At 61.1% G+C, this 112,686-nt stretch carries 107 protein-coding genes, 1 tRNA gene and 3 pseudogenes (2 of these 111 cut by a window edge); 55 read left to right on the top strand and 56 right to left on the bottom strand.

Translation table 11 applies throughout. The features are described from left to right. Both cysE and trmJ read right to left on the bottom strand, forming a co-directional pair. On the bottom strand, positions 1 to 528 hold the 5' portion of the coding sequence (cysE, locus tag PKE98_RS04845) for a serine O-acetyltransferase (protein ID WP_271194149.1). The gene continues 252 nt to the left of window position 1, outside the view; the window shows 528 of its 780 coding nt (coding positions 1-528); the start codon lies at positions 526 to 528; the stop codon falls past the left edge of the window. Further along, entirely contained in the window at positions 521 to 1,300 is a 780-nt protein-coding gene (gene trmJ, locus PKE98_RS04840) for a tRNA (cytosine(32)/uridine(32)-2'-O)-methyltransferase TrmJ (RefSeq protein ID WP_271194148.1), read from the bottom strand. The genes cysE and trmJ overlap by 8 nt, the downstream gene beginning before the upstream one ends. Before the next feature lie 144 nt (positions 1,301 to 1,444). Here trmJ and suhB point away from each other — a divergent pair, with 144 nt between their 5' ends. Then, positions 1,445 to 2,260 (top strand): type III secretion system regulator SuhB, encoded by an 816-nt coding sequence (suhB, locus tag PKE98_RS04835; RefSeq protein WP_108095977.1) that lies wholly within the window; start codon positions 1,445 to 1,447, stop codon positions 2,258 to 2,260. A 91-nt stretch (positions 2,261 to 2,351) separates the two neighbouring features. Here the strand turns inward: suhB and PKE98_RS04830 are convergent, their stop codons facing one another. The 6 genes from PKE98_RS04830 to queA form a co-directional block, all read right to left on the bottom strand. Then, positions 2,352 to 2,903 (bottom strand): glycine zipper 2TM domain-containing protein, encoded by a 552-nt coding sequence (locus PKE98_RS04830; RefSeq protein WP_271194147.1) that lies wholly within the window; start codon positions 2,901 to 2,903, stop codon positions 2,352 to 2,354. Positions 2,904 to 3,047: 144 nt separating this feature from the next. Next, positions 3,048 to 3,959: a protein translocase subunit SecF gene (gene secF / locus PKE98_RS04825; RefSeq protein WP_271194146.1), complete on the bottom strand. Its 912-nt coding sequence runs from the start codon at positions 3,957 to 3,959 to the stop codon at positions 3,048 to 3,050. A 9-nt stretch (positions 3,960 to 3,968) separates the two neighbouring features. Further along, a complete protein-coding gene (gene secD / locus PKE98_RS04820) occupies positions 3,969 to 5,837 on the bottom strand; it encodes a protein translocase subunit SecD (protein WP_271194145.1) in 1,869 nt (622 codons plus the stop codon). A 63-nt stretch (positions 5,838 to 5,900) separates the two neighbouring features. Beyond that, complete coding sequence (yajC, locus tag PKE98_RS04815) at positions 5,901 to 6,242, bottom strand: preprotein translocase subunit YajC (protein WP_271194144.1); 342 nt, start codon at positions 6,240 to 6,242, stop codon at positions 5,901 to 5,903. Between the two features lie 39 nt (positions 6,243 to 6,281). Beyond that, positions 6,282 to 7,397 carry a tRNA guanosine(34) transglycosylase Tgt gene (tgt, locus tag PKE98_RS04810; protein WP_271194420.1) on the bottom strand — a complete coding sequence of 372 codons (1,116 nt, stop codon included), beginning with the start codon at positions 7,395 to 7,397 and terminating at the stop codon, positions 6,282 to 6,284. Positions 7,398 to 7,411: 14 nt separating this feature from the next. Then, positions 7,412 to 8,461: a tRNA preQ1(34) S-adenosylmethionine ribosyltransferase-isomerase QueA gene (gene queA / locus PKE98_RS04805; protein WP_271194143.1), complete on the bottom strand. Its 1,050-nt coding sequence runs from the start codon at positions 8,459 to 8,461 to the stop codon at positions 7,412 to 7,414. Positions 8,462 to 8,570: 109 nt separating this feature from the next. On the opposite strand from queA, the gene PKE98_RS04800 reads away from it, so the two are divergent. Then, a tRNA-Leu gene (locus tag PKE98_RS04800) sits at positions 8,571 to 8,655 on the top strand. A gap of 125 nt (positions 8,656 to 8,780) precedes the next feature. Next, the gene (locus PKE98_RS04795) at positions 8,781 to 9,947 is read left to right on the top strand and encodes an acyltransferase family protein (RefSeq protein ID WP_271194142.1); all 1,167 of its coding nucleotides are present in this window, start codon (positions 8,781 to 8,783) and stop codon (positions 9,945 to 9,947) included. A gap of 91 nt (positions 9,948 to 10,038) precedes the next feature. On the opposite strand, the pseudogene PKE98_RS04790 reads toward PKE98_RS04795, so the two are convergent. The 7 genes and pseudogenes from PKE98_RS04790 to PKE98_RS04760 form a co-directional block, all read right to left on the bottom strand. Beyond that, positions 10,039 to 10,875, bottom strand: a pseudogene (locus PKE98_RS04790) (transposase); the annotation flags it as partial. 182 nt (positions 10,876 to 11,057) lie between these two features. After that, the gene (locus PKE98_RS04785) at positions 11,058 to 12,266 is read right to left on the bottom strand and encodes an SMP-30/gluconolactonase/LRE family protein (RefSeq protein ID WP_271194141.1); all 1,209 of its coding nucleotides are present in this window, start codon (positions 12,264 to 12,266) and stop codon (positions 11,058 to 11,060) included. 194 nt (positions 12,267 to 12,460) lie between these two features. Next, entirely contained in the window at positions 12,461 to 13,909 is a 1,449-nt protein-coding gene (locus PKE98_RS04780) for an efflux transporter outer membrane subunit (protein ID WP_271194140.1), read from the bottom strand. After that, positions 13,906 to 14,799: an efflux RND transporter periplasmic adaptor subunit gene (locus PKE98_RS04775; protein ID WP_271194139.1), complete on the bottom strand. Its 894-nt coding sequence runs from the start codon at positions 14,797 to 14,799 to the stop codon at positions 13,906 to 13,908. Before PKE98_RS04775 ends, PKE98_RS04780 begins: the two co-directional genes overlap by 4 nt. Further along, positions 14,796 to 15,005, bottom strand: coding sequence for a DUF1656 domain-containing protein (locus PKE98_RS04770; RefSeq protein WP_271194138.1), 210 nt, complete (start codon positions 15,003 to 15,005; stop codon positions 14,796 to 14,798). The genes PKE98_RS04775 and PKE98_RS04770 overlap by 4 nt, the downstream gene beginning before the upstream one ends. Next, on the bottom strand, positions 15,002 to 17,092 hold the full coding sequence (locus tag PKE98_RS04765) for an FUSC family protein (protein WP_271194137.1): 2,091 nt from the start codon (positions 17,090 to 17,092) through the stop codon (positions 15,002 to 15,004). The genes PKE98_RS04770 and PKE98_RS04765 overlap by 4 nt, the downstream gene beginning before the upstream one ends. After that, a complete protein-coding gene (locus PKE98_RS04760; RefSeq protein WP_271194136.1) occupies positions 17,089 to 17,556 on the bottom strand; it encodes a MarR family winged helix-turn-helix transcriptional regulator in 468 nt (155 codons plus the stop codon). The genes PKE98_RS04765 and PKE98_RS04760 overlap by 4 nt, the downstream gene beginning before the upstream one ends. 331 nt (positions 17,557 to 17,887) lie before the next feature. Between PKE98_RS04760 and PKE98_RS04755 the strand changes: the two genes are divergently transcribed. Together PKE98_RS04755 and PKE98_RS04750 are read left to right on the top strand one after the other, a co-directional pair. Further along, on the top strand, positions 17,888 to 18,100 hold the full coding sequence (locus tag PKE98_RS04755) for a cold-shock protein (protein WP_271194135.1): 213 nt from the start codon (positions 17,888 to 17,890) through the stop codon (positions 18,098 to 18,100). 257 nt (positions 18,101 to 18,357) lie between these two features. Continuing rightward, complete coding sequence (locus PKE98_RS04750) at positions 18,358 to 18,855, top strand: RDD family protein (protein ID WP_271194134.1); 498 nt, start codon at positions 18,358 to 18,360, stop codon at positions 18,853 to 18,855. A 122-nt stretch (positions 18,856 to 18,977) separates the two neighbouring features. On the opposite strand, the gene lptG is transcribed toward PKE98_RS04750, so the two are convergent. Beyond that, complete coding sequence (gene lptG / locus PKE98_RS04745) at positions 18,978 to 20,039, bottom strand: LPS export ABC transporter permease LptG (RefSeq protein WP_271194133.1); 1,062 nt, start codon at positions 20,037 to 20,039, stop codon at positions 18,978 to 18,980. After that, entirely contained in the window at positions 20,032 to 21,153 is a 1,122-nt protein-coding gene (lptF, locus tag PKE98_RS04740) for an LPS export ABC transporter permease LptF (RefSeq protein ID WP_271194132.1), read from the bottom strand. Before lptF ends, lptG begins: the two co-directional genes overlap by 8 nt. A 279-nt stretch (positions 21,154 to 21,432) precedes the next feature. Between lptF and PKE98_RS04735 the strand changes: the two genes are divergently transcribed. The 8 genes from PKE98_RS04735 to PKE98_RS04700 all read left to right on the top strand — a co-directional run bounded on the left by PKE98_RS04735 (position 21,433) and on the right by PKE98_RS04700 (position 29,831). Beyond that, positions 21,433 to 22,923 (top strand): leucyl aminopeptidase, encoded by a 1,491-nt coding sequence (locus tag PKE98_RS04735; RefSeq protein WP_271194131.1) that lies wholly within the window; start codon positions 21,433 to 21,435, stop codon positions 22,921 to 22,923. A 110-nt stretch (positions 22,924 to 23,033) separates the two neighbouring features. Beyond that, the gene (locus PKE98_RS04730; protein WP_271194130.1) at positions 23,034 to 23,453 is read left to right on the top strand and encodes a DNA polymerase III subunit chi; all 420 of its coding nucleotides are present in this window, start codon (positions 23,034 to 23,036) and stop codon (positions 23,451 to 23,453) included. A gap of 8 nt (positions 23,454 to 23,461) precedes the next feature. Continuing rightward, entirely contained in the window at positions 23,462 to 24,040 is a 579-nt protein-coding gene (locus tag PKE98_RS04725) for a DNA polymerase III subunit chi (RefSeq protein WP_271194129.1), read from the top strand. 247 nt (positions 24,041 to 24,287) lie between these two features. Then, on the top strand, positions 24,288 to 27,119 hold the full coding sequence (locus PKE98_RS04720) for a valine--tRNA ligase (RefSeq protein ID WP_271194128.1): 2,832 nt from the start codon (positions 24,288 to 24,290) through the stop codon (positions 27,117 to 27,119). Positions 27,120 to 27,176: 57 nt separating this feature from the next. Next, complete coding sequence (locus PKE98_RS04715; protein WP_271194127.1) at positions 27,177 to 27,641, top strand: Rv1443c family protein; 465 nt, start codon at positions 27,177 to 27,179, stop codon at positions 27,639 to 27,641. A gap of 12 nt (positions 27,642 to 27,653) precedes the next feature. Next, entirely contained in the window at positions 27,654 to 27,950 is a 297-nt protein-coding gene (locus tag PKE98_RS04710) for a winged helix-turn-helix domain-containing protein (RefSeq protein ID WP_271194126.1), read from the top strand. Beyond that, positions 27,950 to 28,915, top strand: a complete 966-nt coding sequence (gene rlmF / locus PKE98_RS04705) for a 23S rRNA (adenine(1618)-N(6))-methyltransferase RlmF (protein ID WP_271194125.1) — start codon at positions 27,950 to 27,952, stop codon at positions 28,913 to 28,915. Before PKE98_RS04710 ends, rlmF begins: the two co-directional genes overlap by 1 nt. 130 nt (positions 28,916 to 29,045) lie before the next feature. After that, complete coding sequence (locus tag PKE98_RS04700) at positions 29,046 to 29,831, top strand: protein-tyrosine phosphatase family protein (RefSeq protein ID WP_271194124.1); 786 nt, start codon at positions 29,046 to 29,048, stop codon at positions 29,829 to 29,831. Positions 29,832 to 29,937: 106 nt separating this feature from the next. Here the strand turns inward: PKE98_RS04700 and PKE98_RS04695 are convergent, their stop codons facing one another. After that, positions 29,938 to 30,372, bottom strand: coding sequence for a PACE efflux transporter (locus PKE98_RS04695; RefSeq protein ID WP_271194123.1), 435 nt, complete (start codon positions 30,370 to 30,372; stop codon positions 29,938 to 29,940). Positions 30,373 to 30,460: 88 nt separating this feature from the next. On the opposite strand from PKE98_RS04695, the gene PKE98_RS04690 reads away from it, so the two are divergent. Continuing rightward, the gene (locus tag PKE98_RS04690; protein ID WP_271194122.1) at positions 30,461 to 31,393 is read left to right on the top strand and encodes a LysR family transcriptional regulator; all 933 of its coding nucleotides are present in this window, start codon (positions 30,461 to 30,463) and stop codon (positions 31,391 to 31,393) included. A 70-nt stretch (positions 31,394 to 31,463) separates the two neighbouring features. Next, positions 31,464 to 32,288 (top strand): substrate-binding periplasmic protein, encoded by an 825-nt coding sequence (locus PKE98_RS04685; protein ID WP_271194121.1) that lies wholly within the window; start codon positions 31,464 to 31,466, stop codon positions 32,286 to 32,288. 3 nt (positions 32,289 to 32,291) lie between these two features. Here the strand turns inward: PKE98_RS04685 and PKE98_RS04680 are convergent, their stop codons facing one another. From PKE98_RS04680 to sbcD, 3 genes are all read right to left on the bottom strand, one after another. Further along, the gene (locus PKE98_RS04680) at positions 32,292 to 32,654 is read right to left on the bottom strand and encodes a GFA family protein (RefSeq protein WP_271194120.1); all 363 of its coding nucleotides are present in this window, start codon (positions 32,652 to 32,654) and stop codon (positions 32,292 to 32,294) included. Between the two features lie 86 nt (positions 32,655 to 32,740). Continuing rightward, complete coding sequence (locus PKE98_RS04675) at positions 32,741 to 36,181, bottom strand: AAA family ATPase (protein ID WP_271194119.1); 3,441 nt, start codon at positions 36,179 to 36,181, stop codon at positions 32,741 to 32,743. Continuing rightward, complete coding sequence (sbcD, locus tag PKE98_RS04670) at positions 36,178 to 37,398, bottom strand: exonuclease subunit SbcD (RefSeq protein ID WP_271194118.1); 1,221 nt, start codon at positions 37,396 to 37,398, stop codon at positions 36,178 to 36,180. Before sbcD ends, PKE98_RS04675 begins: the two co-directional genes overlap by 4 nt. Before the next feature lie 105 nt (positions 37,399 to 37,503). On the opposite strand from sbcD, the gene PKE98_RS04665 reads away from it, so the two are divergent. Then, the gene (locus tag PKE98_RS04665) at positions 37,504 to 38,205 is read left to right on the top strand and encodes an HAD-IA family hydrolase (protein WP_271194117.1); all 702 of its coding nucleotides are present in this window, start codon (positions 37,504 to 37,506) and stop codon (positions 38,203 to 38,205) included. A gap of 22 nt (positions 38,206 to 38,227) precedes the next feature. Here PKE98_RS04665 and PKE98_RS04660 read toward each other — a convergent pair whose 3' ends face one another. Next, complete coding sequence (locus PKE98_RS04660; protein ID WP_271194116.1) at positions 38,228 to 38,647, bottom strand: Lrp/AsnC family transcriptional regulator; 420 nt, start codon at positions 38,645 to 38,647, stop codon at positions 38,228 to 38,230. 130 nt (positions 38,648 to 38,777) lie between these two features. Between PKE98_RS04660 and yjeH the strand changes: the two genes are divergently transcribed. Continuing rightward, a complete protein-coding gene (gene yjeH / locus PKE98_RS04655) occupies positions 38,778 to 40,061 on the top strand; it encodes an L-methionine/branched-chain amino acid transporter (protein ID WP_271194115.1) in 1,284 nt (427 codons plus the stop codon). 29 nt (positions 40,062 to 40,090) lie between these two features. Here the strand turns inward: yjeH and mep72 are convergent, their stop codons facing one another. Continuing rightward, positions 40,091 to 41,911: a biofilm-associated metzincin protease Mep72 gene (mep72, locus tag PKE98_RS04650; protein ID WP_271194114.1), complete on the bottom strand. Its 1,821-nt coding sequence runs from the start codon at positions 41,909 to 41,911 to the stop codon at positions 40,091 to 40,093. Between the two features lie 20 nt (positions 41,912 to 41,931). Next, a complete protein-coding gene (gene bamI, locus PKE98_RS27345; protein WP_507763563.1) occupies positions 41,932 to 42,600 on the bottom strand; it encodes a biofilm-associated metzincin protease inhibitor BamI in 669 nt (222 codons plus the stop codon). Between the two features lie 351 nt (positions 42,601 to 42,951). Here bamI and PKE98_RS04640 point away from each other — a divergent pair, with 351 nt between their 5' ends. The 4 genes from PKE98_RS04640 to PKE98_RS04625 all read left to right on the top strand — a co-directional run bounded on the left by PKE98_RS04640 (position 42,952) and on the right by PKE98_RS04625 (position 47,709). Next, positions 42,952 to 44,289 carry a TAXI family TRAP transporter solute-binding subunit gene (locus PKE98_RS04640; RefSeq protein WP_271194112.1) on the top strand — a complete coding sequence of 446 codons (1,338 nt, stop codon included), beginning with the start codon at positions 42,952 to 42,954 and terminating at the stop codon, positions 44,287 to 44,289. Positions 44,290 to 44,325: 36 nt separating this feature from the next. Further along, the gene (gene yejK, locus PKE98_RS04635; protein WP_271194111.1) at positions 44,326 to 45,333 is read left to right on the top strand and encodes a nucleoid-associated protein YejK; all 1,008 of its coding nucleotides are present in this window, start codon (positions 44,326 to 44,328) and stop codon (positions 45,331 to 45,333) included. A gap of 231 nt (positions 45,334 to 45,564) precedes the next feature. Then, complete coding sequence (locus PKE98_RS04630) at positions 45,565 to 47,211, top strand: GGDEF domain-containing protein (RefSeq protein WP_271194110.1); 1,647 nt, start codon at positions 45,565 to 45,567, stop codon at positions 47,209 to 47,211. Positions 47,212 to 47,292: 81 nt separating this feature from the next. Further along, positions 47,293 to 47,709: a phosphotransferase system, HPr-related protein gene (locus PKE98_RS04625; protein WP_271194109.1), complete on the top strand. Its 417-nt coding sequence runs from the start codon at positions 47,293 to 47,295 to the stop codon at positions 47,707 to 47,709. A 72-nt stretch (positions 47,710 to 47,781) separates the two neighbouring features. On the opposite strand, the gene recJ is transcribed toward PKE98_RS04625, so the two are convergent. Both recJ and PKE98_RS04615 read right to left on the bottom strand, forming a co-directional pair. Further along, positions 47,782 to 49,497: a single-stranded-DNA-specific exonuclease RecJ gene (gene recJ / locus PKE98_RS04620; RefSeq protein WP_271194108.1), complete on the bottom strand. Its 1,716-nt coding sequence runs from the start codon at positions 49,495 to 49,497 to the stop codon at positions 47,782 to 47,784. 412 nt (positions 49,498 to 49,909) lie between these two features. Beyond that, entirely contained in the window at positions 49,910 to 50,455 is a 546-nt protein-coding gene (locus tag PKE98_RS04615) for a YaeQ family protein (RefSeq protein ID WP_271194107.1), read from the bottom strand. Positions 50,456 to 50,551: 96 nt separating this feature from the next. Between PKE98_RS04615 and PKE98_RS04610 the strand changes: the two genes are divergently transcribed. From PKE98_RS04610 to PKE98_RS27030, 11 genes and pseudogenes are all read left to right on the top strand, one after another. Next, positions 50,552 to 51,751: a CaiB/BaiF CoA transferase family protein gene (locus tag PKE98_RS04610; RefSeq protein WP_271194106.1), complete on the top strand. Its 1,200-nt coding sequence runs from the start codon at positions 50,552 to 50,554 to the stop codon at positions 51,749 to 51,751. Positions 51,752 to 51,954: 203 nt separating this feature from the next. After that, positions 51,955 to 52,848: a TIGR02285 family protein gene (locus PKE98_RS04605; protein WP_271194105.1), complete on the top strand. Its 894-nt coding sequence runs from the start codon at positions 51,955 to 51,957 to the stop codon at positions 52,846 to 52,848. Between the two features lie 74 nt (positions 52,849 to 52,922). After that, positions 52,923 to 53,834, top strand: coding sequence for a LysR family transcriptional regulator (locus PKE98_RS04600; protein WP_271194104.1), 912 nt, complete (start codon positions 52,923 to 52,925; stop codon positions 53,832 to 53,834). 197 nt (positions 53,835 to 54,031) lie between these two features. Next, complete coding sequence (locus PKE98_RS04595) at positions 54,032 to 55,498, top strand: gamma-aminobutyraldehyde dehydrogenase (RefSeq protein ID WP_271194103.1); 1,467 nt, start codon at positions 54,032 to 54,034, stop codon at positions 55,496 to 55,498. 107 nt (positions 55,499 to 55,605) lie between these two features. Further along, positions 55,606 to 56,766 (top strand): putative ABC transporter substrate-binding protein YdcS, encoded by a 1,161-nt coding sequence (ydcS, locus tag PKE98_RS04590; RefSeq protein WP_271194102.1) that lies wholly within the window; start codon positions 55,606 to 55,608, stop codon positions 56,764 to 56,766. Between the two features lie 261 nt (positions 56,767 to 57,027). Beyond that, complete coding sequence (locus PKE98_RS04585; protein ID WP_271194101.1) at positions 57,028 to 58,068, top strand: ABC transporter ATP-binding protein; 1,041 nt, start codon at positions 57,028 to 57,030, stop codon at positions 58,066 to 58,068. A gap of 1 nt (position 58,069) precedes the next feature. Next, positions 58,070 to 59,020, top strand: a complete 951-nt coding sequence (locus PKE98_RS04580) for an ABC transporter permease (RefSeq protein ID WP_271194100.1) — start codon at positions 58,070 to 58,072, stop codon at positions 59,018 to 59,020. Then, entirely contained in the window at positions 59,010 to 59,819 is an 810-nt protein-coding gene (locus PKE98_RS04575; protein WP_271194099.1) for an ABC transporter permease, read from the top strand. The genes PKE98_RS04580 and PKE98_RS04575 overlap by 11 nt, the downstream gene beginning before the upstream one ends. A 53-nt stretch (positions 59,820 to 59,872) precedes the next feature. After that, entirely contained in the window at positions 59,873 to 61,297 is a 1,425-nt protein-coding gene (locus PKE98_RS04570; protein WP_271194098.1) for a gamma-aminobutyraldehyde dehydrogenase, read from the top strand. A 312-nt stretch (positions 61,298 to 61,609) separates the two neighbouring features. After that, entirely contained in the window at positions 61,610 to 63,115 is a 1,506-nt protein-coding gene (locus PKE98_RS04565) for an APC family permease (protein ID WP_271194097.1), read from the top strand. Positions 63,116 to 63,264: 149 nt separating this feature from the next. Next, positions 63,265 to 63,627 (top strand): annotated as a pseudogene (locus PKE98_RS27030) (methyl-accepting chemotaxis protein); the annotation flags it as partial. Between the two features lie 877 nt (positions 63,628 to 64,504). Here the strand turns inward: PKE98_RS27030 and PKE98_RS04555 are convergent. Then, positions 64,505 to 65,248 (bottom strand): SDR family oxidoreductase, encoded by a 744-nt coding sequence (locus PKE98_RS04555; protein ID WP_271194095.1) that lies wholly within the window; start codon positions 65,246 to 65,248, stop codon positions 64,505 to 64,507. Positions 65,249 to 65,387: 139 nt separating this feature from the next. On the opposite strand from PKE98_RS04555, the gene PKE98_RS04550 reads away from it, so the two are divergent. Continuing rightward, the gene (locus tag PKE98_RS04550; RefSeq protein WP_271194094.1) at positions 65,388 to 66,302 is read left to right on the top strand and encodes a LysR family transcriptional regulator; all 915 of its coding nucleotides are present in this window, start codon (positions 65,388 to 65,390) and stop codon (positions 66,300 to 66,302) included. Here PKE98_RS04550 and PKE98_RS04545 read toward each other — a convergent pair. From PKE98_RS04545 to PKE98_RS04535, 3 genes are read right to left on the bottom strand one after another with little or no spacing between them, the layout of a single operon-like run. Then, positions 66,299 to 66,916, bottom strand: a complete 618-nt coding sequence (locus tag PKE98_RS04545) for an SOS response-associated peptidase (RefSeq protein WP_271194093.1) — start codon at positions 66,914 to 66,916, stop codon at positions 66,299 to 66,301. The two genes, PKE98_RS04550 and PKE98_RS04545, sit on opposite strands and share 4 nt — an antisense overlap. A 26-nt stretch (positions 66,917 to 66,942) precedes the next feature. Further along, complete coding sequence (locus tag PKE98_RS04540; protein WP_271194092.1) at positions 66,943 to 67,203, bottom strand: putative signal transducing protein; 261 nt, start codon at positions 67,201 to 67,203, stop codon at positions 66,943 to 66,945. Continuing rightward, positions 67,203 to 67,385 carry a CPXCG motif-containing cysteine-rich protein gene (locus PKE98_RS04535; protein ID WP_122452527.1) on the bottom strand — a complete coding sequence of 61 codons (183 nt, stop codon included), beginning with the start codon at positions 67,383 to 67,385 and terminating at the stop codon, positions 67,203 to 67,205. Before PKE98_RS04535 ends, PKE98_RS04540 begins: the two co-directional genes overlap by 1 nt. A 455-nt stretch (positions 67,386 to 67,840) precedes the next feature. Here PKE98_RS04535 and PKE98_RS04530 point away from each other — a divergent pair, with 455 nt between their 5' ends. Beyond that, positions 67,841 to 68,116: a DUF3077 domain-containing protein gene (locus tag PKE98_RS04530; RefSeq protein WP_271194091.1), complete on the top strand. Its 276-nt coding sequence runs from the start codon at positions 67,841 to 67,843 to the stop codon at positions 68,114 to 68,116. A 56-nt stretch (positions 68,117 to 68,172) separates the two neighbouring features. Here PKE98_RS04530 and PKE98_RS04525 read toward each other — a convergent pair whose 3' ends face one another. From PKE98_RS04525 to PKE98_RS04510, 4 genes are all read right to left on the bottom strand, one after another. Continuing rightward, entirely contained in the window at positions 68,173 to 68,616 is a 444-nt protein-coding gene (locus PKE98_RS04525; RefSeq protein ID WP_271194090.1) for an NUDIX hydrolase, read from the bottom strand. A 38-nt stretch (positions 68,617 to 68,654) separates the two neighbouring features. Continuing rightward, positions 68,655 to 68,969, bottom strand: a complete 315-nt coding sequence (locus PKE98_RS04520; protein ID WP_271194089.1) for a hypothetical protein — start codon at positions 68,967 to 68,969, stop codon at positions 68,655 to 68,657. A 78-nt stretch (positions 68,970 to 69,047) separates the two neighbouring features. Further along, on the bottom strand, positions 69,048 to 69,572 hold the full coding sequence (locus PKE98_RS04515; protein ID WP_271194088.1) for a hypothetical protein: 525 nt from the start codon (positions 69,570 to 69,572) through the stop codon (positions 69,048 to 69,050). 31 nt (positions 69,573 to 69,603) lie between these two features. Further along, positions 69,604 to 69,864, bottom strand: a complete 261-nt coding sequence (locus tag PKE98_RS04510) for a hypothetical protein (protein ID WP_271194087.1) — start codon at positions 69,862 to 69,864, stop codon at positions 69,604 to 69,606. Between the two features lie 223 nt (positions 69,865 to 70,087). Between PKE98_RS04510 and PKE98_RS04505 the strand changes: the two genes are divergently transcribed. Beyond that, the gene (locus tag PKE98_RS04505) at positions 70,088 to 71,254 is read left to right on the top strand and encodes a 1-acyl-sn-glycerol-3-phosphate acyltransferase (protein ID WP_373877807.1); all 1,167 of its coding nucleotides are present in this window, start codon (positions 70,088 to 70,090) and stop codon (positions 71,252 to 71,254) included. Between the two features lie 66 nt (positions 71,255 to 71,320). Here the strand turns inward: PKE98_RS04505 and PKE98_RS04500 are convergent, their stop codons facing one another. Continuing rightward, positions 71,321 to 71,602 (bottom strand): hypothetical protein, encoded by a 282-nt coding sequence (locus PKE98_RS04500; RefSeq protein WP_271194085.1) that lies wholly within the window; start codon positions 71,600 to 71,602, stop codon positions 71,321 to 71,323. A gap of 328 nt (positions 71,603 to 71,930) precedes the next feature. Here PKE98_RS04500 and PKE98_RS04495 point away from each other — a divergent pair, with 328 nt between their 5' ends. The 5 genes from PKE98_RS04495 to PKE98_RS04475 all read left to right on the top strand — a co-directional run bounded on the left by PKE98_RS04495 (position 71,931) and on the right by PKE98_RS04475 (position 78,970). Further along, positions 71,931 to 73,094, top strand: a complete 1,164-nt coding sequence (locus PKE98_RS04495; protein ID WP_271194084.1) for a dipeptidase — start codon at positions 71,931 to 71,933, stop codon at positions 73,092 to 73,094. 124 nt (positions 73,095 to 73,218) lie between these two features. Next, positions 73,219 to 74,691 (top strand): ATP-dependent RNA helicase RhlB, encoded by a 1,473-nt coding sequence (gene rhlB / locus PKE98_RS04490; protein ID WP_271194083.1) that lies wholly within the window; start codon positions 73,219 to 73,221, stop codon positions 74,689 to 74,691. A 240-nt stretch (positions 74,692 to 74,931) separates the two neighbouring features. Beyond that, on the top strand, positions 74,932 to 75,450 hold the full coding sequence (locus PKE98_RS04485; RefSeq protein WP_271194082.1) for a sigma-70 family RNA polymerase sigma factor: 519 nt from the start codon (positions 74,932 to 74,934) through the stop codon (positions 75,448 to 75,450). Then, positions 75,447 to 76,397, top strand: coding sequence for a FecR domain-containing protein (locus tag PKE98_RS04480; RefSeq protein WP_271194081.1), 951 nt, complete (start codon positions 75,447 to 75,449; stop codon positions 76,395 to 76,397). Before PKE98_RS04485 ends, PKE98_RS04480 begins: the two co-directional genes overlap by 4 nt. A 107-nt stretch (positions 76,398 to 76,504) precedes the next feature. Further along, complete coding sequence (locus PKE98_RS04475) at positions 76,505 to 78,970, top strand: TonB-dependent siderophore receptor (protein ID WP_271194080.1); 2,466 nt, start codon at positions 76,505 to 76,507, stop codon at positions 78,968 to 78,970. 367 nt (positions 78,971 to 79,337) lie between these two features. Here the strand turns inward: PKE98_RS04475 and moaE are convergent, their stop codons facing one another. The 4 genes from moaE to PKE98_RS04455 all read right to left on the bottom strand — a co-directional run bounded on the left by moaE (position 79,338) and on the right by PKE98_RS04455 (position 81,612). After that, on the bottom strand, positions 79,338 to 79,784 hold the full coding sequence (gene moaE / locus PKE98_RS04470; RefSeq protein ID WP_271194079.1) for a molybdopterin synthase catalytic subunit MoaE: 447 nt from the start codon (positions 79,782 to 79,784) through the stop codon (positions 79,338 to 79,340). Between the two features lies 1 nt (position 79,785). Then, positions 79,786 to 80,034 (bottom strand): MoaD/ThiS family protein, encoded by a 249-nt coding sequence (locus PKE98_RS04465; protein WP_271194078.1) that lies wholly within the window; start codon positions 80,032 to 80,034, stop codon positions 79,786 to 79,788. After that, positions 80,034 to 80,510, bottom strand: coding sequence for a cyclic pyranopterin monophosphate synthase MoaC (moaC, locus tag PKE98_RS04460; RefSeq protein WP_271194077.1), 477 nt, complete (start codon positions 80,508 to 80,510; stop codon positions 80,034 to 80,036). Before moaC ends, PKE98_RS04465 begins: the two co-directional genes overlap by 1 nt. 205 nt (positions 80,511 to 80,715) lie before the next feature. Next, positions 80,716 to 81,612, bottom strand: coding sequence for a DMT family transporter (locus tag PKE98_RS04455; protein WP_271194076.1), 897 nt, complete (start codon positions 81,610 to 81,612; stop codon positions 80,716 to 80,718). A 147-nt stretch (positions 81,613 to 81,759) separates the two neighbouring features. On the opposite strand from PKE98_RS04455, the gene PKE98_RS04450 reads away from it, so the two are divergent. Next, positions 81,760 to 82,638: a helix-turn-helix domain-containing protein gene (locus PKE98_RS04450; protein WP_271194075.1), complete on the top strand. Its 879-nt coding sequence runs from the start codon at positions 81,760 to 81,762 to the stop codon at positions 82,636 to 82,638. A gap of 89 nt (positions 82,639 to 82,727) precedes the next feature. On the opposite strand, the gene PKE98_RS04445 is transcribed toward PKE98_RS04450, so the two are convergent. From PKE98_RS04445 to PKE98_RS04415, 7 genes are all read right to left on the bottom strand, one after another. Next, a complete protein-coding gene (locus PKE98_RS04445; protein WP_271194074.1) occupies positions 82,728 to 83,051 on the bottom strand; it encodes a DUF3325 domain-containing protein in 324 nt (107 codons plus the stop codon). Beyond that, positions 83,051 to 84,640 (bottom strand): PepSY-associated TM helix domain-containing protein, encoded by a 1,590-nt coding sequence (locus PKE98_RS04440; protein ID WP_271194073.1) that lies wholly within the window; start codon positions 84,638 to 84,640, stop codon positions 83,051 to 83,053. The genes PKE98_RS04445 and PKE98_RS04440 overlap by 1 nt, the downstream gene beginning before the upstream one ends. After that, positions 84,637 to 84,951, bottom strand: a complete 315-nt coding sequence (locus tag PKE98_RS04435; protein ID WP_271194419.1) for a DUF3649 domain-containing protein — start codon at positions 84,949 to 84,951, stop codon at positions 84,637 to 84,639. Before PKE98_RS04435 ends, PKE98_RS04440 begins: the two co-directional genes overlap by 4 nt. A 33-nt stretch (positions 84,952 to 84,984) precedes the next feature. Continuing rightward, positions 84,985 to 87,423 carry a TonB-dependent siderophore receptor gene (locus PKE98_RS04430; protein ID WP_271194072.1) on the bottom strand — a complete coding sequence of 813 codons (2,439 nt, stop codon included), beginning with the start codon at positions 87,421 to 87,423 and terminating at the stop codon, positions 84,985 to 84,987. Positions 87,424 to 87,609: 186 nt separating this feature from the next. Continuing rightward, the gene (locus PKE98_RS04425) at positions 87,610 to 88,557 is read right to left on the bottom strand and encodes a FecR domain-containing protein (RefSeq protein ID WP_271194071.1); all 948 of its coding nucleotides are present in this window, start codon (positions 88,555 to 88,557) and stop codon (positions 87,610 to 87,612) included. Beyond that, positions 88,554 to 89,060: a sigma-70 family RNA polymerase sigma factor gene (locus tag PKE98_RS04420; RefSeq protein WP_271194070.1), complete on the bottom strand. Its 507-nt coding sequence runs from the start codon at positions 89,058 to 89,060 to the stop codon at positions 88,554 to 88,556. Before PKE98_RS04420 ends, PKE98_RS04425 begins: the two co-directional genes overlap by 4 nt. A gap of 91 nt (positions 89,061 to 89,151) precedes the next feature. Beyond that, positions 89,152 to 89,424: a DUF3509 domain-containing protein gene (locus PKE98_RS04415; RefSeq protein ID WP_271194069.1), complete on the bottom strand. Its 273-nt coding sequence runs from the start codon at positions 89,422 to 89,424 to the stop codon at positions 89,152 to 89,154. Between the two features lie 477 nt (positions 89,425 to 89,901). Here PKE98_RS04415 and PKE98_RS04410 point away from each other — a divergent pair. Further along, positions 89,902 to 90,111: pseudogene (locus PKE98_RS04410) on the top strand (DUF3509 domain-containing protein); the annotation flags it as partial. Between the two features lie 37 nt (positions 90,112 to 90,148). Here PKE98_RS04410 and PKE98_RS04405 read toward each other — a convergent pair. Further along, positions 90,149 to 90,649 (bottom strand): phosphate-starvation-inducible protein PsiE, encoded by a 501-nt coding sequence (locus PKE98_RS04405; protein WP_271194068.1) that lies wholly within the window; start codon positions 90,647 to 90,649, stop codon positions 90,149 to 90,151. A gap of 210 nt (positions 90,650 to 90,859) precedes the next feature. On the opposite strand from PKE98_RS04405, the gene PKE98_RS04400 reads away from it, so the two are divergent. Continuing rightward, positions 90,860 to 91,855, top strand: a complete 996-nt coding sequence (locus PKE98_RS04400) for an MBL fold metallo-hydrolase (RefSeq protein WP_309298741.1) — start codon at positions 90,860 to 90,862, stop codon at positions 91,853 to 91,855. Between the two features lie 94 nt (positions 91,856 to 91,949). After that, complete coding sequence (locus PKE98_RS04395) at positions 91,950 to 92,198, top strand: YebG family protein (RefSeq protein WP_271194067.1); 249 nt, start codon at positions 91,950 to 91,952, stop codon at positions 92,196 to 92,198. 163 nt (positions 92,199 to 92,361) lie between these two features. On the opposite strand, the gene trxB is transcribed toward PKE98_RS04395, so the two are convergent. Continuing rightward, positions 92,362 to 93,303 carry a thioredoxin-disulfide reductase gene (trxB, locus tag PKE98_RS04390; protein WP_271194066.1) on the bottom strand — a complete coding sequence of 314 codons (942 nt, stop codon included), beginning with the start codon at positions 93,301 to 93,303 and terminating at the stop codon, positions 92,362 to 92,364. 288 nt (positions 93,304 to 93,591) lie between these two features. Here trxB and cysZ point away from each other — a divergent pair, with 288 nt between their 5' ends. Further along, positions 93,592 to 94,347: a sulfate transporter CysZ gene (gene cysZ / locus PKE98_RS04385; RefSeq protein WP_271194065.1), complete on the top strand. Its 756-nt coding sequence runs from the start codon at positions 93,592 to 93,594 to the stop codon at positions 94,345 to 94,347. Between the two features lie 39 nt (positions 94,348 to 94,386). Next, positions 94,387 to 95,532: a glycosyltransferase family 4 protein gene (locus tag PKE98_RS04380; protein WP_271194064.1), complete on the top strand. Its 1,146-nt coding sequence runs from the start codon at positions 94,387 to 94,389 to the stop codon at positions 95,530 to 95,532. A gap of 76 nt (positions 95,533 to 95,608) precedes the next feature. On the opposite strand, the gene PKE98_RS04375 is transcribed toward PKE98_RS04380, so the two are convergent. Further along, complete coding sequence (locus PKE98_RS04375; protein WP_271194063.1) at positions 95,609 to 95,896, bottom strand: PA4642 family protein; 288 nt, start codon at positions 95,894 to 95,896, stop codon at positions 95,609 to 95,611. A gap of 61 nt (positions 95,897 to 95,957) precedes the next feature. Then, the gene (locus PKE98_RS04370) at positions 95,958 to 96,434 is read right to left on the bottom strand and encodes a hypothetical protein (protein ID WP_271194062.1); all 477 of its coding nucleotides are present in this window, start codon (positions 96,432 to 96,434) and stop codon (positions 95,958 to 95,960) included. Between the two features lie 181 nt (positions 96,435 to 96,615). On the opposite strand from PKE98_RS04370, the gene PKE98_RS04365 reads away from it, so the two are divergent. From PKE98_RS04365 to PKE98_RS04340, 6 genes are all read left to right on the top strand, one after another. Then, positions 96,616 to 97,560, top strand: a complete 945-nt coding sequence (locus PKE98_RS04365) for a 4-hydroxyproline epimerase (protein WP_271194061.1) — start codon at positions 96,616 to 96,618, stop codon at positions 97,558 to 97,560. Then, positions 97,557 to 98,663, top strand: coding sequence for an NAD(P)/FAD-dependent oxidoreductase (locus PKE98_RS04360; protein ID WP_271194059.1), 1,107 nt, complete (start codon positions 97,557 to 97,559; stop codon positions 98,661 to 98,663). The genes PKE98_RS04365 and PKE98_RS04360 overlap by 4 nt, the downstream gene beginning before the upstream one ends. Then, positions 98,660 to 98,905: a (2Fe-2S)-binding protein gene (locus PKE98_RS04355; RefSeq protein ID WP_271194058.1), complete on the top strand. Its 246-nt coding sequence runs from the start codon at positions 98,660 to 98,662 to the stop codon at positions 98,903 to 98,905. The genes PKE98_RS04360 and PKE98_RS04355 overlap by 4 nt, the downstream gene beginning before the upstream one ends. Continuing rightward, positions 98,902 to 100,176: an NAD(P)/FAD-dependent oxidoreductase gene (locus tag PKE98_RS04350; RefSeq protein WP_271194057.1), complete on the top strand. Its 1,275-nt coding sequence runs from the start codon at positions 98,902 to 98,904 to the stop codon at positions 100,174 to 100,176. Before PKE98_RS04355 ends, PKE98_RS04350 begins: the two co-directional genes overlap by 4 nt. A gap of 32 nt (positions 100,177 to 100,208) precedes the next feature. Further along, a complete protein-coding gene (locus tag PKE98_RS04345; RefSeq protein ID WP_271194056.1) occupies positions 100,209 to 100,955 on the top strand; it encodes an AraC family transcriptional regulator in 747 nt (248 codons plus the stop codon). Between the two features lie 129 nt (positions 100,956 to 101,084). Continuing rightward, entirely contained in the window at positions 101,085 to 102,002 is a 918-nt protein-coding gene (locus PKE98_RS04340; RefSeq protein WP_271194055.1) for a dihydrodipicolinate synthase family protein, read from the top strand. A gap of 119 nt (positions 102,003 to 102,121) precedes the next feature. On the opposite strand, the gene PKE98_RS04335 is transcribed toward PKE98_RS04340, so the two are convergent. Beyond that, positions 102,122 to 102,679 (bottom strand): hypoxanthine-guanine phosphoribosyltransferase, encoded by a 558-nt coding sequence (locus tag PKE98_RS04335; RefSeq protein WP_271194054.1) that lies wholly within the window; start codon positions 102,677 to 102,679, stop codon positions 102,122 to 102,124. A gap of 264 nt (positions 102,680 to 102,943) precedes the next feature. On the opposite strand from PKE98_RS04335, the gene upp reads away from it, so the two are divergent. Further along, positions 102,944 to 103,582, top strand: coding sequence for a uracil phosphoribosyltransferase (gene upp / locus PKE98_RS04330; protein ID WP_108096051.1), 639 nt, complete (start codon positions 102,944 to 102,946; stop codon positions 103,580 to 103,582). 3 nt (positions 103,583 to 103,585) lie between these two features. Next, positions 103,586 to 104,860 (top strand): uracil-xanthine permease family protein, encoded by a 1,275-nt coding sequence (locus PKE98_RS04325; protein ID WP_271194053.1) that lies wholly within the window; start codon positions 103,586 to 103,588, stop codon positions 104,858 to 104,860. 56 nt (positions 104,861 to 104,916) lie between these two features. On the opposite strand, the gene PKE98_RS04320 is transcribed toward PKE98_RS04325, so the two are convergent. Then, the gene (locus PKE98_RS04320) at positions 104,917 to 106,173 is read right to left on the bottom strand and encodes a hypothetical protein (protein WP_271194052.1); all 1,257 of its coding nucleotides are present in this window, start codon (positions 106,171 to 106,173) and stop codon (positions 104,917 to 104,919) included. A gap of 187 nt (positions 106,174 to 106,360) precedes the next feature. Then, positions 106,361 to 107,386, bottom strand: a complete 1,026-nt coding sequence (locus PKE98_RS04315) for a Leu/Phe/Val dehydrogenase (protein WP_271194051.1) — start codon at positions 107,384 to 107,386, stop codon at positions 106,361 to 106,363. Positions 107,387 to 107,551: 165 nt separating this feature from the next. Between PKE98_RS04315 and PKE98_RS04310 the strand changes: the two genes are divergently transcribed. Continuing rightward, positions 107,552 to 108,355, top strand: a complete 804-nt coding sequence (locus PKE98_RS04310) for a SirB1 family protein (RefSeq protein ID WP_271194050.1) — start codon at positions 107,552 to 107,554, stop codon at positions 108,353 to 108,355. A gap of 716 nt (positions 108,356 to 109,071) precedes the next feature. On the opposite strand, the gene PKE98_RS04305 is transcribed toward PKE98_RS04310, so the two are convergent. The 3 genes from PKE98_RS04305 to cptA form a co-directional block, all read right to left on the bottom strand. Further along, complete coding sequence (locus tag PKE98_RS04305; protein ID WP_271194049.1) at positions 109,072 to 110,667, bottom strand: CHASE domain-containing protein; 1,596 nt, start codon at positions 110,665 to 110,667, stop codon at positions 109,072 to 109,074. A gap of 2 nt (positions 110,668 to 110,669) precedes the next feature. Then, positions 110,670 to 111,488, bottom strand: a complete 819-nt coding sequence (locus PKE98_RS04300) for a substrate-binding periplasmic protein (protein WP_271194048.1) — start codon at positions 111,486 to 111,488, stop codon at positions 110,670 to 110,672. 179 nt (positions 111,489 to 111,667) lie between these two features. Beyond that, on the bottom strand, positions 111,668 to 112,686 hold the 3' portion of the coding sequence (gene cptA / locus PKE98_RS04295) for a phosphoethanolamine transferase CptA (protein ID WP_271194047.1). Its footprint extends 715 nt past the window's final position; 1,019 of the gene's 1,734 nt are visible here — the last part of the coding sequence; its start codon lies beyond the right edge, outside the window; it ends in the stop codon at positions 111,668 to 111,670.

Raw genomic sequence — 112,686 nt, 5'->3', positions numbered from 1 at the left:
TTCCACCTCGTCATCAGCCTTGACGATAATGCGACCCGGGATACCCACCACTGTGGCGCCTGCCGGCACCGCCTTGGTGACTACGGCGTTTGAGCCGACCTTGGCATTGGCGCCTACGGTAAACGGACCAAGCACCTTGGCGCCCGCCCCGACCACCACACCGCTCTCAAGTGTTGGGTGGCGCTTGCCTTTGTTCCAGCTGGTACCGCCCAGGGTCACACCCTGATAAAGGGTGACGTCGTCGCCAATCTCGGCGGTTTCGCCAATGACGATGCCCATACCGTGGTCAATAAAGAAGCGCTTGCCGATCTTGGCGCCCGGATGAATTTCGATACCAGTAAGCCAACGGCCAAAGTTCGACACCATGCGCGCCAGCCATTTCCAGCCAGCAAGCCACAGCCAGCCCGACAAACGATGCAGCCAGATGGCATGCAGCCCCGGATAGCACGTCAGAACTTCAAAAGCGTTACGCGCCGCCGGGTCACGATGGAATACGCTTTGAATGTCTTCTCGTACGCGCTCAAACATCTTCACTTCTCCGCTTGTGTGGCTCTCCGCGGGCGGCTTTTTGCGTTTCGGTCAAAATGCCCCGCAGAATATTCATTTCCGACTGACTTACAGCGCTGCGGGCAAATAGCCTGCGCAGACGCGACATCAAGTGCCGGGGGTTTTCCGGATTCAGAAAACCGATCTGCACCAGGGTGCTTTCCAGGTGCCCGTAAAACAGCTCCAGCTCATCCATTGTCGACAGCTGCTCGCTTCTGGGCGAGGCCACTTCAACCTTGTCCGCCCGCTTGCTCTGCCCCTGGCTCGCCAGCCAACCCATGCGCACTTCATAACAGAGCACCTGCACGGCGGCGGCGAGATTGAGCGAGCTGAAATCCGGGTCGGAGGGGATATGCACGTGGTAGTGACAGCGCTGCAGCTCGTCGTTGGTAAGGCCGGCGTACTCACGACCAAACACCAAAGCCACTTCGCCACCTTCGGCCGCTCGATCCACGGCGTGTACACCGCACTCGCGCGGATCGAGCATGGGCCAGGGCATCCTGCGATCGCGAGCACTGGTGCCAAGCACCAGCGTGCAGCCGACTAGCGCGTCTTCGAGAGTGGCAACCACCTGCGCATTTTCAAGAATGCTATCGGCGCCGGAGGCTCGGGCGCTGGCTTCATGACTGGGAAAATCTTGCGGATCGACCAACACCAGGCGCGACAACCCCATGTTTTTCATCGCCCGCGCGGCACCGCCGATATTGCCGGGATGACTGGTATTGACCAAAACCACGCGGATATTTTCCAGCAACGCGAGCGCTCACACAGACGATAAAGGGAGGCAAATCTTACAGAAGCACCCCGGCAAACACCATGCGCATGCCAGGTGGGCCTTCTTCATCTATGGTTTTCTGTTAGAATGCTCGGCTTTCTTTAACGACCTAGGTGACCCTCCATGCAGCCCATGCTGAATATCGCGCTGCGCGCCGCCCGCAGCGCCAGTGAATTGATCTTCCGCTCCATCGAGCGCCTGGACACCATCAAGGTCGACGAAAAAGACGCCAAGGATTACGTTTCCGAAGTCGATCGCGCCGCTGAAACCAGCATCATCACCGCGCTGCGCAAAGCCTACCCAACCCATGCCATCCTCGGCGAAGAAACCGGCCTGCACCCAGGCAGCGGCGACGGTGAAGACTACCTGTGGATCATCGATCCGCTGGACGGCACCACTAACTTCCTGCGTGGCATTCCGCACTTTGCCGTGAGCATCGCCTGCAAATACCGCGGCCGCCTCGAGCACGCCGTCGTTCTGGACCCGGTTCGCCAGGAAGAATTCACCGCCAGCCGTGGCCGTGGCGCCCAACTCAATGGCCGTCGCCTGCGTGTTAGCGGTCGCACCAGCCTGGAAGGCGCCCTGCTCGGGACCGGCTTCCCGTTCCGTGACGACCAGATGGACGGCCTCGACAATTACCTGGGCATGTTCCGCAGCCTGGTCGGCCAGACCGCCGGCATCCGCCGTGCTGGCGCCGCCAGCCTGGACCTGGCTTACGTCGCCGCTGGCCGTTTCGATGCGTTCTGGGAAGCGGGCCTGTCGGAGTGGGATATGGCGGCAGGCGTACTGCTGATTCAGGAAGCGGGCGGCCTGGTCAGCGACTTCACCGGCGGTCACGAATTCCTGGAAAAAGGTCACGTGGTAGCGGGCAACACCAAGTGCTTCAAAGCCGTGCTGACTGCTATCCAGCCGCACCTGTCGGCGCAGCAGAAACGCTAAGCCTTCGGGCGATTAAAAAACCCGGCCATGTGCCGGGTTTTTTAATGGGCAAAAAAAACGCCCCGAAGGGCGCTTCTTCTATTCAGCCTGTTTACTGAGCAGGCTGGTTCTGACCCAGAATCAGCAGGCCGGTTTTTTCGTCGACCGGAATCTGGCTGCCTGGATCACGGTCCATACGCACCTGATCCACCTTGCCGTTCAATTGGTACTTCACATTGTAGCCGACCAGCTTGTCGCTGGTATCGGTGACCGTGTTGCACTTGGTTTCGGTGGTGGTGTAGGTGTCGTTGGCCTGCATGTTTTCCTGCACCTTGTTGCCGGCATAACCGCCGCCGGCGGCGCCCGCTACAGTGGCGATCTTTTTGCCGTTACCGCCACCGACCTGGTTGCCCAACAAACCACCGGCGACTGCGCCCAGCACAGTACCCACAATCTGGTGTTGGTCCTTGACCGGTTTTTGCCGGGTAACGGTGACATCTTTGCAAACCTGCCGCGGAGTCTTGATGGTTTCGTTAATCGGCTCTACCGCGAGTACTTGTGCATACTCCGGGCCACCACCCACCAAGCTATAAGTTGCAACAGCACCTCCGGCGGTAACACCTACCGCACCCAGCACCGCACCAACTAGCATCGACTTGTTCACTTGAAACCTCCTGGTTACACAGAAGCGCCGTAGCGCCTTTCTCCTAGCCTTGGAGTCCTTTTCCTACAATCAGTTCAAAACTACTCGCCCATAAAAAACCGCGGTGCGCCAGGCGCGACCGCGGTCATCGTGTAACGGCCGAGCTTAAGGGCGCTCGTCCACCGCTTCAGTGGTGGCGGGCGGAATCAGGTCCTCAGCACTCAGGTTCAGCCAGATCAACACCACGTTGGCGATGTAGATCGACGAGTAGGTACCTGCCAACACGCCAATAAACAGGGTGATGGAGAAGCCATACAGGTTATCGCCACCCCAGAACAGCAGCGCCGCAATTGCCAGCAACGTGGAGATGGAGGTCGCCATGGTCCGCAGCAACGTCTGGGTGGTGGAGATATCGATGTTCTCGACCAGGGTGGCTTTGCGCAGTACGCGGAAGTTTTCCCGCACACGGTCGAATACCACGATGGTGTCGTTGAGCGAGTAACCGATGATCGCCAGCACCGCCGCCAGCACCGTCAGGTCGAAGGTAATCTGGAAGTAGGAGATCACACCCATGGCCACGATCACGTCGTGGATCAGCGAGGCAATGGCGCCAACGCCAAACTTCCACTGAAAGCGGAAAGCCAGGTACAGCATGATGCCACCCAGTGCCAGCAACATGCCCAGGCCGCCCTGGTCACGCAGCTCTTCACCCACCTGCGGGCCAACGAACTCGACGCGCTTGACCGTTGCAGGGTTATCCACATCCACCGCGCGAAGGGCGTCGGCTACACGGTTACCCAGTTGCGGGTCATCGCCTGGCATACGCACCAGCAACTCGTTGGCAGCGCCGAAGCTCTGCACCACGGCGTCGTTGAAACCAGCTTTCTGCAGCTCTTGGCGCACCTGCAACAGGTTGGCGTCGCGCTCGTAGGTCAACTCAATCAGCGTACCGCCAGTGAAATCCAGACCGTAGTTGAGGCCTTTGTGGAACAGGCTGAACAGCGCGATTGCGGTGAGCACCAGGGTGAAGCCGAACGCGATATTGCGCACGGCCATAAACTTAATCGTACGTTTCATAGCGGCCCCTTAGATCCACAACTTCTTGAAGTCACGACCACCGAAAATCAGGTTAACCATGCCGCGGGTAACCATGATGGCGGTGAACATCGAAGTGACGATACCCAGCGACATGGTCACGGCGAAGCCTTTGATTGGCCCGGTGCCCATGGCGAACAGGATGCCGCCGACCAGCAAGGTAGTCAGGTTAGCGTCGAGAATCGCCGCGTAGGCGCGGTCGAAACCTTCGTGAATGGCGCGCTGGACCGACATGCCATTGGCAATCTCTTCGCGTATCCGCGAGAAGATCAGCACGTTGGCGTCTACCGCCATACCCATGGTCAACACGATACCGGCAATACCCGGCAGGGTCAGGGTTGCACCCAGCAGCGACATCAGCGCCAGCAGCATCACCATGTTGAAGGCCAATGCCACGGTAGCCAGCACGCCGAAGAAGCGATAAATGGCCATGATGAACAGCGACACCAGCAGCATGCCCCACAGGGACGCATCGATACCTTTGGTGATGTTGTCAGCACCCAGGCTCGGGCCGATGGTGCGCTCTTCGGCGAAGTACATCGGCGCCGCCAGACCACCAGCACGCAGCAGCAAGGCCAGCTCGGACGATTCGCCCTTGCCTTCCAGGCCGGTGATACGGAACTGGCTGCCCAGTGGCGACTGAATGGTCGCCAGGCTGATGATCTTCTTCTCTTCCTTGAAGGTCTGTACCGCTACATCCTGCTCAACGCCGTTGACGGTTTGCTTGGTGTAGACGGTGGTCGGCTTCTGCTCGATAAAGATCACCGCCATGCTGCGCCCGACGTTGCTGCGCGTAGCGCGGCTCATCAACTCGCCGCCGTGGCCATCCAGACGGATGTTCACTTGCGGACGACCGTTCTCGTCAAAGCTCGCCGAGGCATCGGTTACCTGGTCACCGGTGATGATCAGGCCGCGCTCCAACGGCACAGCCGGGCGGCCCGGCTCGCGGAATTCGAAGGATTCAGTGGTCGCCTTGGTCGCGTCCGGGCCGGCGGCCAGACGGAACTCCAGGTTGGCCGTCTTGCCAAGGATACGCTTGGCTTCGGCGGTGTCCTGCACGCCTGGCAGCTCAACCACGATGCGGTTGGCACCCTGACGCTGTACCAGCGGCTCCGCCACACCCAGCTCGTTGACGCGGTTACGTACCGTGGTCAAGTTCTGCTTGATCGAGTATTCGCGAATCTCGGCCAGCTTGGCCGGGGTCATTTCCAGACGCAGCACTTGCATGCCGTTGCGCTCTACAGCGGTTACCTGGAAATCGGTGAAATCTTTGCGTATCAGATCGCGTGCCTTGGTCAGCGACTCTTCATCGCTAAAGCCCAGCTGAATGGCGCCGCCTTGCTCAGGCAGGCTGCGATATTTCACGCGCTCTTTGCGCAGCAGGCTCTTCACGTCGCCTTCGTACACTTTGCGACGCGCGTCCAGGGCTTTTTCCATGTCCACTTCCAGCAGGAAGTGCACACCGCCGGACAAGTCCAGGCCCAGCTTCATCGGGCTCGCACCCAGGTTGCGCAGCCAGGTCGGCGTGGTTTGCGCCAGGTTAAGCGCCACAACGTAGTCATCACCCATGGTTTTGCGGATGACGTCTTTGGCCGGCAGTTGTTGCTCTTTATTCACCAGACGGATCAGACCGCCTTTCCCCTGCTCAGCCAGCGTGGCTGCCTTTACCTGGATACCTGCATCGGTCAGCGCCTTGCTGGCGCGGTCCAGGTCACCCTGGTTGACCTGCAACGCTGTGCTGGCACCGCTGATCTGTACGGCCGGGTCGTCCGGGTACAGGTTGGGCGCAGAATAAATGAAGCCGATCACCAGAACCGCGACGATCAGCAGGTATTTCCACAGAGGGTATTTGTTCAGCATGACGCCGCCCGCTTATGACGCGGGGCGCCTTTAGCGCCCCGTCGAGTAATAAATGTTGTGAAGTTAGATGGCTTTCAGCGTGCCCTTGGGCAGCGTGGCACCAATGGCGCCTTTCTGAATTTTCAGCTCAACGGTGTCAGACACTTCGATAACCACGAAATCGTCGGTCACTTTGGTGATCTTGCCGGCGATGCCACCGGAGGTAACCACTTCGTCGCCCTTTTGCAGGTTGCTCAAGAGGTTCTTCTGCTCTTTCGCGCGCTTGGCCTGTGGGCGCCAGATCATCAGGTAGAAGATGACCATGAAGCCGACCAGGAAAATGATCGACATGCTGTCGCCGCCCACCGGGCCGGCTGCTGCGGCTGGCGCGGCGTCAGCGAGAGCGTCGGAAATGAAAAAGCCCATGTAAAACTCCTGTTAGAGATTCTTTTAAAAGGTGATCAGTCAGTCCAGCGGCGGTGTAGTAAGCCCGCGCCGGGCGTAGAAGGAATCGACGAAGGCGGCCAATGTACCCTGTTGAATAGCCTCGCGCAAACCAGCCATAAGGCGCTGGTAATGGCGCAAATTGTGGATGGTATTCAACATGCTACCGAGCATTTCGTCGCACTTGTCCAAGTGGTGCAGATAGGCCCGGGAGAAGTTCTGACAGGTGTAGCAATCGCAGGTCGGGTCCAGCGTGCTGTTGTCTTGCTTATGAGCCGAATTGCGAATCTTCAGAACCCCGGTATCGACGAACAGATGGCCGTTGCGCGCATTACGCGTCGGCATCACGCAGTCGAACATGTCCACACCACGGCGCACACCTTCAACCAGGTCTTCGGGCTTGCCAACACCCATCAGGTAACGCGGTTTGTCTGCCGGCATGCGCCCTGGCAGGTAGTCGAGCACGCGAATCATCTCTTCCTTGGGCTCACCCACCGACAACCCGCCAATGGCCAGGCCATCGAAGCCGATCTCGGTCAGGCCTTCGAGCGAGCGCATACGCAGGTCTTCGTGCATGCCGCCCTGCACAATGCCGAACAGCGCCGCGGTGTTGTCGCCATGGGCGATCTTCGAGCGCTTGGCCCAACGCAGCGACAGCTCCATGGAGGTGCGCGCCACGTCGAGGTCGGCCGGATACGGCGTGCACTCATCAAAAATCATCACGATGTCGGAGCCCAGGTCGCGCTGCACCTGCATCGACTCTTCCGGCCCCATAAATACCTTGCTGCCGTTAACGGGCGAGGCGAAGGTGACGCCCTCCTCCTTGATCTTGCGCATGGCGCCCAGGCTGAACACCTGAAAGCCGCCGGAGTCGGTGAGGATCGGCCCCTTCCACTGCATGAAATCGTGCAGGTCGCCGTGCTGCTTGATCACTTCCATGCCCGGGCGCAGCCACAGGTGAAAGGTGTTGCCGAGGATCATCTGCGCGCCAATGGCTTCGATGTCTCGCGGCAGCATGCCTTTGACCGTGCCATAGGTGCCCACCGGCATGAAGGCCGGGGTTTCGACCACGCCACGGGGGAACGTCAGGCGGCCGCGACGGGCCTTGCCATCAGTGGCCAGCAGTTCGAAGGTCATGCGGCAGGTGCGGCTCATGCTTGCTCCTCGGGTCCGCGCGCGGCGGGATTGCGGGTAATGAACATGGCATCACCGTAACTGAAGAACCGGTAACCCTCGGCAATGGCCGTGGCGTAGGCCGCCATGGTCTGCGGATAACCGGCAAAGGCCGAAACCAACATCAGCAATGTCGATTCCGGCAAATGGAAATTGGTGACCAGAGCATCGACCACATGAAACGGCCGGCCCGGATAGATAAAGATATCGGTGTCGCCACTGAACGGTTTGAGTTCGCCATCGCGCGCCGCGCTTTCCAGCGAACGCACGCTGGTGGTTCCCACGGCAATCACCCGGCCACCGCGCGCACGGCAGGCGGCTACGGCATCAACCACCTGTTGCGTCACTTCCAACCACTCGTTATGCATATGGTGGTCTTCAATCTTTTCCACCCGCACGGGCTGGAACGTACCGGCACCCACATGCAGGGTGACGAACGCCGTCTCCACACCCTTGGCGCTGATGGCCGCCAGCAGCGGCTGATCAAAATGCAGCCCCGCAGTCGGCGCCGCCACCGCACCGGCGCGCTCGGCGTACACGGTTTGATAACGCTCGCGGTCGGCGCTGTCGTCGGGGCGATCTATATAAGGAGGCAACGGCATATGCCCGACACGCTCGAGCAGCGGCAGCACGTCTTCGTTGAAGCCCAACTCGAACAGCGCATCGTGGCGCGCCAGCATCGTGGCTTCGGCGCCGCCATCAATCAAAATGGTCGAGCCCGGCTTGGGCGACTTGCTCGAACGCACATGGGCGAGTACGCGGCGGTTATCCAGTACACGTTCCACCAACACTTCCAGCTTGCCGCCGGACGCCTTCTGGCCAAACAGGCGCGCGGGAATCACTCGGGTGTTGTTGAACACCATCAAGTCGCCGGGGCGCAGGTATTCCAGAAGGTCAGAGAACTGGCGATGGGCCAGCGCACCGGTTGGGCCGTCGAGGCTGAGCAGGCGGCTACCCTGGCGTTGCGCCAAAGGGTGGCGCGCGATCAGGGCGTCCGGCAGCTCGAAATTGAAATCGGCAACACGCATGATGGGAGGTCATTTTTCAGGGGCGCGAAGTTTAACGGAAATACGCAAAATTGACCACGCGCCCCCGTTGACCAGTCGCGAAGGTCTCCCTATACTGCGCGCCCTATGTGCCCTGGTGGCGGAATTGGTAGACGCGGCGGATTCAAAATCCGTTTTCGAAAGGAGTGGGAGTTCGAGTCTCCCCCGGGGCACCAAGCACATTAAAAAGGTCTTGCATCGCAAGGCCTTTTTTTATGCCTGCGATTTGACACTACCGCCATTTCTTCCCTACCGACCAGGCAGCCCGAGACCAGATGACCGACGTGTCTAGGCAAGTGGTATGGTCATCGAAATATACTGGCGCGTACCAACGTCGGTACATAACGCTAAGGAAAAGGCACCGCGCATGAAAAGGATCGAGTCTCTGGACTACTTGCGTGGCGCGATGGCGTTTGCGGTGATGGCCTATCACTTCACCAGTTGGAGCGGTCTGCCGCAGGAAAGCGAATCCATTCTGGGCCGGCTGGGCATCTATGCCGTATCCATGTTCTACATTCTCAGCGGCTTGAGCCTTGCCTTGGTTTATAGCGGCCGAATCAATAATGGCGCCGACATTCGAGACTTCGCGATCAAACGCGCCTTCCGGATCATTCCACTGTTCTGGCTGGTTATTTCGCTAAGCGTTGCGGAGCGATTTTTGGTTTCCCACTTTCGCGGCGCACCGGTGGACCTAAGCGTTTTCGAGGTATTCGCCAACTACTCGTTTTTATTTGGCTTCCTCGACCCGTCCTTGGCACTTACAACTGGCGGCTGGTCCATTGGCAACGAAGTGTTCTTCTACGTTTGCTTCCCGTTCGTTATTTTGCTGGCGGCTAAAAACCGGGCAACCATCCCCCTGTTTTTTGCGGTGACTACCGCCATCGCTATCTATTTCGCGTACTCGGCACTGTCACCCGGCAAGACGTTGAATGAGCAGTGGCCAACCTATGTGAACTCGCTCAATCAGATATTTCTGTTTGCCAGCGGCATCGCTATCGCCTGCTACAAAACCCAGATCGCTGCACTATTGAACAAAGCCTGGATGAGCCTTGCACTGATAGGCATCGGCTGCCTGGTGTTCTGTCTCTACCCGATAACGGGTGACCGGATAAACCTGGTGACCGCCGAAGAACGATTCATCCTGTCGGCCGCCTGCATGGTGGTGGTAGCAGCAGTTCTGACCTTCAACCCTTCCTTCGAAAACATCGGCGCCGCGGGCTTGCGCGTGCTTGGCGAGTCCAGCTACGCGCTCTACCTGCTGCACCCCAAGGTCTACCTCGTTACGAACGCCATCGGCACAAAACTGGGGGCAGGAAAAATTGTGATCGCCGTAGCCGCGGTGCTTGTAACGTTGGTGGCGAGCTGGCTGACCTATCGATTGTTCGAAACGTTTTTCATCAATGCCGGGCAGAGAATTACCGCTCGCCTCAACCGTCAACGTAATACCCTGAGAGCGGCCAAAGCATAAGTCCAACGACCGCACACCAGGGAAACTAAATCGCTACGCTGGCTGCGTAAGTGCACGCGGGGCACCCTACTTCGATTCCTGCCAATCCCCGCCCAATTTCACCGTAAATATTACGCTCCTCAAGTCCTTTGCAGATCGCCGGCGAGAAGTAACCGGCGTCCAAGGCCAGTCGAGTGAGTTCGTCGCGCTCGCATTGGCGATCCTGGCGCGCTAGATACGGCCGGCTGTCGTGCACATTGCCGGGCGTTACAAATGAGTCGGTGATGATGGCGTGCTTGCCATCCACGGTGCGGTGATCGAGGTAAAAGAAGCCTTATGGTTTGTTGTCACCGGTCATAAAACCGCTTTCGGGATCGGTGGTGCTGACCTTGGTTTCCTTGAGCCCGGGCGCTGTGTCACGAGGCTTGAGAGGGCGCTTGCCCTGCGCCAGACGATCCTCATTGATGGCCGCATTTAGCTCGGCTAGATACTCCACAGAACGCTGTTCGACCTGATGCACGGCAAAGCGTTTTTTTGCTGGCATTGGCTTTGAGGTGCGCGCTGTCGGTATGCAGCACTTCACCGTCGATTAGCCATTTTTGATCGCCTGCTCAACGATGCCGTCGAAGATTATTTGCTCAATATCGGTATCAGCAAACCTGCGGCGTCGGTTCTGACTGAGGGTCGAGGCATCGGGCACCTTGTCGGTCAGGCTTAGGTCCAGAAACCAGCGGTAGGCCACGTTAATCTGAATCTCGCGCATCAACTGGCGCTCGCTGCACGCGCCAATAAATAGAATCTTGAAGAGCACCACCGGATCAATCGCCAGCCTGCTGTTGTCGGCACTGTACAGGTGCTGCGTGGCGGGGCGAATGAACTCGAAGTCGATTTGGCGGGTAATCTTCCGCAGCAGGTGATCGGCTGGGACTAGCTCTTCTAGCGCCACCATCTCCAGCGCGTGCTTTTGGGGGATGGGGGGTTGAGCATCGGAGTTGGCTCTAAAAACGATGAGCCTATAAAAAAAAAGCCCCTAGCCTGGCGGCTAGGGGCTTTATCAGCAACCTGAGCCCTATTCATAGGGCCTTTTTTTATGCCTACAGAACGGCAATAACACGCACTGGCTGCAGCAGACTAGCGCCTAATTGAAACGCTGGCCGTTGCCTCGGATGATGTCCCATCCAACCCCCACGCCAATGCCTGCAGCCCGAACACGTGACCTCGAGTCAGATCAACTGTCGACTCACACGCCCAGTTGCCATAGTCATTGACCGTGGCTTCACACACATAACTGCCTGTCGTTATGGCGCCTTCGGAAGGCCCTGAGCTGATACTCACGGTTACGGCCGCGCCAGGCGCTCCCGTGCCTTGAATCGACGGGCGCTGAGTAGCTACATGTTCAACTTGCTGCGGGTTGGGCGAGGTTATTCGCAGGTGCGGCGGTGGCAAGACAGGGCTCGGGGTGATAACCAGATCACGTGGATAGTTGAGCCCGCTGACCAGATTGACGATTTTCACCCCGGATTCATCGCGAAATCTTTTGTAGACCCCGCCATCTCCCCAGGTGAAGTACAGCCCGCTCTCGTCCATCGCAATGCCCGACGACTCACTACCGCCAACGAGCCGCGTCAGCCGTTCCTGCCCAGGCGTGTAGCTGTAAATGCCTGGTCCGCGGCCGTCATTTGAGTCTGCAACCGAGAAGACGACCTGATCTGCCGAATCAATTGCAAGCCCGGTTGGCATACGCAATCCGCTAACGAGCTTTGCCAGCGTGGAGGTGGCTACGTCCCACTTGAAGATCCCGCCCTCTTGCGCCGAGGAAATATAAAGATTGCCGCGGCTGTCGAGAGCCAACCTGTTCGGGCGGAGATTGGCTACTACCACAGGCTGGCCATCGCCTGACGGGTAGTAAGAAACGGTAAAGGGCCCGTCTTCAGCGATATACATACCGCCCTGGCGGTCAACCACCACATCGGTCGGCCCGAGCAAGCCGCGCCTTAACACCGTGCCGCCACCGCCACCTGGGGGATAGCGAGTTAACGTGCCCGCGTGATAACTGACGGCATAAAGATTTCCGGCTGTATCGGCCGTGATGCGAGGTGCATTGATGTACCGGTCAATCTCGCGCAACGGGGCGGAGGGGTCAGCACTCAGAATCGACACAGTGCCATCGGCATAGGTCCCGTTACTACCGCTGTCCTGGGCAACGTAGATAACTGGCATATCAGGCGGTGCGGCCATGACGGTCGTTGTTGCCAAGGAACACAACAAAGCCAGGGCCGCAGACTTGGCTTTTTTCGGAGCGGTAAACGGTGAACGAACGACGAACGAATGAGTATCCATGGTAAGACTTCCTTCTCTCCAACTCAGCGTTCACGCCAAAAAGCAGCGTGGTTATAGAGAGCACCTGTCGCGCTCTCATAACCAAAAGCTAAAAGTAAGTGAGGGGGCAGTCTGTAAACCGCTGCCTGGGAGCACCCCGACAACGGCGGCAGTTCACGTCGGATTGATACGGCAAAAAACGCCGGTCGCGAATCCTACTGTCCAATCGGCGCCGCGGGCGCTTTCTCCCATCCCCCACCCAACGCCAGAAACAGATTGATCTGCTGCATGGCCACCTGGGTATTGGCCGCGGCCAACTGCGCGCGCATATCGGTGTAGGTTTTGGTGGCCTGCAAATCCGCCAGGAACGACGCACGCCCGGCCTGGAAGAACTGATGGGTCTGATTGGCCGCCTGCTGCGCCGAGTGCTCGGCATCAGCCAGGGCATCGCGGCGGTCGAGCAAGGCGCTGTATTGCACCAGCCCGGTCTGGGTTTCCCGGACGGCGTTAAGCACCACGCCATCGAAATGCGCCAACGCCGCTTGCGTGCCCGCCTCGGCTTCACGAATGCGGGCCCGCGCGCCGTTGGTGGGAATGGTCCAGCTGATCAACGGACCAAAGCCCCAGCGGTTGGTCGCCGGCTCGCCGAGGTGGTCGAGAATGCCCACGGTTCCAACGGTCGCACCGATGCTGATGTTGGGATACAGCTGCCCGGTCGCCACGCCAATTTTGGCCGTGGCGGCGGCCAGGCTGCGCTCAGCCTGACGGATATCCGGACGCCGTTTCAGCAACTCGGCACCATCGCCCACCGGCAATAGTTGCGCGATATGCGGCAGCTCGGCGCAGTCGCTGACACCGGCCGGCAATTGGTTCACCGGCTTGGCCAGCAGCATGGACAAGGTGAACAGGCCTGCCTGTTGCGCCGCGTCGTAGCGGGGCATTTCAGCGCGCAGGGATTTGAACTGCGTTTGCGTGCGTGTCACCTGGGTTTCATCACCGCGCCCGGCATCGCGCAGGCGCTGCACCAGGGTTACGCCTTCTTCCTGCAGGTCCAGCGACTGCTGGGCGATCTCGCGTTCTTCGTTGGCGGCGCACACTTGCGTGTAGGCGCGCACCACTTCAGCCACCAGGGTGATTCGGGCGGTATCCGCTGCTGCTTGAGCGGCGTCGGCATTGGCCTGCGCCGACTCGATGCCGCGCTGCAAGGTGCCCCACAAGTCGAACTGGTAGGAAGTGCTGATCGAGCCACTGCCGATATTGGCCACCGGCACTTTCTCTTCCAGCAGAAACGCTTCGCCAGACTCTTGCAAGCGCTCGGCGCCGAACCTGGCGCTGCCACTAAAACCGCCTTCGGCTTGCGCCTCTTCCACTTGGGTGCGGGCACGGGCCAGGTTGGCCGCGGCCACGCGCAGGTCGGTATTGGACGCCATGGCCTGCTGCACGAGCAGATCCAGACGCGGGTCCTGGTAGAGTTTCCACCAATCTGCCGGCACCGGTGCCGACACCACGTCGCTATTGCCGCTCGCCAGTTGCCCTTGCAAGTCGGCGCGCTGCACGGCGGCGTTCTGGGGCAATTGATAATCCGGGCCAACGGCCTGGCATGCCGACAACACCAGACCGAAGCCGGCCGCCGTTAGTAAACCGCGCGCTACCTGGCGGCTCATTGCGCGGTCTCCGCCTTCGGCTGGCTGTCTTCGATGATCGACACCGTGGCGGTTCGCCCGGCAATCATGCGGAAGTCTGCCGGGACCTCATCGAAGGCGATACGCACGGGAATGCGCTGGGCCAATTGCACCCAGCTAAAGGCCGGGTTCACGGTGGGCAGCATATTGCTGCCACTGGTGCGGTCGCGGTCTTCCACGGCGGCAACGATGCTCTGCACATGACCGCGCAAGCGGGTGTTGTCACCCAGCACGCGGATATCCACAGCCTGGCCAATGTGGATGTGCTGGAGTTTGGTTTCTTCGAAATAGCCGTCGATATGGAACGACTCGCCGTCTACTACCGACAACACCGGCCGCCCCGCCGTCACGAACTCATGGGCACGCGGGGCACGGTCGTTGAGGTAACCGTCCACCGGGCTGCGAATCACCGAGCGCTCCAGGTTGAGCTTGGCGGCGTCCACCGCCACCTGCGCAGCGGCTACCGCCGACTGGGCACGGCTTTCGCGCGACTGGCTTTCTTCCAACTGCTCGCGAGCAACCAGATTGCCCAAGCCACGGTTACGTTTGGCTTCGCGCTGCGCCTGGGCCAAGGTTTCTTTCTGCTCAGCCGCAGCCGCTTCGGCCTGACGCAAGGCCAGGGTGAAGCGGTCCTGGTCGATGGTGAACAGCACATCGCCGCGTTTGACCGGCTGGTTGTCATGCACCTCGACCTTCTGAATCAGCCCGGACACATCCGGGGCAATCTGGATGATGTCGGCGCGGATATGGCCGTCGCGGGTCCAGGGCGCAAACATGTAGTACATCACCATGCGCCACACCACCACGGTAGCCAGGGTCACCATCAACAACGTCAGGACCACACGGCCCAAGGTCAACATAGGTTTTTTCATAGCATCAGGCTTCGGCAAATAGCATCCACCGCACCGAGCAGCACGGCGTAGAGACCAACGTTAAACAGGGCCCGGTGCCAGACCAGGCGATAGAAGTGGGCACGGTTCAAAATGCCGTGCACCAGCAGGTACAGCACATAGGTGAAGGCCATCATCACCAGCAGCGTGGGCAGAAATACCCCGCTGATATCCAGATCACCGATCACAGGGATGCTCCATCAATGCCGTAGGGCAGTTGTTCATTCGCCTCACCGGGTTCGACCAGCACTTCAGCGCCGGGCAACAAGGCCAGGCGTAGCCCGCTCAAGGCCAGCAGGCTATTGACCCGTGCATCTTCGGCCTCGCTGCAGGCGGAAAAATTGATCGCGCGGCGGGCGCGGTCCATGGTCATCAACAGCCCCTTGGGCGCGGGCAGGCGTTCGCCGGCTTTCAGGCAGGCGCGAAAATATTCGCCCACCTCGGCCACCACGTTTTGCAGGTGGGTTTGTGCGCCGACCGGCAGGCGCGGCAGGTAGGCCAGTACGTCCAGCAGGCAGAGCGCCACGCGCAAATCGCGCAGTGCGCCGCCGGTGTCCTGGCCGGTCTGGGTCAAGCGCGGCAGGTGCTGCATCAAGCGGTCGAGCATGCGCACGCCCATGCGCCGGTGTTCGGCCAGGGTTGCCGGCTGCGTGAGGGCGACGATGTCGCGCCAGCTGAAACGCGTCATGCGCCGGGCCGCTACTTCCACGCCGAACGGGCGCATCACCAGGGTCCAGACAAAGGCAAACAGCAAGCCCACCGGGCCGGCCAGGTTGCTGTTGATAAAGGTCATGAAGTTAGCGTCGTAGGTGCCCTGAATGCTGATAAAGGACGAGGTGTTCACCAGCGTCAGCAGCATGCCCAGGTAAAAACGCGGCTGCACGGTGAGCGTGCCGATGCAAATAAAGGGCACGGCAAAGGCCAGCACCAGCATCGGGAAGTCGTGCAGGTTGGGCAGAATCAGAAACAGGTAGAGGCTGGCGAACAAGGCCGACAAGGCGGTCCAGAAAAAGAAGCGATAGATCTGTGGCGCCGGGTCGTCCATAGCGGCAAAAAAGCTGCAGGCTACGGCGGCGAGAATTACCGCGCTGCCGCCATCGGTCCAGCCCAGGCCCATCCACAACAGCGAGGCGACGATGATCGCGCTGATGGTGGAGAACACCGAATACAGCATCAGGCCGCGGTCGAAAAACGGCGTGAGACGGCCCAGTCGCCAATGGCGATACACCGCTCGCCAGGGGGTCTGATCGTCCAGCAGAATCGCGTGTTGCAGGCTGCGGCAGTCTTGCCACAAATCGACCCATTCACCCAGGCGATAGAGCGCGTTGGAAAGCAGCAGCTGGCGGCGCTCATCAAGTGCCTCGGCAGCTGGTTGCAGCGCATCGAGTTGCTCACGCAGCGCTTGCCAACGCGCAGGCGCTGCGTCGGCGGCAGTGCTTAGCAGCCACTGTTGGGCCTGCTTCAGAAGCGGCGCCAACAGGGAAACCAGATCCGGCGAGCGGCGTTCGATGGCAATCAGGGCATCGTCGAGGCCATCGATGACCGGCAGCAGATGAATCATCCGCCCCCGCAGCTCCTTGGCGTTGCGCACGGTCTGCGGCCGGGCGCCTTCGTGGGGCAATTGGCCAATCATCAACTCCAGGGTGTTGAAGCTGGCGACCATGGCGGCGCGCAGGCTACCGACTTCGGCAGGTGCCGAGCCGCGGCTGAGAAAATGCTGGCTGTAGCGCGTGGCGTCGGCAAACCAGGCACCAGCGGCATCCATCAACACCGGCGCCAGACGGCGCGGCCAGAACACGGCGCCGACGACGGCGGCGCAAACGATGCCGAGGAAAATCTCCTGGGTACGCGACGAGGCGATATCGAACACCGCGCCTGGGTTATCCACAACCGGCAAGGCAATCAGCGGCAGGGTGTAGCCCGAGAGCATCAGCGCGTAGCTATTGGCGGTGCGCAGGTTCAGCGACAGAAAGAGTAAGGTGCCGGTCCACAGCGCCACAACGATGGCCAGCAGCAAGGGCGTTTGCACAAACATCGGCACAAACAGCACCGCCGCCGCCGCCCCCACAAAAGTGCCGACCGCACGGTACAGCGCCTTGGAACTGGTGGGGCCAACAAAGGGGCTGGAGACGATATACACCGTCGCCATCGCCCAATACGGACGCGGCATCTGCATGATCATGGCGATATACAGCGCCAGCATAGAGGCACCAAAGGTGCGCACGCCGTAGAACCAGTCGCGGGCCGGCGGCATACCGGCGAAAAAACCCGTCATGACGACGCTCCGCTGCTTTGCTCACTCTGGCTGTGGCGCCCGGCCTCCTCGAACGCACGTACAACGCGCAGTGCGGCTTCGAGGTCAGCCGGAGAAATGTCCTGCAGCACTTCACGGCGCAGGCGCACCAGCTCGCTTTCGATGGCTTCGGCCAGCTCGCGACCACGCGGGGTCAGGCTCAGCGCTTTGGCGCGGCGGTCGTCGGGGTCTTCGCTGCGGCAGACAAAACCGGCGCGGCACAGCTGGTCGAGCAAACGTACCAGCGACGGGCTTTCCAACCCGGCAGCCTGCGCCACCGCCACCTGCCGCACGCCATCGCCCAGGCGCACGATCATCAGCAGTGGCACTGCGCAGGCTTCGGAAATGCCGTAGTTGGCCAGCGTGGTCTGGCAAATGCGTCGCCAATGGCGGGACGCCGTCACCATGCCGCTGCTGATATTGAGCTGAAGCGCTTCGAGGGTCATTGAGGGGAACGCGAGAATTTAATTAGTTAGCAAGCTAATTGTATTCTCGGAAATTTCCGCTCGTCAATTACCGCATGGAGGCTTTACAGGATTATTTCAGGGAGGAAGTTGCAGGTATTCCGGAAGGTTTTAGCGCTATGCCAAAAAGCCCTGAAAGCGCCGGAATCAGGCGCTATGCAGCCTGTTTTCGGGGTTGTTTTTCGCCTGGAAGTTATCTATCTTTTCGCCCACTGTGTTGCCGGGCTTGCGAATGAATCGCGAGCAAATCCGACAACCAGTCCAGCCCTCGTATCGAGGCTGTCATTAACTAAAAGCTCCAAGGAAATAAGATATGTCGAATCGTCAGAACGGTACCGTCAAGTGGTTTAACGACGAGAAAGGTTTTGGTTTTATCACTCCAGAAAGCGGTCCGGATCTGTTCGTACACTTCCGCGCAATCGAAGGCGACGGCTTCAAGAGCCTGAAAGAAGGCCAGAAAGTCAGCTTCGTTTCGGTACAGGGTCAAAAAGGCCTGCAAGCGGATCAAGTTCAAGTAATCGCTTAATCCGAATGCTCAACAAAAAGCCCCGCTCAGTGCGGGGTTTTTTGTTTCTGGCGTTCGGCGGCGCTGCCTTGAATCTGGTTTTTGAATGTTCCTGAACGTAGGGCGAATATCCGCCCAGCGGATATCCGCCGGGGCCCTCACACCAATTACGAAGGCGGATATCGCCGCGGCAATATTCGCCCTGGCACGTGCAGTTTTTTCTCCGGGCTGCTTTTGCAGTAAAGTGCCTCGCGCTTTTCACCCACCGCGAGCTCCGCATGTCCAAACGTCTGCTTCAGCCTCAGGGCGACTTTCTCCCGGCCGGCCTGCTCCGCCGCCTTGCCGCGATGTTCTATGACTTTCTGTTGTGCGTGGCCATCGCCATCGTCACGGGCCTTTTGTACCAACAGGTCGTGCTGCGCCTGATTTTCGGCAGCGAGCGTTTGCTGGAGTTGGCCAACAACAAAGCACTGGATGTTGATCCGGTGCTCTCCACCGTTGTGCTGTTCACCATTTTTGCCTTCTTCGCCAAGTTCTGGACCCACTCTGGCCAGACTCTGGGCATGCAGGTATGGGGCGTGCGCGTGCAAAACGCCGATGGCAGTGCCATCAGTCTGTGGCAGGCGCTGCTGCGGTTTATGGTATCGATTGCCTCGTGGCTGAGCCTGGGCCTGGGTTTCTTCTGGATGCTCTGGGACAAGCAAAAGCGCAATTGGCAGGACATCTATTCCGACAGCCGCCTGGTGCATATTCCGAAGAAGAAAAAAGCCCCGTAGGAGCGAGCTTGCTCGCGAACCCTGGAAAGAACCCCTTCATTTTTGTGCGCAAGCTCGCTTCTACAAAACAGGCAGGCATAAAAAAGCCCCGCACGTGGCGGGGCTTTTTTATGCGTTGCGAATCAACCGGCGCGCCGCAACATCCAGAACCCGGCAATGGCGCAGATCAGGCTCGGTATCAGCACCGCCAGCAACGGCGGAAAGCCAAACACCAGGCTCGAAGGTCCGAGCAAGTCCTGAGCAATCCGGAACACAAACCCCACCAGCACGCCGGTAAACACCCGCTGGCCGAGGGTTACCGATCGCAGCGGCCCGAAAATGAACGAGATGGCCATCAGCACCAAGGCAGCAGTCACCACCGGCTGCAGCACTTTGGTCCAGAACGCCAACCAGTATTTGCCATTGGCCAGGCCTTGATCGGCGAGGTAGTGGATATAACGCCACAGCCCGGTGACCGACAGGGACTCGGGCTCCAGCACTACGGTACCCAGCAATTCCGGGGTGAGCTGCACGTCCCAGCGTTCGCTCGGCGTCTGCACCACTTCGGTGTTGCGCTCGTGGAACAGCGTGGTGGCAACGTCTTCCAGTTGCCAGTGATCGGTCTGGTAGTGGGCTTTTTTGGCAAAGCTTGATGATTGCAGGTGACGCTCCGCGTCGAATTTGTAGCGCGTTACGCCGTACAGCACGCCGCCCGGTTGCACGGCATTGATATGCACAAATTCATCACCCTGGCGGTGCCAGACACCGCGCTTGGAACTCTGCGCTTCGCCCCCGCCCTGAGCCATGGAGCGACTGGCCTGGCCGATGTTCTCGCTCCAGGGGGCCAGGTATTCGCCAATAAGAATGCCGGCCACCATCAACACCAGCATGGGCTTCATCACCGCCCACACAATGCGACCCACCGAAACGCCAGCGGCACGCATGATGGTCAGTTCGCTGTTGCTGGCCAGACTGCCCAGGCCAATCAGACAGCCGATCAGCGCCGCCATCGGCAGCATGTCGTACACACGCCGCGGCGTGGTGAGGAAGATGTACCAGGCTGCGTCGCCCAGGCCGTAGCTGCCCTGCACGTCGCTCAGTTCGTCAATGAAGGCAAACAACAACGCCAGGCCCACGATGATGCCCAGCACCGACAAGATGGCGAAGAACACATTGATGCCGATGTAGCGATCCAACTTAACCATGCGCCAACTCCCGCGCCATGCGGCGACCCGCCAACTTCAGGCGCAACGGCTCCCAGAATTGCAGCATCAGACCAATCAGCAAGAACAGCCCATGTACCCACCACAAGCCGACGCTCATGGGGATCTTGCCCTTGTCCAGAGCGCCGCGAGCGGCGATCAGCAACGACAGGTAGGCCATATAAAGAAGAATTGCCGGCAGCAGCTTGAGGAAGCGGCCCTGGCGAGGGTTAACACGCGACAAGGGCACCGCCAGCAACGTAACCACAAACACCAGCAGGGGAATCGAAATCCGCCATTGCAGTTCGGCCTGCTTGCGCGGCTCGTCGCTGCCGATCAGCTCGCGGGTAGGCAGCGCTTCACGCTCGCTGATATCGCTACTGACTTCCGGCTTCACCAACAACACACCATAGGTGTCGTACTTGATGGCACGGTAATCGGCGGCGCCGGGGTTGCCGTCATAGCGGTAGCCATTTTCCAGAATCAGGTAACGGCTGCCATCTGGCTGGATTTCCTGGCGGCCCTTGTCGGCCACCAGCACGGTAATGCCGCGCTCCTTGTCACCGGCTTTGGACAGGCGTTTTTCCGAGATAAAGATGCCGCCCAGTTGGCTGCGGTCATCCGACATTTCCTGGGTGTAGGTCACCCGCGTGCCGCTGCGCATGGCCTGAAAGCGCCCGGGCACCAGGGTATCGAACTCGGTCAGGGCATCTTGCTCATTGAGAATCTTGGCTACCTGCGCAACGCCTTGCGGCGCCAGGCCCAGGCTCAGCCAGGCCACCAGCACAGCCACCAGCGTGGCAGGTGCCAGGGAGTAGGCCAAAAGGCGTTGCTGGCTCATGCCGGTGGCGGCCAGCACGGTCATTTCGCTGTCCAGGTACAGACGCCCGTACGCCAGCAAAATGCCGAGGAACAAGCCCAGCGGCAGAATCAGCTCGAGAAAGCCCGGCATCCGAAAGCCCATGATCAGAAACAACACACTCGGGTCGAGTGCGCCAGAAGCTGCCTGAGCCAGGTACTTGATAAAACGACCGCTCATGATGATCACCAGCAGCACGGCACTTACCGCGCTGAGGGTCAACAGCACTTCACGGGACAGATAACGGAAGACAATCAAACCAGACACTCCAGGGTTGTCAGGCTCAGGCGGCTAAGCTCAAACTAGCCGACCTGTTGCCAGCCCAGTAAAGGCCAGCGACCAAAAATTTGCAGGTGTGGCAACGAAACCAACGCGGTTCACGCCTGCCGAACAACGACAAGGACGCGGAGTTTACTAGAGCCAGCTGCGCAGTCCGAGCCCGTTTTTCAAAGGTTTTATCTCGCCGCGCGGTTTTCACACCGATAGAACGCGGCATTATCCTGTAATACCTACCGGTTGTCTTGGGGACTCCTCGCCATGGAATTTGTTGTTAAGAACGCACGTCCAGACGCACTGAAAACCGCCACCCTGGTAGTCGCCGTCGGCGAAGGCCGCAGCCTCGGCGCCGCCGCGCAGATTCTCGACGTCGCCAGCAATGGCGCGATCAGCACCGTACTCAAACGCGGCGATCTGGCCGGCAAGGTCGGCCAAACCTTGCTGCTGCAAAGCCTGCCCAACCTCAAAGCCGAACGCGTGCTGCTGGTGGGCAGCGGTAAAGAGACCGAGCTCTCTGACCGCCAACTGCGCAAATTGATCACCGCCGTTCAGGGCGTATTGAAGAGCCTGGGCGGCAAAGACGCTGTGCTGGCCCTTGACGACCTGCAAGTAAAGGGCCGCGACGCCTACAGCAAAACCCGCCTGCTGGTCGAAACCCTGGCCGACAACCAGTACAGCTTCGAGCAGTTCAAGAGCCAGAAAACCCCGGCCCGCGCCCTCAGCAAAATCACCCTGCTGACCGAGAAAACCAGCCTCGCCGACGTTGAACGCGCCAGCCAACAGGCCCAGGCGATTGCCGCCGGCATGGCCTTCACCCGCGACCTGGGCAACCTGCCGCCGAATATCTGCCACCCCACTTACCTGGGCGAACAGGCCAAGGCACTGGGCAAGGCGTACAAGTCGCTGAAGGTTGAAGTACTCGATGAGAAGAAACTCAAAGAGCTGGGCATGGGTTCGTTTCTCGCCGTAGCCCAGGGCAGCGTGCAACCACCGCGCCTGATCGTGCTGCAATACAACGGCGGCAAGAAAGGCGACAAGCCGTTTGCCCTGGTCGGTAAAGGCATCACCTTCGACACCGGTGGCATCAGCATCAAGCCGGCCGCCGGCATGGACGAAATGAAGTACGACATGGGCGGCGCCGCCAGTGTGTTCGGCACATTCAAAGCCGTGCTGGAAATGCAGTTGCCCATCAACCTGGTGGGCGTGATGGCCTGTGCCGAGAACATGCCCAGCGGCAGCGCCACGCGCCCGGGCGACATCGTCACCACCATGAGCGGCCAGACCGTCGAAATCCTCAACACTGACGCCGAAGGCCGCCTGGTGCTGTGCGATGCCCTGACCTACACCGAACGCTTCAAGCCACAGGCCGTGATCGATATCGCTACCCTGACCGGCGCCTGCATCGTCGCCCTGGGCAGCCACACTTCGGGCCTTTTGGGCAACAACGACGAGCTGCTGCAACAACTGCTCGCCGCCGGCCAGACCGCCGACGACCGCGCCTGGCAACTGCCGTTGTTCGACGAATACCAAGAGCAACTCGACAGCCCCTTCGCCGATATCGCCAACATTGGCGGGCCGAAGGCCGGCACCATTACGGCGGCCTGCTTCCTGTCGCGCTTTGCCAAGCAATTCAGCTGGGCGCACCTGGATATCGCCGGCACGGCATGGGTCAGTGGCGGCAAGGACAAAGGCGCCACCGGTCGCCCGGTGCCGTTGCTGACCCAATACCTGCTGGACCGCGCTAAGGTTTAATACCCGACGCAAACCCTGTAGGAGCGGCTTCAGCCGCGATGCTCTTGAACGCATCGAAGCTGAAGCCGCTACTTCGGGGATACGATTTTCACGACTACAACGAAATCACCATGCCCCGCATCGAATTCTACGTGCTCTCCTCCACCGCCCCCGCCGAGCGTCTGCGCGCGGCCTGCCAATTGGCGATGAAGGCCTGGCGCCATGGCATGCCGGTATTCATGCGCGCCAGTGACGAAGCGCAATGCGCCGAGGTGGACGAACTTTTGTGGCGTTTCAAGGCCGAAACCTTCGTACCCCACAGCCTGCACCGCGACGCACCCGATGCGCCGGTGGTGATCGGCCTGGACGACGAACCTGCCGCGAGCCAGGGCTTGCTGATCAATCTCAACAGCAGCCTGTCGCCCCATGTGCAGCGGTTCAGCCGGGTGATCGAGATCGTCAACCAGCAACCCGAACAACTGGCGAGCTCGCGGGAAAACTTTCGTACCTATCGCCAGCAGGGTTACGACCCCAAGCGCGTTGAACTGTAGCCAGAGCCATGGACACTCCAAAACCGCCACAAAAGCCCAGCCACTTGCTCGACGACCTGGAGTCGATCCGTGAGTTTCTGAGCAACAACGAACCTGCCGGCATCGATACCACAGATCAATATCTGGACCTGCCGCTGCTCACCGATTCGGTGGAGTTGGGCCAGATTCCGCTGCTCTCGGAAATCGTTGCACCGGCAACGCCGACGCCGCCGGCTCAGGCGCGCCCCACTATTACCGCTGCCCCGGCGCACACCCCGCCGCCGGCCGTGCCGCGCCCGGACCCATCGCCCGCCGCCGTAACACCGGCCGGGCAGGCGCCTACGATTGCCAGCGCTCCGGCAGCCATCGCGCAACCTGCTGCTGCAACTAGGCCCCAACCACCGCAAGGCCTGGCGCAGACCGTGCAACGCAGCGTGGAAAGCAGCAACACCACCAGCGACCTGCTGCGCCTGGACGGCGAACTGCGCGCTGCCGCGCAGCTTATTCTGCAAGACGTGATCGACGACTTTGTGCCGCAGATAGAGGCCGAGCTTAAACGTCGGCTCGAAGCACGTCTGACCCGGTTGTTGCCGCCGCGCAAGAGCTGACCGCCCACTGCGCGGGGAAAATCGAGATAGTGACACCAACTTCCGTCGTCCCAGCGCAGGCTGGAATCCAGAATTCCCAGACGGGCGCGTTCTCCTGAATCACTCTGGATCCCCGCCTGCGCGGGGATGAAGGAGCAGGCCCCATCAGTACCGCTTCCCCCGCGTATCACGCGCATTACCCGCCTGCGATCAACCCCGTTATACTTGCCGGCTTTCCGATTAGCTGCCGAACAGGGTCCCGATCCGCATGGACAAGACGTACCAGCCCCACGCCATTGAAACCTCCTGGTACGAAACCTGGGAGTCGAAGAACTATTTCGCCCCGCAAGGTAGCGGCGACTCCTACACCATCATGATCCCGCCGCCGAACGTCACCGGGAGCCTGCACATGGGCCACGGCTTCAACAACGCGATCATGGACGCACTGATCCGCTTCCGCCGCATGCAGGGCCGCAACACCCTGTGGCAGCCGGGTACCGACCACGCCGGTATCGCTACGCAAATGCTGGTGGAGCGTCAGATCGGCGCCCAGGGCCTTAGCCGCCACGACTTGGGCCGCGACAAATTCCTGGAAAAAGTCTGGGAATGGAAAGGTCAGTCCGGCGGCAATATCAGCCGGCAGATCCGTCGCCTCGGCTCCTCGGTGGACTGGAGCCGGGAAAAATTCACCATGGACCCCGACCTGTCCGAAGCCGTACAGGAAGCCTTCGTTCGCCTGCATGAAGACGGCCTGATCTACCGCGGCAAGCGCCTGGTCAACTGGGACACCAAGCTGCACACGGCGATCTCCGACCTCGAAGTGGAAAACCACGACGAGAAAGGCTTCCTGTGGAACCTGCGCTACCCGCTGGCCGATGGCGCCAAGACTGCCGATGGCCTGGACTACCTGATCGTCGCCACTACCCGCCCGGAAACCCTGCTGGGCGACAGCGCAGTGGCCGTGCACCCGAGCGATGAGCGCTATCAGGCGCTGATCGGCAAGTTCGTCAAACTGCCACTGGTGGGCCGTCTGATCCCCATCGTGGCCGACGAATACTGCGACCCCGAGTTCGGCACCGGCTGCGTGAAAATCACCCCGGCGCACGACTTCAACGACTACGAAGTGGGCAAACGCCACAATCTGCCGCTGATCAATGTGCTGGACAAAAACGCCGCCATCCTCGGCCGCGCGCAAGTGTTCAACATTGACGGCAGCGTCAACGACACCTTCGAAGCCAGCCTGCCCGCGCAGTACGCCGGCATGGACCGTTTTGTTGCCCGCAAGCAGATGGTGGCTGACCTCGACGCCCAGGGCCTGCTGGAAAAAATTGACGACCACGCGCTGAAAGTGCCCAAGGGCGACCGCTCCGGCACCGTCATCGAGCCGTGGCTGACCGATCAGTGGTACGTCTCCACCAAGCCGCTGGCCGAAAAAGCCATCGCGGTCGTGGAAAGCGGCGAAATTCAGTTCGTGCCCAAGCAGTACGAAAACATGTACTTCAGCTGGATGCGTGACATCCAGGACTGGTGCATCAGCCGTCAGCTCTGGTGGGGCCACCGCATTCCGGCCTGGTACGACGAAGCCGGCAAGGTGTATGTAGGCCGTGACGAAGCCGAAGTGCGCGCCAAGCACAACCTCGGCGACATCGCCCTGCGCCAGGACGACGACGTGCTCGACACCTGGTTCAGCTCGGGCCTCTGGACCTTCTCCACCCTCGGCTGGCCGAACCAGACCGAAGCGCTGAAAACCTTCCACCCCACCGACGTGCTGGTGACCGGTTTCGACATCATCTTCTTCTGGGTAGCCCGGATGATCATGCTGTCCACCCACCTGACCGGGCAGATTCCGTTCAAGACCGTGTACGTGCACGGCCTGGTGCGCGATGGTCAGGGGCAGAAAATGTCCAAGTCCAAGGGCAACGTTCTGGACCCGCTGGATATCGTCGACGGCATCGACCTGGACACCCTCCTGGAAAAACGCACCAGCGGTTTGATGCAGCCGAAGATGGCGGAAAAGATCGCCAAGCAGACCAAGGCTGAATTCCCCGAAGGTATCGCCAGCTACGGCACCGACGCCCTGCGCTTTACCTTCTGCTCGCTGGCCTCCACCGGCCGCGATATCAAGTTCGACATGGGCCGCGTCGAGGGCTACCGCAACTTCTGCAACAAGCTGTGGAACGCCGCCAACTTCGTGATCGAGAACACTGACGGCCAGGAGACCGGCGTCAACGGTGAAGAAGTCGAGCTGTCGTCGGTCGACCGCTGGATCATCTCGCAGCTGCAACGCACCGAAGCCGAAGTAACCCGCCAACTGGACAACTTCCGCTTTGACCTGGCCGCGCAAAGCCTCTACGAGTTTGTCTGGGACGAGTACTGCGCCTGGTACCTGGAGCTGGTCAAGCCGGTGCTATGGGACGAGAACGCGCCCATTGAACGCCAGCGCGGCACCCGCCGTACCCTGGTGCGCGTCCTGGAAGTGATCCTGCGTCTGGCCCATCCGTTCATGCCGTTTATCACCGAAGAAATCTGGCAGCGCATCAAAGGCGCCGCCGGCGTAACGGGTGAAACCATCATGCTGCAAGCCTGGCCGGTGGCCAACGACGCACGCATCGATGCTGCCGCCGAAGGCGATATCGAGTGGGTCAAAGCCCTGATGCTCGGCCTGCGCCAGATCCGCGGCGAGATGAATATCTCCATGGCCAAGCGCATCGACGTGTTCCTGCAAAACGCCAGTGCCGAGGACCAGCGTCGTCTCACCGACAACGCGCCGCTGCTGAACAAACTGGCCAAGCTCGATAACGTCACGGTGTTGGCTGCCGGTGCCGAAGCGCCGATGTCTGCCACTGCGCTGGTGGGCGAGATGCAGGTGCTGGTTCCGATGGCTGGCCTGATCGACAAGGACGCCGAACTGGCGCGCCTGGACAAGGAGATTCAACGCCTGACCCAGGAAGTGGCCCGTGTTGGCGGCAAACTCGGCAATGCCGCGTTCGTCGACAAGGCCCCCGCCGATGTCATCGCCAAAGAGCGCGCCAAACTGGCCGAAGCCGAACAGGCGGTGGCCCAGTTCACCGAACAGCGCGGCCGTATCGCCAGCCTTTAAGCCCCCCTACTCGGCCCTGACTATCAGGGCCGAGTTGTTTCCAGAGCGCACACACGGATGGCCATTTCCCTGCGGTTTGAATCCACGTTGAAGTCCGACCGCACGCAAGTATGGCGCTGGATCACCGACGTGCGCTGCCTGCGCCGCGAAATGCGCCCCTGGCTGTGGATGAGCATTCCCTTTGGCGTGCGCAACCTGGAAGACCTCGACTTCCAGCCCGGCAAGCCGCTGTTTACCAGTTGGCTATGGCTGTTCGGGCTGCTGCCCCTGGGCGTCTCGAAACTGACCTTGCTGCAACTCAACCCCGGCATCGGTTTTATCGAACAGTCGCCCATGACCGGCACTCGCCTGTGGCGCCACGAACGTAGCCTGGAAACCGGTGCCAACGGCGGCACACGCGTGATTGACCAACTCACCGTTGAACCGCTGTTCGCCGGCTGGCTGGTAGAGGGTTTTCTCAAGCTGTTTTTCGCCAGCCGTCACCGCGCCTTGCGCGCCCGTGACCGCAAGCAACTGCACTGAAGGAACAAGGCCATGGACGTGAGCAAAACCAAAAGCAGCTTCTACCGCCGCCTCTACGTGGCCTGGCTGATCGACAGCGGCCAGGCCAGCACCGTGCCTGCGCTGATGGACGCTACTGGTATGCCGCGTCGCACCGCGCAAGACACCCTGCTGGCTCTGGCCGATCTGGATATCGACTGCCAGTTCGCCCAACAAGCCGGCGAGCGCAACAACGCCGGCCATTATGAAATTCGCAGTTGGGGCGCTATCGACAAACAGTGGATAGGCGCGAACCTGGCGCAGATCAAACGCGTATTGGGTTACCCCTGATGTCCCCGAAGAACCCCGCCGAAAAAAAGCCCGTGCTGCACCCGCGCAACCGCCATCAGGGCCGCTATGACTTTGCCCAGATGATCAAGGCCAGCCCCGAGCTGGGTGCTTTTGTAATCATCAACCCGTATGGCAAAGAGAGCATCGACTTCGCCAACCCGGCGGCGGTAAAGGCCTTCAACCGCGCCTTGCTGCAGCAGTTCTACGGCGTGCGCGGCTGGGATATTCCGCCCGCTTACTTGTGCCCGCCGGTGCCGGGGCGGGCCGATTACCTGCACTACCTGGCCGACCTGTTGGGTGCCAGCCACGATGGCGTGATTCCTCGCGGCCCTCGCGTGCGCGGCCTGGACATTGGCGTTGGCGCCAACTGCATCTACCCGCTGATTGGCCAGCACGACTATGGCTGGCAGTTTGTCGGTGCGGATATCGATCCGCAGTCGCTGGCCTCGGCGGCGGCGATTCTCAAGGCCAACCCAACCGTTGCTGCTGCCGTCGAGCTGCGTCAGCAGGCTGACCCTGCGCATATTTTTCAGGGCTTGATCGGCAGCCAAGAGCGCTTCGACTTCACCCTCTGCAACCCACCGTTTCACGCCTCGCTGGACGAGGCCCGCAGTGGCAGCCAGCGTAAATGGAAAAACCTCGGCAAGCTCGACCCCAGCCGTAAATTGCCCGAGCTAAACTTTGGCGGGCAAAGCAACGAACTGCACTGTGAAGGCGGCGAGCTGGCGTTTATCAGCCGCATGGCCGACGAAAGCGCCGCTTTCGCCGAGCAGGTGTTCTGCTTTAGCACCCTGGTGTCGAAAATCAGCAACGTCGCCCTGTTGCAACAACGCCTGCAGCAGATTGGCGCCGGCGATATCCGCGTCGTGGACATGGCGCAGGGGCAAAAACAAAGTCGCTTCGTGGCCTGGACGTTCCTCGACAAAAACCAGCGCCGCGCGTGGCGCAAGGCCCGCTGGGCTTGACCACCCCGCTGGCCTGCACATCTGGTTGCCCGGCCCGGCCTACCGCAAGCCCAATCCTACATACATCCCTCCTCGACTGACTGAGCATCGCTGCCTGACGGCCTTCGGCCTTTTTCCCTCAGGAGCTAGCATGTTCACCCCGCGTCTACTTACCCTAATTGTCCCTCTTGCTCTGGTTTTGGCTGGTTGCACCACGCCTGCTCACCAAGACTCCCGCCTCGTCTATGCGCAAATCCTCGAGCAGCAGGCTGAGGAAACACGTGAGCAAAACAAGTTCACGCCCAAACTGGTGTCGCTGCTCGCGACAGACACCGGCTCAGGCAACTACCTGTTTCGCGGCAACATGCCCATCAACGGCCACGAATTCAGCTACAACGAATTGCGAGCAGCAATGAAAGAAGCGGCCCCCGGTGGAGTGCTGCCTGAGCAGTACTTTCTGATCGATATCAGCCTGGTCAACAGCATCAACCCGAACGAAGCCGCCGATCTGGCCATCGAACGGCAGTTCTGGAAGGTCAACAGCCACCTGGGCCAAGTGATCAACCATCCGGTGTATGGCAGCCTTACCTCGCCCAATGACTACCCTGCAGAGGTGCGTAAAAAACTGGAGAGAATTCCTACCCTGAGCAGCACCGACGTGCTGCTGGAAAACATCCAGAGCCTGTTGCTTGCCAACCAGGCAAACGCGCGGCCCCTGGTGCTGTATATCCATTGCGAGGCGGGTAAGGACCGCACCGGTGAGGTGGCTGCTGCTTATGCCATGAAGTACCAGGGCATTTCTTACCTCGATGCCTACGCCAATGCCAAGCGCATTGCCGGGCGCGAACTCAGCCGCTTCAGCCGCAACGAACTGCAGTGGTACGCCTACTACTTGCGCGAGGTGCAGAAGGTGCCGAGCATTGGCGACATTCGCTAACCGCATTGCGAGTCAAGCCCCTCGCCCGCTAGCGGGCGAGGGGCTTGACGCTTAAGTGCTTGGTTCGACCCGCCTCTCTCCCTCAGGGACAAAGCCTCGAGGCCAATCAGGCGGTGGTTTTCACCAAGGTGGCACTGGGCACGCCGAACAACAGATCGAACCCCCACTGAAAGACAAATGCGTACAGCAGAAAAAACAGCATCAGCGAAAAGTCAGTGGCCAACGCCTGCCACCAGCCGATATTCAAGGCCCACACCAGCATCGGTACCGTCATCAGCAACAAGCCCAACTCAAACGTAACGGCGTGCAGCACCCGTCTGCTCAGCGTGCGCCTGGGATTGCGCCGGCGTTTCTCCCACGCCTCAAACAGGCTGTTGAACACCATATTCCACACCATGGCCACCAGGCATAGCGCCAACGCCAGTGCGCCGGACAGCACCATACCCCCTTCAAACACCCAGGCCATGGCCGGAGTGATAAAGAGCAGCGCCACCAGTTCATAACTGACCGCCTGCACTACTTTGCGTTTTTTGCCCTGCATCACCGCGTGCTCGTACTTGCCAATGTGTGGCCACCCTATTTCTAATAGCCTGAAACCTTAAGTCAGCTTATTTCAGGAAAACTGATAGATGAGCTTAACCAAAGACGCGGTGCAGGTTTTTCTCGCGGTGCTCGACAAGGGCTCCTTTTCAGCAGCCGCGCGCAGCATTGGCCGCGTGCCCTCGGCCGTCAGCATGACCATTGCCAACCTGGAAGCCGACCTCAATCTGGAGCTGTTTGACCGCCGCGGTCGCGAGCCGCAGCCCACCGCGGCGGCGCTGGCGTTGCAAGCCAAAGCGCGTTTTATGTTGCAGCAGTTCGAGCTGTGGGAAGCCCAGGCCCTGGCGCTGTCCACCGGCCTGGAAAGCTGCCTGTGCCTGGCCATCGCCCCGGAGCTGTTGGCTTCCGATTGGGCCACACCACTGGCCAGGTTGGCCGAACGCTTTCCTACGCTGGATGTGCAAGTGCTGGCCGCCCCGGAGGCCGATGCTATCCGCATGCTGCATGAGGGTCGGGTGCAACTGGCGTTGGTCTTCGAAAACCCCAACTTCGACAGCCGTGAGTGTTGCCAGGAAACCACCCAGGAAACCCTCCTGGCAGTGATCGCCCCGCACCACCCCGCCATCGTCGGCGGCCGCAAGCTGCGCATCGACGAACTGGCCGAGCACCGCCAGATAGTGGTCGCCGGTCGTGATCCCGAAGCGCTGCAACCCCGTTTCCTCCAGGCTCACCACCATTGGCGCACCGACAGCCATACCGCCGCCCTGCGCATGATGCAGGCGGGCCTCGGTTGGGGCTATTTGCCGGAGTCGCTGGTACGCCCACAACTGCACGCCGGCACGCTGGTGGAGCTAGCGCTCACCAACATTTCCCAACTGTCGCTATGGGTCGATCTGGTGTGGTCCAACAGCAAGCCTCTGGGGCTTGGTGCACAGCACTTTATCGAGCTGGTGCGTGAGCAACGTCAGGCGGCTGTCAGCGTTCCGTCAGTTGGCAAAACTCGCACTAAATCAGTGCGTTAAATTGGTCTGCCGAAGCGCCGCCGTTCTGATAGCCTGCGATTTCCAAAGGCTGGCACACGCAGGTGAATACATGAGCAAGGAGACCGACCGCATGGCTGTAAACGCCCGTCGAGTCCATCCCCTCTCCTGTGTTTTTTTCACCCTGGCCTTCGCCTTTCCCTGCCTGGCACCCGCAGAGCCGCATAACACGCTGGGGGTTTTGCGGGTACTCACCGAACACTCGCCGCCAGGGGAATACCAGGAGCCTTCCGGTCGGGTCACCGGCCCCACTGCCGAGATGGTGCGCGAGCTGATGCGCCGAGCGGGTGAGCGTGCCGAAATCGAACTGCACCCGTGGAAGCGCGGCTACGAATACGCGCTGACCAACCAGCAGGTCGCCCTGTTCGAAACGGCCCGCACCCGTGACCGGGAAAAACTGTTCAAGTGGGTAGGCCCAATCAAGCGGATCTCCCGCGGCCTCTACGCTCTGGAAGAAAATGCCCAGCCGCTGAACAACATGGAGCAAGCCCGCGAGGCCGCCGGCATTTGCGCCTACAACGGTGACAGCAGCGCCGACATGCTGCAGCAAAAAGGCTTCACCAATCTGGCCCTGCCCACCCTGCCAGAACAATGCCTGAGTATGTTGCTGCACAAACGGGTGGCCATCTGGGCCACCAGCGACATCGAGAAAAACGCCTTTCTTGCCACCGTCGGCCTGCCCTCTCACACCATCAAGCGGGTGTTGGAGCTGGACATCCGCGAGCTGTATATCGCCTTCTCGCTGGCCACCCCGGACAGCACCATCGAACGCTGGCAAAAGGTGCTCGATGAAATGAAACGCGACGGTACAGTGGCGCGGTTCTACCGCGGCACCTACTCGCAGGAACAGATCGACTCCGTGAGCGCGGTCGAATAACCGTCAGGTCATGCCCTTGCCCACGGCCTGACGCACGTGGATACCCGTCGGGTCGAAATCCTCCAGACAGAACACGTTGATGCCGAAATGATCCGGCATCGAGCGCTTGCGGTGGAACGGATAGATGCCGCACACCTTGCAGAAAAAATGCCGTGCAACGTGGGTATTGAATTGGTACTCGGTCAGCGCGTCTTCGCCGGCCAACAGCTGAAAACGGCTTTCATGCACCGCCACCATTAACGCGTTTTTACGCCGGCAGATGGAGCAGTCGCACTGCGTCAGCTCGGGGAAATCCGTTTCAATCTGAAACCGCACGGCGCCGCAGTGGCAGCTACCCTGGTATTGCTGCAAGGGGCGATGGCCCATCAGTGACCTCCTTTTTTTACCTTGTAGGCTGCGCTATGCGCACCGTTGCGGTTGCTGGGAAATCGCACGGGTGCGCGTAGCACACCCTACGGTTTAACCGCGTAGCGGCTATCTAAGGCGCTATAGCCCAAGCCCACACTCTTGTGCACTTTCAACTGCACCGGAATGCGCTCTTTAAGCGCCTCCACGTGACTGATCACGCCGATCATCTTGCCGCTGGCATTCAATGCATCCAGGGCATCGAGCGCCACCTCCAGCGTCTCGCCGTCCAGCGTACCGAAACCTTCGTCAAGGAACAGCGAGTCGATGCTGGTCTTGTGGCTGACCAAGTCGGAAAGCGCCAATGCCAACGCCAGGCTCACCAGAAAACTTTCGCCACCGGACAGGGTTTTGCAGTCGCGCGCTGTATCGCCTTGCCAGGTGTCGAGCACTTCCAGTTCCAGTTCACCGCTGCCGCGTCGGGCCAGTTGATAGCGGCCGTGCAAACGCTGTAGTTGTTGGTTGGCCAGGTACACCAGATGATCCAGGGTCAGGCCCTGGGCGAATTTTCGGTACTTGGCACCGTCGGCGGAACCGATCAGGCCATTAAGGTGTTGCCACAGATCGTGCTCGGCGCCCTTTTCGCCGATGGCGGCAAACAAGGCCTGCTGCCCGGCACGGCGAGCAGTGTCGCCATCGAGCTGCGCGCGTATTTCGCCCTGACGCTGGCTGAGTTGTTTGAGTTGTTCATTGAGCTGCTGCAACTGCTCGGCGAGTTGCTCATTGCCAAGTTCCGTCTGCGGTGCCGCCTGCAACTGCGCCAACGCCTGGGTGCTGGCCGCCTGCAGGGCTTGCGCCTCGGTCAGGGCTTTTTCCAGTTGGCGCTTGAGTGCGTGCAGCTCGGTCTGCTGTTGGTCGCTGAGCAACGCGGCTAGGTAACCCCCTTCATCGGCGAACGGGCTCTGGGCCAGCGCTTCGTTCCAGGTGCGTTGTTGATGTTGCAGCTCAAGCTGCTCCTGCTGCAGAAGCTCGCTCAGGGTTTGCTGTTTACCCACCAGCGCGCTCACCTGCTGCAACGCGAGGGCGTATTGCTGCTCGACAGCGGCCAGACGCGCCAGCCCATCGTCTTGCGCCACGGGCTCGGCAAACGCCACCTCGCCGTGCTGTACCCAGCGCTGCTGCCACAGCGCGTGCGCTTCGCTGGCCGCCGTCAGGCCGTGCTGCGCATCACGCCATTGGTCTTGCAGGCGTTGCAGGTCCTGTTGCCGTTGCTGATACAGCGCCCATTCCTGCTCGCGTTCCAACAACCACTGTGCGCCATCGGCCGGCAGGGTGTAGCCCGACTCGGCCAGCGCCGCGGCAAGGCGCCCCTGTTGTTCCTGCTGCTGAAGCTGTAAGCGCGCCAGGTGCGCGTCGCTTTCGGCTTGCTGCTGCTGATTGGCCTGCTGGTCTTTATGGAGCAGCGCCAGTTGCTGAGCACTGTCACGGTGCTGAGTCTGCGTCTGTTGGCTGGCGGCTCGGGCCGCCTCCAGGGCCGCTTTCAGTTGCTCCAGCGGCGCCAGGCGCTGCTGCAACTCGGCGACCTGTTGTTCGTGGCTCGCCTGTTCATTTTTCAACGCCGCCGCATCAGCGAGCTGCACGCCCAGCGCCTGGCATTGATCGGCCCAGAGCTGCGCCTGCTGCTGACGCTGCTGATCAACGACTGCCTGCTGATTGGTCTGTTGTTGCACCCGTTCAGTCAACGCGGCCACTTGGCTATTCAACGTTTCGCCCTGCTCACGCAAACCGTCGAGTTGGACCTTTTTCGCCAACAGTTCCTGCTGGGTGGCCGAGTTGTCGAGCGCCTGATACGCCGCTACCGCCGGGTGCTCAAGCGAGCCGCACAGGGGGCAAGGTTGCTGTGCCTGCAACTGGGCGCGGTATGCCTCTAGGTCCTGAATGCGCTGTTCCTGCTCCAGCAGTTTTTCCTTGTCGCGCACCTGCTGCTGCACTTCTTTGTAGTGGCTACGCAGGGTGTGAAGGTCCTGCTCCCTGGCGCTTTTTTGTTGCATCAACTCAGCCAGGCTGGCCGTCAATTGCGCCGCCTGCTGGGCCAGTTGCTGCCGCTGCTGGCCAATCTGCTGCAAGCGTTCAAGCCCGTGGCCATGGGTGAGCAACCGCTGTGCTTGCTCGCGCAGATCGTTTTCCGCCTGCCCGGCAAACAACTGCTGCAATTGGCGCTGTTGTTCGGCTTCGACCGCTTGCGCTTGCTGCAGCTGCTGTTCGGCTACCGCCACCTGCGCGGCAAGCGCCTGCATCTGCTCGGCCAAGTTTGCCGCCGCGTGCTTAGTCTTTTGTTGGCGCTGCTGCTGGGCACTGACAGCCTCAAGCAGGTCAGCCAGGGCGGCGAACTGCGCGCCCCAGGCACCGAGTTTTTCACCCAACAGGCGCTGCTGCGGTTGCGCGGACAACTGCCGGCTCAACGTTTGTTGCTGCTCGCCCAATTGCGTGACCTGCGCCTGCCGCGCCGCCAGAATCTGCTGGCTCAGTTGGCTGGCAAGCCAAACAGCCTGTTGCACCTGCTCACCGGCCTGACGCTGCGCCTGCTCGGTGTTTTGCAGCTCTTGCTGGCGCTGCGCAACGCCGTGCAACGCGCGCTGCCAGGCACCGTGCAGCGGCTGCAGCTTCAGGGCCGGGGCGCACGCGGCCAGACGATCCAACTGCGGTTGCGCTGCGGCCATCTGCTGCTGCGCCTGTTGCTCTTGAAGCTGCGCCTGCTGGTGTTGGGCCTGGGCTTTGCTCAGGTCCTCGCGCCACTGCCGCTGGCGCTGAACCTCCTGTTGTTCGGCGACTAACGTCGTTTCACTGACGCCCAACTGCCGACCTTCTTCTTCCAGCAGCTGACGCTGCTCATCGCTGAGCAGTTCCACGCCTTCGGCACGGGCGCGCAACTGCCCCAACTCTTCGCGCACATCGCGGGTGCGCTCGAATACCCGTTGGGAAATCTGCCCATAGATATCGGTGCCGGTCAGCTCCTCCAGCAGCTCAGCGCGCTGGTTGGCATTGGCCTCGAGGAACGCGGCAAAGCCACCCTGGGCCAGCAACATCGACTTGGTGAACCGCTCGAAATCCAGGCCGGTAAGGTGTTCGGTCAGGCGGTATTTTTCGTTGATCTTGTCGGTAAGAATGTCGCCCTCGCCGGTCGCGGCATCCACCTTGGCCAGTTCCACCTTGGGCGCCTGCAACGCCCCATCACTTTTGTCCCGCGCACGGCGCTGGCTCCAGAAGGCACGGTAACGCTGGCCCTTCACCTCGAACTCGACTTCGGCCAGGCAATCGGCGGTATGCCGGGTCATCAACTCGTTGGCGCTGGCCGACAGCGTGCTCATGCGCGGCGTGCGGTGATAGAGCGCCAGGCAGATGGCATCCAGCAATGTGGTTTTGCCGGCGCCGGTGGGGCCGGTGATGGCGAACAGGCCGTTGTCTTTGAACGGCTCGGCGGCAAAGTCGATTTTCCACTCGCCCTTGAGCGAGTTAAGGTTTTTCAGGCGCAGGCTGAGAATCTTCATTCCTCGCCCTCCTGCAACTCACTCACCACCTGGCGGTACAGGCCCTGAAGGCGTTTTTCCAGGGCTTCATCCAGGGTTTCACTGCCCAAGCGCTGGGCGAATACATCGTCGGTACTGAGCTCATCCAGGGTTTCCTTGGCGCTGCCTTGCAGGCTGGCCTGGGCATTGCCGCGCTCGCGACGAATGCGTAACACCTCAACCGGCAAGCCCTTGGTCATGGCCTGAATGCGGGTTTGCAGGTCACTGAGATAATCGTCAGCGCTGACGCATACTTCCAGCCACACCGGACTCTCGACCGAGCCTTGCAGCGCCGCTTCGGTAATCGCGCTTTGCAACTCGGCCAAGTTGCCGCGCACCGAAACCAATGCCTGGGAACGCGGCACCGACAGCGCCTGGACAGTACTGAGCTCGCGACCGGCAAACTCCACCAGCAACACTTCCTTGCTCTGTTTAGCCTCGTCGAAACTCAAGGGAATGGGCGAACCGCAGTAGCGGATATGCTCCAGACCACCGACCTTCTGCGGGCGATGAATATGCCCCAGGGCGATATAAGCAGCCGGCGGAAAGGCGCTGGTAGGAAAGGCCTCCAGGGCGCCGACATAGATCTCGCGCACCGATTCGCTGGCGCTGGCGCCTACAGTGGTCAGGTGCCCGGTGGCAATGATCGGCAACTCGCCGCCCAGTTCATCGCGGCGTTGTTCGGCCAGCGCATGCAACTGCTGGTAGTGGCCATGGATGGCCTCCTGCAACGACAACTGTTTGTCCTGCGCACTCTGCCCGGCCCGGCTTTGCAGCACATCGCGCGGGCGAATGAAGGGAATGCCGCACAGTACTGCGCCAGGGTTGCCGGCGCGGTCGTGCAACACCAGCACCTGCTCGTTGAGATCGCTGGCGACCGAGGGAATCACGCGCGTATTGAGGTGGGCCAGCAGGCTTTTGCTTTCGCCGAGCATGGCCACCGAATCATGGTTGCCGCCCAGCACCACCAACTGCGTGCCGGTCGCGCGCAGGGCCACGATAAATTCGTTATACAGTTCGCGGGCATAACTGGGCGGCGCGCCGGTATCGAAAATATCGCCGGCAATAATCAGCGCATCCACCCCATGGGCTGCACATTGCTCAATCAACCATGTGGTAAAAGCCTGGTGTTCGGCCTGGCGGGTCTTGCCCATAAAATGCTGGCCAAGGTGCCAGTCAGAGCTGTGCAGAATGCGCATCCCGGTTTTATTCTCGCGGTTTTCAAGGCGCCAACCTTGGATCAAAGCGCCGCCCTTGGCAAATAACAACGCGCTGCCCTTTCAGCGCCCTGGAGCTTGTGCCCTATGACCGCAGCCAGCTACATCGACCTGTTGATCAGCGATTGCGACGGTGTATTGATCGACAGCGAAATCGTCGCCGAACGCATGGTGCGCCAAGCGCTGGGCAAACTTGTCCCCCTGCACGAACTCGAACTCGTTCTGCACGGCACCTTTGGCTTGCAAGCGCGCGACATTCTGGCCCGCGTTGAAGCGCACTTCGGCATCAAGCTGGACGAGTCCTTTATTCGCGACCTGTACCAAAGCACCGCCACGCGCATTCACGACGATGCCCAACCCATTGCCGGTGCCCGCGCCGCCTATATGGCCATCGACTTGCCGCTGGCCGTGGCCTCCAACAGTCACCTGAGCGGCATCGTGCACTCGCTGCAACGCTGCGAACTCACCGAACGCATCGACAGCGGCATCTTCAGCGCCGAGCACGTGCCACGGCCCAAACCGGCACCGGACGTTTATCTACTGGCGGCGAAAACCAACGGCGTCGCGCCAGCGCGTTGCCTGGTAATTGAAGACAGCACCACCGGCGTGACCGCGGCACTGACCGCCGGCATGCGTGTCATCGGTTTTCTCGGCGCCAGCCATATTCCGCCAGAGCATGGCGAGACCCTGCGGCAACTCGGTGTGGAGCATGTGATTGGGCATATGGATGAACTGCCCGCGTTGGTCGAGCGGCTGCGCCGTGAGCCGCTGAAGGACGTGTTGCGGTAAGGCCCTGCAAGCGCGAAAAACTTCAGATGGTCCAATCCTTCACCACCATGTGGGTTTTCACTTTCTGCATGCCGGGAAAGTTTTCGATTTCACCGCGCACCTCGGCCAGGCGCTGCATGGACGGCGCTTCGATATACACCAGCATGTCGGTCTCACCGCTGATGCCGCTGATGCGGCGAATTTCCGGGTAGACCTGCATGCGCTCGACGTAGTTTTCGCAGCGCCCGCCGTTGTAATACAGCTCCAGATAGCACTTCACCGCTACGCCTTGCGGTTCGGCGATCACGGCGCGGTAGCCTTGAATCACGCCGGCTTGCTCAAGCTGGCGAATACGCTCGCTGACCGCAGAGCGGGAAAGATTGACCTCGCGGGCGATCTGCGTCACGGCCAGACGGGCATCGGTACGCAACAGGGCGATGATCTGCTGATCGAATTTGTCCATAAGGAAAATCTCACGCGAACAGGTTGGCGGCGACTTCCGTCACTTTGCCGGGCAATGCCGTCAGTTCGCCAGATCCGCGCAAATGACAGGCGGCTTAACATGGGCGACGACGGACCGCAGAGCATACCCCATGAGTCGCCTTAACCAAGAATTGAGCCTGTTGCAGGGCATCGGCCTGCTGAGCACATCGCTGCTGGGCACCGGCATTTTCGTTGTACCCGCATTGGCTGCCACGGCGGCCGGCGGTGCCTCGCTGTGGGCATGGCTACTGCTGATTGTGCTGGTGTTGCCGGTGGCGTTTACCTTCGCCCAACTGGGCCGTCACTTTCCCCACGCTGGCGGTGCACCGCACTTGATTGGCCGTGCATTTGGCCCGCGCATGGAGCGCATCAGCGCATTGCTGTTTCTGGCCGTGCTGCCGGTGGGTTTGCCGGCGGCGCTGAATATTTCTACCGGCTTTTTCCAGGCCCTGTTCGATCTGGGCCGGGGCCAGTCACTGGCGATTCAATTGGCCACTCTGGGAATGATGCTGCTGCTTGGTCAGCGCCCAGCCAAAGCGTCCGGCATGGTGCAGGGCGCCATCGCCCTGGCGATTATCGCCACCGTTGGCCTCATCTGGTGGGCCGGCGATTTGCCCCACGCCAATCAACCTCTGCTGCCAGACCTGAACGGTTCCTGGCACCTGCTGCCGGCCGCCCTGGGCGTGATGTTCTGGTGCTTCGTCGGCATCGAAGCTTTCACCCATATGGGCGAAGAATTCAAACACCCGCACCGTGACTTCCCTCTGGCGCTGCTGCTGGGGGTGCTGCTCGCGGGCCTGGTGTATTGGGCCTGCTCGTTGGCGGTGCTGAGTTTCCATGCCTATGGCGATGTAACCACCGACGCCGCCTCCCTGCCGCGCATGCTCGACCAATTGTTCGGCGCCAAGGCCCGTTGGTTAAGTGCCCTGATCGGCTACCTGGCCTGCTTCGCCTCGATGAACGTGTATATGCAGGGCTTTGCCCGACTGATCTGGAGCCTGGCCGACGAAGGGAAGCTGCCGCGCCCGTTGGCACAACGCAACCACCATGGCGTGCCTGCCCGTGCGCTCTTGCTGGTGGTGATCATCTGCGCGCTGTGCGCCAGCTTGGCGGCCGTGCTGCAACTGTCGGTGGACCAGCTGATTCGCTACGCCAACGGCAACTTCGTACTTATCTATCTGTTCAGCATGGCGGCCGGGTGGATGTTGCTCAAAGGCGTGTGGCGCTGGGTGGCGGCCTTTAGTGCGTTGTTGTGCGCGCTGGTGATGGTCGCCTTGGGCAATGATGCCTGGTACGCCGTGGCCTTGCTGCTGGCACTCGGTGCGCTGGACCTTATGGGCGCGCGTCGCGCGCCGGCCACGCCGTTATCCGTGCCTTCCCAAAAAAACACCTGACGCCCCGAGGGGCGCCAGGTGTTCGATGGTTAGAGTCGGTTGAGGCTGACATTGTCCACGAACAGCGATTGGTCGGCGCGGGTGCCAAGCACAAATAGCTCTATGCGCCGGTAGCTGCCTGCCGGCACTTGGAAACTCTGCTGCAGCTTGCTCCAAACGCCGCCTTTGCTGTTGACCACACCCAGCGACAACGTACGGCCGTTGCCGGCGGCGTCTTCCAGGTAGAGGTAGGCATAGGCCAATGCCGCGACGCTGGCGGTGCGGCCCACCATCACGTCCGCACTCAACCTGTAGGACAAGCCTGGCTGCACCTTGCCGACCAGTAACAGACTGGCGCCTGTACCTTCAGCCTTACGGGCAAAAACCTCCAGCGACTTGCCCGCCGCCGCTAGCGCCGTAAGCCGAGTGCTGCCGTAAAAGCCGGTCCACTCGCCGATGGCACTGTCAAAGTTCCAACTGAATGCCGCCGGGGTAGTGGCCTTGATGGCAGTGGTCGGCGTCACCTCGCTGAGCTCAACCTCATCCAACAGCACGCCCAGTCGATTAAGGCTCATCAGCCCCAGATAGGTCGTGCGGATTACGGTGGGAGGCGGCTGGTAGATAAACGTTGCGTCGATGGGGGTGAATTCGCTGCTGGTAACCGACTTCATCACGCCATTCACGGCGCTGTAACTGAAACCGGCGTTCTCCTCGTGGACCATGCCAAGGTAAACGTTGCCCCGCACGTTAGTGCCCTTGAGCATGATTTTGGCCTTAAGCCGATACGTGGCGCCCACCTTGAGGGCGCCTACCGAGGTAGCCAATACATCGTCGCGGCCAGCCGGCAAGTCCAGTTGCAGCGCGTCATCGCGGCAGGCCTTGCCGACGTTAACCTGGCTGAGCGTGGCCGCCTTGAGCAAGCTGGTCCAACCGTCCAGGGTGCGGAATTCACCATTGGCAACCAGGCTTTTCAATGCCGGCTTGCTGCACCAGGCCGTTACCGGTGGAGCGACCGGCGTCGTGGGGGTTGTCGGTGTGGTGGTGGGGTTGACCGTCTCCGGCACCTTGGTCGGGCGCAACACGGCGATCTGCGCAGCCATGTCATTCAGGGCGCGGGCGGCATCGGCAACGCCCGCTCGGCCACAGGCTTGATTAGCGCAGGTACTGTCCATCAGAGTCGGAGAGGAAAATAGCGGCGCCTGCACCGAAGCGTTGAACACCTGCGGGTAAGCCATGATGGTTGCAAAACGCCCCTGCACGCCGTAACCGCGACCCCATTCGTAAGTGCCCTGGTGAACGCCGCGGGCGAGGCTGGTGTAGTAACCCTCGGTCTGGTCCTGCTCGTAGGAGTGGCGCAACCCAAGGTTGTGGCCAATCTCGTGGGCCATGGTGCTCAGGCTGCAATCCACCCCGGTTATGCCGTAGGCACTGGCCCAGGCGCCGCTTTGGAAGGTGCCACTGTTTTTCGCGCCGGAGAGCACATAACCAATACCGCACACCCCGTAGCCCTGCCCCGCCTGGGTACGGCTGATAAGCTGCACAACGTCTGCGCCATAGGTCTCACGCAGTTGTTGCACGCGTGGGTCGCTAGCGAATCTGGACAGATCCGTACTGGAAACGGTCGGGTAGCTGGCCCAGTTCAACGGTTGCCGGTTGACCAAACGCAGGCGCAGGTTGACGTTGCTCTTTTTGAACGCGTTGTTGGCGAATTCGATATAGCTGGCGATCCGTGCATCCATGTCACGACCATTGGGCAGGGCCTGCGCCTCCTTGGTGTAAAGCACCAGCAAATCGACGGTACGCGGTTCGGTTGCAGCGTGAGCGAACGGAGCGAGCAGAAACATCGCCAGGCAGACCAATACTGTTTTCATGGTTTCTAATCCTGTAGCGCTCAACCGCTGGTTGGCGGAGGGAGCGGCTGCAACAACGTGGATTCAGGGGTAATAAGGGCGTCTGGGGTAGCCCGCATCAGCAACTCGTTCTGGTCGGTCATCAGGGTTTTGCCAGTGGCGTTATCCACCACAAAAGACAAAGTCTTATCGCGTGTAGCGAGGGTGATATGAGTTTCCAATTGCCCGCGCACGACGGTCAGTGAGTCCTCCGCTTGCCCGCCTTGCACAGAACCACTCCACACTGCGGCGCCGTTGTTATGGGTTTCGTCCAGCGTGGCGCGCAATGGCTCCTTACGCCCGGGCACGGCCAACTGCAATGTCTTGCCGACTGCCAGACTGCCGATGGCGGCGACCGGCACCTGGGTGTGGTAGAGCGTCATATCGTCTTGCTTCTCGGGCACCAGCGAACTGCTGTCCCAAAGTTCGATAACGTTTTGCTCAGGTGCAACGGCGGGGATCGTAACGTCGTGACGCGCAGCGCCAGGTATAACGCCAGCTGCCGCAATGGGCGCAGCGTTAGAGGGTGCGGGCGGCGCAGCCAGGGGAAACGCTACCGGTGCTGAAGGCACAGCAACAGGGGTAACCGGTGCAGGCTCGTATAGCAAAGCGAAAAAGCTGATGCCTGCGGCACTCAGAGCAAGGGCCATTAATAGCGTTGTTCGAGGCATGACCAACTTCCTACGTTCTACCGACCAGGGTCGGAAGAGAGCGAAACCGCGGAAGAGCATCCCTGACAATCGTAGAACTGAAATTAACCGTCTACGGCAACGATCATTGTTGTTCGTTTTATTGACGCCAGAAGATTGATATCACGGTGCCTTCATCGAGCATAAAGACGAATTCGCTATAGGAAAGCCTGCAAAAAGCGCTCCCTAGCCTTATAAGCGCCGGGGGGCCGCCGATTGCGAGCGCTAATAGGGGTAGTCAGACCGGCCCGGGGACCGGAGTGCCGAGCAGCAGGCGAAAAATCCGCCGGACGGTTACCCTCTATGCACTGATAGCAACGCCAAGGAACAGCAATGCGAAGAATCCTGCGCGACCTCAAGATCATGTTGCTGACCAACCTGTGGATAGTCCCGGTGGTGGCAGCACTCGTTGGCGCCCTCTTCTACTTCGTCGCCCCGCCGCCCCCAATGCATGCGCGTATGGCCACCGGCGCAGCCGGCGGTGGTTACCACGCCTTTGCCGAAAAACTCAAAGCCGAGCTGGCTAAACAGGGCTTCACCCTGGAACTGGTGGAAAGCAAAGGCTCGCAAGACAACCTCAACAAGTTAACCAACGGCGAAGTCGAATTGGCTCTGGTGCAAAGCGGCCAGGAGCTAAGCATCGAGCCCGCTGCGCGCGGCAAACTCAACGGCCTTGGCGTGATGTACCGTGAACCGTTGTGGTTGTTCCTCGGCAAGAACGCCACATTCGATCGCCTGGCCGACCTGATGAAAATGCGCGTGGCCATTGGCGTCGAAGACAGCGGTACCCAGGCCGTTACCGCCGCGCTGTTTGCCGCCAACCGCATCGAACCGGCGCAGTACCCGCAAACCTGGCAAGCGCTAGGCGGGGGCAAGGCGGCGGATGCGTTGATTGCCGGCGAGCTGGATGCAGCATTTTTCGTCGGCCCGGCAGAAAACCCGTTGGTGCAGCGCCTGGCCGCCGATCCTAACCTGCAACTGGTCAGCCTGCGGCGCACCTCCGCTTATCTCGCGCGCCTGCCGTACCTGAGCCAACTGCAAGTCGGCGAAGGCATGCTCGATATGGCGCAGAACACGCCAGACCACGACATCGTTACCCTCGGCCCGATGGCCACCCTGGTCAGCGGCGAAAACTTCCACCCCTCGCTTACTGCGCTGATTCTGGAAGCGGCCAAAACCGTGCTGAAAAACGGCAGCCTGCTCGACCCGGCCGGCAACTACCCAGCGCCACCTCCGCTGTCGCTGCACACCCTGGACGAGGCCGACTACTACTACAAAAAAGGCCTGCCGATTCTGCAGCGCTACTTGCCGTTCCGTATTGCCTCCCTGGCCGACCGCTACATCATTCTGGCCATTCCGCTACTGGTGTTGCTGTTCCCGCTGTTCAAGGCCATCGGCCCGATCTACCAGTGGCGCATCCGTGCACGCATCTACCGATGGTACAAACACCTGCGTGAAATCGACCAGCAGCTCTACAAAGGCAAACTGCCCACCGACCTCAGCGCCGAAATCGCCCGCCTCGAAGGCCTGGAAGACGAACTGGCGCGTGTGGAGGTGCCGCTGTCCTACTCCAACGAGCTGTATGAACTGCATATGCACCTACGTTACATGATCGAGCGCTTGCAAGCCTTGCAGCGGCGAAGGGCGACCTCGACCGAGGTGGTCGGGTAAACTGCGCGACGCTTTGAATTTGAAAACGAGACCGCCATGCCCATCCGCCACTGCATCGTCCACCTGATCGAGAAAAAACCCGACGGCACCCCGGCCGTGCTGCACGCCCGTGACAGCGAGCTGGCGGAGTCGCAAGCCATCGAGAATATGCTGGCCGACCTCAACGAAAGCTATAACGCCAAGCAGGGCAAGGCCTGGGGTTTCTTTCAGGCCGAGTCCGGGGCGTTTCCGTTCAGTGGCTGGCTGGCGCAATACCAGGCCGGCGATCAAACCTTCACCGCCTTTAGCCGTCAGGCCGTCGAGCACCTGCAAAAGCTGATGGAGGAATCCAACCTCTCCACCGGCGGCCACGTGTTGTTCGCCCACTACCAGCAAGGCATGACCGACTATTTGGCCATTGCCCTGCTGCACCACAGTGAAGGCGTGGCGGTAAACGCTGCGCTGGACGTGACCCCGGCCAAGCACCTGGATCTCGGCCAACTGCACCTGGCGGCGCGCATCAACCTGTCGGAGTGGCAGAACAACAAGCAGTCCAAGCAGTACATCTCGTTTATCAAGGGCAAGAACGGCAAGAAGGTCTCTGAATACTTCCGCGACTTTATTGGCTGCCAGGAGGGCGTCGACTCACCGAGCGAAACCCGCACCCTGCTCAAGGCCTTCAGTGACTTCGTGGAAAGCGAAGACCTGCCCGAAGAACAGGCGCGCGCCAAGACCGACACCCTGGTCGACTACGCCACTAGCCAGGCCAAAATCGGCGAGCCGATGACGCTGCAAGAGTTGTCCGGCCTGCTCGATGAAGAACGGCCGAAAGCCTTCTACGACCATATCCGCAACAAGGATTACGGCCTGTCCCCGGAGATTCCGGCGGACAAACGCACCCTCAGCCAGTTCCGCCGCTTTACCGGCCGCGCGGAAGGGTTGTCGATCAGTTTCGAGGCACACTTGCTGGGTTCGAACATCGAGTACAACGAAGCCGCCGGCACCCTGACCATCCGCAACCTGCCCACCCAGTTGCAGGATCAGCTCAAGCGCCGCAAGGATTAACCGGCTGAAACCCCTTCGCGAGCAAGCTCGCTCCTACGTCTGTACCCGTCTGTAGGAGCGAGCTTGCTCGCGCAGCGTTCCCTCAGGATCAATCCTGTCCAACAATCCACCCGCTGAAAACCGTCACAAGCCCGTGATTGCGCGGCTTGCAGAACTACAGGCATGATGCGTTCAAGGCACCCACAGCCCGCCCGACCAAGCCGGCTGTGACCGCTGTTCACGGAAGACGCCATGCCGCAATCGTTGCAGTGCCAACACCGGCCCCTTTTCTCTCGACGTGCCACCTGGCGACGCCTGTGCTTGTTCGCCCTGCTGTTGCCGCTTGTGCCCTGTAGCGCTGCCGTTCTACCGCCCCCCGGGCATTTGCAAACCATCGACTTCCAACTGCGCTGGAAACACCAATTCCAGTTCGCCGGCTATTACGCCGCCATCGCCAAAGGCTATTACCGCGAGGAAGGCTTTGAAGTGCGCCTGCATGAAGGCGCGCCGGGTAAAACGCCGGTGGAGGAAGTGCTGGCCGGTCGCGCGCTGTATGGCGAAGGCAACAGTGAGTTGCTGTACGAGCGATTGAATGGCAAACCGCTGGTGGCCCTGGCGGCCATCTTTCAGCACTCGCCATCGGTGTTGCTGGCGCGCAGCGATGCCGGAATCCAGACCGTTCACGACCTGGTGGGCAAGCGCGTCATGCTGATGAACGCCCAGACCGATGCCGACTTTCTGACCATGTTCAGCCGCGAAGGCATCAACCCCGCCACCCTCAACCTGCTGTCCAGCAGCTATAACGTCGACGACCTGGTCAGCGGCAAGGTGCAGGCGTTCAATTCCTACCTAACCAACGAGCCCTATTACCTGCAACAGAAAGGCGTGGCCTACACCGTCCTGTCGCCCAGTACCTACGGCATCGACTTTTACAGCGACATTCTGTTTACCAGCGAGGCCGAGGCTAACGACAACCCCCTGCGCGTGGCCGCGTTTCGCCGGGCCACGCTCAAGGGCTGGCGCTACGCCATGGACCACCCGGACGAAATCATCGACCTGCTGCTCAAGCGCTACAACGTGCAGAAAAGCCGCGAACACCTGCAATTCGAGGCTCAAGCCATGCGCGGGTTGGTGCTGCCCGATCTGGTCGATATCGGCCATATGAACCCCGGGCGCTGGCAGCGCATGGCCGAGGCGTTCAAGGAACAGGACATGGTGCCCAGCACGAGCCGCCTGGACGGTTTCCTGTACGACCCCAACCCGCCGCAACTGGTGGAACGCCTGCGCACCATCATCATGCTCATCAGCCTGGGTTGCGCCGCCATTCTGGTGGTGGTGCTGGTGTTGCTCTCCAGCCAGCGGCGGCTACAGCGGGAAATTCAGCGCCGCATCGTGGCCGAAGAAGAAGTGCGCGCATTGGCCTTTCACGACAGCCTCACCGGTCTGCCCAACCGCAACAGCTTTATTCCCTATGCCACGCAAAAACTGCTCACCGCCAAGCGCAACGGCGAAAACCTGGCGCTGTGCTACCTGGACCTGAACAAATTCAAAGAGATCAACGACTCCTACGGCCACCAGGCTGGCGACGCCATTCTGGTACACGCGGCCAACGCCATCAGCGCCCATATTCGCGAAGCCGACATGGCCGCGCGCATGGGCGGCGACGAATTCGTGGTGCTGCTCGATGGCGTGCACGATGCCGATGACATCTATCGCCTCACCGAGCAGATCTGCCACGCCATCGGCCAGCCGCTGATCTGGCAGGGTCGCGAGCTGAGTGTATCGGCAAGCCTCGGCGTGGCGATTTATCCACAGGCCGGCGAGCACCTTGACGAGCTGATGTCCAAAGCCGACTCGGCAATGTTCTACAAAAAAGCCGCCATGTTGACGCTGCGCTAGGGCTGCCCCCGGTCGAGTTGGCTGAACCAAGTGCGCAAGCCGCCAGTCCACCCCTTAGTTCCCTAAGCTAAGGACCGGAAAATGAGTACGCAAAAACGCTATGTCCCGCAAGAAATCGACGACATGGAAGACCGCATGGGCTCCATCGAGCAGTTGGACTTCGATGAGCGTAAAGACGAGCGCAGCGGCCGTGTCGGCGACCTTAAATCCCCCGCCGAAATTGCTCGCGAACAACCGGTCAAACGGGTGCGCGAAGCGGGCCAGAGCGGCGGCGAAACCTTAGGCGAAGGCGACAACGAAGATGGCGTCAGCCTGGACGACCTGAGCCCGGAAACACTTATTGATGAAAGCGGCGCACGCTCGGCCAATGAGCCAGGCGGCAAAAGCGCAGCGGACTGGGATTTGAGCATTGTCGATGAAGCCGACATTGGCGAAGGCTATGGGCTAGATGAGGAAGAGTTGGCCCATGTGGACCCATTGGATGGGAAGCGGGAATAGTCTGGCCAACGATTAACCGTCATTCCCGCGCAGGCGGGAATGACGGGATTTAGTGATTGGTAATACCGGTGTTTACCTGGCGGCGATATGCGCAATCATCAATTGCACCGCTTCCTGCCCCCGGTATTCGTTCACGTCTAACTTGTAGGCCAACTCCACCCAACGCACGGTGGGGTTGGGCCACACGTCGCGGTCGATGCCAAAGGCGATACCGTCCAACTGAACGGCGCCGCACTCGCTCTTCAACACCACCTTCAAGTGGCGCTCGCCCACCACCCGCTGCTGCACCAACTGGAACACGCCATGGAACAGCGGCTCGGGAAAATGCTGGCCCCATGGCCCGGCGTTGCGTAGCGCGCGGGCCAGTTCCAGGTGGAACTCTTCCACGGCCAGGGCACCGTCAGAGAGCAGGCGGCCGGTCAGGTCGTCTTCGTGCAACTGACGGCGAACTTCGGCATCGAAGGCGGCGGCGAAAGCGCCGAAATTTTCCTGCGGCAGCGACAAACCGGCGGCCATGGCATGGCCACCAAACTTGCTGATCAAGCCAGGGTGCTTGGCCGCTACGGCATCCAGCGCATCACGAATATGAAAGCCCGGTACCGAACGCGCCGAGCCTTTCATTACGCCATCACCGGCATCGGCAAAGGCGATGGTGGGGCGGTGGTAACGCTCTTTCATCCGCGAGGCGAGAATGCCGATCACGCCCTGGTGCCAGTCCGGCTCAAACAGGCACAAGCCGAAGGGCATGCTCTCCAGCGGCAAATCCTTGAGCTGGGCCAGGGCCTCGCGCTGCATGCCTTGCTCGATGGCTTTGCGGTCCTGGTTCAACTGGTCCAGTTGCACGGCCATATCACGGGCCAGGGCTTCGTCTTCGCAGAGCAGGCATTCGATGCCCAGGCTCATGTCATCCAGGCGCCCCGCCGCGTTGAGGCGTGGGCCAAGAATAAAGCCGAGGTCGGTGGAGGTGATGCGCTCGGCCGGCCGGCCGGCCACTTCCAGCACCGCGCGCAAGCCAGGGCGCGCGCGCCCAGCCCGAATACGGGCCAGGCCCTGGTGCACGAGGATGCGGTTGTTGGCATCCAGCGGCACCACGTCGGCGACGCTGCCAAGCGCTACCAAGTCGAGCAGCTCGGCCAGGTTTGGCTCCTTGAGGCCGGAACGGGCGAACCAGTCCAGCTCGCGCAAACGCGCACGCAGCGCCAGCAGCACATAGAAAATCACGCCTACGCCAGCCAGCGCCTTACTGGGAAAGGTGCAGCCATGCTGGTTGGGGTTGACGATGGCATCGGCCGCCGGTAGCTCGGCGCCGGGCAGGTGGTGGTCGGTAACCAACACCTTCAAACCGGCCGCTTTGGCCGCCGCTACCCCTTCCACGCTGGAAATGCCGTTATCCACCGTCATCAGCAACTGCGGCTGGCGCTCCAGGGCTACGGCGACGATTTCCGGGGTCAGGCCGTAGCCATACTCGAAGCGATTGGGCACCAAGTAGTCAACATGCGCCGCGCCCAGCGAGCGCAAACCGAGAACACCCACGGTACTGGCGGTGGCGCCGTCGGCATCGAAATCGCCGACGATGAGGATGCGCTGGCGTTGTTCCAGGGCCTGCACCAGCAGTTCCACCGCCGCCTCGATGCCCATCAATTGCTGATAGGGAATCAGCTTGGCCAGGCCTTTATCCAACTCGGCCGCCGACTGCACGCCACGGGCGGCGTAGAGGCGGGTGAGCAGGGGCGGCAGGTCGCCTAGGTTGGGCAAGGTGGCGGGGAGCGGACGGGCTTCGATGCGCATGGGGTTCTATAAAACTCGCGGTGTTTGCTTTGGCTCCCCTCTCTCGCGTGCGGGAGAGGGGCTGGGGGTGAGGGCTGCGGCAGACGCAACATCTAAACCCTCACCCTAACCCTCTCCCGCAAGCGGGCAGAGGGGACTGATCGGCGTTTGCTTTGGCTCCCCTCGCCCGCTGGCGGGAGAGGGGCTGGGGGTGAGGGCTGCGGCAGACGCAATACTTAAAACCCTCTCCCTAACCCTCTCCCGCACGCGGGCAGAGGGGACTGATCGGTGTTTGCATTTGGCTCCCCTCTCCCGCTTGCGGGAGAGGGGCTGGGGGTGAGGGCTGCGACAGACGCAACCTCTAAACCCTCATCCTAACCCTAACCCTCTCCCGCAAGTGGGCAGAGGGGACTGACCGAGTGGGGCGGACGACTTACTCCCCCCGATCCCCCATCAACCACTCCAACTGCACCTCATGCTGGCCCCGGTCGTCAGTCACGAAAATAGTGCCTTCGCTGATCATCACCGCCCAGGTAATCGTGCGCGGCATATCCTTGGCCAGGTTTTCCAGGGCCTCTTGCGGCACGGCCGCTATGTTCACGTTCTTCAGCATCTTCGCCGCTTCCACCACCTTGGTCTGCCATACGCGCAGGCTGCCGTAGGCCAACAAGCTGGTGCGTTCGGTGCGGCGCGAACACCAGGTCAGGCGCTCGGCGTCGGGCTGGCCAACCTCGATCCAGTGCAGCACGCGGCCGTCCAGGCTCTTTTCCCACAGCGCCGGCTCGTCTACGTCCGACAGCCCGCGACCAAAGCTCAGCTCTTCGCTGTACCACAGGGCATAGGCGAGCAACCGCACGGTCATGCGCTCTTCGGTTTCGGAGGGGTGACGGGCGATGGTCAGGCGCGACGTGGCGTAAACGCCGCGGTCGAGGTCGGTGAGGTTGAGGTCGACTTTATAGGTCGTGGACGGCTGGGCCATGGTTCGGCTTCTAGGTAGGGGCAAAGGCGGCAAGTCTACCGCAAGCGACCGCTGCGGGTTAGAGTCGCGGCCATTGTCTGCCGACCGGATACCAACATGAGCCTTGCCAACAAACCCCTCGCCGGAGTCAAAGTCATTGAGCTCGGCACCCTGATAGCCGGGCCGTTCGCCTCGCGAATCTGCGCCGAATTCGGCGCCGAGGTGGTCAAGGTGGAGTCCCCCGACGGCGGCGACCCGCTGCGCAAGTGGCGCAAGCTGTACGAAGGCACTTCGCTGTGGTGGTTTGTGCAGGCGCGCAATAAACAGTCGCTGACCCTCAACCTCAAACACGAAGATGGCCGTGAGGTGCTGCGCAAGCTGCTAAGCGAAGCCGATATTCTGATCGAGAACTTTCGCCCCGGCGTGCTGGAAAAATTGGGGTTTGGCTGGGAAACCCTGCATGCCCTAAACCCGAAGCTGGTGATGGTGCGCCTTTCCGGTTTTGGCCAGAGCGGGCCGATGAAAGACCAGCCGGGGTTCGGCGCGGTGGGCGAGTCCATGGGCGGCTTGCGTTACATCACCGGTTTTGAAGACCGCCCGCCGGTGCGCACCGGCATTTCCATTGGCGACTCCATTGCCGCGCTATGGGGCGTTATCGGCGCGCTGATGGCGCTGCGTCACCGCGAAGTCAACGGCGGCCAGGGCCAGGTGGTGGACGTGGCGCTGTACGAGGCCATCTTCGCCATGATGGAAAGCATGGTGCCGGAGTTCGATGTATTCGGGTTTATTCGCGAGCGCACCGGTAACATCATGCCGGGCATCACCCCCTCTTCTATCCACACCAGCGCCGATGGCAAACACATCCAGATCGGCGCCAACGGCGATGCCATCTTCAAGCGTTTTATGAGCGCCATAGGCCGGCCCGACCTGGCCGAGGACGCCTCGTTGGCCAGTAACGATGGTCGCGACCTGCGCCGCGACGAACTCTACGGCGTCATCGACCGCTGGGTAGGCTCGCTGCCGCTGGAAGCCGTGCTGGCCACGCTCAATGCCGCCGAGGTGCCGGCCAGCCGCATCTATTCAGCCGAAGACATGTTCACCGACCCGCAGTACCTGGCACGCGAGATGTTCCTCAGCGCCAAGCTGCCCGATGGCAAGGCGTTCAAGATGCCCGGCATCGTGCCCAAACTGTCGGAAACGCCCGGCACTGCCGAATGGGTGGGGCCGCAGTTGGGTGAGCACAACCAGACGGTGCTGGCCGGCTTAGGCTATAGCGATGAGCAAATTGCCGCCTTGAAGAGCAGCGGCGCGATCTAAGGCCAACGCTTTGGTTTTTAGGAATCACGGCGTCAGCCTAGAGCTTTTGGGTCTGCCTGCATCAAAACGCACGTCTGTCCCAAGTGTGCGGCCGTTCTGGACGCCGTCAGCCCGCAAGCCGTATCGTTCGCCGACCGAGTAAGGGCGCGCCAGACGCCTATACTTTTCTCGCTCTACTCCCGGCGTTTTCTGGAGTGTTTTCCATGCCTGCACTGCCCTTTCTTCGCCGTTTGGCGCTGCTCACGCTATGCGCCTTCAGCGCCCTGCCCGCCCACGCGGAAAAACCGCGCCTGATCTGGACCATTCGCGATATGCCGCCGTTCCTCATTCTTGAGGGGCCGCTAAAAAACCGCGGTATAGCCGACCGCATGCTGCAATTGCTGATCGCCGACATGCCGCAGTACGAGCATGTACTGAGCGTGGCCAACCGCGCGCGGGCCACGCAAATGCTTACCAGCGGCGTGCTGACCTGTGACCCCGGCATGCTCTGGAGCCAGGAGCGCGAGCAAATCATGTATTTCTCCATCCCGACCATGGGCATCCTCACCAACGGCGTGGCGGTGCGTAAGGCCGACGAGGCGCAGTTAGCGCCGTTCGTGCAGCAAGGCGAATTCGACCTGGGCGCCTACCTCGCCGATGGCGGTTACACCATTGGCACACTGGTGGACCGCAGCTACGGCAAGGTCATCGACGCGGAGCTTAAAAACGCCAAGCCCAACACCATCATCGTCCACCATGGCACCGACGCCACCTTGAGCCTGCTGCGCATGCAGCAGCACCGGCGCCTGGATGCGGTGCTGGGTTACTGGCCGGAAATGCGCTACCAGAGCGAAAACGCCAGCGTGCCGCTGGACGCCCTGAATTTTTATCCGGTCAAAGGCGTGCCCGCTTACCAACTGGGCTACGTCAGTTGCTCGAAAACCCCCGAAGGCCTGGAGGCTGTGAAAGCCATCAATGCCTCGGTACGGCGCCTGCGCGAGGGCGAGGTCATAGACCTGTACGCCCAGTGGCTGGATGGCAGCACGCGCACGGCCTATTTGAAAGCGGCAAAAACCTTCTTCACCGAACCGAAAAACGACATCGCGCGTTCGAAATAAGCGATAGCCCCTCTACCCAACCCATAAAACTCATGGCACCTTGGCTGCATACGCCTGCTCAAGAGCCCTTCGCCATGATGACCCTGCGCCAGATCCGTCACTTCATTGCAGTGGCGGAAACCGGCTCCATCTCCGCCGCCGCCCAGGCGGTGTTTATTTCCCAGTCCACCCTCACCCTGGCCATCCAACAACTGGAGCAGGAAATCGGCGTCAGCCTGTTCAACCGCCACGCCAAGGGCATGACCCTGACCCACCAGGGCCACCAGTTTCTGCGCCAGGCGCATCTGATTCTGGCGACGGTGGACAACGCCAAGCGCAGCCTGCAACAAAGCACCGACCAGGTGGCCGGCCAACTCACCATCGGCGTAACCGGGCTGGTGGCCGGTTATTACCTGGCCGACCTTATTACCCGCTTTCAGCGCGCCTACCCCAACGTGGAAATCCGCGTGATGGAAGACGAACGCCCGTATATCGAGCATCTGCTGGTGAGCGGCGAGATCGACGTCGGCGTACTGATCCTGTCCAACCTCGAAGACCGCCACGCCCTGCAAACCGAAGTACTCACCCACTCGCCGTTGCGCCTGTGGCTGCCGCCGCAGCACCCGCTGCTGGAGCACGACAGCATCAGCCTGGCCGACGTGGTGAAAGAGCCCATGATCCAGCTGAATGTCGACGAGATGGGCCTGAACGCCCAGCGCATCTGGTCGCGCGCCGGTCTGCAGCCCAATGTCACCCTGCGCACGGGCTCGACCGAAGCGGTGCGAAGCCTGGTGGCAGCAGGCCTGGGCCTGTCTATTCAGCCGGATATGACCTACCGGCCATGGTCGCTGGAAGGCGACATCATCGAAGCCCGCGCGGTGGTCGACTTAACCCAGACGCTCGACGTCGGGCTGGCCTGGCGGCGAGGCACGGCGCGGCCTGCACTGGTAGACCCGTTCCTCACTGTGGCCCGCGAACAACTCGATAAACGCAGGCCATCTATTTAATCGAACGCGGCGTTCGGTATTTAGAATTTGTCGCCTGCCCAAGCCACCACTAGTCTCTCTCACCATTGTGTAACGGCATACGGCGGATACCTGCGGGATTCGCCCTACGCGCCGACCGTAGGGCGACTATCGCCCACGGCGATATCCGCCATGGCGATCAAGTGGCGGACTAAAAACAACAACAGTGAGCGAACTCGATGGCCGGTACCGCAACCTCCACGCCCTTTTCCAGCGACCTGTTGATCGACGGTCGCCTGGTCACCGGCGAAGGCTTTGTAGAGCCGATCCTCAACCCCGCCACGGGCGAAACCCTGATTAGCATTGCCGAGGCCTCCACCGACCAGGTGACCGCCGCCATCCAGGCCGCCGACCGCGCCTTTAGCGGTTGGGCTCGCACCACTCCGCAACAGCGCTCCGCCCTCCTGCTGAAAATAGCCGACGCCATTGAGCAAGGCGCCGACCACCTGGCCCGCCTGGAATCGCTGAACTGCGGCAAGCCGCTGCACTTGGCCCGTCAGGATGATTTGAACGCCGCGGTGGATGTGTTCCGTTTCTTCGCCGGCGCCGTGCGCTGCCAAACCGGTCAATTAGCCGGTGAATACCTGCCCGGCTTTACCAGCATGGTGCGCCGCGACCCCATTGGCGTAGTCGCCTCCATCGCGCCGTGGAACTACCCGCTGATGATGGCCGCGTGGAAAATCGCCCCGGCCCTGGCCGCCGGCAACACGGTGGTATTCAAGCCGTCCGAGCACACACCACTGTCCATTCTGAGCCTGGCGCCGGTGCTGGCCGAGCTGCTGCCGCCGGGGGTGATCAACATCATCAGTGGCGGCGGCGAAAGCGTCGGCAGCCATTTGGTCAGTCACCCCAAGGTGCGCATGGTGTCGCTGACCGGCGATATCGTCACTGGGCAGAAAATCCTTCAGGCCGCCGCAAAATCGGTAAAACGCACGCACCTGGAACTGGGCGGCAAAGCGCCGGTGATCGTCTGCAACGACGCCGACCTCAAGGCCGTGGTCGAGGGCGTGCGCACCTGGGGTTACTACAACGCCGGGCAAGACTGCACCGCCGCCTGCCGCATCTACGCCCAGGCGGGTATTCACGACCGTCTGGTGGCCGAATTGGGTGAAGCGGTCAGCAGCCTGCGCTTTGCCCGCAAGCGCGATGCCGACAACGAAATCGGCCCGCTTATCAGCGCCCGCCAGCGCGACCGCGTCGCCAGCTTTGTCGAACGCGCCCTGGGCCAGCCGCATATCGAACGCATCACCGGCGCCGCCGTGCATTCGGGCCCCGGGTTCTACTACCAGCCCACCCTGCTGGCTGGCTGCAAACAGACCGATGAAATCGTTCAGCGCGAAGTGTTTGGCCCGGTGGTCACCGTAACTCGCTTCGACGAACTGAGCCAGGCCGTGGACTGGGCCAACGACTCCGAATACGGCCTGGCCTCCTCCATCTGGACGCAGAACCTCGACAAAGCCATGCAGGTGGCGGCCCGTTTGCAATACGGCTGCACCTGGATCAACAGCCACTTTCTGGTGCTGAGCGAAATGCCCCACGGCGGGCTCAAGCGCTCGGGCTACGGCAAGGACTTGTCCAGCGACTCGCTGGAAGACTACAGCGTGGTACGCCACATCATGGCCCGGCATGGCCAACTGACGGATTAAGCGTAAGACCCACACCAGCCTGGCCTTCGACCGGGCGGTTACATAACAAGAAGTACCGTTGCACGACGTTCAACTGCCCCGATAAAACAGAAAAGAGGGATACCTAAATGTTCGTGAAAAAAACCGCTCTGTTGAGTGCGTTGACCACCGCTGTGCTGGCCAGCGCCAGCTTGCAGGCCGCCGAAACCTTGAAGTCTGTGGGGGCCGGTGAAGGCGCCCTGGATATAATCGCCTGGCCCGGCTACATCGAACGCGGCGAGACCGACAAGAACTACGACTGGGTGACCAAGTTCGAACAGGACAGCGGCTGCAAAGTGAACGTGAAAACCGCCGCCACCTCGGACGAGATGGTCAGCCTGATGACCAAGGGCGGCTACGACCTGGTCACCGCCTCGGGTGACGCTTCCTTGCGCCTGATCTACGGCAAGCGCGTGCAGCCAATCAACCCCGACCTGATCCCTAACTGGAAAACCATCGACGGCCGTCTGAAAGACGCCCCCTGGTATGTGGTCGACGGCAAAACCTACGGCGCGCCCTACCAGTGGGGCCCGAACGTGCTGATGTACAACACCAACGTCTTCAAGAAAGCCCCGGATAGCTGGAGCGTGTTGTTCGACGCGCAGAACCTGCCCGACGGCAAGCCGAACAAAGGCCGCGTGCAAGCCTACGACGGCCCGATCTACATCGCCGACGCCGCGCTGTACCTCAAGAACGCCAAGCCTGAGCTGAAGATCAACGACCCGTACGAGCTCAACGAAACCCAGTACAAAGCCGTGCTCGAGGTGCTGCGCAAACAGCACGACCTGATCCACCGCTACTGGCACGACACCACCGTGCAAATGAGTGACTTCAAAAACGAAGGCGTGGTGGCCTCCAGCGCCTGGCCGTATCAGGCCAACGCGCTGAAAACCGAAGGTCAACCCATTGCCACCACCTTCCCCAAAGAAGGCGTCACCGGCTGGGCGGACACCACCATGCTGCACGCCGAAGCCAAGCACCCCAACTGTGCTTACAAGTGGATGAACTGGTCGCTGGAACCCAAGGTGCAGGGTGACCTGGCGGCGTGGTTCGGTTCGGTGCCAGCAGTACCGGTGGCGTGCAAAGCCAGCGAACTGCTGGGTGCTGAAGGCTGTGCCACCAACGGCTACGACCAATTCGACAAGATCGCCTTCTGGAAAACACCGCAGGCCAAGTGCAAGACGCAGGATGCGTGCGTGCCCTACAGCAAGTGGACGCAGGACTTCATCGCCATCATGGGCGGTAGGTAGGTCTCACCCCCACCACCGTCATCCCTGCGCAGGCAGGGATCCAGAATGTTGGATGTTTCGAGGTTGAGATTCGACTTTCGATTCTGGATTCCCGCCTTCGCGGGAATGACGGAGTAGGTGCTGGCTAAAACGGTTAATCCGGCACCACCGATCCACTCTCTGTTGTGTTTCACACCCACCCCACCCCGACCGCATTTTGTGTCGGCAAACCCTGATCGGTTCGGGCGGTGGTGGGTGGTTTTTTTGTCCTGGAGTTTTGTTATGACCCTTGCAGTGCAATTCACCGATGTGTCCCGCGTGTTCGGCGACGTCAAGGCCGTAGACCGGGTGTCCATCGACATCCAGGATGGCGAATTCTTTTCCATGCTCGGCCCCTCGGGCTCGGGCAAAACCACGTGCTTGCGCCTGATTGCCGGTTTCGAACAACCCAGCGCCGGCTCTATTCGTATTCATGGTGCCGAGGCCGTGGGCCTGGCGCCGTATCAGCGTGACGTCAATACGGTGTTTCAGGACTACGCCCTGTTCCCCCATATGAACGTGCGCGACAACGTGGCCTATGGCCTGAAGGTAAAAGGCGTCGGCAAAAGCGAGCGCCTAACCCGCGCCGAAGAAGCCCTGGGCATGGTGGCCCTGGCCGGCTACGGCGACCGTAAACCCGTGCAGCTTTCCGGCGGCCAGCGTCAGCGCGTGGCCCTGGCCCGCGCCCTGGTCAATCGCCCGCGCGTATTGCTGCTCGACGAGCCGCTCGGCGCCCTGGATTTGAAGCTGCGCGAGCAAATGCAAAGCGAGCTGAAAAAGCTTCAGCGCCAGCTCGGCATCACCTTTATTTTTGTCACCCACGACCAGACCGAAGCGCTGTCGATGTCCGACCGCGTGGCGGTGTTCAACAAGGGCCGCATCGAGCAGGTCGACACCCCGCGCAATCTCTATATGAAACCGGCCACGCCCTTTGTGGCCGAGTTTGTCGGCACCTCAAACGTGCTGCGCGGCGAGCTGGCGCAACTGCTGACCGGCAGCGCCGCTCCCTTCTCGATTCGCCCCGAACATATCCGCCTGCAAGAAGCCGCCGGCAGCGACGCCAACGCCACCGACGTACTGGTGACCGGCCTGCTGCACGACGTGCAATACCAGGGCGCCGCCACCCGCTTTGAAGTGCGGTTGGAAAACGGCCAGAACCTCAGCGTCAGCCAGGCCAACAACCAATGGCAGCAGACCGCCCCCGCCTTCCAGGCCGGCCAGCAGGTCAGCGTGCGTTGGGCGCGTGAGGCCATGGTGGCGTTGACCGATGTCGAGGGCCGGTAACATGACCGCCCTCTCCACTCCCGTTACAGCACCGCCGGCAGGCGGCCCGCTACAACGCCTGTCGAACCTGCTGTACCGCAAGCCCAATCTGTACCTGGCGATGCTGCTGGTGCCGCCGCTGCTGTGGTTTGGCGTGATCTATTTCGCCCCGCTGCTGACCTTCCTCTGGCAGGGCGTGTACACCTACGACGAAATGGCCATGGCCGCCACGCCGGACCTTACCTGGGCCAACCTCCTGGCCCTGTTCGAACCGGCCAACTACGACATCATTTTGCGCACCCTGGGCATGGCGATTGTCGTGTCGCTGGCCAGCGCCGCCTTGGCCTTCCCCATCGCCTACTACATGGCGCGCTACACCAGCGGCAAGACCAAGGCGTTTTTCTATATCGCGGTAATGATGCCGATGTGGGCCAGCTACATCGTCAAGGCCTACGCCTGGACTTTGCTGCTGGCCAAGGGCGGCGTGGTGCAGTGGTTTGTCGAGCAACTGCAGCTGACGCCGGTGCTGCAGTTCATCCTCGGTATTCCCGGTGTCGGCGGCAGCACGTTGTCGACCTCGCAACTCGGTCGGTTTTTCGTGTTCGTGTACATCTGGCTGCCGTTCATGATTCTGCCGATTCAGGCCTCGCTGGAACGCCTGCCGCCCTCCTTGCTGCAAGCCTCCGCTGACCTGGGCGCCAAGCCTGCACAAACCTTTATGCAGGTGATTTTGCCGCTGTCGGTGCCGGGCATTGCCGCCGGCTCGATCTTTACCTTCAGCCTCACCCTGGGCGACTTTATCGTGCCGCAGCTGGTAGGCCCGCCCGGGCTCTTTATCGGCAACATGGTTTATACCCAGCAAGGCTCCATCGGCAACATGCCCATGGCCGCTGCCTTCACCTTGGTGCCGATCGTGCTGATCGCCATCTACCTCTCCATCGTCAAACGTCTGGGGGCCTTCGATGCACTCTGAGCGCGCTTCCTGGGGCCTGAAACTTGCGGCCTGGGGCGGGTTGGTGTTTTTGCACTTCCCGATCCTGATCATCTTTATCTACGCCTTTAACACCGAGCAGTCGGCGTTCAGCTTTCCGCCGCAGGGTTTCACCTTGCACTGGTTCAGCGTCGCCTTCAGCCGAGTGGACGTGCTGGACTCAATCAAGCTGAGTTTGCAGATCGCCTGCCTCGCCACGCTGATTGCCATGGTGCTCGGCACCCTGGCCGCCGCTGCGTTGTACCGACGCGATTTCTTCGGCAAGGAAGGCGTGTCGCTGATGCTGATTCTGCCCATCGCCCTGCCCGGTATCGTCACCGGCCTGGCGCTGCTCACGGCGTTCAAAGCGCTGGGTATCGAGCCGGGCATTTTCACCATCGTGATCGGCCACGCCACCTTCTGCGTGGTGATTGTTTACAACAACGTGATCGCCCGTTTCCGTCGCACCTCCCACAGCCTGATCGAGGCATCGATGGACCTGGGCGCCGATGGTTGGCAAACCTTCCGCTACATCATCCTGCCCAACCTCAGCTCGGCGCTGCTGGCCGGCGGCATGTTGGCGTTTGCCCTGTCGTTCGACGAAATCATCGTTACCACCTTTACCGCCGGCCACGAACGCACCTTGCCGCTGTGGCTGCTCAACCAACTCAGCCGCCCGCGTGATGTGCCAGTGACCAACGTGGTCGCCATGCTCGTGATGCTGGTGACCATGCTGCCGATTCTTGGCGCGTACTACCTCACCAAGGGTGGGGAAAGCGTGGCCGGCAGCGGCGGCAAATGACCTACGAAATCAAACGCACAACAACACCTACACCTGAAAGAGAGGGGTAAGTCATGCAAACCAAACTGCTGATCAACGGCCAACTGGTCGCCGGCGAAGGCGCCGCCCAACCTGTACTCAATCCATCACTGGGCACTGAGCTGGTCACCATCAACGAGGCCAGCGAAGCCCAGGTAGACGCCGCCGTACGCGCTGCCGATGCCGCCTTCGACAGCTGGTCGCAGACCGCACCGAAAGACCGCTCCCTGTTGCTGCTCAAACTCGCCGATGTGATCGATGCCAACGCCGAAGAACTGGCGCGTCTGGAATCACAAAACTGCGGCAAGCCCTACACCGCCGCCCTTAACGACGAGCTTCCGGCCATCGCCGACGTGTTCCGTTTCTTCGCCGGTGCCAGCCGCGTAATGGGCGGCTCGGCCGCCGGTGAATACCTGCCGGGCCACACCTCCATGATCCGCCGCGACCCGGTGGGCGTGGTCGCCTCCATCGCGCCGTGGAACTACCCGCTGATGATGGCCGCCTGGAAACTCGGCCCGGCCCTGGCCGCTGGCAACACCGTGGTGCTCAAGCCGTCCGAGCAAACTCCGCTGACCGCCCTGCGCCTGGCTGAACTGGCTGCCGACATTTTCCCCGCCGGCGTCATCAACGTGGTGTTTGGCCGCGGCCCGACCGTAGGCGCGCCGCTCACCGGCCACCCGAAAGTGCGCATGGTCTCGCTCACCGGTTCGGTCGCCACCGGCAGCAACATCATCGCCAGCACTGCCGACACCGTAAAACGCATGCACATGGAACTGGGCGGCAAGGCGCCGGTGGTGATCTTCGACGACGCCGATATCGACGCCGCCGTGGAAGGCATCCGCACCTTCGGCTTCTACAACGCCGGGCAAGACTGCACCGCCGCCTGCCGCATCTATGCGCAAAAAGGCATCTACGAAAAATTCGTCGCCAAGCTGGCTGAGGCCGTCAGCACCATCAAGTACGGCGTGCAGGACGACGAAGGCACCGAGCTGGGCCCGCTGATCACTCAGCAGCACCTGGACCGCGTGGCCGGTTTTGTCGAACGCGCCCGCGCCATCCCACATATCAAGGTGCTCACCGGCGGCAAGAAAGTCGACGGCCCGGGCTTCTTCTTCGAACCGACCGTACTGGCTGGCGCATTGCAGGATGACGAAGTGGTACGCCGTGAAATCTTCGGCCCGGTTGTGTCGGTCACCGAGTTCAGCGACGAAGCCCAAGCCCTGGCCTGGGCCAACGACTCGGACTACGGCCTGGCTTCCTCGGTGTGGACCAACGACGTCGGCCGCGCCCACCGTTTCGCCGCCCGCCTGCAATACGGCTGCACCTGGGTAAACACCCACTTCATGCTCGTTAGCGAAATGCCCCACGGCGGGCAGAAGCTGTCCGGTTACGGCAAAGACATGTCGATGTACGGCCTGGAGGACTACACCACGGTTCGGCACGTGATGTTCAAACACTGATTCAAACCACCCACACCGTCATCCCAGCGCAGGCTGGGATCCAGAATTTCGGCCCCTGCGAATGGAGTGGCCCGACGCTCGATTCTGGATTCCGGCCTACGCCGCAATGACGGTGATGGGTGTGCAAGTGTAGGTACCCATTTCACCCACCCCCGGCGCTGTTTGCGTGCACGACAGCGAGGTGAACTGCGGGCTTTTTCCGGGATGCGGCAAGTTCGCCCAGGGCCGTTTTTTGCCTGGGCAAGCTTAATAAAAATAGCCCTGCGGGGCAGATCAAAAACAGCTGCCATCACACTCAGAGGAGCTTCAATAATGAGCGATCACATCGCCGACAGCGACGCGGAGCAACTACGCGCGCTGGGCTATACGTCCAACTTCAAACGCAGCATGAGCGTCACCGAAAACTTCGCCCTGGGCTTTACCTACCTGTCACCGGTAGTGGGCGTGTACACCCTGTTCGGCCTGTGTCTGGCCGCCGGTGGCCCACCAATGTTCTGGGCTTACCTGCTGGTGGGTCTGGGCCAATTGCTGGTGTGCCTGATCTTCGGTGAAGTGGTGTCGCAGTTCCCGATTTCCGGCGGGGTTTACCCCTGGGCACGTCGCCTGGTGGGCAAGCGCTGGGCGTGGATGGTGGGCTGGGTGTATGCCTGGGCACTGGTCGTCACCATCGCGGCCGTTGCCGTCGGTGCCGGCCCGTATATGGCCGCCATGCTTGGCTTCGAACCCAGCAACAGCACCAATATCGGCATCGCCCTGGTGCTCACGGTGATCGCCACCGTGGTCAACCTGAGCGGCACCAAAGTGCTGGCGCGTATCGCCATGTTCGGCTTTATCTGCGAACTGCTGGGTGCGTTGGTGGTGGGTATCTACCTGCTGATTTTCGAACGTCATCAGCCGTTCAGCGTGCTGTTCAACACCTTCGATATCGCCATCGACGGCTCCTACCTGCCGGCCTTCCTCACTGCATCCCTGGCAGGCATGTTTCTGTACTACGGCTTCGAGGCCTGCGGCGATGTGGCCGAAGAAACCCCGAATGCCAGCCGCAGCATTCCCAAGGCCATGCGCATGACCATCTATGTCGGTGGTGTAGCGGCGATGTTCGCCTGCCTGGCGCTGATTCTGGCCGTGCCGGACATGAGCGCTGTGATCAATGGCACCGACAAAGACCCGGTGACCACCATCCTCAACAACGCCTTCGGTGTCACCGGTTCCAAAGTGGTGATGGGCATTGTGATGGTGTCGTTTATCTCCTGCGTGCTGAGCCTGCAAGCGGCTGCCAGCCGTCTGCTGTACTCCTACGCCCGTGACGAAATGATCATCGGCAGCAGCCTGCTGAAAAAGCTCTCGCCGACCACCCACGTACCGACCACCGCCCTGCTGGTGTGCGGCGTGCTGCCGGCCATCGTGATCTGCCTGGGTTTTGTGCTGCAAGACGCCATCGCCACCATCGTCAGCTTTGCCGCCATCGGCATCTACCTGGCCTTCCAGATGATCGTCAGCGGCGCGCTGTTTGCCCGCCTGCGTGGCTGGAAACCGAGCGGTGCCTTCACCCTTGGCCGCTGGGGCATGCTGGTGAACCTCGGCGCGCTGGCCTACGGCGTACTGGCCATTATCAACATGGCCTGGCCGCGCTCACCCGATGCCGCCTGGTACGTCAACTACGGCATGCCGTTGTCGACCGCCATCGTCATCGGCCTGGGCCTGGTGTACATGGTTGCGCGCAAACCTTACGAAACCGGCACCGCGCCGGCAGGTGATGCGTGGAAGTTGGCCGGTAGCAAACATGCGCCCAAAGGCGCTGTAGGCGACGCGGTTTAACCCGTAATGACGCCCGGCTAACCCCGGGCGTTTTGCTTTTTTGAACCTGTAGGAGCGGCTTCAGCCGCGATGCTTTTGACCTAGAAGAGCATCGCGGCTGAAGCCGCTCCTACGGGGATCGCGGATAGCCCTTTCTCTACGGACCTACCATGAACGCGCCACTCGCCCCTGCGCCTTTGCGCGCCGCCGTTACCACTGAAGACAGCACCCACAGCACCATCGAGCAGGTAAAACTGCTGATCGCAAGCCTCAACCAACGCTGGATCGAAATCAGCAAAGTGTCTGAAGTCATCCGCCAGATCGCCAAACACACGAATTTGGTGGCCTTGAATGCCGCCATCGAAGCGGCCCGCGCCGGTGAACAAGGCCGCGGCTTTGCCGTGGTGGCCGACGAAGTGCGGCGCCTGGCCACCCAGTCGGCCGAGGCCACCGCCGAAATCGGCACCGTAGTCGGTACCATCCGCCAGGAAAGCGCCAAAGCCCTGGCCGACGTCGAGAAAGCCGAGCGCGCCAACGTGCTTGAACAAGCGCAGGTGCTGCTCGCCCACGAAGCCCTGCAACTGCAAGCGCAGTTCGCCGGCATGGCCACCGCGCTGTTTGGTCTGAAGAACTTTATTCTCGGCATGAAAGCCAAAGGCTTTGGCCCCGACCGCGAACAGATCGACGCGGTGATGCACCAGTACCTGTCGCAAAACCCCGACCTGCTGGCCTTTGCCTGCGCCTGCGAAGCCAACGTGCTGGACAACCGCGACGCTGAGTTCGCCGGTGCGCCGGGCTTTGATGCCACGGGCCGCATCATGGCCTACTGGAACCGCGGCGCCGGCAGCCTGCAACGCGAATGCCTGGTGAACTACGACGACGATTGGTACGTGCTGCCCAAACGCAAAAACCGCGACGTGTTTATGGAGCCCTACGACTACCCCATCGCCGGCCGCACCATTCTTATCACCTCGTTTATGACGCCCATGCAGCACAACGGCCGCTTCCTCGGCATTCTTGGAGCCGACTACAGCCTGGCCCAACTGCAAGAGCGTTTGGGCCAACACACACCGTTTGGCCATGGCCACTACGCGCTGCTGTCGAACAAAGCCATCTACGTCACCCACCCCGACGCCGCACGACTTGGCAGCGCCGCCAGCGAATTGCCAGCCGAACTGCGCAACGCCGTGCGCGACGGCAAGCCGCTGCAACAACAGAGCGGCAACCGCATGCTGCTGGTGCAGCCGATATTCGTGGGTAACTGCGATGCGCCGTGGGCGTTGTTGATGAGCTTTGAGCACAACGCGGCATAAGGCCGGCAATCGCAATGGTGCGCGTAGCACACCCCACAAAAGCATTCGCTCGTAGGGTGTGCTCCGCGCACCGTTGCGGTGGCATGGCGGGCGTGAATTAAAAATCCTGCACGGTTGGGCGCAGCAGAATTTCGCTGATGTCCACATCGGCCGGCTGCTCGATGGCGAAGGCAATCGCACGGGCCACCGACTCGGCGGGAATCGCCATCTTGTAGAACTCGTTGAGGTTCTCGCTGCTGGCCGGGTGCGAGCTACCGTGTTTAAGCTCGGTGTCCACGGCGCCGGGCGAAATCACTGTGGTGCGAATGGCGCCGCCCACTTCATGACGCAAGCCGTCGCTGATGGCGCGCACAGCGAACTTGGTGCCGCTGTAAACGGTGCCGCCCGGGCTGAACACCTTTACGCCGGCGATGGAGGCCACGTTGATAAAGTGCCCGCTGTTCTGTGCCTCAAAGCGTGGCAAGGCGGCGGCAACGCCATAGAGCAGGCCTTTGATATTGATGTCGATCATGCGGTCCCACTCGTCCACCTTGGTTTCGCTCATCGGCGCGATGGACATCAGCCCGGCATTGTTGATCAACACGTCCACGCGACCAAAGCTATCCACCGCGCCCTGAATCAAGGCCTCCACTTCGCTGCGCTGGGTAATGTCGGTGGTGTAGGCCACCGCCTTGCCGCCGGCGGCGGTGATTTCGCTCACCAGGGTGTCGAGCCGGTCTTTACGGCGAGCGCCCAGTACAACCGAAGCCCCAAGGGCCGCCAGATGACGCGCCGTCGCTTCACCCAGGCCGCTGCTCGCGCCCGTGATAACCACAACCTTGCCGGTATTGTTGTTGCTCATGCTGCAATCCTCAACGAAGCGGGCCAGGGAGTTGGCGCCGGTTGAGGGCAACTATAGGGAGCCCCCTTGCAACTGAAAATGGAACAGATAGGATTTGGCTATTCCATAAACTGGAACAAACCAACCGAGGCTCTGCCCAATGCTCAACCGCATGGAACTGCTGAAAATTCTCTGCGCCGCCGCCGAGGCCAACAGCTTTCGCGAAGCCGCCACGCGCCTGAGCATTTCCCCGCAAAGCGTCACCCGCGCCATTCAGGAACTGGAGCAGCAGTTCGGCGAAATCCTATTTCACCGCAGCACCCGCCAAGTGCAGATCACCGCCTTCGGCCAAAGCCTGGTGGCGCAGGCGCAGCAAACCCTGGATAGCGTCGACCAACTGTTCCAGCGCAACACCCGCAACAAGGTCGAGGCCATCAGCGGCCGCGTCGGCATCACCGCGCCCCACGCCATCGGCCGGCGATTTCTGGTGCAACTGCTGGTGCCCTTGCTGCGCGAGCAGCCGGGCCTGCAAGTGGAGCTGCGCCTGGAAGATGAGATGACCGATGCCGTGAGCGCGCAGATTGATATTGGCATTCGCGTCGGCATGATTCGCGACCGTCGCTATATCGCCAGGCCCATGGCCAAGGTGCCGCTGCATATCGTCGCCAGCCCCGCGTTGGTGGCCAGCGGCGGCGCACCGCAAACACTTGAACAACTACACGAGCGCCCGCTTTCGGCCCTGATCGACCGGCGCAGCGGCAAACCCTGGCCCTGGTTGTTCGCTAACAATGAACACCTGCTGCCGGCGCCCGCCGCCTTTATCAGCGACGACCCGGAGGCCGAGTTGGAAGTGGTGTTGGCCGGGCTGGCCTATGCCCAGGTGCCGAGCTACCTGGCGGTGCCGCACCTGCGTAGTGGTGCGCTGGTAACCGTGCTGGACCGCTTCGCACCAACGGCGTGGGATTTGTTTATTTACCGGCCGCAACGTGGGCCGGTGTCGCCACGGGTGCGGCTGGTGTTCGACCACCTGCTCGCCCAATTCAGCGACAAAACCCTGTTCCCCGAACAGCCTTAAGCCGGCGTCAAACACTCCGGCCCGTTGGCCTTCGGGTCGTTTACAAAATGCGCCAGCGCCCGCTCACGCAACACCGGGTTGGGCTGGCACAGCAACTCTTGCAGCTTGGGCAGCGGCGTATCGTCCGCCAGCCAGACCTCCTGACCGCGCGCATCGAGAATCAACGGGCGGCGCAAGCCATTGGCCGGCTGCGTGATCACCGCCACGCTCAAATACGTATGCCCCTCTACCGGAAACGCCTCCCACACCGCGGCGAAATACAACGGCGATTCCTCGCGGGTAATCCAATACGGGCGCTTGCGCACCGAACCGCGCCACTCGTAAAAGCCATTGGCCGGCAACAAGGCCCGGCGCAGGCGCAAGGCATCGCGAAACATCGGCTGTTCGGCCACGGTTTCGGCGCGGGCATGGGCGGGGGTTTTCGACAGATCGGTCAGCCAGGGTGGCGTCAGGCCCCAGCGCGCCAAGGCGGCGTGGCGCTCGCCCTCAACGTTGCGCAGCATCAGCACCTGGCTAGTGGGCGCGATATTCCAACCCGGCTGTTGGCCGGCCGGAAAACCGGGAGTGGCCGCCAAGGCGGGCGTCCAGCGAAACAGGGCGTAGCGTCCACACATCGGGCGAGAGGCTCATCGAAGAAGGGTCAGCATAAGAGGATGCCATGCACCTCGTCGGGCTCATCGCCCGGCAGCGGCTGCGCGGCATTGTACGCGGCGATCAGCCCGCGTGCGTGTTCAGCCTGCTGATTGGGCACCATCAAACCCAGCAAGCCCATGGCCGGCAAATCTCCGGCGGCGCCGAGCAAATGCCCGCCGGTGATATGCGCCTCCACGCCCTCGCTGGCCAGCATGCTGGTAAGCAACTCGGCTTCCATCAAATCCTGTGGCTCATAAATGCGCTGCATCAGTCATTCTCCGCACGAACATCCAACTCCCAGCCATCGCCGTCGGTACGCAGATCAAACACAATCGGCCGGCAACACACTGGGCAATCTTCGATGTACTGCTGGTCGCCGCCGGAGAGATCCAACACAGCCTCGGCGGGCTCGCCGCAGTAGGGGCAATCGTAGAACTGGGTTTCGAGCATAGGGCGCTCCTGTGACGGGTTGGCAGTTACTGCATAGGACTACAAACGCAGCGGGTTAGCCCACGTTTCTTTGCCGTTTGAAACGAATATAGCCGGTAGGAAAAAGGGAGATGTTGAGGAAACCGATTACGGTGTTTTGTAAGACCACGCTTGCAGAGCGCTTTACCCTGAAAAACCGGTTGCCAGCACTTCGCAGCCCGCCCTATAGTCCCGCCGTCGCGGCAAAATCCGCGTCCGGGTTTGGCGACTCGAGTTGTTTGTCTTAGGCGCTACAGCGTCCATCATCTGAATGCCGGCGCTTTTTTTGTGCCCGGTGCTCAGCTATGGCGGCTGTGCGCGGGATACCTTCGGGTATGCCGGGTTCTAAGACTCTCGGTTCGCCAACCTGCGTACAGCTGCCACCCAATCGTTTGGCGACGATCGTGGCAGTCCTTTAAGTCTTAGGAGTTCCACAAATGATCGAAACAGCTACCGCAGTAACCACCCGTCAACGCTTCGACAAGATGGACACCGTTGCACTGTTTTCCGTAAACCCTGGTGTCCCCGTCGAAGATGCACTGGAACGCGCCGCCGACCTGATGCTGTATGTAGAAAGCATCTCTGCTGCCGACGCCTTTCCCAACAAAGCGACCGAAGCGGCCATCATCCAGACGCTCAGCCAAATGGCCCACGCGCTGCTGAAATCCACACGGCCAGCCGCTAACCAAGAGCCCAGAAAAGCCACGTCGTAATGACGGTTAGCCGTGCGTGCATACAAGGGGACGATGTCCCCTTGTTTAAGCGCCCATCAGCGCAATAACCCCGCCGTTACCAGTAATTCCAGGAGACCTTCGGGCACTAACCGCGCAGCCTCTGTAAAGCTCAAGCTGCCACACCACACAGCCCGGAATTTCGCACCATCGCTCTCACAGCCCGCCAGCCACGGTTTTTCATACACGGCGGCATCGTCAAAACGCGCATCGTAAACCTGCACAATCTCGTGCCCCGGTTTGCCGGCGTAGGTGAAGATGCTTTCCAGCGTGCCGATCAGTTGCACATTGTGGATCGCCAGGCCCAACTCCTCCTCCACCTCGCGCACGACTGCATCACGGCTGCGCTCACCAAACTCGATGCCGCCACCGATTGGGCGAAAAAAGGAGCGATCGGGCGCGCCGTCCTGAAAGTGATTGACCAGGATTTTGCCGTCGTTGTGGAAGATGCAGATGGCTAGCGGGCGAATATACGGGGGCATGGGCGGGACTCGAGCGTAATAGGTAAAAACGGAGAGATCTAAGGAGTGGCAGGCGATGGCAGAAACAGGATGTTCTGCGCATTGATCACAATGCAGCCGTCGGACAAGTAGATAAAAGAGTCGTCCCCTTCCTTGGGTCGCCAGTAATTAATATTTCCCGCACCGGCGTGCTCGCTCAGCGCATCAAAACTGCCAACATGCTGCATGGACTTAACACCAACAAAAATGATTTGCGCCGCCACTCTGTCGCCGTCTTGGTTGTAAAACTCGATTGAAACCGTGACTTCCTTCTTGGCGTATTCAACAAAGAGCTTTTTGATGACGCCATCGTGCAGTTCTATATCATCCAGCATTAATGCCTCCTGCCAAAACGGCTCCTTGTCTCACCTGCGATTCCAAACCCGGCTCAGGTACTACAAGAACCTTATTTATTATTCCTGATGCACCCTGGCAGGCACGCCTTGAGCCATATAGTTCAACACCATCTGGCTCGCGCCGCGCCGAACATCAGACATGGGCATGTCCTTGCGCACAAACAGATACGTTTCAGCGCGCTTATCAACCACTTCACACTGCAGATAGCCACCCAGTACTGAAACAAACTCATCGTCCTTGGTGCGTGCCAGGTTGGCATATAAAAAGTCCTTTAAAAGGTCGCTGCCCCTAACCCCGAAATCGGAACACAGCACACTTACGGACTCACGCGCCAACCAGAAATCCGGATTGTCTTTAACGGTGGCGAATAAGGCATTCTTTACCCGGATGGCGTCCTCGCCACCGCCGGCCAGTACAAGCGCCGTCTCGGCAGAGCACTTGTTGTCGGCGCCATCGAGATTGGCATATAGCGCTTGCCAATCGGCATCGCTGTAGTCGTCGGGTTCTAAATCCAGATCAACCGGGCAAGCGGCAAAACTCGGCGCGCTGCACAGGCATAGACACAATAAAATCCATTTCACAGCGCACTCCCCTTTACCAACCACGCTCCTTTTATTGAGTTTGATTCCCAGCCTTCCTAGCCACAAACTTCACTGGATCAATCCGATCCGATTGCGGCCAAAAAACCAAACCAAACGGTGCTGCCCTGATCATCAAACCAGGCTCATCCACGCCCCACTCTTGTTGCTGCTCGACAGAGGCAATGACGGCGTCCACCTCACCAGGTGTTCGCCCTTGCTCAATCAGGACAGCGTCACCTGTTTCGGCGACTTCTCCAGTCGTATAGCGAAGGAATTCGTCATCAGAGCTCATCTTGAAAACCCTTTTCCATCCCTGTTGGCATCAGCCACGTGGCGTCATTAGCTAAATACCAGAAAAGCCAGCGAGCGAGTTCAACTATGTGGTCTCACCTGCGAAGCCACCTGTGACTTGCGCGTATAATCGCCGGTCTATTGCTGACCGCCTGCCCACGCAGTAATTTGCACACGGCCTCCCGGGCGCATTCCCTTCGTAACCGCTGAAAGAACAAGAGAGCATGATGGGCGAATTCGATGCCATCCGACCGTACGCTGACGCCGAAGTCCCCGCCGTCCTGAATCGCCTGCTGGCCGATCCGGCGTTTTTGCAGATCATCACCCACTTCCGTTTCCCTCGTCTTTCCCGGCATTTTTCCTGGCTGTTGAAGCCGCTGATCGCCCATCGCCTGCGTTCGCAGTTCGCGTCCATCAATTCGGTGGCGGCGCTGCAGGACAAGGTGGAGGTGTATGTGGACCGCAGCATCGAGCATGCCACCGATGGCGTGACGTACAGCGGCATCGAACATTTGAAGGCGGGCAAGGCGTATCTGTTTCTGGCTAACCACCGCGATATCGTGATGGACCCGGCCTTTGTGAATTACGCGGTGTACCACGCGGGCTTGCCGACGCCGCGCATAGCCATTGGCGATAACTTGCTGCAGAAGCCGTTTGTTAGCGACCTGATGCGGCTGAACAAGAGTTTTATCGTCCACCGCTCGCTGACCGGGCGGCGGGAGAAGTTGGCCGCGTTTCAGTTGTTGTCGGCCTATATCAACCATTCGATTCGCAATGACGGTGAGTCGATCTGGATTGCTCAGGCCGAAGGCCGAGCCAAAGACGGCGACGACCGTACCGATTCGGCCATCCTGAAGATGTTCCATATGAGCCGCAAAGATGAGACCTTCGCCGAGGTGATTGGCGGGCTGAATCTGGTGCCGGTGTCGATCAGTTATGAGTACGACCCGTGCGACCAGGCCAAGGCGCGTGAGCTGTTTATTCGCGCTACCACCGGCAGCTATGAGAAGGCGGCCGGTGAGGATGACAAGAGCATTGGCTTGGGCATTACCGGCTACAAGGGCCGGGTGCATTTGAACTTCGCGCCGCCGGTGGTGGATGGCTTTGAGGACAGCAAGCAGCTGGCGGTTGAAATGGACCGGCAGATTTTGAGCGGCTATCGACTGTTCCCCGCGCATTACCTGGCGTATGCGCAGTGGGCAGACCGCGACCCCGCCTTGCAGGTGCCGGATGCGACCGAGTTGTTCCCGGCCGAAGAGTTGGCGGCGGCGCAGCAGGAGTGGCAGAAGCGCTTGGACGCCTGCCCGGCGGAGCAGCGGCCTTATCTGGTGGTGCAGTACGCGACGCCGGTAAGAAATCAGTACCGGATCAAGGCTGGGTTGCCGTTATAACGCTACTCAGCAACAAAAAAGGCGGCCCCGGTTTCGGGTGCCGCCTTTTTTATTGCATCGCCGTACTTAGAACTGGGTACTGAACCAGGAAACCATCAGGCCAATCGCCAGGCAGGCATAGCCAAAGCGGGTGAAAAAGCGGTTGAGCTGCTGGGTGGAGGTATCCAGGGTGGAAAGCTCGGCTTCGGCGCCTTCGCTCTCGACTACCAGGCCGGCAATGGCGCGGCGCTGGCGGATGCGGGTGGCGATCAGCAGCCAACTGCCGGCTACCGCGAAGAACAGTGCCAGGGCATTGATGGATTGGGCGGGGTGGGACAACGCGAGGGAAAACAGCGCCTGCAACGACATCTACAACCTCTGCTTCAGGGCCGGTGAAATGGCCCTGGGTAACTACGGCGCCGACCCGGTTCGGGGCGCTACGGCGGCGGATTCTACCGGACGAATTTGGGCTTGGTTGGGTTTCCGACGAATGTGTGGGTAGCGTAACGGCAGGCCCTCACCCCTGCCCTTTCCCTCGGGAGAGGGGGCCTCACCGAGTAAGTCGCGGCGAGCGCGTTTGGATTCCCCTCTCCCGCTTGCGGGAGAGGGGCTAGGGGTGAGGGTAAAGGGCCCAAGCACAATCCCCCTGCCAATTTGCTACAGTCCCGCCCACAACAACAAAGCTCGGATGCTACCCATGCGCAAACTCTCGATTGTGGTGTTGGTTTTACTGGCCGTCGGCCTGGGCGTTTTCTTCTATCTGCCTACCTACCTGGACCGCACGATGAACAGTGTGGAAAACCCGGCGCCCTACCCGGCCAATGCCGAGGCCACCTCGCTGCACAAAACACTGTTTGTCGCTGACCTGCACAACGATGAGTTGCTGTGGCAGCGCGACATGCTCAAACGTGTGAATTACGGCCATTCGGATTTGCCGCGCCTGATTGAAGGGCATGTGGCATTGCAGGTGTTTTCCACCGTTACCAAAACCCCGAAAAACCTTAACTATGAAAAGAACGGCAGCGACACCGACAACATCACCTTGCTGGTAATGGCTCAGCGTTGGCCCACCTCCACCTGGAAGAGCCTGCTGCAACGCGCGCTGTACCAAAGCAAACGGTTGCATGAGGCCGCCGCCACTAGCGACGGCAAGTTGGTGGTGATCAAAACCCGCAGCGATCTCGCCTCCTTTATAGAGGCGTGGAAGAAAGACCCGAACCGCGTTGCCGGCATCATGGCCACCGAAGGGTTGCAGGTGATCGAGGGCAAGCTGGATAACGTCGACCGCCTGTACGACGCCGATTTCCGTATCGCCGGCCTTACCCACTTTTTCGACAACGAGGTGGGCGGCTCGGCCCATGGCCTGGTCAAGGGCGGGCTGACGCCGCTGGGCCGTCAGGTGATTACCCGGTTGGAAGAGAAAGGCATGCTGGTGGACCTGGCGCACGCCTCGCGGCCGTTGATTGATGATGTGCTGGCGATGGCCAAGCGCCCGGTACTGGTTTCCCATACGGGCGTGGAAGGCACCTGCCCCGGCACCCGCAACCTCAGCGATGCACATATCGAGAAAATTGCCGCCACCGGAGGCGTGATCGGCATTGGTTTCTGGGATACCGCCGTGTGCGCCACCACGGTGCCGGCGATTGTGAAGGCCATTCGCTACACGGCCGACAAGGTCGGCGTGGAGCACGTGGCGCTGGGCTCGGATTTCAATGGCACCATTCATGCGCCGTTCGATAGCACGGGCTTGGCGCAGTTGACCGAGGGTTTGCTCAAGGCCGGCTTCAGCCAGGAGGATATCGCCGCGATCATGGGAGGCAATGTGCAGCGTCTGTTGCTGCAAACCCTACCGCAGGCCTGATTCCAGACGTCCCAAACGTTCGCCATTAGCAGAAAATTAGCCGGCTGCCTGCAACATTTCGCCGCACCGGCTTATTGCTTTACACTGGCGGGCGTTCATTCCTTAACCAATTGAAGAGATTCCCGTGCTCAAAGCACTCAAGAAAATGTTTGGCAAAGGCGAAGGCGAGCTGCCGGCGTCTGCTCCTGCCGCCCCCTCTTCCGCGCCAACCCCTGCCGTAGAAAGCCCCCGCCAGGCCAAACCCAGCCAGCCGCGGCAGCCACGCGCAGCGAAAACCGAGCGAGCCGACGCCCCTGTCGCCGCTACCGAAACCGCTGCCAGCCAGCCTGCCACCGAGCCTGCACCACAGCCCCGCCGCGCCCGTCCGGCGCCGGTGGTAAATACCTGGAAACGGGAAGACTTTCAGGTTGAGCCGCAGGCCGGCAAAACCCGCTTCCATGATTTCAAGCTGTCCGATGAGCTGATGCATGCCATCCATGACCTGGGCTTCCCGTATTGCACACCGATTCAGGCGGGCGTACTGGGTTACACCCTCAAGGGCAAGGACGCCATTGGCCGCGCCCAGACCGGCACCGGCAAAACCGCCGCGTTTCTGATTTCCATCATTACCCAGCTGCAGCAAACCCCGGCGCCGAAAGAGCGCTACATGGGTGAGCCGCGTGCGCTGATCATTGCGCCGACCCGTGAGCTGGTGGTGCAGATCGCCAAAGACGCCGCCTTGCTCACCAAGTACAGCGGGCTGAACGTGATGTCGTTTGTTGGCGGCATGGATTTCGACAAGCAGCTCAAGCAACTCGAATCGCGTTACTGCGACATTCTGGTGGCCACCCCTGGTCGCCTGCTGGACTTCGCCCAGCGCGGTGAAGTGCACCTGGATATGGTCGAAGTGATGGTGCTGGACGAAGCCGACCGTATGCTCGACATGGGCTTTATTCCGCAGGTTCGTCAGATCATTCGCCAGACCCCACCAAAGAACGAGCGCCAGACGCTGCTGTTCTCGGCAACCTTCACCGAAGACGTGATGAACCTCGCCAAGCAGTGGACCACCGACCCGGCCATCGTCGAGATCGAGCCGGAAAACGTCGCCAGCGACACCGTAGAGCAGCACATTTACGCGGTGGCCGGCAGCGATAAATACAAGCTGCTGTACAACCTCATCACCCAGAACAACTGGGAACGGGTGATGGTGTTTGCCAACCGTAAAGACGAGGTGCGCCGCATTGAAGAGCGCCTGATTCGCGATGGCGTAAGCGCCGCGCAGATGTCGGGCGATGTGCCGCAACACAAGCGCATCAAAACCCTGGAAGGCTTCCGCGAGGGCAAGATTCGCGTGATGGTGGCCACCGATGTGGCCGGCCGCGGTATTCATATCGACGGCATCAGCCACGTGATCAACTTCACCCTGCCGGAAATGCCGGACGACTACGTGCACCGCATTGGCCGTACCGGCCGCGCTGGCGCCAGTGGCGTGTCCATCAGCTTTGCCGGTGAAGACGACTCCTACCAGTTGCCGGCGATTGAAGAGTTGCTGGGGCGCAAGATCAATTGCGAAACCCCACCGACCGAATTGCTGACGCCGGTGCCGCGCAAGCACTGATCGCGGTTTAAAAAAAGCCCGTCCCTGTGACGGGCTTTTTTATGGGGTGAAAAACGCCAAAAGCGTCGAGGCTGAAGCCTCTCCTACAGGACAGGTGTTCCGTGAAGGGGAGGCTTCAGCCTCGATTCGTGCAAACACCCATCCAAAAACCAGACGCTGCGTGCAAACAGTGGCAATTGTTACTTGATAGACATTATCATTTGCCACCTTTTCGTAACCGCTGCGAAGCGCGAGTGTGTGATGCCGTCCGCCGGGCAACCTCTTTCTCAGTTGTATAGCGCTCACCACAGCTGGCTCACGGCTTGGTTGCGGCGCCGTCTGGGCTGTTCGCACAACGCAGCCGACCTCGCGCAAGACACTTTTATGCGCCTGCTGGTGGCCGACCGTGCCGCCCGCTTGCCGAGCCATTTGCAGGAACCTCGGCATTTTCTGGTGACCGTGGCCAAGCGCGTGATGGTCGATCACTTGCGCCGCCGCGCGATCGAGCAGGCGTATTTGCAGGCGCTGGCGTTGCAGCCGCCGGCAGAGGAAGTCTCCCCGGAAACTCGCCTGCTGATGGTGGAAACCCTGTTGGCGCTGGACGCGATGCTTGATGGCCTGGGCCACAAGACCAAGCAGGCGTTTTTGCTGTCGCAGCTGGAAGGCCTGGGCTACAGCGAAATCGCCAAACGCCTTGGGGTGTCGGTGAGCTCGGTTACCAAGTACATGGCCAAAGCCACCGAGCATTGTCTGCTCTTCGCCCTGGATGCGCAGGTGTGAAGGGCCCGGACAAACGCGTGGCGCTGCGCGAGGCCGCCCACTGGTATGCACGCCTGGGCGCCGACCAGGTAGGCGCCGATGTGCATCAGCAGTGGAGTAGCTGGCATAGCCAGGACGCACTGCACCAATGGGCCTGGCAGCAGGTGCAGAATTTGCAAGCGCAGCTGCAGGGGTTGCCCGGCCCGCTTGCCTACCAGGCCATGCAGCAGGCCGGCACCAGCGCGGCGCTCGGTCGGCGCACGCTGCTCAAGGGCTTGCTGCTCGGCGTGGGTGCCGGCAGCCTGGGCCTTTACGGCTACCGTGAAGCGCCGGTGTGGTTGGCAGACTACCGCACCCGCATCGGCCAGCGTCAGCGCATCACCCTGGCCGACGGCACCCGGTTGATCCTCAATACCGCCAGCGCGGTGGATGTGCGCTTCGGGGCCGAGGTGCGCCTGGTGATTGTGCAGGCTGGCGAGCTGCTGATTGAAACCGGTAAAGACCCACGACCCTTTGTTGTGCGCAGCGCCGAGGGCGATATGCGCGCCCTTGGCACGCGCTTTACCGTGCGCCAGCGCGAGGGCATTACCGACCTCAGCGTGCTGGAACATGCCGTGGCGGTGCGCAGCAAAAAGGGCACAGACGCCGAGCAGGTTATCGAGGCCAACCAGCGCGTCTCCTTCTCCGCTACCCAGCTCTACAGCCCCACTGCCGTCGACCCCAACCAGGCGCAATGGGCCAACGGCCACTTGGTGATCGACAACTGGCGCCTCGACCGTTTGCTGGCCGAGTTGCAACGTTACCGGCCGGGATTTGTGCAGTGCAGCGCCAACATTGCCGAGCTGCGGTTGTCTGGCGCCTACCCGCTGGATGATACCGACAGCGCCCTGGCTGCCATCGCCCGCGCCCTGCCAGTTCGCATCGAACAACGCACCCGTTATTGGGTGCGGGTGCTGCCCAAGGCCTGATTTACGCGGTGCTGAAAATTATTTCCACCGCCGTTGTCGATTTACTGCTCCTCGCTCGACTCCCTCTGCAAAGAACCCTAACGCCTTCACGATCTTCAGGAGTCAGCATGTACGCAGGGCAGAAAAACTCGGCACGTCGTCCGCTCACAACGCCACTGGCCGCCGCCATTCTCAGCGCCACCCTGGCCCTGCACGGCGCGCTGCTGACGCCAGCCGTAGCCCACGCCGCCGAAAGCGAAACCAGCGCGCCACGCAGTTACGCGATTGCCGCCGGCCCACTGGGCGCGGTGCTGAGCCGCTTTGCCGGCGAGGCCGGTGTGGTGCTGTCGTTCGACGCCACCCTGACTAATGGCAAGCAAAGTGCCGGCCTGCAAGGTCGCTACAGCGTCGATCAGGGCTTTGCCCAGTTGCTGGCCGGCAGCGGCTTGCACAGCGTGCGCGAGAGCGGTAATGGCTACTCGCTGGTGCCAGCGCCCAAGGGCGACGGCCTGGCGCTGGCCGCCGCGACCATCAATGGCAACGCCCTGGGTGACACCACCGAAGGCACCGGCTCATACACCACTGGCAGCACGCGCTCGGCGCTGAAGTTGCCGCTGACGATTCGGCAAACCCCGCAGTCGGTCACTGTGATTACCCGCCAGCAAATGAACGACCAGGGCGCCCGCGATATCAGTGACGTACTGGCGCGCACGCCGGGCGTTTCGGCCCAGCAGTACGACAGCGACCGCATGGAGTTTTCCACCCGCGGCTTCACCATCACCAACTACCAGTACGACGGTGTGAACACGCTGTACGACGGCGTGTACGACCAAGGCACCACCCACACCGATATGGCAGTGTATGACCGCGTTGAAGTGATCAAGGGCGCCACCGGTTTGATGACCGGCCTGGGCGACCCCTCGGCCACCGTCAACCTGGTGCGCAAACGTCCGACTCGCGAGTTTCAGGCCTCGGTCACCGGCACCGCCGGCTCGTGGGACAACTACCGCAGCGAAGGCGATGTGTCCGGTTCGTTGAACGACGACGGCACAGTGCGCGGGCGCATGGTCGGCGTGTATCAGGACCGCAATTCGTATCTGGATCATTACTCGCAGAAGAAAGACATTCTCTACGGCATTCTCGAGGCCGACCTCACGCCCGATACCCTGCTGACCGTCGGCATCGACCACCAGAACAACAAGCCGCGCGGCACCTCCTGGACCGGCGATATCGCCTTCTACAACGATGGCACCGAAACCGACTTTTCCCGCTCGTTCAATCCCGGCACCGACTGGAGCCGCCGCGACTTCGAAAGCACCAACTTCTTCGGCTCGCTAGAACAATCCCTGGCCAATGACTGGAAGCTCAAGGCCAGCCTTACCCATATGATCAACGACCACGACACCCTGCTCGGCTCGGCCAGCGGCACCACCCTGGCAGGCCTGGACCCGGTCACCGGCGAAGGCGCGGCCTTCTACTGGGGCCACTGGGAAGGCCACCGCGTGCAAGACACCGTGGATGTGAATGCCAGCGGCCCATTCACCTTGTTTGGCCGCGAGCACGAACTGGTGGTCGGTTACACCGCCGCTGCCGCGAAAACCACCGGCGACTTGTATGAAGGTCTGGGTGGCGACGAGGTGCCGGGCAACCTGTTCGATTGGAACGGCAACTACCCCGAGCCGGACTTCGCCAAGAACGGCGACTACGAAACCAACCAGCGCCAGAACGGCGCCTACCTGGCCAGCCGGTTCAAACCTGCCGATGACTTGTCGATCATCCTGGGCACCCGCGTCAGCACCTTCAAGTACGACGACAAGAGCGACTTCGACGTCGACCCTGACACCCGTACCAGCTACGAACAGCACGGCGTCGTAACGCCGTATGCAGGCGTGGTGTACGACCTCGACGAGACGTATTCGGTGTACGCCAGCTACACCTCGATCTACCAGCCGCAAACGGTCAAACAAGCGAGTGGCAACACCCTCGACCCGGTGGAAGGCGCCAGTTATGAGGGTGGGCTGAAGGGCGAATACCTTGGCGGCCGTTTGAATGCCAGCCTGGCGCTTTTCCGTATCGAGCAGGACAACGTGGCGCAGTACGTCGGCACCACGCTGACCGGCATCGACTACTACAAGCCGATCAAGGGCGCGACCACCAAGGGCATCGAGCTGGAAGTGGCGGGTGAGTTGAGCGAGGGCTGGAACCTGTCGGCCGGCTACACCTACGCGCGTACCCGCGACAAGGATGACCAGCGGATCTACGGCTACCCGCTGTCCACCACCAAACCCGAGCACGTGGCGCGACTGTTTACCAGCTACCGCCTAACCGGCGACCTGAACCGCTTGACCATCGGTGGCGGCTTAAGCTGGCAGAGCCAGTTCTACGGCCAGGCGTGGGGCCCGTATGAGCTCAAGCAAGGCGCCTACACCCTGGTGGACGCCATGGCGCGCTACGACTTCAACGAGCACGTCAGCGCCAGCCTGAATGCCAAGAATCTGTTCGATAAGGAGTATCTGTCCGGGCTGGGTAACTTCGGCACCACCTACTACGGGGAACCGCGCAGCTTGAGTGTGTCGGGTACCTACACGTTCTAAGGCCCACCCTCCGTCTTGCCCGCGCAGGCGGGGACCCAGAATGCTTCGATGGGCATCGTCATCCTGCCCAAGCCTGGATTCCCGCCTACGCGGGAATGACGAGGTGGGGGCTTTCGTAGAGTGTGCTCCGCGCACCAAGCGATTGCGCGGCGTACGCCGTGGTGCGCATAGCACACCCTACAAAAGCCTTACGGGGAGCCGTGCAGGCGGAGACCCAGAATGCTTCGACGGGCATCGTCATCCTGCCCAAGCCTGGATTCCCGCCTACGCGGGAATGACGAGGTGAGGGCTTTCGTAGGGTGTGCTCCGCGCACCAAGCGGTTGCGCGGCGTACGCCGTGGTGCGCATAGCACACCCTACAAAAGCCTTACCAACGCTCGGCCGCGTCTTTATCACTGCACTTGCCTTCCACCCAGCGCGGCCCCTCGGGCGTGTCTTCCTGCTTCCAGAACGGCGCGCGGGTTTTCAGGTAGTCCATGATAAAGGCGCACGCGTCGAACGCGGCCTGGCGGTGGGCGCTGGTAGTGGCGACAAATACGATGGGCTCGCCCGGCTCCAGGCGGCCGATGCGGTGAATCACCTGCACCTTGAGCAGCGGCCAGCGCTGCCGCGCTTCATCGGCAATTTTGCCGAGGGCTTTTTCGGTCATGCCGGGAAAGTGTTCGAGGAACATGCCGGACACGTCGCGCCCATCGTTGAAGTCGCGTACATAGCCAACAAAGCTCACCACCGCGCCCACACCGGCATTGGCGGCGTGCATGGCGTTGAGTTCCTGGCCCGGGTCGAAGGCGGCGGTCTGTACGCGAATGGCCATCTCAGCCTCCGGTGACGGTAGGGAAAAATGCCACTTCATCGCCATCGACCAGCGGCTCGTCGAGGCTGCACAGTTCCTGATTGCGCGCGCACATCAGGTTTTGTTCGGCCAGCACCTGCCACACGCCGCCGCGGGCCAGCAGGTGCAGGCGCAGGGCGTCGAGGGTGGTAAAGGCGGCAGCGTCGTTGAGCTGCTCGGCATCGATACCCAGGGCTTCGCGGTAACGGGCGAAATACTGCACGCGAATCATCAGTTGTCCTCGTCGGCCTTGAAGTGGCCGCTCTTGCCGCCGAGCTTTTCCAGCAAGCGCACCGACTCGATGACCATGCCGCGGTCCACCGCTTTGCACATGTCGTAAATGGTCAGGGCGGCGACGCTGGCGGCGGTCAGGGCCTCCATTTCCACGCCGGTCTGGCCGGCCAGTTTGCAGCGTGCCTGAATGCGCACGCAGTCATCGCCCTCGGCACTCAGTTCAACCTTGACGCTGGTAAGCATCAGCGGGTGGCACAGGGGAATGAGGTCGGAGGTTTTCTTGGCCGCCTGAATGCCGGCGATGCGCGCCACGGCGAATACGTCGCCCTTGGGGTGGCCGCCGGCCTCAATCATCTGCAGGGTTTGCGGTTGCATGCGAATGCGCGCTTCGGCCACCGCTTCACGGGAGGTCACCGCTTTGTCGGTGACATCGACCATAGCGGCGCGGCCTTGGGAGTCGAGATGGGTTAACACGGGGGTGCTCCGTTGGAAGAGCGGGGATTGTAAACCCGTGGGTCAGATTTTGGTCAATGGCCTGGCAAGATCAAGAGCCCCTCACCCCAACCCTCTCCCGCAAGCGGGAGAGGGGGCCTAGACGAGTAGTCGCGTCAAACACCGATTAGTTCTCCTCGCCCGCGTGCGGGAGAGGGGCTAGGGGTGAGGGCCGGCCCAGCCTCGACTAGCGCGCCAACACCGGCGCCACCACCACCTTGGGCTTTCTAAACACCAACACATTCCCCAGCATCACCAACGCCAACCCCACCAACGCCGGTGCCGTCCACTGATAGCCTTCGACAAACGCCGAGATATTCAGCGCCACCACCGGAAACAACACGGTGCAGTAAGCCGCGCGGTCCGCGCCCATACGCCCCACCAACGTCAGGTACGCGGTAAAACCGATCACCGACCCCGGAATGGCCAGGTACACCAGGGAGCTCACGTACTGCGTGCTCCAGTCAAAACTTAGCGGCGTGCCGCTTACCAGGCAGTAGCCGGTGAGAATCAACGCGCCGTAGAGCATGCCCCACGCGTTGGTGGTCAGCGGCCGGAAGCCGGCTTTCTGTTGCAGGCTGGAGAGCATGTTGCCGGCGGAAAAACACAGCGTGCCGAATAAGGCCAATGCCAGGCCGATCAGGGTTTCGCGGCTGGCTGCATGCCCGGCTAGTTCCGGCCAGAACAGCAACGCCAACCCGGCCAGCCCGAGGGCGCCGCCGGCCAACACGTTCACGGCAATGCGCTGGCCAAAAAACACGCGGGCGTTCAGCGCGTTCCACAACGTGGCGGTGGAAAACACCACGGCGATTAGGCCGCTGGGGATCCACTGGCTGGCGGTGTAAAAGCACATGAAGTTGATGCAGAACAGACACAGCCCCTGGGCCAGGCACAGCCACTGCGCCCGACGGTTCAGCGGTTGCAGGCGCCGGCTGAGCAGCAGCACGGCAAACAGCACCAGCGCCGCCAGGCCGAAGCGGTAGGCAATGGACAACGGGATGGCGACGGTGCCGACTTGCAGTTTGATGGCGATCCAGGTGGTGCCCCAGATCAGCACGGTAAGCAGGTACAACGACAGATTCATGGCAACGCTCCTGAGCAATGCCGGCAGTCTGAGCAGCCGGCTCACTCGGCGCTTGCACAAACTTGCGCTTATTTACCGGCGGTGGCTGGCAGCCTGGCACGCGGGCGTTACCATAGCCGTCATCGCCACTTGCCCAAGCTCAGCGCCATGTCGCAACTCCCGCACATTCAGGTGTTTCAGTCGCTAAACAACTCGCCGCACTCGCAGTTGGAGCATTGTGCCGAGCTGGGCGACGGCCTCACGGCGGCCATGTGGAGCAATTACCACGATGCCCGCGAATATCAGGGGCCGAGCCACCACACGTTGTCGTGCTACCTGGAAGGCGGTACCGGCACCTTCCGCCGCGACAACCCGGGCGCAAAAGGCGCGCCGGACAAGCTGTGCATCATGCCGGCCGGCCACGATTCTTCCTGGGTGATCAACGGCGATATCCGCCTGGCCCATCTGTATATCAGCCCCGAACGTTTTGCCCTTAGCGCCGTCAGCCTGCTGGACCGCGAGCCGCGGGAAGTGGAGTTGCGCGAAAGCACCTTTGTCGATGACCCGCGCCAAGCCGCGCGCTTTCGCCAGCTGACGGCGCTGAACTGGGACGAGCCGGGCGAACGCCTGCTTACCAGCAGCCTGGCCCATGAAATGATCAGCCATGCGCTGCTGCACCAGGTTGGCCAACGGCAGAATCTGCGTTTGAAAGGCGGGTTGGCACCGGCGCTGCGCCGGCAGTTGCGCGATTACATCGAAGCGAATTTGAGCGAGGCCATCAGCCTCGGGCAATTGGCGGCGTTGGCGGCGTTGTCGGAGTACCACTTTGCCCGCATGTTCCGCGAAAGCTTTGGCGTGCCGCCGCACCGGTATCTGCTGGCTCGGCGTTTGGTGCGCGCGCAGCAGCTATTGAAGGAAACCGCCTTGCCCCTGGGCGATGTGGCGTTGGCCTGCGGGTTTGCCAGTGCCAGCCATTTCAGCAACCGCTTTCGCAGTGCCCTGGGTGCAACGCCTGGCGATTACCGGGCGGCGCTGCGCAGCCCTTGATCTCGTAGGGTGTGCTCCGCGCACCCAGCGATGCATGCGAGACCGCTGGTGCGCGCAGCACACCCTACAAAAGCAGTGCGCGTTTTTTCTCAGGCCAACAACGCCAATAATCCACCCAGCGGCAACAGCCCACCCAGCGGCAACACCCAGCGGCTACGCCAGGCCATCAGCAGGCCCACGGCCAAGCCGGCGAGCATCAGTTGCAGCAGGCCGGTGATGATGCCCATATCGGCCGTTAGCTCAATGATATTCAGGGCCATTGCCAGGGCCAGCAGCAATGCGCCGACCACCCGCAAACCACGGGTGCGGGCGGAGGACGGGGCGCTGTTGAGCACGGCTTTATGGTGACGGGACATGGCCAGGCACAAGGCGGTCATGCCCAGGTAATTCAGGCCGAAGGCGAGAAACAACATCACACGCCCTCCTCGACCAGTTCACGGCGTTCGCGCTTTTTGCTCCGTGCCTTTTCCGGCGCGGGCGTTGCAACCCGTGGCCACCAGGCCATCTTGGCGCACAAGAGGCCGGCGGCGAACACCGCCAGGTCGATGCCGGGCACGCGCCAGTCGCCGCGTGCAATGGCAGCACTCAGGGCGCCCGGTTGACCGGTGAGCACGTCCAGCGCCGGCAAGCCCAGCGCCCACACCGCCGCAACGGCAAACAGATCACGCCCTACCCGCCCGCTGTTGCGGCGGGCAACGGCCCAGAGCGCGACGGCGATCCAGACGGCGATAAAGGTGTACGCCTCCCAATGGTCACGCAGGGCAACGTTAGGCGGAATCAGGCGATTGCCGTACAGCAAGCCAAGGCTGGCAATCGGCAGGCCGCCGATTACCGCGCCGTTCATGGCGCGCACAAAGCCGATGCCCCAGCCGCCCTTGGCTTCGCGCTTGCGCAGCCACACCTGCAGGCCGCCAACCACCATGGCGCAGCCCATCAGGCCCAGGCCCAGGTACAGCCAGCGCACAATGGCGCCACCGAACTGGGCCATATGCACGTTGGTGAGCCAGGCGTAGGCGGTGTAGCCGGGTTTGTACGGTTTCTGTTCGTGAAGGAAGGCGCCAGTGGTGGCGTCGTAGGACATGATCCACTGGAAGTCGACCACGCGAGAGCGGTCGTAGCGGCGGATATCCACCACGGCGGCTTTGTCGCCCGGGTGGTGCACGCTGATCCAGCCGGTTTCAGTACCGCCCTCGCCACTGGCAGCCCAGCGGCGCTTGGCGTCGAGCACCAATTTGTCGATCGAAGCGGCGTGGTCAGTCTTGCGTTTAAGCTCTTCGCGGCCGAACTGACCCTGAACTTCGTAGAACATCTTTTCGATATCGCCCTTGTAGCCAACCTTCAGCCCCGCCGGCATATAGAAGGTGACGAAAATCGCCAGGCCCGTGTAGGCAATCAGCAGGTGGAACGGCAGGCCGACCACGCCGAACAGGTTGTGCGCATCCAGCCAGGCGCGCTGGCCATTGGCGTCGGGGCGCAGGGTGAAGAAATCTTTGAAGATGCGGCGGTGAATGATGATGCCGCTAACCAGCGCCACCAACATAAACATACCGGCAATAGCGACGATGTACATGCCGAGCATGCCGCCAAACAGGTTGTAGTGCAGGGTGAACCAGAAGTTGCCGCCGAGGGTTTTGGGCAGCACTTCACCGGTCTGGGGGTCGAGGGTGAAGCTGACAAATGGCTCCAGCTCGTTTTGCGGCTCGTAACCGGCGTACCAGTAGGGTTGGCGCTCATCCGGCGGGCGCATCCAGATGGCATGTGGCGGCTTGGGCGCCTGTTTTTGCACCCAGGCGCTGACCTGATCGAGGCTCAGCGTGGTTTCGCCAACCGGGTGCAGCGCTGGGCGCATCCACACTTCCAGCTCTTTGTCGAAGCAGGCAATGCTGCCGCCGAACAGAATCACAAACAGCAGCCAGGACGGCAGCAAGCCGCCCCAAGTGTGCAGCCCGGCCATGGCCTGGCGCAGGCTTTTGGTTTTTACCGTGCTTTCTGCCGAACTCATCGCCGTGCTCCAAAATCACCCGCTACCAACGCAGCCACTGCCAACACCACGCTCAACCCTACCAACACCAGCCAGGCCCGCGAGGCGGACCGGGCAGCGAAGGTGTACACAATAGCGGCCAGGTAGACGATAAAACTCGCCAGGCTGGCAAACACCACGCGGTCGCTGCGTACCAACGGCAGGTAAACCGTCAGAAACATGGTGCTGGCATACGCCAGGCCATAGCCGGCGAAGATGGCCGCGACGATGCGCGACGCCGTCGCAAGGCCGGGAGACGAGCTCCAGGCCTTGGCGCCGGTTTTGGTAGAGATAGCGTTACTCACGGGACTCCCTTTATTACGGCGTTACCAGTCATAGGTAGCGCTCGCCGTTACTGTGCGCCCATAGCCGAAGTAGCAGGCTTGCTCGGTGCACGAGCTGTAGTATTCCTTGTCGTCCAGGTTGCTGGCGTTCACTGCCAGCTTCAGGCCGTCGATTTTGTAGTGCACGCTGGCGTCGAACAAGGTGTAGCCGCCAGTTTCCACGTTGATGATGGCCGGGCCGCCCAGGGCTGCCAGCGCGTTTCTGCCGGTATATGAAGTTTCGCCGGTGTAGCGCGCACCAAAGCCCACGCCCACACCTGCAAACAGGCCGCTGGGTTGGGTGTAATCCAGCCAGGCACCTGCCGACTCACGTGGCACGTAAGGCATGCGGGTGTCTTCTTCCCAGGCGTTTACGCTTTTCTGCACACGGGCGTCGGTACGGCTGTAGTTGGCGGTCAGGTCCAGGCCTTCGGCAAGGCTGGCCAGGGCTTCGATTTCAAACCCTTTGCTGCGCACTTCGCCCACCTGGCGGATATCGGTGGGGTTGTTGGGGTTGGTGCTGACCACGTTCTGCTTGGTGATATCGAAGAGCGCCAGGCTGACGAAGCTGCGTGCGCCTTCTGGCTGGAACTTGATGCCCACCTCGTATTGCTTGCCGGTTTCCGGGTCGAACGGCTTGTTGGTAACCGGGTCGGTGGCGGCGGTCGGGTTGAACGACTCGCTGTAGCTCACGTAGGGCGCCAGGCCCATATCGGACACATACACCAGGCCAACGCGACCGGTGAAGGCTTCGTCGTCGCGGCTCACTTGGGTGCCGGTCAGGTTGCTGTCGGTGTCGCCCTTGGCGATGTCGTAACGCCCGCCGAGCAGCAGGTTCCAGTGCTCGTCGAACTTGATCTGGTCTTGTGCATAGAAGCCGGTCTGGCGGCGCATGATGTCGTTATCGGCGTCTTTGTCCGGCATCGCCACGCTCAGGCCGTATTGCGGGTCGAGCAAATCCAGCGTGGGGCCGTTGCGGTTGTAGCGGCTGACTTCGTGGTTATCCAGGCGGCGCCAGTCAACGCCCAGCAGCAGGTCGTGGCTGAGCGGGCCGGTGACGAATTTGGCTTCGGCCTGGTTATCCAGCGCCCAGGCGTTGAATTGCTCATCCTTGACGTTGGCCGAGCGCGTCAGGGTGCGGCCGTCGAAACGCACGCCATCGTTGTTCAGATAGCGGTAGTAATAATTCATGTTTTCGTAGCGCAGGTTCTGGCGCAGCGACCACACGTCATTCAACTGATGGGACAGTTCATAGCCAACCGTGGCCTGGGTGCGATCGAACTTGTTGAAGTTCGGGTCGCCTTCGTAGAACTCGCGGTCGCGGTTGCCCAGTAAGCCGAAGGCTTTTATCAGTTGCGGGGCAAAGGCGCGGCTAAAGGCAAAGTTGCCGTCGTCTTTCTGGTAGGAGGCCAGCAGCGTGAGCTCGGTATCGTCGCTCGGGCGCCAGGTAAGGGTGGGCGCAAAGGCCTGGCGGCGGTTGTCGGTCTTGTCGACCTGGCCGTTCATGTCGTTGGCCAGCATGGTCACGCGGTAGGAAAGCGTGCCCTGGTCGTCCAGCGGGCCACCGAAGTCGGCGGCCAGTTCGCCCAACTCGTCGCTGCCGGCACGCACGCTGACTTCATGCAGCGGTGTATCGGGGGCGCGTTTGCTCACCAGGTTGACCACCCCGCCCGGCTCGCTCTGGCCGTACAGCACCGAGGCTGGGCCACGCAGCACTTCAACGCGTTCAAGCAGGTAAGTATCGGGGCGCATGATGCCGTAGGTGCTGCGGGCCAGCGGCAGGCCGTTAACGAACGTGGAGCTTTTGGCGTCGAAGCCGCGCAGGCTCATCCAGTCGTAACGCGGGTCGTAACCGTAGGGCACGCTGACGCTCGGGGTGTAGCGAAGGGCCTGCTCCACCGTGGTGACGCCACGGGCGTCCATCTGTTCGCGGCTGACCACCGATATGGATTGCGGGGTTTCCAGAATCGAGGCATCGGTTTTGGTGCCCACGCGGGTGCGTTTGGCCACATAGCCACCGACCGGGCCGACAGCGGAATCGGTCTGGGCGTCGCCCGCAATGGTAAGCCCCTCCAATTGCGCCTTGCCTTCATTCATGGTCGTGGGTGCCTTCTCAATTCGGAAACTGCCGTCGCTAGCCTGCACGGCGCGCAAACCGGAACCGGCCAGCAATTGGGCAAAGCCCTGCTGCACCGGGTATTGGCCGTTGAGGCCGGTGCTGTTACGCCCGGCCGTCAGTTGCGGGTCGAAGCTGAGCAGCACACCCGCGCGCCGAGCGAAGGCGTTCAGGGCGTTGTCCAGCGAACCGGCCGGAATCTGGTAACTCTGGGTGGCGGGCGCAGCGTGAGCGACGACCGGCAACACCGCCAGCGGCAAGCCGGCGCCAAGCAGTGCCACGCGCACGGCGCGGGCCAGGGAATGCGGAATGCAACGAACGGCCATGAACGAATCCTTCGGCTAGTAAAAAGTGGTTAGCGGAAGGGAGGCCGTGCGAATCCGAAAAACCTGCAAAACTTTTTGCGAATTATTTACATCGGGAAGCAAATTGCAATCACGCACCGACTCAAAGGTTGTTTGAAAACGTAACGAGCACAGGGTTGACCCGGAAAAACAGAGCTGGGGGCAGTTTCAGGCGGGCGCGAGGGTGACCCACCAGCGCGTGCGATACACCACCTGCACGGGTAGGGTTCTGGCCACCGCCTGCAACGCGCGCTCGCTTTCATCTAGCGGAAACACCCCGGAAATTCGCAGGTCGGCCACCGCCGGGTCACAGCGCAATACCCCGTGGCGCTGACGGTTAAGCTCGGCCGTGAAGTCGCCCAGACGCATTTCCCGCGCGACCAGCACACCATCGATCCAACTGGTGCGCTCGCTCTGCGCCGGTTGCACCGGCATAACACCGTCCACGTCGAAGCGGGTTTGCCAGCCCTGGTTCACCACGCTGGCCGTGCCGCCATTGCTGGGGTGCACCTCTACCGCGCCGGCGTATACCGCCAGGTCACAGAGCTCGCCCTGCTCGCGCACCAGAAAGCGCGTACCTAAAGCGCGCATGCGGCCTTGAGCGGTGTCGACCCAGAACAGGCGGCGCTGCGGGTCGGCTGCGGTTTCGACAAAGATCTCGCCTTGCAGCAGGCGGACCCGCCGTTGCTCGCTGCTGTACTGGATATCCACGGCGGTACTGGCATTGAGGTGCAGGCTGCCGCCGTCGGGCAAGGTGATTCTGCGCCGCTCGCCCACGCCAGTGCGCAGGTCGGCCAGCCAAGGCTGAATGCCACCGGGGTGCGTGGCGATAACGCCCGTGCCACCGGCGGCAATCAGAATGGCCAGCGCCTTAAGCGCTCGGCGGCGCTGTGGGTCATGGCGGGCGCCGGCCAGCGTGGCGTGGCCGATACCGGGGGTAATGGCGGCGAAGCGTCCACCCAGGGCATCCAGGCGTTGCCAGGCCAGCTCGTTATCGGGGTGTTGCGCGCGCCAGCGCTGGCAGGCGTTGAGCTCGTCCACGGCGCAGGTGCCAGAAGCCAGGCGCACGCGCCAGGCGATGGCTTGCTCGACCACGGCCATATTCAACGCGGTCATAGGTAGAGCGCCTTGTAGCAATGGCTGAACGCCAGGGTCATGTATTGCTGAATGGAGCTGATGGACAGGCCCATGCGCTCGGCAATCTGTGGATATGTCAGCCCGTCGAGCTGTGACAGCAAAAACGCCTCACGCACCCGTGGTTTGAGGCCGTCGAGCAGACGGTCGATTTCGACCAGGGTTTCCAGTACCAGGGCGCGGGCTTCCGGCGACGGCACTTCGGGTTCGGGCAGGTTGGCCAGGGCATCGAGGTAAGCGCGCTCCAGGCTGGCGCGGCGATAGTGGTCCACCAACAGGCCACGGGCGATGGTCGCGAGAAAGGCGCGCGGCTCGCGCAGTTCTTTGCTCTCGCGCTGCAGCAGCACGCGCACGAAGGTGTCTTGCGCCAGATCGGCCGCGTTGTGGGGGCAATCGGTGCGCTGGCGTAACCAGCCATTCAACCAGCGGTGATGGTCGTGGTAGAGGGTGGCAAGAAAGGAAGAGAACGTAGAGTGAGCCGGCACAGCATCCACCAGAATGGGCGACAGGTTCTTAAATGAGAATATATTTCAAATAAGACACAGTGTCACGCGTGCCGGTTGCTGCTGTTGTTTATTACGCCAACGTCTCGTTAGCCGCCGGGCTGAGTTTGCCCAGGCACGAAAAACCGCGCCCCTGATCGATGGCCAGGCCGAAGCGAATACTGGTGATCACCTGCTCAAGTTTTTCCACGTCCGCCAACTGATCGCAGCTGAGCATGCGCTGAGCCACGCGCCCCTGGTCGTTGGAAAGGGAAAGCATTGCGCTGCCATCCGGGCTGCCAATGCTGAAGCGCACCAGAAACTCATCCTTAAAGGAGTCACTGACGTATTTGAAAGGATTAACCATGGCCTCATACCTCGGTTGTGCGATTACCTGGTATTCCCTTCGCAAGTCAGGGGCCAACTATGTAACAAGGGCGACAAACGGTCGTGAATGAAAGGATTAGCGTCGTTATTTATCCGACTCGCCAGTTCTGCAGATAAAAACTGGCCATTCGCCTTTACATTTTCATCACAAAAAATGCACCGTAAACAATCACTTGCCCCGGAACTGGGCAGTCAATTGGCGTGACCAAAGCGGCTCGAAAAAGTGCCGAAGAATTTATTCCAATCCGCTATTTGGCTCTTTTTGCAGCGCCGTCTACGCTGATTACTTGTGTCGCAAAACTTCTTGTCCGAAGGCTAGAACTTTGTACGAGCGCGACCGGTCAACAACCAAGACTTGAATAACAAGACTTGCCTAACTGGTGTGCAAACCAGGCTGTTTTAACTACCTGCCACTGCCAAGTTTTATTCAGCCCTTTTAGCAAACAGGTAATGGACTATGCACAATCCCTTTCAGTTACTGACCGAAGCGTTCCACCCGCAATACCGCGTCAACCTGAGCATCGAGCGGCTCGATGGCAGCATCATGTTGACCTTGTCTGAAGAGCAGAACGTGGTGGCCAAACGGCTGATCAGCCCGGCCCAACGCAATGACGAAACACGCATGCGCAACGTGATCCGTTCTTTGCAGCAACGCATCGAACTGGAACACGCCGCAGTGTGAGCCTTCCCTAAAAGCACAGCGCCTAGTCGGTATCCGCAGCTTCGGCTTGTGCCGAACGCGAGGACGAAGCGCTTTTGCTTTCCCCTTTGCTAGGCGTCACCGACGGAAAATTGGACGACGCATAGCGCACCACCAGAATCGCCAGGGCCAGCAGCAAAATCGCGCCCGACACATACACCACGCCCATGTCCGGACTCTGATGGTGCGACACATCAGAGATCAGTAGCCGTGTGAGCGCAGTGATGGCCACGTAAATCAGAAAACGCACGGGCATATGGTTAGTCTTGAAGTAGATGCCGACCATGGCGCCCAACTCCAGGTAGATAAACAGCAGCAGAATATCGTCCACGGTGATGTGGCCTTTTTCGATCATCTGCAAAAACGCGGTGACTGCCGCCCAGGCCGTGATGCCGCCAATGCCGAACAGCGCCAGGTAGTGAAAGCCTTCCACCAGCAGATCGCCCAATGATTCGGCCAGTCCATGCATGGATTGCTTGAGGGTTTCTGCCCATTTGATTTTCAAACGCGTGCTTCCTTGTGAGGTGAAGAGCCAAGCCTAGAGCCCGGTGATGACATACAGGCATGTCATGCAGGTTAGAGGCCATGGACGATCGGCAGAAACAGTCTGTCACAGCACTTTCGCTGGACAGACGGCCAATTTCCCGGCGATAACTTCTGCCCTGCCCAAGTCCGTCTATGGTGGTTGGGGACTAACTTTGCTGGGAGCCTCGCAATGAAAAACCCACTGTGCTGTACGGCGCACCAGGCGCTGCTGCTGATTGTTCTGGCCTTGATGTGCGCCTTTAGCCTTATTCACCCGGGCCTGGCCATCGCCGCACCGGTAGCCAAACAGAACACCCAGGTGCCCGGTTACTACCGCATGGCGCTGGGCGACTTCGAAGTCACGGCGCTGTACGACGGCTTTAACCTGATCAACAACAAGCTGCTCAAAGGCGCCAGTGCCGAGACCATTCAGAGCTCGCAGGCACGGGCTTTTCTCGATGCCACCAATGGCGTGCAAACCGCCGTTAACGCCTTTCTGATCAACACCGGCGAGCACCTGGTGCTGGTCGACAGCGGCGCCGGCAAGTGCCTCACCGATAAACTGGGTAACGTACAGCGCGATATCGAAGCGGCCGGCTATACGCTTGAACAAGTCGACACCGTCCTGCTCACCCATATGCACCCCGACCACGCCTGTGGTGTGCTCGATAGCAAAGGCGAGCGCGCGTTTCCCAACGCCACGCTGATGCTGAACAAGACCGAGGCCGACTATTGGCTGAACCCGGAACTGCTGGCCAAGGCGCCGGCCGACAAGCAAGCGCGGCTGAAGATGATTGCCGCCAGCGCGGCGCCCTACAAAGCCGCTGGCAAGCTGAAGCTGTTTACCGACGGCAGCGAAGTACTACCTGGCGTGAAAGATCTGGCGCTGCATGGCCATACACCGGGCCACAGCGGTTATATGTTCACCTCCAAGGGGCAGAATCTGCTGGTGTGGGGCGATGTGGTGCACAGCCACTCCATCCAGTTTGCCCACCCGCAGGTGGCCATCGAGTTCGACAGCGACGCCAAACAGGCCATCGCCACCCGCAAACATATCTTCGCCGAGGCGGCCGCCAAGAAGTTCCTGGTGGCCGGCGCCCACCTGCCTTTTCCCGGCATTGGTCATGTACGCCTCAAAGGCACGGGCTTTGCCTGGGTACCAGTGGAATTTGCGCCGCTCCCCTGATTTCACCGCGTGACTGTTCAACGGCGAGCGAGTGCTTTATGCTCGCCACCTGTATAAATACACAGTAATAGTTTGCTAGAAGGTGAGGTGATGAATGGCCGTCGAAGTGGTGTACCGCAGCAGTCGCGATCCGGAGCGCTTGTTCATGGATAAAGCCGAAGCCGATCGTTACGACAAGATGCTGGAGCTGGCTGAATCGCTGGCGGATGTGCTGCAAAAAGCCGTGCCGTCGCTCAGCGAACAGCAGGTTGAGGAAATCGGGATTTATATGGCGAAAAATCGCGATGTGTTCGCCAAGGCGTTCAAAAATCCTGAGGCTCTAAACGAGCTTCAGAATTCCTGAATCGGCTTCCGGGGCTTCGGCCATGCGTCGTTGCGTCCTCGCTTTTAATGCTCACGTACTACAGTACGTGAGCATTAAAAGCTCCGGGTAGCCTTGCCTGACCTTCGCCCGGAAACCCTCGACCGAGTAACGGCTGCTTTTTTAAAAAGCGCATCCCCACGGTTTATGCTTCTAGATAGCGCTCCGCATCCAAAGCGGCCATACACCCGGCGCCAGCGGACGTAATGGCTTGGCGGTACACATGGTCCGCCACATCGCCGGCAGCAAATACGCCGGGAATGCTGGTGGCGGTAGCGTTGCCATCGCGGCCACCGTTCACCACCAGATAGCCGTCTTTCAAAGCCAACTGGCCTTCGAACAGTGAGGTGTTCGGCGTATGGCCGATGGCGATAAATACGCCGTCCACCTTTAGCTCCGAGCTGCCGCCGTCGTTGTGCAGCAAGCGCACGCCGGTTACGCCTTTATCGTCGCCCAGCACTTCGTTTACCGAGGCATTGAGCTTAAGTTCGATCTTGCCTTCGGCTACCCGTGCGTAGAGTTTGTCGATCAGAATCTTCTCGGCACGGAAGGTTTCGCGGCGGTGCACCAAGGTGACTTTGCTGGCGATATTGGCCAGGTACAGGGCCTCTTCCACGGCCGTGTTGCCGCCACCGACCACCGCCACTTCGCGGTTGCGGTAGAAGAAGCCGTCACAGGTGGCGCAGGCTGACACGCCCTGCCCCATGTACTGCGCTTCTGAAGGCAGCCCCAGGTAACGGGCGCTGGCGCCGGTGGCAATAATCAGGGCGTCACAGGTGTAGGTAGCGCTGTCACCGGTCAGGGTGAACAGCTTGCCGGCCAGGTCGACGGCGTTGATATGGTCGAAGACGATCTCGGTCTCGAAACGCTCGGCGTGTTCCTGCATACGCTGCATCAGCGCAGGGCCGGTAAGGCCGTGTACATCACCCGGCCAGTTATCCACTTCAGTGGTGGTGGTCAGTTGCCCACCGGCCTGCATGCCGGTGATCAGCAAGGGCTTGAGGTTGGCGCGCGCGGCATACACCGCCGCTGAATAGCCGGCAGGGCCGGAGCCTAAAATGATGACGCGAGCGTGACGAACCGACATTGACCGTCTCCTCAACCGGCCGCAGCCGGGCATAAACAGCGCCTGAATAAAAAGGGAGCACCCGAGCACTTGGGGAAGGCTTTAGAGAGTGGGCGCCCCGCAAACTGTGTCCGCCTCGCGGACTGCAATGGCGGCAAGGTTACTCAGACGTTTCATAGCCAGGAAGTGTCGAATTCTTATGCACTCGATAGTCCGGCGCTATGCGATAGAAATGACGAAACAGACGCGCGCTTTCGATATGACGCCGAAGCGTCTATGTTCGGCCCGTGCTTTTAAAAGGAATGCTCAATGCCCACTCCCGTTCTCTCCGGCCCCCAATACCTGCGCGAAGGCCTGAAACTCGTGCTCAGCCCCGGTCTGCGCCTGTTCGTACTGCTGCCGCTGGCCATCAACCTGATTCTCTTCGTCGGCCTGATCGGCTTTGCCGTGCAGGAATTCAATGGTTGGCTCAACGCCCTGATGCCCAACCCGGATGGCTGGCTGAGTTTTCTTAGCTGGATTCTCTGGCCGATATTCTTCGTGCTGATTCTGCTGATGGTGTTTTTTACCTTCACCACCCTGGCCAACATCATCGCCGCACCGTTCAACGGCTTTCTCTCGGAAAAAGTCGAAGTGGTGGTGCGCGGCGAAGACACCTTCCCGCCGTTTCGCTGGGGTGAGCTGGTGGCAATGGTGCCGCGCACCCTGGGCCGCGAATTGCGCAAGCTGGGCTACTTTCTGCCACGTGCCATTGGCCTGTTTATCCTTTCGTTTATTCCCGGCTTGAACCTCATCGCCGCGCCGCTGTGGGTGCTGTTCGGCATCTGGATGATGTGCGTGCAGTACATCGACTACCCAGCGGATAACAACAAACTGGGCTGGAACGAAATGCTCGCCTGGCTGCGGGAAAAGCGCTGGCAGAGCCTGGGCTTTGGCGGCTCGGTGTACCTGGCGTTGCTCATACCCGGTGTAAACGTGGTGATGATGCCGGCGGCCGTGGCCGGCGCCACGTTGTTCTGGGTGCGTGAGCGCAGCGGCTCTGCTGTCACAACGGTGCAACCTTAACGTCATATGGCTTAAACGGCGCCGGTCGAAACTGGCGCTATGAGCCAATCTCCCCTGCATATCGCGCTGATCAGCGAAACCTTTCCGCCGGAAATCAACGGCGTCGCCAATACCCTGGGGCGTCTGTGTGCGGGGCTGCGGGAGCGGGGCCATCGATTGCAGTTGGTACGCCCACGGCAAAGCACCGATGACGGGCAAAAAAGCACCGACGAGTTATTGCTTACCCGCGGTTGGCCGGTGCCGGGGTACCCCGGTTTGCAGTGGGGGCAGGCGTCGATGCACAAGTTGCTGCGGCGCTGGAAACGCCAGCGCCCGGATGTGTTGTATATCGCCACCGAAGGGCCGCTGGGGCTCTCGGCTCTGCGGGCCGCGCGGCGTTTACAGATTCCGGTGATCAGCGGTTTTCACACCAATTTTCAGCAGTTCAGCAGCCTCTATGGTTTTGGCCTGCTGAGCCGTTTAGTGACGAACTACCTGCGCTGGTTTCACAACCGTTCGCAACTCACTCTGGTGCCCAGTGCCACCCAAAGCCTGGAGTTGCAGCGACGCAGTTTCGAGCGCGTGCACCTGTTGGCCCGCGGCGTGGATAGCCAGTTGTTTCACCCAGCCAAGCGCAGCAGCGCGTTGCGTACCGAGTGGGACCTGGCAGACGACGAACTGGCGGTGCTGCACGTAGGGCGTATTGCCGCAGAGAAAAATCTGACTTTGTTGGCGCGCAGCTTTCGCGCCCTGCAGGAACGTTATCCACAGCGGCGCATGAAGCTGGTACTGGTCGGCGACGGCCCGCAACGTGCCGCGTTACAGAAGGAACTGCCAGACGCTGTTTTCTGCGGGGTTCAACGCGATCAGGCCCTGGCCAGCCACTACGCCAGCGGCGACCTGTTTTTGTTTCCCAGCCTCTCGGAAACCTTCGGCAATGTGCTGCTCGAAGCGCAGGCATCCGGCCTGGCGGTGGTGGCGTATGACCAGGCAGCGGCCAGCCAGCATATTCGCCATGGCCATAACGGCGCGCTGGCGATGCCTGGCGATGAAGCGGCGTTTATCGACAGCGCTTGCTGGCTCTTGGAAGACCCGGAGACATTGCGCAGGGTGCGCCTGAATGCGCGGCTACATGCCAGCAGGCAGGGCTGGCCGGCGATAGTGCAGCAGTTTGAAACGTACTTGCGCACGGCCGGAGATTCGTAGGGCGAATATGGGCGCAGACCCTATCCGCTGTTCGGCGCAACGGCGGATATCCGCCCTACGTTTGCGTTAAATCGATTTAACCGCGAGCAGCCTTGATTGCCTCGATATAGGGCTCAGCCAGACGCTGATCCTGAATCAGCGCAACAAAGTCATGCCCCTTGGCATCTTTGGCGTTGAGGTCATAACCGGCTTCCACGAAGAAACCCAGGAAGCGTTCGAAGTCGTCGATACGCAGCCCGCGGTAGGCCTTGACCAGTTTATGCAGCGACGCTGGGGTGTCGTCGGCCGGCTCCACGGTCAGGAACAGTTTGATCGGCTCGTCACCAATCTCTTCGCCAATCACCTGTTTCTTGTCTTTACGCATGATCACTTCTCTTAACGGGGGAACGCCGGGCCGGCAGTTTACTCCGCCCCGGGGCGCGGGCTCAACGCGCGCGCTGCACGCCGGTGTGCAGGTCGGCCCACACATGGCCGTTGGGGTAGCTGAGAAATTGCACGTACACGGTGCCGTTACGCAGCAGGTCCAGCAGCACGCGGTACTGCGCCAGCGGGTAGTTGAGGCTCAGGGTTTTGCTGGCTTCATCAAAGCTGGGCCGCTTGATGCTTTTGCCTTCGGAGTCAAACCGCACTACCACCCTGGTGGCCGCTGCGCCTTTGCTCACTGCTTTGGTTTTCAGTAGCAGCCAGGTGGGCGAGGTGATGGGAATGGGCTGCTGGTTGGATTCCCGCTGGCTGCCGACCACCACCGAGTACTCGGTTACTTGCAGCACTTGCTGTTGCTCGGGCGCGTCCGCGCGCAGGTTCTGCTCGTCCGGGGGCAGGTATTGGTCATGGGGCAAGGCGGCCAGAGCCATAGGAGAGGCCAACAGCAGCAAAGCCAAAACACAAACGCGCGACACCATCACAGCCTCCCAGGAAAAAACAGCGCTCACCTTACCCCTAAGCGCATCGAGGCTGAAGCATCGCGTTTTCGATTTTCACCGCTGTGCCGATTTCGTCATCCGCGCGGTACAAAACCATCAAGCCGCCTGCCCCGCAAACGCTCAGTCTTGCAGGACCTTCCAAGGCTTTTGGGGACAATCCATGCGCCGCATCCAGATTATCGACAGCCACACCGGCGGCGAACCCACCCGCCTGGTCATCGACGGTTTTCCGGACCTTGGCACCGGCAGCATGGCCGAACGCCGCGCGCTGCTGGCCGAACGTTTCGATGCCTACCGCGCCGCCACGGTGTTGGAGCCGCGCGGCAGCGACGTGCTGGTGGGCGCCCTACTCTGCGCCCCGGTAGACCCAACGGCCTGTGCCGGGGTGATCTTTTTCAACAACAGCGGTTATTTGGGCATGTGCGGCCACGGCACCATCGGCCTGGTGATATCGCTCGCCCATATGGGCCGCATCGGGCCGGGTACCCACCGTATCGAAACGCCGGTGGGCACCGTGGAAGCGACCTTGCACGACGACCATTCGGTAAGCGTGCGCAATGTGCCGGCCTACCGGTTTCGCTCGGCCGTTACCGTCCAGGTGCCGGGTTATGGCGCAGTAACCGGGGATATCGCCTGGGGCGGCAACTGGTTCTTTTTGATCAGCCAGCATGGCCAGCGCATTGATGGCGGCAATTTGGAGGCGCTTACCGCCTACACCGTGGCCATCAGCACGGCGCTGCACGCCGAAGGCATTTACGGCGAAGACGGCGGCGTCATCGACCATATCGAGCTGTTTGCCGACGACCTCGAAGCCGACAGCCGCAACTTTGTTTTATGCCCCGGCAAGGCCTACGACCGCTCCCCGTGCGGCACCGGCACCAGCGCCAAGCTGGCGTGCCTGGCGGCCGACGGCAAACTCAGGCCGGGCGACATCTGGCGCCAGGCCAGTGTCATCGGCAGCCAGTTTGAAGGCAGCTACGAATGGCTCAATGACGGCGAGCCAGGCCGGGTGATTCCCACCATTCGCGGCCGCGCCCACTTGAGCGCCGAAGCCACCCTATTGCTGCAAGACGACGACCCGTTCGCCTGGGGCATCGTGCTGTGAATGCCGATGTCATCATCGTTGGCGCCGGCATTATCGGCGCGGCGTGCGCCCATGGGTTCGCCGAGCGCGGCCTGGATGTGCTGCTGCTCGACGATCAACGCGGCGGCGCGACCGCTGCCGGCATGGGCCACCTGGTGGTGATGGATGACAACCCCGCCGAACTCGCCCTGAGCCACTACTCGCTGAGCCTGTGGCGGCAATGGGCACCGTTGCTGGACGAAGGCTGCGCGTACCGCAATTGCGGCACGCTGTGGCTGGCAGCCAACGAAGACGAACTGGCCGTGGCGGAACAAAAAAGCACGCTGCTGGATGCCGAAGGCCTGGGTTGCCGGATGCTCAGCGCCAGCGCCGTACACGAGGCTGAACCGATGCTGCGGCCTGGGTTGGTCGGCGGTCTGCATGTAAGCGGTGACGGCATCGTGTATGCGCCCAATGTGGCACGTTGGTTACTGGCGCAACAGCCGCAGCGTATTCGCCAACAGCACGCGCAGGTCAGCGAAGTCAGCGGCAATCGGGTGCGGCTCTGCAGCGGCGAGTGGCTGAGTGCCGAGGTGGTGGTGCTGGCCACCGGCAGTGCCCGCGAGCTGTGCCCGGAACTGCCGATTCGGCCGAAAAAAGGCCACCTGCTGATTACCGACCGTTACCCCACGCGCCTGCGTCATCAGTTGGTGGAGCTGGGGTATGTGAGCAGCGCCCACAGCAGCGCTGGCACCTCGGTCGCGTTCAATGCCCAGCCGCGACCGACCGGGCAGATCCTTATCGGCTCGTCACGGCAGTTCGATTCGCTTACCCCCGAGGTTGAGCACGACGTGCTCGCGCGCATGCTGCAACGGGCCATCGACTATTTACCAAGCCTGGCGCAGATGAACGCCATCCGCAGCTGGACCGGCTTTCGCGCGGCCACGCCAGACAGCTTGCCGCTGCTGGGTCCGCACCCGAGCCAACCGGGCTTGTGGCTGGCCCTGGGGCACGAAGGCCTGGGCGTGACCACCGCGCCGGCCACCGCGCAGCTGGTGGTGAACCAGGTGTGCAAACAGCCCTGCGCCATCGACGTCACGCCTTATTTGCCGCAGCGCTTTGCCTCGGCGGAGCAGCCGGCATGAGCAGCGCCATCGAACTGCATATCAACGGCCAGCTGCTGCGCGTAACCCCCGGCACCAGCGTGGCTGCCGCGTTGTACCTGGCCGGCGATGGCAGTAGCCGCACAGCGGTCGGGGGCCAACGTCGCGCGCCGCTGTGCGGCATGGGCATCTGCCAGGAATGCCGGGTGACCATCGATGGCCAGCGCCGCCTGGCGTGTCAGACGCCGTGCACGGCGGGCATGCAGGTGGAGAGTCAGCCATGAAGCGCGATGTCGATCTGCTGATTCTGGGTGCCGGCCCGGCGGGCATGGCGGCCGCTGTTGCCGCCAGTGCAAGCGGCCAACGCATTGCGCTGGTGGACGACAACCCGGCTACCGGCGGGCAGATCTGGCGCGCTGGCGCACAAGCGCCCCGCTACCCGGCTGCGGAAAACCTGCGAGCTCAATTGGCTGCTGCCAAAAATGTCGAGTGCTTCACCGCGACCCGCGTTATCGCCCAGACAGGCGCCCACGAACTGCTGTTGGAAAACCCGCTGCACAGCTGGCGCATCGGTTACACCCAGCTGATTCTGTGCACGGGCGCACGCGAAGTGCTGCTGCCGTTTCCCGGCTGGACGTTGCCCGGGGTTACCGGCGCCGGCGGCTTGCAGGCGCTGATCAAGGGCGGTGTACCGGTGCGAGGCGAACGAGTGGTGGTCGCCGGCAGCGGGCCGTTGCTGCTGGCGAGCGCCGCCAGTGCCAAAGCGGCCGGCGCACGCATTGAATGCATTGCCGAGCAGGCGTCACTGGCCTCGCTTGCCGCCTTCGCGCTGCAGTTGCCACGCTGGCCCGGCAAGCTGCGCCAGGCAATCGAGCTGTTCGACCGGCACTACCAGCCCCACAGTCACGTCGTCGAAGCCCTGGGCGATGGCCGCGTGCAAGCGGTCCGAATTCGCCGGGGCAGCCGACTGGTCGAAATACCCTGCGACCGCCTGGCCTGCGGCTTTGGGCTGCGCGCCAATACCGAGCTGGCACAGACCCTGGGTTGCGCCATCGAAGCCCAGGCCGTGGTTGTGGATAACCTGCAACGAACCAGCCTTGCCGGCCACTTTGCCGCCGGCGAATGCACCGGTATTGGCGGCAATGAGCTGGCTCAAGTGGAGGGTGCCATCGCCGGATTTGCCGCAGTCGGCCTGCTTGCCGAGGCCCAGGCGTTAACGGCCCGTCGCCGGCACTGGCAACGTTTCGCCGACCTGCTCAAGCGGCACTTCGCCCTTGACCCCGAATTGAAAAGCCTGCCTACCGCCGACACCGTGCTTTGCCGCTGCGAAGACGTGCCCTACGGTGCCGTCGCCCAGCAGGCCAGCTGGCGCCAGGCCAAGTTGCACAGCCGCTGTGGCATGGGCGCATGCCAGGGCCGCGTGTGCGGAACGGCGGCCGAAGTTCTGCTGGGTTGGCCAACGCCGACTCTGCGCGCGCCTTTCGTTCCGGCACGGGTCGACAGCCTGTTGCATGCCGCCGCGCTTTCCAGCGCTGCGCCCACAGCCGTAGAGTAGGCCCGCCGCCATGACCGGAGTTTTCCAGCGCCATGTTCCCCGCCTTGCTGCCCACCCCACGGGATTTGCCCGACCTGCTCGGCAGCCTGACGCAGATTGCGCCCCTGCTCGATGCCATGCCCGGCGTGGTGTTTTTTATCAAGGACATGCAGGCGCGTTACGTCCTGGCCAACCAGACCCTGGCGCAACGCTGTGGCCTCAAGAGCAAAGACGACTTGCTGGGCAAGACCGCCGCCGAGGTCTTTCCGGCGCGCTTTGGCTCGCTGTACACCGAGCAGGACCGGCAGGTCATGAGTGGCGGCAACCCGCTCAGCGACCAGTTGGAACTGCACCTCTACCCCGGTCGCGAGCCCGGTTGGTGCCTGACCCACAAACTGGCCCTGCGCGATATGAAAGGCGCAATCATCGGCATGGCGGGCATTTCATACGACCTGCTGGCGCCACAGGCCAGCCATCCGGCGTACCAGAAGCTGGCCAGTGTGGATGCGCATATTCGCCAGCACTACGCCCAGCCCATCGCCCTCAGCGACCTGACCGCCATTGCCGGCCTGTCGGTGGCGCAGCTGGAGCGCCACTGCAAACGCATCTTTCAGCTCACGCCGCGGCAGATGATTCACAAAGCCCGCCTGGGTGCTGCCTCGCAATTGCTGGCAGGCGAGTTGCCGATCACCGAGATCGCCTTGCGCTGCGGCTACACCGACCACAGCGCGTTCAGCCGGCAGTTCAAGGCGCTGACGGGGCTGTCGCCGACAGCCTATCGAGAAGGCATCACCGCGTAGGGCGAATATCACCGCAGGCGATATCCGCCGACTCACGACCTTTGCAAACGGCGGATATCCGCGGTGCGGCTATTCGCCCTACGTTTTGCCTTTCCCCCGATTTATCCACAACCCATCCTGGAGTCGAGCATGAGCAGCAAACCTAGCTGGAGTGGGGTGTTCCCCGCCGTTACTACGCAATTTCGGGCCGACTTTTCGGTAGACCTGGACGCCACCCACACCGTCATCAGCGGCCTGGTGCGCGACGGGGTGTCGGGTTTGGTCATCTGCGGCACGGTGGGGGAAAACACCTCGCTGAGCGTCGAGGAAAAAATCAGCCTGGTGGAAGTGGCAAAAGATGCATCAGCCGGTCGCGTGCCGGTGATTTCCGGCGTGGCCGAGTTCACCAGCCTGAACGCCAGCAAAGTGGCCAAGGAAGTTCAGCGCGTAGGCGCCGACGGCATCATGCTGATGCCGGCACTGGTGTACTCGTCCAAACCTTTCGAGACCGCCGCGCACTTTCGCAGCGTGGCCGCCAGCATCGACCTGCCGGTGATGGTCTACAACAACCCGCCGATCTACAAAAACGACGTGACGCCCGACATCCTGATTTCGCTCGCCGACTGCGACAACATCGTGTGCTTCAAAGACTCCTCCGGCGACACCCGCCGCTTTATCGACGTACGTAACGAAGTGGGCGACCGCTTTGTGCTGTTCGCAGGGCTGGATGACGTGGTGCTGGAAAGCATTGCCGTGGGGGCAGTGGGCTGGGTATCGGGCATGTCGAATGCGTTCCCCAAAGAAGGCGAAACCCTGTTCCGTCTGGCCAAGGCCGGGCGCTTCGCCGAGGCCATGCCGCTGTACGAATGGTTTATGCCGTTGCTGCACCTGGATGCACGACCGGACCTGGTGCAGTGCATCAAGCTGTGTGAGCAGATCATGCAACGCGGCACCGCCCTCACCCGCCCACCGCGTTTGGCGTTGCCAGACAGTGACCGGTTGTTTGTGGAGGGCGTGATGGAGAAAGCGTTGGCCAAACGGCCGGTGTTGCTGGATGTAGGGCTGTAACGCTCTACCCATCTACGACCAGCGCACCTGGATCCCCGCCTTCGCGGGGATGACGGTGAACCGACCAAAAACTCCGTCGTCCCCGCGAAGGCGGGGACCAAGAAATTCGAACCTGACGCTTACATCCCTTTTACGGCATAGATTCCCGGCGCATTACGCCAGTAGCCTTTGTAGTCCATGCCGTAACCAAACACGTAACGGTCCACACACGGCATGCCCACGTAATCGGCCTTAAGATCCGGCCGCGCCTTGCGGTCGTGGGTCTTGTCGACCAACACGGCAATGCGCACGTTCTTGGCGCCAGCGTGGCGGCAGAAGTCGATGATGGCGCCCAGGGTGTGACCTTCGTCGAGGATGTCGTCGATGATCAGCACGTCACGGTCAATAAAGGAGATTTCCGGCTTGGCTTTCCAGAACAGCTCGCCGCCGCTGGTTTCGTTGCGGTAGCGGGTGGCGTGCAGGTAGGAGAGCTCCAGCGGGAAGTCGAGCTTGGGCAGCAATTTGCCGGAGAAGATCAGGCCGCCGTTCATGACGCAGAAGACCACCGGGTTGCTGTCACCCACTTCGCTGTTGATGGCCGCAGCCATGGTGTCGATGGCCACTTCGACCTCGGCGTTGCTGTACAGGCAATCGGCTTCGGCCATCACTTGGCGGATATGGGCGATATCGACGGACATGGGCTATTCCTCACGGGGTCTAGGTGCGCTGATCAAAACCTGATCGATGCGTCAAAATAAAAGTCGGCAAAGGTACGCATCCCCTTGCCAGGGGGCAAGCCCCGTCGGTCACGTGTCGCCAATGATGCGCCGCGTATCTGCCGGCGACATTTCCTGTCTTGCAGAACAGGAAATATCCATGACCAACCGGTCATCGCGCCACTTGCCATATCGAATGCTTTACTCTTGTCACAATTTTTTGCCAGCCCGTTTCGGAGCCTACCCATGCCCATCCGTGAAATCCGCCACCCTCTGATCCGCCACAAGCTCGGTCTGATGCGTCGCGCCGATATCAGCACCAAAAACTTCCGCGAACTGGCTCAAGAGGTGGGCGCACTGCTCACGTACGAAGCCACTCAGGACCTGCCCCTGGAAAGCTACGCGATTGATGGCTGGTGTGGCACCGTTCAAGTAGAAAAAATTGCCGGCAAGAAAATCACCATCGTGCCGATTCTGCGTGCCGGCATCGGCATGCTCGAAGGCGTGCTCAGCCTGATTCCGGGCGCCAAAGTCAGCGCCGTGGGCGTGGCCCGCAACGAAGAAACCCTGCAAGCGCACACCTACCTGGAAAAGCTGGTGCCGGAAATCGATGAGCGCCTGGCGTTGATTATCGACCCGATGCTGGCCACCGGCGGTTCGATGGTCGCCACCATCGACCTGCTGAAAAAAGCCGGCTGCAAAGACATCCGCGCCATGGTGCTGGTGGCCGCGCCCGAAGGCATCAAGGCCGTGCAGGACGCGCATCCCGAGGTGATGATTTTCACCGCCTCGATCGATGAAAAACTCAACGAGCACGGTTACATCATTCCCGGGCTGGGCGATGCCGGCGACAAAATTTTCGGCACCAAGCAAAAGGACGCCTAACCCATGCAGGACGATTTCAACGATCCACTCTGGCGCACCGTGCTGTCTGGCGCGCAAATGCTGTTCGTGGCCTTCGGCGCCCTGGTGCTGATGCCGCTGATTACCGGGTTGGATCCTAACGTGGCGCTGTTTACTGCGGGCCTTGGCACCATTTTGTTCCAGGTGGTCACGGGCCGGCAGGTGCCGGTTTTTCTTGCCTCCAGCTTTGCCTTTATTACCCCGATCATTCTCGCCAAGGGCCAGTTCGGCCTGGCCGCGACCATGGGCGGTATCGTCGCCGCCGGCTTCGTTTATACGTTCCTGGGCCTGGCGGTAAAAATCAAAGGCACCGGTTTTATCGACCGTATGCTGCCGCCGGTGGTGATTGGCCCGGTGGTGATTTCCATTGGCCTGGCCATGGCCCCCATCGCCGCCAATATGGCCATGGGCAAAGCCGGTGACGGCACCGAGTTGATCCCATACAAAACCGCCATGCTGATTTCCATGCCGGCGCTGCTGACCACCTTGATCGTGGCCGTGTTCGGCAAAGGCATTTTCCGCCTGGTGCCGATCATTTCCGGCGTGCTGGTGGGTTTTGCCCTGGCCTTCTATTTTGGCGTGGTCGACACCGCCAAGATTGCCGCAGCCCCGTGGCTGGAACTACCGAAATTCACCGCGCCGGAATTCAACTGGCAGGCGATTCTGTTTATCGTGCCGGTCGCTCTGGCCCCGGCCATTGAGCACATCGGCGGCGTGATTGCAGTGGGCAGCGTCACCGGTCGTGACTACCTGAAAAAACCCGGCCTGCACCGCACCCTGCTGGGTGACGGCATCGCCACCTCGGTAGCCGGCCTGTTCGGTGGCCCGCCCAACACCACCTACGCCGAAGTAACCGGCGCGGTGATGCTGACCAAAAACTACAACCCGAAAATCATGACCTGGGCGGCGATCTTCGCCATCGTGCTGGCCTTTATCGGCAAGTTCGGCGCGTTGCTGCAAAGCATTCCGGTGCCGGTAATGGGCGGCATTCTTTGCCTGCTGTTCGGCTCCATTGCCGCGGTGGGGATGAACACCCTGATTCGCCACAAGGTCGACCTCAGCGAGGCGCGCAACCTGGTGATCGTGTCGGTGACGCTGGTATTCGGTATCGGCGGCGTGCTGGTGGGTACCGGCACCGGCCCGGATGATGTGGGCCTCAAGGGCATTGCCCTGTGCGCCATTGTCGCCATTGCCTTGAACCTGCTGCTTCCGGGTAACGACAGCTGGAAGCGCAAGGCTGACGGCGAGATCGATATTTAAACGTTGTGTAACAGTGGCGAGCAGCCCGCGAAGGCTGGCTCGCCCTGCCGCGTTAATCAACGCCGGCGTTTCTGGCCTTCGGTTTTCACGCCATAACGAATATCGCCAATAATATTTTCCAAGCCTTCTTGCATCACGTTGGAAATCATCAGCGTTGCATCATTTTGCCGTAAGAGACTGTATTGCGTAGTTCCCAATAGCGAATTCATCTTGCCGCGAAGAAATCGCGGCTCAAAAGGTGAGGCTATCCATTGCGGTGCCGCGTAATACTCAAGATCTCCGCCGGCAACAACTTTCAAGCCCAATGTCCACCAGCGCCCCTTATCATTCAGCGCGGTATCGTAGGTATAGTAATCGCCCCGTGTAGTGCGCATTCTAATACCGCTGGGTGTCAGCCAGATACCAGGCCACGCTCTACCCGTGCCGCCATCAATATTAAAGACAACTGGCATGCGCAGTGACGTTACGTTAGTACGAGATAAATACACATGCATGGTAGCCACGGGTTCATCTTCCACTGTCCACGGTTCTTTCACATACACCATGAAGTCATCCTGCAGCTCTTTATCAGGAACCCCATATATTGTGTTCGCATAGCGCTTCATAAATTCAGCGCTGCGCTCAACGGAGGCAATTGCCAATCCCTTGTGCCCATTCTTTTCTTTCAACGCCATCACTTCCGGCGCGCCGCGCTGCGAGCCGGACAGCCCGAAGCCTGTACCGGCCCAGCCTTTTTCGTACGCAAACGACTCGTTGGCCCACATCGGGTGTGAATAGTCGAGTTCGTGCGTTACCCGGCGGGCCTGCTGACACCAATGCGAGGGGTCATTGCTGGCCGCGCCCCACACTGCCTCTGACATCGGCCCACAAGCCAACGGCTCCACGGGCTTGACGGGCGCAGGGGCACCTAGAGGCAGGTTCCACCAGCACTCCATGCTGTCGCCCGAGTTACACATCAGTTCCCCAGCAGGGTTTACGGAAAGATAAACGTCAAAGCCAAAGTAGTTTGCCGCCTTCCAGTCGGCATAGAGATCGGCGTATGCCCTGTTACACCAGTGCCTAGGGGTTTCGTACCCGGTAATTGACCATTTACTTTTATGGTCGGCACCGCACACCAACCTCGGCGCCGACGCCGCTGGTACGGCATTCGGGTAATTCCAATCGCAGTTGCGCCCACCATCGATACTCAAACACGCGATATTGCCGTCATCCTCGAGCCGAACATAAGTTCCATACCACTGCTTCCAAGGCGTGGCTGCACTGGCAAGTGGCGGAAGTAAAAACGAAAATAAAATAATCGCTGCTTTGTTCATAAAGCCTCTCCAACTTCAGGGTTACGCCAGGGAGAACACAGGCATGAACAACTAAACATCCAGCGGTAATTAACTCAAACCAACGCAGCCTTACTTAATGTACGAAACCTCTGCGACTTCAAACTTTAATTCCAGTATCTCGCTGGAAAATGGCGGACCCACCAACTAGCACCGTCTATACATATAATTATTTAACCCCGTACAAAATCCTCTCCGCCAATGCATCGGCCACCCGTGCCGGTGAGCGTTTGTCTGCCTGCGCATGGCCATAGATTTCCGTCAGACGCCTATCGATCTGAGTCAGGTGCGCGGTGATGGCCGGCAATTCCTCCCCTCGATGTTTTAGCGCTACATAGATCAGCCCCCCGCAATTGATCACATAATCCGGCGCATACAGAATGCCGCGCGCCTCCAGCTCATCAGCCGCGCCCGGATTAAGCAATTGGTTGTTGGCCGCTCCCGCCACCGCCGAGCAACGCAGCTTGGCCACGCTCGCGCTATTGAGCACACCACCCAGGCCACACGGCGCGAGGATGTCGCACGGGGTACAGAGCAACGCCTCGTTCGCCACCGGGCGTGCACCCAGCTGCTCAACGGCCAATTGCACGCGACCGGGGTCCAGGTCGCTCACCAGCAATTCGGCACCCGCTGCATGCAGTTGCTCGGCCAAGGCAAAACCCACATTGCCCAAACCCTGAATAGCCACCCGCAGCCCCTCCAGATCATCACTGCCCAGGCGGGCCTGCGCCGTGGCGCGAATGCCGGCGAAGACGCCCATGGCGGTGTGTGGCGAGGGGTCGCCGGCGCTGGTGGTGCTGGTGACGTGGCTGGTGTATTGCGCCACACAGTCCATGTCGGCACTCAGGGTGCCGCTGTCGACCGCCGTAATGTATTGCCCGCCGAGGCTGTCGATGGCGCGGCCAAAGGCCTCGAAGAGTTCTGCGCGGTTATCCACACCCGGCGGGCGCAGTATCACGGCCTTGCCGCCGCCCTGGGCCAACCCGGCCAAGGCTGCCTTGTAACTCATGCCCTGGGCCAGGCGCACGGCGTCCTCAATGGCACTTTTCTCGTCGGGGTAGCTCAGGTACCGGCAACCGCCAAGGGCCGGGCCCAGACGGCTGTTGTGGATAACGATGACGGCCCGCAGCCCGGTGGCAGAATCGTTGAAACAATGCAGGGCCTCGACACGTGCCGCTTCCATTAAAGCGAACATGCGGTGACTCCTTGTTTTTGTAGTTGCAGGCAGTATAGGTGGCTCTGCCAGCGCCAACTGACCGGGCAGGCATAAGCGCCCGCGCGCGCCTCTGTGCCGGGCATAACGGGGGCTGGACGAAGCCCCAGCGAAGCGCTACAACCCTAGGGCGACCCGGAGAATCCGATGACCCCACGCCAAGCCTGCCTTGCCTGTCTGGACCGTGAACCGCCTGCGCTGTTCGAAGCCGCGCTATGGGTGGCTGCCGAGCATGATGAAAGCCTAGTGCCGCAGCAGGTGCTGCGCGACTTCAGCGGGCTTACCCAGCAAGTAAGTTGCGGCCTGCCCCACCTGCCGGCCAACGAGCTGGCCCAGCCCCTGCTGCGCCGTTTGGGTGAGCTGGACTTCCATGAAGACGACAGCAGCCCCTTGCTCCCGCGCAGCGCCCTGCTCGACCAGGTATTACTGCGTAGGCGCGGGCAACCGTTGTCCCTGGCCCTTATCGCACTGGAGCTGGCGCAACGTCTGCAAATCCCCCTGCAAGGCGTGAACTTTCCCGGGCATTTTTTGCTACGCGTACCAGGCGCCGACCACCTGCTCGACCCCTCCAGCGGTCGCCGCCTATACACTCGCGACTGCCGCGAACTGCTGCTGCGCACCCTCGGGCCCAAAGCCGAGCTGCAAGCCAGCCACCTGCAAAGCTGCAACCCACGGCAAATGCTGCAACGCCTGTCCCGCAACCTACGCAGCCTGCACACCCAGGCCCAGGAACCGCTCGCAGCGCTCAAGGACGCCGAACGGGTATTGCTGCTGGGGCAACCCAACCTGGTAGACCACCTGGCGCGGGCCGACATCTACCGCCAACTCGAATGCCCACAAGCCGAACGCTACGACGTAGAACACGCGCTACTGCTATGTGACGACACCGCGCAACGGCTGCTGCTAAGTGAACGGCTACGGCAACTACGGGCTACGCCGGAACTGCATTGAGTAAATGCCTGAATAGCCTTTTGCAGGAATCGAGGCTGAAGCCTCTCCTACAAAAAGCCTCGCCCCCTAAGGAGAGGCGTCAACCTCGAGCTCTTGATCTCGCTTTTGATCTGGCTCTTGATCTACCCGCCCCTTTAGCGCCAGGCCGAGTGGAGTCGTTGCGTAAGGGGTCGTAGCGGCCGGGAGCCGCGCAGAGGGATGAGGGCCATGGATGGCCCTTCAGCCCGGCCCCTGGAGCGGCGACGGAGTGAGGGGACCTGGAGCGAAGCGGAAGGCCCAGGTAGGGGCAAGATTTTTTGGTTTCTTTTTTATCGACTGAAAAAAGAAACTCGCGCGTAAGGCGCGAAACAAAACGCTCACCGCACGCGGTAATGAAGAAATACGCGGTCACCTGATAGACCGCAAGGTGCGCGGAGCACACCCTACAAAAGCCTTGCGCGTAAGGCGCGAAACAAAACGTTCAGCGCACGCGGTAAAGCAGAACACACAGTCGCCTGGTAGACCGCAACGGTGCGCGGAGCACACCCTACAAAAGCCCTGCGCGTAAGGCGCGAAACAAAACGTTCAGCGCACGCGGTAACGAAGAAAACACACAGTCGCCTGATAGACCGCAAGGTGCGCGGAGCACACCCTACAAGAGCCCTGCGCGTATCAGCGCAAGCGGCGAGGAAGACCATCACCGATCATGCGCAAAGGCGCATAGACCGCGCCAAGGTCTACCCCACCACATTCACCCCCACCCGAAACAACTGCACCTGATTACGCCCGTTATCTTTAGCCAGATACATAGCCGCATCGGCATTCTTGGTCAGTTGCACCTCATCGAGCCCATGCTCAGGGAACAACGCAATCCCAGTGCTGGACGACAAACTCAACGGCTGCCCACAGCCAAGGTCGAAGGGCTCGTTCAACGCCTCGCGAATTTTCTCGGCCACCACCAGCGCATCGTCATCGCCGTCGATCACCGGCAGCAACACCACAAACTCGTCTCCGCCCATGCGTCCGACAATGTCCGACTCGCGCACGCAATGCTGCAAACGCTCGGCAACCACTTGCAGCAATGCATCACCCACGTGGTGCCCCAGGGTGTCGTTGATAGGCTTGAAGCGATCCAGATCGATAAACATCAACGCCAGCCGCGAGCGGTTGCGCCGGGCCTGAGCCAGAGCATGGCTCAAGTGGTCGCTGAACAACGCCCGGTTGGGCAAGCCGGTCAGGGCGTCATGCTCGGCCTGGTGGCGCAGGCGGGTTTCGCTGTCGCGCAGTTCGCGGGTCATCTCCCGTGCCAGGGCCAGGGCGCGCGAATGGCCGGTCGTCAGCACCCAGGTAAGCACCGTGAGCAGCATGCTCAGCGCCAAACCGGCACCGGCAATAAGCCCGGAGTTGTCTTTGCTGATTGGCCGCGCCCGACGCTGATCGCCGAGCATTTCCAGGGTCCAGGTGCGGCCGGCCACTTCCAGGTATTCCACCGCATCGCTGTGGCCAACGAAATGGCGATCGGTGCCTTCGCTGGAGTCGTACAACAGGGACTCTCTGGTCTGCTTCACGCCTTCGTAGATGCGGATCGGCATGGCGGTGGAGCGTGTGCCGTACAGGCTGGCCATCAATTTGTTGATGCGCAGCGGCGCCACCACCCAGCCGACAATGGACGCGCGGCGCTGGGCCTGGGTTTCGTGCGGTTGGCCCTTGGCATACACCGGCAGGAACATCAAAAAACCGGCCTTGGCTTGCGTATCTGTTTCACCCGGAATAACCAACTCGACCTTGCCGGTGATTTTCGCATCACCCGAATCACGGGCCCGCTCCATGGCCGAGCGGCGCTCGGCGTTGGCGTAGGGGTCGATGCCCAATATGAGGTGGCTATTGCCTGAGAGCAGTTCGATCTGCACCACAGGGGCGTAAAAATCGCGCTCGCCTTCGGGGCGCACCTGGTAGTCCGGCACGCCGCTGGCCTGTTGCGCGGCGATGAGAGCAGGCAATTGGGCATGTGGCGTCCACTGCAAAAAGCCGATGCCTTCCAGGCCAGCGTATTCGGCGCCCAGTTGCAGGGAGTCAAGGTAGGTTTTGAATTCTTCGCGGCGCACCGAATCAGACGCGGCGAATAACCCCTGCACGCCGCGCAGTATCTGTTCGTAGGTGGCAATGCGCTGGTCAATGCTGCCAGTCGCTTCGCGCAGGTTGTAGTCAGCAGCCTCCAGGCGGTCGATCTGGGCGTTGCGCTGTTCGTGCTGCCACAACCAGTAGGTCACGCCTAGCGACACCAGAAGCATCAGCGGCGCGAGCAATTTGTAGCGCAAGCCAAGGCGGGACATGATCAGAAATCAACCAGCGTATGGGCCAGTTCCGCTGGCAGGTATTTGGCGAAAATACGCTCGACCGTGCCATCGGCGCGCATGGCGTCGATGATTGCCCGCCACTGCGCGCGCTCTTCGATACTCAGCGACTTGTTGGACATGATCAGGCCATGGGGCGTGGGCGCATCACCGGTTTCCACCACGCGGGTGTGCTGGCGAATCTTCTCGCTCTGCACCTGTGGGTAGTCGAAGGGCTCGATGATCATGCCTTGAATCTGGTTGGCCATCAGCACTTCATACAACGGCTCAAGGCGGGCGGCATGACGTACGCGGCGCTGTGCGGTGAGCGTATCGACCAACTCGTTGGCCCGGGGGCTGTAGCGAAAGCTGCGGATAACCCCCAGCTGCAGCGCCGGGTTGGCGGCAAAGTCGGCCAGCTTTTCCACCTGGGCATCCTCGCGCACCAGCAGGTAGAACTGGTCGGAAAAGTACCAGGCGAAACTGGCGTAGCGGTTACGGGCTTCGTCGGCGATACCGGAAAGGCTGAAATCCAGCCCGCCCTGCTCGATCAACTGCCAGATGCGCGCCCGTGGCAGCAAGCTGACCGTAACGCTGCAGCCACTGCGTTTGATCAGTTCTTCGGCAATGTCTTTATCGATGCCCGCATCAGTATCAGCCGAATACAGCAGGCCATGGTCATGCAGCGCCAAGGTCAGCGTACGGGTGCAGGTAACCCCTGACGCGGCGTGCGCCAGTGTCGAGTTCCCCAGAATGAGTGCACCCAGCAAAAAAGAAGGAAACAGCCGCATCACACCCATCACCCCGAATACGGACGACACCACGAGTAAGACATTTCCTACTTATACGCCTGCCCGAACAAAAGAGTAGGTCACCAACCGTAACTTGCATGGCTTCTAGCCACTATCACGCGGTTTTATCGCGAAATGGGTGGTCGCCCCATGCAAAAAAGCCCGAGGTTAAAGCCTCGGGCTTTGGCGGAAAAAACCGTTGTGGGAACTTATTTCTGCGCCGTTTCTATCTCGGTCTTCGGCGGCTTTGGCTTGATCAGGCTGAAGTCGATCAAGGACTTCTTGGCACCGTAAGGGTTACCAATAATCCGCGGCCGCTCCTTGAACTCGGCGCTGACAATACTCTTGCTAGGGTCGTATTCATCGAAGCTCAGCCCCGCCAGATCGGCCCAGGTGTGAATCAACTGAGAGCTGCTGTAAGGCCGTTTGGTATCGGCGATAAAACTCCACTCATGCCCTTCGCGCCATTTCGGCGAGGCCCAGACCATAAACGGAATGGTGTACATCGGCGCCGTCGGTTTGGCCTCGTTGCGCCCCAGTACATTGCCGGTTGGCGAGTCGAACACGTCTTCGCCGTGGTCGGAGAGGTACAGCAAAAAGCCGTTATCGTCCTTCTGCGCGTATTCCTTGATCAGGCTGGACACGACGAAGTCGTTATACAGCACGGCATTGTCGTAGGCGTTGTAGGTCGGCAATTGGTCATCGCGCAGGCTGGACGGCGCACCGGTGCGGTCGGTGAACTTCTCGAACTCGGGTGGATAGCGGTACTGGTAGCTCATGTGCGTGCCCAGCAAATGCACCACGATAAATTTCTTCGGTGCGTCTTCCTGCAACACCTTGGCAAACGGCGCCAGCACGTCGCCGTCGTACTGACGGGCGTTCTGGTTACGGTTGTTGTTCAGATACACCTGCTCATCGGCCTGCTCGGAAAACGTGGTGAGCATGGTGTTGCGCTTGGTCATGGTCTGCTGGTTGGTGATCCAGTAGGTCTTGAACCCGGCCTGTTTCATCACGCTGACGATGGACGGGGTCTTGAGGTACAGGTCCGGGTTCTGCTCGTCGGCGAAGGTCAGCACCTGTTGCAGGGCTTCGATGGTGTAAGGGCGCGGAGTGACCACGTCATCAAATACCAGCATGTCCTGGCGCAGCTTGTCGAGGTTGGGCGTGGTATTGCGTGGATAGCCGTACAGGCTCATGCGCTGGCGATTGGTGGACTCGCCAATTACCA

Source organism: Pseudomonas turukhanskensis, assembly GCF_027922365.1.
GTDB classification, from domain to species: domain Bacteria; phylum Pseudomonadota; class Gammaproteobacteria; order Pseudomonadales; family Pseudomonadaceae; genus Aquipseudomonas; species Aquipseudomonas turukhanskensis.
This window is presented reverse-complemented; position numbering and strand designations above follow the sequence as displayed.

Excerpts from the sequence above, each read along its gene's own strand:
- suhB (WP_108095977.1), top strand. The coding sequence starts at position 1,445 with ATGCAGCCCATGCTGAATATCGCGCTGCGCGCCGCCCGCAGCGCCAGT.
- secF (WP_271194146.1), bottom strand. The coding sequence starts at position 3,959 with ATGAAACGTACGATTAAGTTTATGGCCGTGCGCAATATCGCGTTCGGC.
- secD (WP_271194145.1), bottom strand. The coding sequence starts at position 5,837 with ATGCTGAACAAATACCCTCTGTGGAAATACCTGCTGATCGTCGCGGTT.
- yajC (WP_271194144.1), bottom strand. The coding sequence starts at position 6,242 with ATGGGCTTTTTCATTTCCGACGCTCTCGCTGACGCCGCGCCAGCCGCA.
- tgt (WP_271194420.1), bottom strand. The coding sequence starts at position 7,397 with ATGACCTTCGAACTGCTGGCCACTGATGGCAAGGCCCGTCGCGGCCGC.
- queA (WP_271194143.1), bottom strand. The coding sequence starts at position 8,461 with ATGCGTGTTGCCGATTTCAATTTCGAGCTGCCGGACGCCCTGATCGCG.
- PKE98_RS04795 (WP_271194142.1), top strand. The coding sequence starts at position 8,781 with ATGGTCATCGAAATATACTGGCGCGTACCAACGTCGGTACATAACGCT.
- PKE98_RS04785 (WP_271194141.1), bottom strand. The coding sequence starts at position 12,266 with ATGGATACTCATTCGTTCGTCGTTCGTTCACCGTTTACCGCTCCGAAA.
- PKE98_RS04780 (WP_271194140.1), bottom strand. The coding sequence starts at position 13,909 with ATGAGCCGCCAGGTAGCGCGCGGTTTACTAACGGCGGCCGGCTTCGGT.
- PKE98_RS04775 (WP_271194139.1), bottom strand. The coding sequence starts at position 14,799 with ATGAAAAAACCTATGTTGACCTTGGGCCGTGTGGTCCTGACGTTGTTG.
- PKE98_RS04765 (WP_271194137.1), bottom strand. The coding sequence starts at position 17,092 with ATGACGGGTTTTTTCGCCGGTATGCCGCCGGCCCGCGACTGGTTCTAC.
- PKE98_RS04760 (WP_271194136.1), bottom strand. The coding sequence starts at position 17,556 with ATGACCCTCGAAGCGCTTCAGCTCAATATCAGCAGCGGCATGGTGACG.
- PKE98_RS04755 (WP_271194135.1), top strand. The coding sequence starts at position 17,888 with ATGTCGAATCGTCAGAACGGTACCGTCAAGTGGTTTAACGACGAGAAA.
- PKE98_RS04750 (WP_271194134.1), top strand. The coding sequence starts at position 18,358 with ATGTCCAAACGTCTGCTTCAGCCTCAGGGCGACTTTCTCCCGGCCGGC.
- lptG (WP_271194133.1), bottom strand. The coding sequence starts at position 20,039 with ATGGTTAAGTTGGATCGCTACATCGGCATCAATGTGTTCTTCGCCATC.
- PKE98_RS04735 (WP_271194131.1), top strand. The coding sequence starts at position 21,433 with ATGGAATTTGTTGTTAAGAACGCACGTCCAGACGCACTGAAAACCGCC.
- PKE98_RS04730 (WP_271194130.1), top strand. The coding sequence starts at position 23,034 with ATGCCCCGCATCGAATTCTACGTGCTCTCCTCCACCGCCCCCGCCGAG.
- PKE98_RS04725 (WP_271194129.1), top strand. The coding sequence starts at position 23,462 with ATGGACACTCCAAAACCGCCACAAAAGCCCAGCCACTTGCTCGACGAC.
- PKE98_RS04720 (WP_271194128.1), top strand. The coding sequence starts at position 24,288 with ATGGACAAGACGTACCAGCCCCACGCCATTGAAACCTCCTGGTACGAA.
- PKE98_RS04715 (WP_271194127.1), top strand. The coding sequence starts at position 27,177 with ATGGCCATTTCCCTGCGGTTTGAATCCACGTTGAAGTCCGACCGCACG.
- PKE98_RS04710 (WP_271194126.1), top strand. The coding sequence starts at position 27,654 with ATGGACGTGAGCAAAACCAAAAGCAGCTTCTACCGCCGCCTCTACGTG.
- rlmF (WP_271194125.1), top strand. The coding sequence starts at position 27,950 with ATGTCCCCGAAGAACCCCGCCGAAAAAAAGCCCGTGCTGCACCCGCGC.
- PKE98_RS04700 (WP_271194124.1), top strand. The coding sequence starts at position 29,046 with ATGTTCACCCCGCGTCTACTTACCCTAATTGTCCCTCTTGCTCTGGTT.
- PKE98_RS04695 (WP_271194123.1), bottom strand. The coding sequence starts at position 30,372 with ATGCAGGGCAAAAAACGCAAAGTAGTGCAGGCGGTCAGTTATGAACTG.
- PKE98_RS04690 (WP_271194122.1), top strand. The coding sequence starts at position 30,461 with ATGAGCTTAACCAAAGACGCGGTGCAGGTTTTTCTCGCGGTGCTCGAC.
- PKE98_RS04685 (WP_271194121.1), top strand. The coding sequence starts at position 31,464 with ATGAGCAAGGAGACCGACCGCATGGCTGTAAACGCCCGTCGAGTCCAT.
- PKE98_RS04680 (WP_271194120.1), bottom strand. The coding sequence starts at position 32,654 with ATGGGCCATCGCCCCTTGCAGCAATACCAGGGTAGCTGCCACTGCGGC.
- PKE98_RS04675 (WP_271194119.1), bottom strand. The coding sequence starts at position 36,181 with ATGAAGATTCTCAGCCTGCGCCTGAAAAACCTTAACTCGCTCAAGGGC.
- sbcD (WP_271194118.1), bottom strand. The coding sequence starts at position 37,398 with ATGCGCATTCTGCACAGCTCTGACTGGCACCTTGGCCAGCATTTTATG.
- PKE98_RS04665 (WP_271194117.1), top strand. The coding sequence starts at position 37,504 with ATGACCGCAGCCAGCTACATCGACCTGTTGATCAGCGATTGCGACGGT.
- PKE98_RS04660 (WP_271194116.1), bottom strand. The coding sequence starts at position 38,647 with ATGGACAAATTCGATCAGCAGATCATCGCCCTGTTGCGTACCGATGCC.
- yjeH (WP_271194115.1), top strand. The coding sequence starts at position 38,778 with ATGAGTCGCCTTAACCAAGAATTGAGCCTGTTGCAGGGCATCGGCCTG.
- mep72 (WP_271194114.1), bottom strand. The coding sequence starts at position 41,911 with ATGAAAACAGTATTGGTCTGCCTGGCGATGTTTCTGCTCGCTCCGTTC.
- bamI (WP_507763563.1), bottom strand. The coding sequence starts at position 42,600 with ATGCCTCGAACAACGCTATTAATGGCCCTTGCTCTGAGTGCCGCAGGC.
- PKE98_RS04640 (WP_271194112.1), top strand. The coding sequence starts at position 42,952 with ATGCGAAGAATCCTGCGCGACCTCAAGATCATGTTGCTGACCAACCTG.
- yejK (WP_271194111.1), top strand. The coding sequence starts at position 44,326 with ATGCCCATCCGCCACTGCATCGTCCACCTGATCGAGAAAAAACCCGAC.
- PKE98_RS04630 (WP_271194110.1), top strand. The coding sequence starts at position 45,565 with ATGCCGCAATCGTTGCAGTGCCAACACCGGCCCCTTTTCTCTCGACGT.
- PKE98_RS04625 (WP_271194109.1), top strand. The coding sequence starts at position 47,293 with ATGAGTACGCAAAAACGCTATGTCCCGCAAGAAATCGACGACATGGAA.
- recJ (WP_271194108.1), bottom strand. The coding sequence starts at position 49,497 with ATGCGCATCGAAGCCCGTCCGCTCCCCGCCACCTTGCCCAACCTAGGC.
- PKE98_RS04615 (WP_271194107.1), bottom strand. The coding sequence starts at position 50,455 with ATGGCCCAGCCGTCCACGACCTATAAAGTCGACCTCAACCTCACCGAC.
- PKE98_RS04610 (WP_271194106.1), top strand. The coding sequence starts at position 50,552 with ATGAGCCTTGCCAACAAACCCCTCGCCGGAGTCAAAGTCATTGAGCTC.
- PKE98_RS04605 (WP_271194105.1), top strand. The coding sequence starts at position 51,955 with ATGCCTGCACTGCCCTTTCTTCGCCGTTTGGCGCTGCTCACGCTATGC.
- PKE98_RS04600 (WP_271194104.1), top strand. The coding sequence starts at position 52,923 with ATGATGACCCTGCGCCAGATCCGTCACTTCATTGCAGTGGCGGAAACC.
- PKE98_RS04595 (WP_271194103.1), top strand. The coding sequence starts at position 54,032 with ATGGCCGGTACCGCAACCTCCACGCCCTTTTCCAGCGACCTGTTGATC.
- ydcS (WP_271194102.1), top strand. The coding sequence starts at position 55,606 with ATGTTCGTGAAAAAAACCGCTCTGTTGAGTGCGTTGACCACCGCTGTG.
- PKE98_RS04585 (WP_271194101.1), top strand. The coding sequence starts at position 57,028 with ATGACCCTTGCAGTGCAATTCACCGATGTGTCCCGCGTGTTCGGCGAC.
- PKE98_RS04580 (WP_271194100.1), top strand. The coding sequence starts at position 58,070 with ATGACCGCCCTCTCCACTCCCGTTACAGCACCGCCGGCAGGCGGCCCG.
- PKE98_RS04575 (WP_271194099.1), top strand. The coding sequence starts at position 59,010 with ATGCACTCTGAGCGCGCTTCCTGGGGCCTGAAACTTGCGGCCTGGGGC.
- PKE98_RS04570 (WP_271194098.1), top strand. The coding sequence starts at position 59,873 with ATGCAAACCAAACTGCTGATCAACGGCCAACTGGTCGCCGGCGAAGGC.
- PKE98_RS04565 (WP_271194097.1), top strand. The coding sequence starts at position 61,610 with ATGAGCGATCACATCGCCGACAGCGACGCGGAGCAACTACGCGCGCTG.
- PKE98_RS04555 (WP_271194095.1), bottom strand. The coding sequence starts at position 65,248 with ATGAGCAACAACAATACCGGCAAGGTTGTGGTTATCACGGGCGCGAGC.
- PKE98_RS04550 (WP_271194094.1), top strand. The coding sequence starts at position 65,388 with ATGCTCAACCGCATGGAACTGCTGAAAATTCTCTGCGCCGCCGCCGAG.
- PKE98_RS04545 (WP_271194093.1), bottom strand. The coding sequence starts at position 66,916 with ATGTGTGGACGCTACGCCCTGTTTCGCTGGACGCCCGCCTTGGCGGCC.
- PKE98_RS04540 (WP_271194092.1), bottom strand. The coding sequence starts at position 67,203 with ATGCAGCGCATTTATGAGCCACAGGATTTGATGGAAGCCGAGTTGCTT.
- PKE98_RS04535 (WP_122452527.1), bottom strand. The coding sequence starts at position 67,385 with ATGCTCGAAACCCAGTTCTACGATTGCCCCTACTGCGGCGAGCCCGCC.
- PKE98_RS04530 (WP_271194091.1), top strand. The coding sequence starts at position 67,841 with ATGATCGAAACAGCTACCGCAGTAACCACCCGTCAACGCTTCGACAAG.
- PKE98_RS04525 (WP_271194090.1), bottom strand. The coding sequence starts at position 68,616 with ATGCCCCCGTATATTCGCCCGCTAGCCATCTGCATCTTCCACAACGAC.
- PKE98_RS04520 (WP_271194089.1), bottom strand. The coding sequence starts at position 68,969 with ATGCTGGATGATATAGAACTGCACGATGGCGTCATCAAAAAGCTCTTT.
- PKE98_RS04510 (WP_271194087.1), bottom strand. The coding sequence starts at position 69,864 with ATGAGCTCTGATGACGAATTCCTTCGCTATACGACTGGAGAAGTCGCC.
- PKE98_RS04505 (WP_373877807.1), top strand. The coding sequence starts at position 70,088 with ATGATGGGCGAATTCGATGCCATCCGACCGTACGCTGACGCCGAAGTC.
- PKE98_RS04500 (WP_271194085.1), bottom strand. The coding sequence starts at position 71,602 with ATGTCGTTGCAGGCGCTGTTTTCCCTCGCGTTGTCCCACCCCGCCCAA.
- PKE98_RS04495 (WP_271194084.1), top strand. The coding sequence starts at position 71,931 with ATGCGCAAACTCTCGATTGTGGTGTTGGTTTTACTGGCCGTCGGCCTG.
- PKE98_RS04485 (WP_271194082.1), top strand. The coding sequence starts at position 74,932 with ATGCCGTCCGCCGGGCAACCTCTTTCTCAGTTGTATAGCGCTCACCAC.
- PKE98_RS04475 (WP_271194080.1), top strand. The coding sequence starts at position 76,505 with ATGTACGCAGGGCAGAAAAACTCGGCACGTCGTCCGCTCACAACGCCA.
- moaE (WP_271194079.1), bottom strand. The coding sequence starts at position 79,784 with ATGGCCATTCGCGTACAGACCGCCGCCTTCGACCCGGGCCAGGAACTC.
- PKE98_RS04465 (WP_271194078.1), bottom strand. The coding sequence starts at position 80,034 with ATGATTCGCGTGCAGTATTTCGCCCGTTACCGCGAAGCCCTGGGTATC.
- PKE98_RS04455 (WP_271194076.1), bottom strand. The coding sequence starts at position 81,612 with ATGAATCTGTCGTTGTACCTGCTTACCGTGCTGATCTGGGGCACCACC.
- PKE98_RS04450 (WP_271194075.1), top strand. The coding sequence starts at position 81,760 with ATGTCGCAACTCCCGCACATTCAGGTGTTTCAGTCGCTAAACAACTCG.
- PKE98_RS04445 (WP_271194074.1), bottom strand. The coding sequence starts at position 83,051 with ATGTTGTTTCTCGCCTTCGGCCTGAATTACCTGGGCATGACCGCCTTG.
- PKE98_RS04440 (WP_271194073.1), bottom strand. The coding sequence starts at position 84,640 with ATGAGTTCGGCAGAAAGCACGGTAAAAACCAAAAGCCTGCGCCAGGCC.
- PKE98_RS04430 (WP_271194072.1), bottom strand. The coding sequence starts at position 87,423 with ATGGCCGTTCGTTGCATTCCGCATTCCCTGGCCCGCGCCGTGCGCGTG.
- PKE98_RS04425 (WP_271194071.1), bottom strand. The coding sequence starts at position 88,557 with ATGACCGCGTTGAATATGGCCGTGGTCGAGCAAGCCATCGCCTGGCGC.
- PKE98_RS04415 (WP_271194069.1), bottom strand. The coding sequence starts at position 89,424 with ATGGTTAATCCTTTCAAATACGTCAGTGACTCCTTTAAGGATGAGTTT.
- PKE98_RS04400 (WP_309298741.1), top strand. The coding sequence starts at position 90,860 with ATGAAAAACCCACTGTGCTGTACGGCGCACCAGGCGCTGCTGCTGATT.
- PKE98_RS04395 (WP_271194067.1), top strand. The coding sequence starts at position 91,950 with ATGGCCGTCGAAGTGGTGTACCGCAGCAGTCGCGATCCGGAGCGCTTG.
- trxB (WP_271194066.1), bottom strand. The coding sequence starts at position 93,303 with ATGTCGGTTCGTCACGCTCGCGTCATCATTTTAGGCTCCGGCCCTGCC.
- cysZ (WP_271194065.1), top strand. The coding sequence starts at position 93,592 with ATGCCCACTCCCGTTCTCTCCGGCCCCCAATACCTGCGCGAAGGCCTG.
- PKE98_RS04380 (WP_271194064.1), top strand. The coding sequence starts at position 94,387 with ATGAGCCAATCTCCCCTGCATATCGCGCTGATCAGCGAAACCTTTCCG.
- PKE98_RS04375 (WP_271194063.1), bottom strand. The coding sequence starts at position 95,896 with ATGCGTAAAGACAAGAAACAGGTGATTGGCGAAGAGATTGGTGACGAG.
- PKE98_RS04370 (WP_271194062.1), bottom strand. The coding sequence starts at position 96,434 with ATGGTGTCGCGCGTTTGTGTTTTGGCTTTGCTGCTGTTGGCCTCTCCT.
- PKE98_RS04365 (WP_271194061.1), top strand. The coding sequence starts at position 96,616 with ATGCGCCGCATCCAGATTATCGACAGCCACACCGGCGGCGAACCCACC.
- PKE98_RS04355 (WP_271194058.1), top strand. The coding sequence starts at position 98,660 with ATGAGCAGCGCCATCGAACTGCATATCAACGGCCAGCTGCTGCGCGTA.
- PKE98_RS04350 (WP_271194057.1), top strand. The coding sequence starts at position 98,902 with ATGAAGCGCGATGTCGATCTGCTGATTCTGGGTGCCGGCCCGGCGGGC.
- PKE98_RS04345 (WP_271194056.1), top strand. The coding sequence starts at position 100,209 with ATGTTCCCCGCCTTGCTGCCCACCCCACGGGATTTGCCCGACCTGCTC.
- PKE98_RS04340 (WP_271194055.1), top strand. The coding sequence starts at position 101,085 with ATGAGCAGCAAACCTAGCTGGAGTGGGGTGTTCCCCGCCGTTACTACG.
- PKE98_RS04335 (WP_271194054.1), bottom strand. The coding sequence starts at position 102,679 with ATGTCCGTCGATATCGCCCATATCCGCCAAGTGATGGCCGAAGCCGAT.
- upp (WP_108096051.1), top strand. The coding sequence starts at position 102,944 with ATGCCCATCCGTGAAATCCGCCACCCTCTGATCCGCCACAAGCTCGGT.
- PKE98_RS04325 (WP_271194053.1), top strand. The coding sequence starts at position 103,586 with ATGCAGGACGATTTCAACGATCCACTCTGGCGCACCGTGCTGTCTGGC.
- PKE98_RS04320 (WP_271194052.1), bottom strand. The coding sequence starts at position 106,173 with ATGAACAAAGCAGCGATTATTTTATTTTCGTTTTTACTTCCGCCACTT.
- PKE98_RS04315 (WP_271194051.1), bottom strand. The coding sequence starts at position 107,386 with ATGTTCGCTTTAATGGAAGCGGCACGTGTCGAGGCCCTGCATTGTTTC.
- PKE98_RS04310 (WP_271194050.1), top strand. The coding sequence starts at position 107,552 with ATGACCCCACGCCAAGCCTGCCTTGCCTGTCTGGACCGTGAACCGCCT.
- PKE98_RS04305 (WP_271194049.1), bottom strand. The coding sequence starts at position 110,667 with ATGTCCCGCCTTGGCTTGCGCTACAAATTGCTCGCGCCGCTGATGCTT.